We start from the raw sequence: 115,343 nt of genomic DNA, 5'->3' as shown, positions 1-115,343 counted from the left end.
CGAAATCGTGATCCCCTGTTGCGACCGGAACAGCACGTCCCAGAGGATCAGCGCTCCGAGGAAAAAGGTCACGAAGCCGGGAACCTGCGTCTGATACCGCGCGAGATAGAGGGTAATAAATCCCCAGATGACGAGATCGAGAAACGGCCAGTAGAAAATCTCCATAATCCGGGGCAAGCTCCGGCGATAGAGGTAGAGGTGACGGAACACGATGGCAGTAATTCGGTGGAGCTTCATTAGGCCTTAGTGGTGATGTTCCTCACCGCATCCTCCGCACTCATGATGCCGTCCCAGCATGGTATCCATCATCGTCTGGGCTCCACCCACGAGCCGCTCGCCGACACGCGTGCCGTCCGGTAATTTTCTCAGACCCAATCCGAGCAGCGTCACCGGAATTCCCGCCACTCCCAGCAGAAAGGGCCAGGTACCCACGCGCGCGCTATCCATCATCCACGCCACCGCTGTCACCATCAGGAGAGGGACCAATCCCGCAGTCAGGCTGGCCCGCACCACTTGCCACTTACTGGTGCCGCGCAGCACGCCCACGATGGCCAGGATCGACCAAAAGAGTCCCCAACAGGCACTGATTCCAAATCCGCCCAGCACCAGCCCTAGTACAAACGAGATGGCTGTCTCTACCATGATAGGAGCGCTCCATTCCTTCCCCGCCTTGCGGGGCCGCTACGATTCTCTGGCTAACTTCAAAAACACATCTTCGAGATCTGTCTGTCCGAAACGGGAGACAATTTGAGCAGCCGTACCCTCTGCCACAAGATTTCCTTTTTGGAGGAAGATAATGCGATCCGACATTTCTTCCATCTCCCGCATGTTATGCGAGGTATAGAGAACACTCAACCCGGAAGCGCGCTGTTCATCCTTCAGCAAGGCCCGGATCTTATGCGCGATATCAGGATCCAGGCTGGCCGTCGGTTCGTCCAGGAAGAGGATCTTCGGCTCAGTCAAAAAGGCCTTCGCCAGCGTGAGCCTGGTCATCTGCCCCGACGAAAGCTTGCGCGTGACCTTGTGCCGAAACTCCCCCATCTCCAACTTCTTCACAATGTCATCGATCTTTCGCTGGACATCGGGCAGGCCATAGAGCCGGGCCACGACCCACAGATTTTCTTCGACCGTCAGCGATTGCGGCATCGACATATACGTGGATGAAAAATTCACCCGCTGCAGAATGGCCTCCCGATGAGTCTCCAGATCCATCCCGAACATCGAGATCGTCCCGGAAGTGGGTGTAATGAGACCCAGCAGCAGGTGCATCGTCGTCGTCTTGCCCGCGCCGTTCGGCCCTAAGACTCCGAGGATCTCACCAGGGTGCAGGGCGAACGAAATGCCGTTGACGGCCGTAAAGTCGCCGAACGTTTTGGTCAGATTACGGACTTCAAGAACGGGTGACGCCATCGCAAAAGTCTCAGATCTCAATTGAACAATAAGGCCGCACTGATTTTTTCAGGGATATGGCACGTCTCGCACTTCCGGCTGACCGGCTTCCCCTGATACTCCTGCTTGCCGTCATGGCAGCGAAAACAGTCGGACAACGTCCTGGTGCGGAGATACGATCCTTCGGGATGATCGGGATACCAGGGCTGGCTGTCAGCCGACACATGGCCACGAGGAATCACGATCGGATAGCCCTTGATCGGCTTTTCATGCACCACGGCTGAATGGCATGTGGTGCACCCCTCGCCCTGCCCCCTCACACCAAAGGCCTCCATATGCGCCCGGTGACTCATCACCAGCCCCACGTCCTTCACAGGCGGAGGCAGATCCCGCGTGGCGATTTCAGACACCCGCAGAATGTTCCGGTGACAACCCAAACAGACATCCGACTCCACCTTCGCCTGAAGATTGTGGGAATCGGTCGGCGTGCCGAACAGATGAATCATCGAATCCTTCGTCCCATTCCATGCTTTGTCATGCATCCATCCTTCAAGGCCGGGACGGACATGGCAGGCCACACAGGTCACCTCTTTATGGGACGACGTCACCCAGCTGTCATACGAGGGCGTGATGGTATGACAACTGGCACAGAACTGCGGATGATTGGTCAGGGGAATTGCGATCCCGCCGAAGGCGAATGCTCCGACGATCAGGGCCAGAACCAGCGTCGCTTTACGGTTCCAATTCATGCGTGACGCGCGGAAAGTGCTTGATGATGAGGGCCGCGACACCCGTGACATCGTTCAAATCGAGCACCGGCACAGGAAGATCGATCGGCTTATCGGATACCACCGCCAACAGCCCGTCGGGAGAGACCGGCACTTCGCCGACCTGTTCACGGATGACGACGATCTTCAGATACCCCTCGCTCTTCCAGCCTTCCGCAATAATGAGATCGTAGGAGCCATCGAGAAACCGGTCCCGAATTTCCTCAACCTTCATTTCCTCCGGCACATCGGCAAACATCGCCAGACTGCCGCGGGACATCACGATGACACTGCTGGCCCCCGCACGTTTATGGCGCCAGCTATCTTTCCCTTCAGTATCGAGATCGAACCCGTGGCCGGCATGCTTCACTGTCGCCACGCGATAACCCGCCCGCACCAACTCGGGAATCACGCGCTCAATCAGCGTGGTCTTGCCGCTGTTCGACCGGCCGACAAATGACACGATGGGCACCGGCATGAACTCAGTCCCTTTCCACGATCAACAACAGGACGTCTTATGCCCGATGCTGTGAGTCTCTTCCGACTGCGTTTTCCAGGCTTCCCCGCTCAATAATTGCACGGTCACCAGATCGCCCGGATTCACCCGTTCCACTTCGACCGGAATATCGATCAAGCAATTCGCCTTCACCATCGAAGTCAAGATTCCCGACCCTTGCGCACCGGTCGTCCGAACTTTAAAGACGCCGTCTTCCCGCGTCAGCACGCCGCGGAGGAAATGCCGGCGGTCCGTTCGTTTCGAAAACTTCTCCTGGATGACTGCATGCACCAGCGGCCGCCCGTAGGTCCGGTGCCCGTTCATCTTCAAGATGGCGGGTCGCACCAGTTGCTCGAAGGTCACCATCGACGAGACCGGATTCCCCGGCAGGCCGAAGGCCAACTTGCCCTGAATCTTGCCGAAGGCCAGGGGTTGCCCCGGACGGATCGCAAGCTTCCAAAAATTCATCTCGGCGCCCAATTCGCGAAACACGGCTTTGGTGAAATCGTAATCCCCCATCGACACACCGCCGGACAGCACCAACACATCCGCCGTCAGCCCATGGGAAATCTTTTCCTTCAACGCCGCCGGAGTATCGCGGGCAATCCCAAGCAGAAACGGAATGCCGCCGGCTTCTTGTACCGCCGCGGCAATCCCGTAGCTGTTCGAATTGATGATTTTCTCTTCGCTGAATCGCTCATCCAGATCGGCCAACTCATCGCCCGTCGACAGAATGGCCACCCGCGGGCGCTGATAGACAAAGACGAAGGACTTCGCGAGAATCGCCAACATGCCCGCGTCACCGGGACGAATCTGCGTCCCCTTGGCAATGATGCATTCGCCCTTCTTCACATCTTCGCCTTGCGGCCGGATATTGGACCCGCGCGGTTCAGGTTTGAAGACGCGAACGGAATCCGGCGTGTGCTCCGTATCTTCCACCTTCAGTACCGTATCCGCTCCTTGCGGAATCGGCGCCCCGGTCATAATACGAATCGCCTGCCCGGGACCGACGGACTTCGTCGGCATTTTCCCGGCCGGGACATCTTCAATCACCTTCAGCGTGACGGTCTTTTCGATCGCATGCTCCTGTTTGATATCCTCCCAGCGCACGGCGAACCCGTCCATGGCGCTGTTATTCCACGGCGGATTGTCCCGCTCGGCGACGATATCCTCGCCCAATACACGTCCAAGCGCGTCGAGGATCGACACTTTCTCCAGGCCCAGCGTCGGAGTGGCCTCCAAGACGATCCGCTGTGCCTCTTCAAGGCGCGTGAGTCCTTCGGTTGCGTCGTTCGCCTTCACAATCGCTCCCATCTCAATGTGGCGCGTGCCGCGGCGCCACTTTTACCAGCGACCCGCTCTTCTTACAAAACGCTTCGATTTGATTGGCGATATTGTGATAGCACTCAGCCGTCGCCGTATCGGAATTGAACATCGCAAACGGCTCGCCCGCATCCGACTGCATCACGACATCGGGATCGAGCGGAATCCGCCCAAGGAACGGCACACCCATGTCGTTGGCGGAAGCTTCCCCCCCGCCCTTCCGGAACACTTCGATATTCTGATGGCAATGCGGGCACTCCAGACCGCTCATGTTTTCCACGATGCCGATGATCGGCACTTCACTGTCTTTGCAGAACGTCACCGACTTGCGCGAATCCAACAGGGCGACTTCCTGCGGCGTCGTGATAATGACCGCGCCGCTCACATTGCCGAGCAGGTCGATCGTCGTGACCGATTCGTTGCCGGTCCCCGGCGGCAAATCGATGAACAGGAAGTTCAGATCCTGCCACTCCACGCCGCCCAACAGCTGATTGATGAATTCATACTTGTACGCGTCGCGCCAGATGATGGGGTCATCGGGATTCTGGAGCAGGAACGACATGGACGCGATTTTCAGGTTATAGGCCTGAAAAGGAATGATGCCGCCTGAGGTGCTGATCTTGAGCTTCTGTCCTTCTGCCCCGACCATCTTCGGAATGTTCGGCCCGTGAATGTCCATGTCGCAGATGCCCACGTGCCAGCCCTTGAGTGCCAGGCTGACCGCGAGGTTGGTCGTGCAGGTACTCTTCCCCACACCGCCCTTGTTGCTCATGATCAGCACTTTGTACTCGATGCGCTCCATCCGCTTGGCGACGAGCCATCGGCTATGGCCTTCTTTATCCTTCTGACAAGATTCGTTCTCGTCACAAATCGCGCAGGCCCACATGTAGGTGCAGGCATCGCTTCCCCCGGATGTGGGCGGTTGAATGACATTCAGTTCACGGGCCATAGTGTGTCCTTCTATATGACATGAAGCCTCAGGCTTCGGTTATCGACGGGGATTCCCGCTCGGCACTCCAACATACTCGCTGTCGCCGGACTTCGACATGCGCGCGGCACCGGCCGGCACGGTCGCCGGCGTCAGCGGCGGCACATCCGCGGCGTCGGCTTCTTCCGGCGCCGGTTTCTTCTTATTGAAGAAGCCGGCGCTGATGATGCCGACTTCATAAAAGACATACAGGGGCAACGCCATGAGGCACTGGTTGAAGGGATCGGGCGTCGGCGTGAGAATGGCGGCAATGATAAAGGCCCCCAGCAGCGCCCATTTTCGATAGCGCCGCAGAAACGGCGCATCGACCCAGCCTAGCTTGGCCATCAGCGTAATCGCCAGCGGCACTTCGAAGATCAGTCCGAAGACGAGCAAAAACCACAGGGCGAAACCGACGTACTGGGCGATCGACAACTGGGGAATAAAGCCGGCATTCACGCCGTATGAAATGAGAAAATTCAAGGCGAAGGGCAGCACAAAGAAAAATGAGAAGGTCACTCCGGCCAGAAACGCCAGCGTGCTCAACATGACGAAGGGGCCGACAAAGCGACGCTCCTGCACGTGCAGCCCCGGTACGACAAACTGCCAAAACTCCAGGAGAATATACGGCGTCGCCAGCACCACGGCGAACAAACCCGCCACTTTGACGTTCTGCCAGAGGGCTTCACCGGGAGCCAGAAAGACAAACGGGACCGTTGCCAGGTCCGTCGGCTCCCAGGACAACGTGCTGGGCACGAACATATTCTGGAGGGGGATGCGGAGCCACTTCACAAGGGCATCGGCGTAGAAAAACGTGACGACAAACACGATCGCCGTCACGATGACGGCGCGTGTGAGCCGGACCTGGAGCTCCACCAGGTGCTCCATGACCGGCATTTTTTTGTCTTCCAGAGGCTTGAAGACCGAGTCTTGCAACCACCGGTTGAAATCGTTCAGCACCGCGCCCTCATCGTACAGAACGATGCGGCGCCGGATCACACCTGATCACCGGCGCCGCATACTCGATCTACTTTGGATTGACTGCCACGAACAGGCTATTGCCCTGCCGATTCACCAGCAGCACGGCCAATTCGTCTTTCTTGATCTTGTTCGCAGCCTTCAGAAAGTCGTCCACGGTCTTGACGGTCTCGTGATTGACCTCCTGAATGATGTCCCCACGCTGCAATCCCGCCGCTTCGGCCTGACCGCCCGGCTCCACGCTGGTGACGACCACGCCCGTCGTCTTGGCCGGGATGTTCATCTGGCTCATGATCGCATTGTCCAACGCTTGAATCTTGAGCGACGCCAGCACATTGTCCGGCAACTTGATCGTCTCACCCTGTTCCTTGGGTGGAGCCGCATCCTTCTTGGCCAGCAACTCGTCGGACGGCCGTTCAGCGACCTTCACGGAGATGGTTTGCTCTTTCCCGTCGCGCAGGACTTTCACTTGGGCATCTTTGCCTACCATGGTCCGCGCCACCAGATTACGCAGCTGGCTCACGCTCTGAACTTCCTTGCCGTTGAACGCGATGACCACGTCGCCGCGCTTCATCCCGGCGGCAGCCGACGGTCCATTTTCATTCACGTCGCTGATGAGCACGCCCTTGCGCTGCTCCGGCAACTTAAACGACTTGGCCAAGGCCGGCGTAATTTCCTGAATCGCCACGCCCATCCAGCCGCGGACGACTTTGCCGGTTTTTTGAAGGCTATCGACAATATCCACCGCGATGCTGCTGGGAATGGCAAACCCGATTCCCTCTGAACCACCGGTGCGGGAGAAAATGGCGGTATTGATACCCATCAATTCGCCGTTCATGTTCACCAGTGCCCCGCCGGAGTTACCCGGATTGATCGCCGCGTCGGTCTGAATAAAATCTTCGTAATCGGCGATGCCCACGTTCCCGCGGCCCAACGCACTGATGATGCCCAACGTCACCGTGGAACTTAGTCCGAACGGACTGCCGACGGCCAACACCAGATCTCCCACCGCCAGCTTGTCGTAGTCGGCCCACTTCAGCGAAGGCAAATCCTTCGCCTCAATCTTAATCACCGCCAAATCGGTCTTGGGATCTGTTCCCACGGTCTTGGCCGTGAACTCACGCCGATCACTCAGCGTCACCGTAATCTGCGTTGCACCTTCGACCACATGGTTGTTTGTGACGATGTAGCCATTGGGATCCAGAATGACCCCCGATCCGGCGCTTTGCTCAGGCCGTCCATGCCCCCCTGGAGGGCCTGGCGGCATCGGAGGCGGCGTCGGAAGATCTCCTCCACCCGGTTCTTCACCACCACCAGGAGGTCCGCCGAACGGTCCGGGCGGGAGCCCGCCCCGGCGACGACCACCTTCCCCGCCACCGCCCGTCACGGCGATATTCACGACGGCAGGGGTCACTTTCTTCACGATCTCAGAAAAACCTTGGGTAAATGCCGGAGGAACTCCTGCCGCCCATGTAGCGGGGGTTCCGATCAGCCCGCCTGCGACCGTGGCCGCAAGTACAAGCCCACAACCAATGACAAACTTGGTCGCCTGCTGACTCCGATAGACCATGCTCAGTTCCTCCCGACGGTTGAACTCACAAGACACCTCACTCTGATCGGCAACCAGCTGGGTAGCGACCGATCGAACGGTATATCTTACACTAATCATTCCTTGGGCTTCAAAGAGGAAAAGTCCTCTTCAGGCTGCCTATACAGCGACCTGAAGAGGACTTGCCGAAAGACATGAACGCCAGACGTGACGAGCCAGCCATAAGACTCAACTGCTTCGGCGAGCCGCCGCATCGGCTTCCAGCTGACCCAGCCAGGAGTTCTGAAGCTTCAATGCAAGCCGTTTCTCGGCTTGCTCAAACGATACCACGCGCAAGGTATTGGGAGCTCCTTCATAAGTTGGCGGCCAGATCCGCCGCTCAGGCTCCTGCGGCCTGAGATAGACGACCGGGTACCATTGATTGATCCCCGGGGCTGTGGGGCGATCCAACGTCGCCCATCCTCGCCCCTCGGCCTGCATGACCGCCTTGCCGGACTTGACCTCGATCAACGCAAACTCCAAGAGCGACCAATTATCCCGTCGGTAGCCCGGCTGCGCATGCGAGGTCCATCCCAGGAAGAGCGTGACGGGATATTCCTGCTCTGCGCTCGAGACCACCACCACCGCCAAATAATCCAAACCCTTACTCTTCGCCAGATCGACCAGTCGGGTGAGATCTCCGCCTTGATCCTGAGGACGCACCCCTCCCGCCGAAAATACCTCGGTCACGGTCACAGGTAAGACCCGCGCAATATCCTGCTTGAGCGTATCCCCTAATCGCACGAGCGCCTCTTCGGGTAACACGGCTGCGGCAGTTTGATCCGGCTCATCCGGCACGAGCACCAAACCGGCTTTTAACGGACGCGGCTCCGTTTTGAGGAGCGATTCAGGGGCTGAGGGTTGGTCAAACTTGAGATAGTGGCCCATGCGACTCGGAGGAACCGCGTTTGCACAGGCGGCAACGAGCACACACACTGTCAGAAGAGCGGCACCGCGAACCAGATTGTGCATGAGGCACCTCCAGGCTCAAGTGGATGGTAATATATCGACCCTCACTTAAGTATACGTTCGCTCCCCCTCTGCAGATCTGTCAAGTCCTCTTAGGGTCGATCGGCCCCACTTGAAATCGCGCACAGAGTCCTTTACCGTGGCATCACTTCAAGGGTACTTCCACGCAGGACGCGAAGGGGAAGATCCGGTGACGCAGGAAGAATTCTACAGAGTACTGGATCTCTCCATCGTCATCCCAGCCCACAACGAAGCCACGCGTATACTCCCCCATCTACGCTCGATTCACGACTCGCTTTCCCGACAAGACCGCTCCTATGAAATCATCGTCGTTGATGACGGCAGCCAGGACGACACGATCAAAGTCGTCCGTAGCTTTGCCAAAACCGACCCGGCGTTACGGGTGATTCCGCTCCCGACCTGCATGGGAAAAGGCGGGGCCGTCAGGCAGGGCATGCTGGCCGCACGAGGCCGGCTGCAGCTATTCACTGACGCCGACGGGGCCACCGCCATTACGGAACTCGACCGGCTCGAACAAGCCATCAGGAACGGCGCCGACGTGGCCATCGGTTCACGGAGCCTGGCCTCCCGGCAGCGAGGATTCGAAGTGAACGCCCGCTGGCACCGGAGCATCCTGGGCGGCTGCTTCAACGCGATGGTCCGCTTGGGAGGAATTCGTGGAATCGGCGATACGCAATGCGGATTCAAACTATTCGAACGATCAGTCGCTCGCGATCTTTTCTCCGTGTCGACCATCAATGGCTACGGCTTTGACCTTGAACTCTTGTTCATCGCTCAGCAGCGCGGCTATCGGATCGCCGAAGTTCCCGTGAATTGGGCCGATCAACCGGGATCGAAGGTGCGGCTCGTTCGGGATAGCATCGCCATGCTCCGTGAATTCACCATCATTCACCGGAACGCGGCCAGAGGATACTACTCTCCGCTTGCGGCACCAGACGCGGTCGCCTCCCTCAGTAATTCTTCCCCGATCACGGAGTAGCGCCCTCAGCCGGAAACTTCCCCCTCGTATAAATCACCACCTTCATATCCTCGTATTCGTGGCTCCACCCCGGCGTCGCGGCCAACAGAGCCGCAAGCGCCGTCCCTCGTTTCAGCAACGCCCAATCCACCGCGTATTTGTCGAGGAGATCCGTCCGAGGAACCGGTGCAGAAACAAGATCGACATAATCCTTGAAGATCCACCGATCTCCGATTTGCCAGGCCGGCATCCGCCCATCAATGAATGTCTTGAGTCCCGGCAGCTGCCACAATAGAAAGCCACCATACTGATAGTCGTGGACCGGTCTGGTCCCCAAGCGATCGCGATGGGCGCGAATCCACTGGACCGCTTCAATAGGATAGGACGTTTGGCGAAATGCGACGTCAGGATTCGCTCCAAACCGCCACACCTCTCTCACATGATCGGGACCGAGAACGATCAGCAAGCAGGCCAGTACCCCCGTGACGCCCATCGCCCACTGTGCCGATCCACGCTGCCGCAGCTTCAGGGCCGAAACTATCCGGTCGCACCCAATTTGTAGCAACTCAACGGCGAGAGGGAGACTCACGATCAAGAAAAGCGGGATGTTCCGCAGATGCCGGCAGGCTACGAAGAGAAATGCCAATAACACTCCGATGCGCACAGGCTCAAGTCGCCGATACCAGAGCCCCGCCGCGACCGTCAGTCCCCCCAGATAAACACCAAACAGTCGGCCAGCCAAGGTCTCCAGGGAAGGCGGCTGCCATTCCTGGAGCGTCGCCACCATAAAGTGATTCGCCAGCGAATCCATAATTTCTTGGTGGAGCCGCCAGCCATAGGGATTCAGAAGCGTCACCAGCCCGGCAAGCCCGGTAGCCAGCGTCAGCCGCCACAGATCAGCCGGCGGCAGATGCCACTCATCCAACCTTCCAACCACATCGGGCCGCACACGAACAATCATGGCCACACACCAATTCAACCCGACCACGACCGCCACGAGAAAGAGCCCCGCCGTAAATCCGCCGTGCAGATTGGCCCAGAAAAGAAACAGCGGCGGGAGGATCCAGATCATCCAGCTTGCACCTTGTCGCAACCGATCAAGCACCATCAGGACCACCGCCACACCAAGCAAGGTCACCACTTGCGTACGCGCCCCCAGAAACGGCAGTGCCACCCATAAGGACAAGACGCAGGCCGCCAGGCGAAGCGGCCAGATCGCCTGCCCGGTCCGCGCCGCAATGATCCAGGCCGCAGCTGTGACGAGACCGAAGAACGCGATGACAAGCAGGCCCCCGGCGGGACCTCCGATGCTGTAGAGCCACCCGAGCACGAGATCAGTCAGCCACGCATGCTCCACCCAGGGCCAATCCGGCATCGTGTGCGAGTAGGGATCGAGCGACGGCAGATGCCCTCCGGTCATGAGCCAATCCAATCCGGTCCGCAAATGCCAGCCAAAGTCCGGCTCGGTCAACGGCTGGAGCGCAAAGTTCGCAATGATCAGAAGCAGAAGGGCATTCAATGCCGAAGTGCGAATGGCGGGTCCCTGACCTGAGCTCGCCGGCATACCATTCCGACGCGAGCGTTTCATAGCAGGCGGGAACCGGCCTGATTTGCCACAAGCAGGTTCCCCAATACCAGCCAATCGACCTCGGTGCGCTGGAAGCAGCGAACCGCTTCTTCCGGCGAACAGACGATCGGCTCCTGCACATTAAAGGAGGTGTTGAGGAGAACCGGGACCCCGGTCCGCCGGGCGAAGGCCTGCAGCAATTGATGAAAGAGGGGATTGGCTTGCCGATCGACCGTTTGAACTCGCGCCGACCCGTCCACATGCACCACCGCCGGGATAATGCCCTTCGCACTAGGCTTCACAGAGACCGTCAACATCATAAAGGGAGAAGGGGCCGGCACATCGAAATACGCGTCCGCTTCTTCTGCCAGCACGGAGGGCGCAAAGGGACGGAATAATTCACGCCGTTTGACCTTGGCATTGATGAGCGCGCGAATGTCCTCCCGGCGCGGATCGGCCAGCAGGCTGCGATTGCCCAACGCCCGCGGCCCCCACTCCATCCGCCCCTGGAACCAGAAGACTAACTTGCCGTTTGAGAGTTCCTGGGCCACGAGGTCGCACAACGCCGCATCGCCTAACCGCTGAGCCTGTAACCCCGCTTGCCGCAATGCCGTCTGACAATCTATTTCACTGAACTGCGGCCCCCAATAGGCCGTCGTCATGACCGGACGCTGAGTCATCGCCCCGCGCCGAAACGTGTGCCACAACGCGGCACCCATCGCGGCACCGGAGTCACCGGCGGCGGGAGGAATATAGATTTCGCGAAAGCCCGCCTCCCGACACAGTCGACTATTGGCGACACAATTGTAGGCCACTCCGCCCGCGAGGCAGAGTTGATCAGCCTTCGTGGTCATGCGAAGCGCGCGGGCCAAGGCCAGCAAGACTTCCTCTAACACCAGCTGCACGCTCGCGGCCAGATCGCGATGTCGCTGCATCACCTCCTCGTCCGGTAGCCGCGCCGCCCCCAGCAAGGAGATCAACCCGGGAACAAAGATCCCGACACGCGCCAGATGGAAGTCCAGCAACGTGGTATTCAGTGTAAAGGTTCCGTCGGGAACCAGCCGAAGGATATGTCGGCGAATGGTCTCGGCATAACGCGGCTCTCCATACGCCGCCAGCCCCATCACGATGTACTCATCGTGGTCCGGCTTGAACCCCAGAAATGCGGTCATGGCGGCATAGAATTGGCCGAGCGAATGAGGAAGCGGCGTGCGCCTGATCGCTTGGATCTGTTGCCGGTCGGCCATCGCCACCATGGTCGAATGCGACTCAGAGGCTCCGTCGACAACCATGACTGCCGCTTGTTCAAATGGGGAGACCAGAAACGCGCTGGCAGCATGGCACATGTGATGATCGAGGAACGTGACGGGTGGGCAGGGCGTCCCGTCGATCTGCTCACTCAGCTTCCGCCGCATACAGGCCAGTTCCCACCACTCCTGACGCAGACGCTCAATCGACCGCCGGCCCTTCTCTCGAAACAGTTCGGGCGAGCGGAACATCGCGCTGAACGCTAATCTTGCGCGCGTGCCGATTTCCCAATACTTCCACGGCACCGCCACCGCGTCGAGATCGCAGAGACGAAGACCAGCTTCTTTCAGACAGTATCGAATGGCATGGATGGGCAGCGCTGACACATGCTTGATGCGAACGAACCGTTCCTCTTCCGCAGCCGCCACAATCCGCCCGTCTTGGACGAGCGCGGCTGCCGCATCGCGCATATTGGAAAGCCCCAGAGTCAGCATGGGCACCGAGCATAGATCGAGTGGCCGCAAGGCCGCAAGAGATGGGCGGCTCCGTGTTGCTTTCACCTTTTGAATCCGGTACGGTGACCCGTCCAAATTAACCCCGGCCCTCGGAGCGAGAACTCCATGAACGGTTCCTTGTCCATGCCCGCCAGCCCCCCCAGAAAGCCACTTCGAACCATCTTGACGATGCTCTTCCTGATCACTGGGGTCGGATGTGCGAGCCGCTTGGAGTTTCCTCCAATGGGTGAGCCGTTGCCTGTCTCAGTCAAGCTGGAAATCCCTGCTTCGATCAAAACTCTGCGGGCGGAGTATACCGACGGATGCGGACATCTCATGCAGGTCCCGCTCGGAGCTCGTCTGGAAGAAGCTCTTGTGGAAGGCGCCTACCGGACGTTCAAGTCCGTCTCCTATGAAGGGGGCGGAAGCAAAGATGCGGTTCCGGAAGCTCTGGTGCGCGTGGATCTCGTGAATTGGTCATTCAAACTTCAACAGGACAATGTCTACGACCGCGTCCCGGCGAATATTCAATTGAACGCCATCGCACGGGTCTATGATCTCACCGGGAAAGTCCTGCGCGAATCCGAAGTGAAGGTCGTACGCCAAGAGCGACTGCGCCTGGAAGCCACTCAGCGCAACTGCGACTACATCATCGACCCATTTATCCAGGACACCTCTGTCGACTTTGCCGCGAAAGTCTCGATGGATGTTCGGCAAGCCTTCGGAGGAGCGACCCAGGGGGCTGTGCCGGCAGTGGCCTCCGCCCCGGCGACGCTGCCCCAGCCTGCAGCGGGACTCCCGACAAGCAAGCCTCAGCCTCCGGCTGCAACGGCGTCCGCGGCTTCTTCCCTCCGCTTTAAAGCGATGGTCCTTGATGAAAATGGAAACCTTGTCTTGGAAGGCGGTGAACGCGTCCGGGTCCGCGTTGATATTGTGAACGTCGGCACGACGGCGATTCAACAGGCCATCGTCTCCCTCTCCGGCAGTCAGGCGCTGATTACGCATTTCCCGTCAGCCGTGCTTCCCGTCCCGACGTTGCAAGCGGGAGAGACCAAGTCTATTGAGTTTGTGGCCACTCTGCCGCCTTCCGTGCAGCCACAGAAAGCCGAACTCCATGTCACGGTCGAAGAACCGGCCACGCACCAGGCAGCCCCCGCACAAACGCTGGCGGTCGTCATGCAGGCGACCGGGATTAAAACCGATGACGTGGACCAAATCCCCGTCTCCACCACGGAATTCCGCCAACCCAACACGTACCTGATCTCGATCGGAATCGGATCATATCGGGACCAGCAACTCCTCCCCCGCAAGTTCGCGTCCCTCGATGCAGAGATGGTGTCCAACTACTTTCAGGCCCTGGGGGGAGTTCCTTCATCCAATGTGCGCCTCCTACAAGACTGGAAAGCCTTACGCCCGGATATCGACGAAGCTCTCCTGGACTGGCTCCCGCCGCATATGTCCAAGGACGCTGTGGTCATTGTGTACTTCGCCGGCCAGGCTCTGGTGAACCATACAGGAGACGTGCTCCTGGTTCCCTACGAGGGGAGCCCGACCGCGACTTCGCGCCTCTATCCGCTGAAGGATCTTGAAGCGGCGCTGGCACGACTCAAGGCGAAACAGACCATTCTGCTATTTGACGGGATGGTGTCGAGACTCCATAGCGACCCCAAAATAAAGAACCTCCCTCCCCGCTGGGACTCAGCAGGTTCATCAATGATCCGCATCATCAGCAGCGATAGCCTCAGCAAGGGCCTCGAAGACGACAAACACCGCCATGGGCTGATGACGTACTATCTGCTCCGCGCGCTGCGAGGAGAGAGCGACTCAAACCGCGATGGGTCCGTCACCCTCGCAGAAGTGGCCGCGTACGTGAGCCAGAAAGTTACCTGGGCGGCGAAGACTCAATTCAGCAGTGATCAACGCCCTCTCATCACCCCCCCGCTCAAACAGACAGATCCGTCCTCTGGTCTGGTGCTGAGTAAACTCGCAGCGATTCGAGGCGAGTAAGCTCTCTATCATCTGCTATCTGACCTAGAAGACATTTCCTGCCAGTCCAGCCTGGTGCACAGCCGCCGACCAGCTTCCATCCGTAACGAAGGCCTTCCCCCGACAGTTCATGAAACCAGTGACGAGTAACTGACATGGCTTTTTAGGACAGCGGTGCCGCTGGAGTGGAAGACGCCGGCCTCGCTCACGCAGCCAGCTCAGGCCGGTCTCAACAAAAAGCGAGAGGGGCGGGAGATCGCTCCCCCGCCCCTCTCTCTCAAACACAGCAACCTCTGAAGGAATTACTCGCCCTTGCAGAAGCTCCGCTCGTAGTTGATGATGTTCCAGGCTTCTTCTTCGTTGATGGCGGCAGGGATCAAAGACACCATACCGGTGCCCGCGCTGCCATTCTTGATGACCCAGAACAACTCGCCGTCTTTCCGCTTCTTGTGGAACTTGCAGTTGGTGAAGTCCCGGGGGCTCGGATCCAGAATCGCGCCGGCCGGTCCATCGCCCTTGCCTTCTTTTCCATGGCAATTGAAGCAGGTGCCTTTGCCCTCGAACAACGCCTTACCCTTGGCAATGCTTTCCGGAGACGAAGCAACCGGATTCTTCATAGCCTTTGCATCGCTCATCTGATCGGCTGGAACACGGGGCTTCAACGGATCTCTTTCCGCGGCTCCCGCCACCGTCACAGACATGAGCATCAGGGCTGCAGTGATTCCCAAGAACTTCGAGAAGTAACCCATCGCACGTCCTCCTTTGTGTTGAACCCACCACACGTGAACTCGGCCACAGGCCGCTGGCTTTAGAATACCTGTACCAAAAGAATGCACTTAAACGGGCGGACTATAGCAACCGCGCTCATTTCTTGTCAAGAAATCCAACTCCTTCTTGACCACTCGCAGCACCTGAACTCGCTTCCCTCCGCCTCGTTACGTTCAGCCTATCTATCAAGGGGCGTGCCACAAGAGTCACAGCATGAAAGGCCTTATTTGAGCCACTTACAGCGATCAATCCGGACGAGATCCTCAACTGGACTTCGTCGTGACACCTTTGCGCCACAAACTCTCATTGTTGCCCCATGCCAGAACTAATAAAGATCAAGGCTGACCAATCTGCCCTGGTCATCGCCTCTGCCAATGGCGGGCGAACACTTGGAAGTGGGTACGAGACCTGCTGGACGGGGCTCCGCTTGAGGAGAAACAGAATGAGGCGACACTACAGCCTTACCGCTTGATCACCACATCGCGAGCCACTTTCCCACTTGGACCAAATGGCTTAAGCGGCTTCCCATTGAGTTCAGCTTTTACGCCTCCGGCATTGCCCAACGTTAGTACGAATTGATCCTGCCCTTTCCAATGAGCTTTCTCTCCCGGGCGCAGCAATGCCTCCTGCGGACTCCCGCTGTCGATCTGAACCACGACCCAACTCAACTCATTGGCCTCAAGATCCAAAACCAATTGTCCGTCCGAAGACTGCCCAGTACCTTCGATTGAAATGCCACCAAGCGGGCCATCCGTGCCAGGCGACGCCGTTGAAACGAGATCCGGCTCAGGCTTCGATGCAACCACCGGAGCATGGCTTCCTGCCGGTTCAGCTGCACGCCCCTCCACCGCAGGCTTCGTGGGGGCTGGAGGTACGACTTCACTGGACTTGGCTGGAATGGGAGTAGGCTCTGGATCCTGGTGGGTGCTTGGCTCAACAGCTTCCTTTGTCGCCTGAGCGCTTCGCTTATTCGAGGTCAGCTCGGAGGTGCTGCGTCGCAAAACCGACGATTGCTCACGGCTCAGCAAGAAGATGAGCGTCAACACCGCAATCCCGATCGCCACCGCTACCGCTTTTCGGTTGGCTTGGCGCTTCCGCTCTTCTTCAACCTGCCGAACCTTCAACCGCTCCCGCTCATCCTGCTTTTCATAAAAAGCCCCGGCTGACTGGACAAACCGGTGAATGGCATCTTCTTCGTCGAGCCCCAGAGATCGCGCATAGGATCGAACAAACCCTCTGGCAAAGACCTGATCGGGCAACTTGGCAAAGTTCCCATCCTCCAAGGCTTTGACAAAATCTGACCGAATCCGCGTCTTCGCCGCGACTTCATCGATGGTCAGCCCCTTAGTCTCACGTACCTGCCGAAAGAATTCACCAACCGATTCCATACGCCCTCGACTACTTTAACCGAGCCAAAAGTTCTGTTGCTGCCGCGGCATACTCGCCGCCCTTATCCATCGCTTTCACCTTACTGAGAATCTCTCGCGCCTTGACGGCATATCCCAATTTGGAATACACGCGCCCCAGTTCGAGATGGGTCAATGCCGGAGGCACACTGGCCGGATTCGCAGCCACCGCGTCCTCCAACGACTCCATCGCCTCCTGGAAATCTCCCCGTTGGGCCAATGCCCGGCCCAAATGGAACCGCGCCAAATCCGGAGTGGCATAGAGAGGATTGGCGAGTGCGGCCCGGTAAGACCGGATCGCCTCATCCCACTTCTCCTGGCTGGCCAGCACTTGCCCCAGATAGGTATGCGCTTCTGAATAGGCGTCGTCAATCTGGATGGCGGTTCGAAACTCTTCTTCAGCCAGGGCTAATTTCCCCTGAATCGCATAGACATGACCCAGGCCATAGTGCGCCTCTTTATTCTTCGGATTCAACTGGACGGCTTTCTGAAACGACACGAACGCTTTTTGCCGATCCCCGCTGAGCGACGCGATACCTTCCTGATAATGGCCCTGAGATTTCTGAATCGCCTCGTCCGTAGCCGCACAGGCGCTGATGAACAGACAGACCCCTACGAGCAGGCTGCGCCCGTACTGAGGCACTCGTCCCAGCTCCCGTCCACAAATCCGTTCACCCTCAGGCATTACGACACATCCTCAAAATGAGTCAATCGCTTGAATTCCTGGAAGCGCGCCTGAATCTCTTTGTAATCCAGGATACGTAAACGGTCAAGACTAAAGGATTCTACGGTAAAAGACGCCATCACGCTCCCGAAGATGATGGCTTGCTTCATCGCCTCAGGAGAACGATTTCCTGTGGCGGCGAGATAGCCTAAGAAACCGCCCGCAAAAGTGTCGCCGGCGCCAGTGGGATCGCGCACATCCTCCAGGGGAAACGCGGGAGCGCCGAACACCTGCGTCCCGTTGAACATCAGGACGCCATACTCCCCCCGCTTAATGATGAGATGCTTGGGGCCCCGTGCCAACACGTGCTTGGCCACCTTGACCAGATTGGAATCTTGCCCCAGCGCGCGAGCCTCACCGTCATTGATGATCAGGATATCGATTTTCTCTAAGACCTTCCACAAGGCATCGCGCTTCCCGTTGATCCAGAAATTCATCGTGTCGCACGCGACCAAGCCGGGGCGCTCGACCTTCTGCAAGACGTCGAGTTGCAGCTCGGGATCGATGTTGCCTAGAAACAGCACATCGGGCGAACGATACGCCTCGGGAATCTTGGGACGGAAGGTTTCGAACACATTGAGCTTCGTGTCGAGCGTCTTCGCCTCATTCAGTTGATGCGAGTATTCCCCCTTCCACCGAAACGTCGCCCCAGGTCGCTGCTCCAACCCCGTCAGATCAATTCCACGACTCTTGAGAAACGCAATGTGCTGGGCGGGGAAATCCTCTCCCACGACAGCGATCAGCGCGACCGACGTAAAAAAGCTGGCCGACGTCGAGAAATACGTCGCGGACCCTCCAAGAATATCGGTCCCTTCTCCAAACGGTGTCTTCACCGTATCGAGCGCAACCGAACCCACCACTAGTAACTTCCCCATGGTTTACCGCGCTCCTTTCTTTGGCCCGAAGACACGCCGCGTAAGAATCCCGAACTTCTTCCGGACTGCTGCCGAGATGCCCGCTGGAGCAGTCACGATCGCATTATCCAGCGCCCGATGGCAGGGACAGGCTGGAGCCTCGGCCACAGACGGCACGACGGCCTTGAGAATTTGCTTGGCCAAAGCCACGTTGTGGTGGAGCGTGGCCAGAATCGCCTCCACCGTCACAGCCTCCTGCGTCTCATGCCAACAATCATAGTCCGTGGCCAGCGCCATCGTCGCGTAACAGAGCTCGGCTTCGCGCGCCAACTTCGCCTCCGGCATATTGGTCATCCCGATCACATCTACGCCCCATTGCCGATACAGCCGTGACTCTGCTTTGGTCGAAAACTGCGGCCCCTCCATGCACAGATACGTGCCGCCGCGATGAAGGTGCGCGCCAACCCCTTCGCCCGCAACCGCCAGCGCCTGGGCCAGCGACGCACAAATCGGTTCTCCGAAGGCGACATGCGCCACGATGCCCCCTTCAAAAAACGTGGAGGCGCGCCGCTTCGTGAGATCAATGAACTGATCAGAGATCACCACGTCGCCGGGCTCAATCAGCTCCTTCATGCTCCCAACCGCGCTGACAGAAATGATTCGCTGCACACCCAACGATTTCATCGCGTAGATGTTTGCGCGATAGTTAATTTCTCCGGGATTCAATCGATGGCCCCGACCGTGCCGGGAAAGGAACGCGATGGACACGCCATCCAACTGTCCCACGCGGATCACATCCGACGGCGAGCCGAACGGGGTACGGATCCGCACATCGCGCACACCTTTCAGCCCTTCAATGTCATACAACCCGCTCCCGCCGATCACCCCTACTGAAGCCTGTGACCCATTGCTCTTCCGTGCCATACACTCATACTCCCGGTTGCGTGACTCACGAGACAGGTTCAGCACGCCGTGTGCCTAGCGATGCCATGAATTGCTCAATCAGCTCAACGACCCGATCGGCGGTGTGACCCGTCGACTCCTCTGCGTCGATCATCAACCACATAATTCCCGGCTCCTTTCGAAACCAGGTCATCTGGCGTTTCGCAAATTGCCTGGTATCCTGCTTGAACCGTCGCACCATTTCTGCCGCATCATATTCGCCGGCAAATTGTGCGGCGAGATGCCGATATCCCAACCCCTTCATCGATCCCAGCGCACGGCTATACCCGCGAGCCAGTAGCGTCCGAGTCTCTTCTACCATGCCATGCGCCAACTGCCAATCGATTCGGGCTTCGATCCGCCGATGGAGCTGCTCTTTGGAGCGCTGCAGCCCGACCAGCAATGTGGGGAACGCCGCTGCTTGCGATTGATGGTGTGCTTGCAAAGAAGCGAGAGAACAGCCGGCCAAGCGATAGACCTCCAGCGCCCGAATCACTTTTGACTCATCGTTGGGATGCAGCCGTGCCGCGGTGACAGGATCCACTCGTACAAGCTCGGCATAGAGACCTTCGCGCCCCTGCGCGGCCACCAATGCCATGAGCTCCCGCCGAATGTCCGCATCGGCCTCCGGGGCATCACAGATTCCCCGAATCAATGTGCGGATATAGAGCCCGGTACCACCGACGACCAGAGGAAGCCGGCCATCCCGGATCACTCGATCGATTTCATGTAAGGCCTCCCGCTGATAGCGCCCGGCGTTATAGGGCTCATCGGGATCCACGAGATCGATTAACCGATGCACAATACCCTGCCGCTCTTGCACCGACGGCTTATCGGTTCCGATGTCCATCCCGCGATAGACCTGGCGGGAATCGGCCGTCAGGATCTCGGTGTCGTAGCGCCGGGCTACCTGAACTCCGACAGCGCTCTTCCCTGTGGCCGTAGGCCCCAGCAAGACGACGAGCGGGCGATACCGGCGAATCCGGTCGGCCATCATATCGGATTGAGTAGGCATGGCGAGAATCTCAATTCTGTCCGACTACCACCCGACCCGACCAAACAGCTTTTCAAGCTCTTCCGCAGTCAGTTGAAAGACCGTCCGCCGTCCATGCGGGCACGTTTGAATCTTTCCCTCGGAGAGCCAATCCTCGGTCAGCCGCTGGATCTCCGGAAGCCCCATCGCCCGGCCGGCCCGCACCGCACTGTGGCAGGCCAACGAGGCCAGCACGGGACGCACGCGCGCTTCAAGACTGGATGCTTGCCCCCACAGACTGAGATCCTCCAGCAAATCTTGCAAGAAAGCCGGAGCATTGATCGCGCCGACCCCGAGCGGCACGCTCCGCACAAGGACTGCCGACTTGCCGAACGGCTCGAGTTCGAGGCCCAGTTTCTCCAACTCGCCTTGATAGCGCTGCAGCAGCGCCGCATGAGGCGCCGAGAGCTCTACAGCCTCCGGAATTAACAGGGGCTGCGAGGCCATCCCGCGCGCGACCCAGGCTCGATACAATCGCTCAAACAAGACACGTTCATGAGTCGTATGCTGATCGAGTATGGTCAACGCACCGCCCACCTGCACCACCAGATACGTGTGGTGAAGCTGTCCGAACGCCACCACCTCCGACGACGGCACACGCACATACGGCTCAGCCGCTTCGTTTACAAACGTGAGCTGATCGGCTGAGGCTGGAATACTGCCGATAGCCGCCTGAGGGCTTGCCTGGCCTGTTCCCGTCGAAGGCGCCGTGGCCTGAGCGGGAAACCACGCCCGCGCCAGCTCCTTACTCACGCCCGGGGCGTCCGGCTCCCGCGGGACGAAGGACTCCCCGGCGACCGGCTCGTTTCGACTGAGCGCCTGCCGCACCGCGCGCCGGACCAGCTGATGGATCGCTTCCTGCTCCGCAAAGCGCACTTCTCGCTTCGAGGGATGCACATTCACATCCACACGATCCGGATCGACCTCAAGAAACAATACGAACTGGGGTTGCTGTCCCTTGGGAAGGAACGAACCATAGCCTTCGACGATCGCATGGGACACAGCGGCACTCCGAACCGGCCGGCGATTGACGAAGAGTTCTTGCGGGATGCGCGACGCCTTCGCATGATTCGGGTCGATGATGATGCCGCTGAGCTTCGCTCCCGGTTGTCCGGCCTCGACCGGAACGGGATGGTCGAGCATGAACCGTGGATACACTTGTCCGATACGATCCCGGTCCGTCGCCACCGCGGGATAGTTCAACGTCTCCTGCCCGTTACCGATCAATTTGAAATGCACGGCCGGCCAGGCGAGCGCCGCCTGCTGTACGACGCGTGTGATATGCGAGGATTCCGTCGGGACAGATTTGAGAAACTTTTTCCGCGCCGGCTGATTGTGGAAGAGATCGGTGACGTCGATGCGCGTCCCGACAATCGGAGGCGCATCGAGGACCTGCGGGGCCGCTCCGCCCCGCATCTGCAACTCGGTACCCACCGGATCCGACTGCATGGCCGTGACGAGCCGCACATTCGAGACCGAGGCAATACTGGGCAGCGCTTCCCCGCGGAATCCCATCGTGCGGATGGACCACAGATCCTGATCGGACCGCAGCTTGCTGGTGGCATGACGCTCGAAGGCTTGCGGCGCATCGGCCCGGCTCATGCCCTCGCCGTCGTCCGTGACGCGAATACTCGCGAGACCCCCGTCCTTGATCTCGACGGAAATGGTCTTGCTCTGCGCATCCAGACTGTTTTCGATGAGCTCTTTGACAACGGCGGCAGGACGTTCGACGACTTCGCCGGCGGCGATCCGGCTCACGACGTCTCCCGGCAAGATGCGAATTTTTCCGGTCGAACTGGTCGTCAGCACAGCACTACGCTCCACGGTATCGCGATGAAGGCTGACTGCGTAAGGCGGGAGATCGCGCGCCTGCGACCGTCACCGAATGTCGGCGAGTTTATTCTTTGCGAGCTTGGCTTCATCCGAGGCAGGGAACTCCTCAATCACCCGCTTGAGATATTTCCTGGACTTCACCAGATCACCGGCTTCCGCCGTCGCCAAACCCAGCTTGTACAGTGCGGCAGAGACTTTTTCGTTCCCGGGATATTCTGCCACGAGATACTCGAACGTCGTCGTGGCGCGCGCGTAGTCTTTCTGATTATAGAGCGACTCTCCCAACCAGTAATGCGCGTTCGGCGTCAATGACGTCCCGGGGAAATCTTTGGTGAATCGCTGAAATCCCGACACCGCCAGATCGTACTTGCCGTTCAGGAAATCGTTGTACGCGAGATTGAAGGCGGATGTCGGGGTGATGCCAGGCATGCCAGACACAATAGACGCACTCTCGCCTTGAACTGCGGGTTTGCTCGGCTTCGTCGCTTTGGGCGCGTCGGACGCGGCAACATCGGCCCGGGTGGATGCGAGTCCGGCTCCGTCTTCAAGCTTGGCCAGCTTCGATTCCAGCTTTTGAAGGCGCGCCGCCAGCTCGTCAACCCGCGGCTTTCCCGACTCAATATCCTTGACACGTTCGACCGATTCGAGGCGCCGCAAAACCGCGTCGACCCGCTGATGATCCTGCTCCTGGGAGCGGGACACCGTCGAGAGCTGATCCCGCAGCTCAACAAAGTCCGCATGTTTGGCACACCCCGGCAAGATCAGTAACGAACCCGCAACTCCGATCGCCGTCGCATAAGGGATAATGTAGGCTTGCATGAAATCTATCGACCCTCCTTCAACTGAACCAGCTTGTCAGATGCTTTTCCAGCTTCCGGACTTCTCGGATACAGCGTGACCACTTGTTTAAATGCGGACGAGGCCCGTTTCTTATCCTTCAAGGCAAGATAGGCATAGCCCTTCTTCAGAATGGCGGCAGGCACTTTCTCGCTTCTCGGATAATCGGACTCGACCTTGTCATAGGCATCGATCGCACGCTTGAAGTCCTTGGACCCGTAGTAGGCTTCTCCGAGCCAATAGCGGGCATTCGGAGCAAGGTCCGAGTTCGGATAGTTGGCGATGAACGTCGAAAAGCCCCGTCGCGCTCCCTCTAAATCGCCGTCGCGGAAGAGGGCCAACACCCGTTCATATTGTCCACGGTCTACAGCAACATCGACTGGAGCCGCGGCCGCAACGACCGGGGCTTCCACAGGAGCGGAGATCGCCGCCACCGGAGCAGCTGATTGTTCCCCTTCCTCCGATGATCCCTGCTGAGACTGAGCCTGGTGCGAGGACGAAGCAGACTCAGACTCCTGCGCATGCCGCTCAAGCGCGGGGGCTTCCATTGAAGGAGAAAGGGTCGACCGCTGCGCCTGCCTAGGATTCTGCGTCCGCCCTGCGTTCTTTTGGCTTACTTGCTCCAATGACCGGCCCAATGAATCGATGCGTCGATCCTGCTCGTCAAACCGGGCCGTGAATTTTTGGCTGATGGACTCCAGCGTCTTCACCACCGACGCGACGCTCTTGTTGACTCCATCGAGGTGGCCGCTCATGGTCCGATTGGACTCGTTAATGTGGGACACCGCCGCCTTGTTGTCGGCATCGACCTTCCCTGAGATCGCCCGCGCCTCCTGCTCATCCTGCGTGACACGATCATTCAAGCTGGTGAACGCCGTCTTGAATCCGGTGAGCGATTGGTTGAACTGGGTCAGGTTCTGGGACACTTTCTGATCCAGATTTTGCTGACTAGCCTCCAGGTCTCTGCGCTGTCCATCCAGCCGTTCGGCCACTTTCCGATCCAAAACCTCATTGCTCTGCTTCACGGCCATCAGCACGTCGCGCTTCAGGTCCTCCGTCGCTTTGCTCACCGTCTTGGACAACTCATCGAGGCGCGCATTCACCTTGGCGTCTTGCGTCTCAAGACTCTTTTGCAACCAGACATAGCGAGTGTTGGTATCCGTCTCTAGCTTGGCCGCCAGCTGTTCCAGCTTCTTCGTTTGCAGTTCCAACTGCGCCGAGCGATGCTTGAGATCTTCCTGCCTGGACTGAAGCTCCTCCGCTTGGTGACGAGCTTTTTCGAGTTCCCCGCGAAGTTGCGGCAGATCCTGCTCCCGCAGATTGGAAATCTCCTGGCTCTGCCGCGCGCGCGTCTGAGAGAGCTGATCGTCCTGCTGCCTAATTTTCTGCTGCAGGGCCCGCTCGGTTTGTTTGAGATCGGCCTGCTGCGCCACACATCCGGACAACAGCGTGAAGAGCATGACTAGAAGCACAGCCACCGCACACCTCACTTGCTGAACATGATCCTGATCCATTCTCGCCATCCGTGCAGCACCCCAGGGCATACGATCTTACTTCCCGGACTTCACGACCACATGGCCGCGACGATTCTGGGCATAGCAGGCTTCGCTGTGGTCTTTGCAAAACGGCCGCTCTTTCCCATACGACACGACGCCCAAACGATTGGCGCTCACACCGAGCTCCACCAAATAGTTCCGGGCCGCCTTCGCTCGCTTCTCGCCCAGCACCAGGTTATAGGCTGACGTTCCGCGCTCATCGCAATGGCCCTCAATCTTCAACTGCGCCCCCGGATTCGCCCTGATCCACTCCGCATTGCGGGCCAGAGCCTGCCGCCCTTCCTCTGAAATCGCAAAGCTATCATAGCCGAAGAACACATCTCGCAATCCAGCCGCATCCGCGGCGGCTTGCTCGGACCGGATTTCATCCATCTGCCGGCCGCTCTGGGAAGGATCCAGCTTCGCCATCATTGTCCCGCCGTTCACGCGCTCCTCGCCGGGATTCTTATCGAGTCCGCGCAACCCGCCTGATCCGTCGCGACCGGCCAGCGAGGTGTCAGGAAAATTGGAGCTGACTCCGCCACCGGTTGATCCAGTTGATCCGCCTGTTCCGCCGGCACCGGGAGTTCCCTTGGCCATGCCGGCCTGTGAGGACTGGGTGTCCCCGCCTGATTGCACGGACTTCTTCGAGCAACCCGGCATCGTGACCAGCAACAGACCGGCCAGCATCGGAATCGACCATTGTGATAACGTCGCGCTCATAGATTCGCTCCTTCTTCTAGAGACCTCTCCCGGCCTATCCGGCGAGACATCTTCAATGTGTGATCGTGTGTATCGACCAGGTGAATTACGACGCCGGCGACCAGGCCGGCGCACTGTTGTGCGTGCCAGTAAATGTGACCCGCTCCAAATCTTTTCCGTCTGCATTGATCATATAAATCTGGCTCTTCCCATCGACGGTCGAACTAAAAACCAGATGCCTGCCGTCCGGAGACCAGGATGGTGAATCCTCAACCCCAGGCCCTGCCGTGAGTTGCACACGCTTCTGCCCGTCCGGCGTGATGAGGCACAACTTATACTCTTTTTTGGGCGTCCGGCACACATACGCAATCCAGTTTCCCCGCGGCGACCAAGCCGGTGCCGCGTTGTAGTCCCCCTCAAACGTCAGGCGACGAACATTGGTGCCATCGGCGCTCATGAGAAATATCTGTGGGCCCCCACTCCGATCCGATGCAAACGCCAGTTCCCGTCCTGAGGGAGCCCAGGACGGTGAGAGATCTCCTGAGGCGTGCGTCGTCATGCGCTGCATGGCCTTCGTTCTGGTATCCAGCTTGTACAGCTCTGAATTCCCCTCGTGACTCGACGCGAATGCCAGGAAGTTGCCATCGGGGGACAGCGCCGGCGTGATATTCAATCCAGCCAACGACACAATCGTCCACCGTTTTCCGGTGGCTAATTCGATCATATCGATATCCTGCGTGTTGCGATTGCGATAGGCCGTAAACACCAGAAAGCGGCGATCGGGCGACCAGCGCGGCATCAGATTCAAGAAGCCATCCGAGGTCAGCTGGCGTGGCTCATACCCGTCATAGTCCATCACAAACAGCTCCCGCGCCGTTCCCTGCTCGGACACGTAAGCAATTTTCGTGCGGGCAATGCCCGGTTCACCGGTATACCGAAACACTAATTCATCCGCGAAGCGATGGGCCATCAGACGGACAACCGAAGAAGACCCGACGTAGCGCTTTCCGCCCACAATCTCGTCCGATTCGCCATCATAGACGAATCCGTCCATACTGACATCGGCGTCCTTATCCCCGTCTTTCGCACCGGCCCTTCCCCAGACCAGCACCGAGACACCGTTTTCTTTGGCCTGTTTGAACGCCGGATGTGGGCCGGTGCCTACATCCCGCACCTTGATCCCGAGACTCGGGAGATCCACGAGGGAAAACACGAGCGATCGCCGGATATCGGCCTTCAGCACCTCTTCGAGCCGTCCCCCCAGCCACTCCGGACCACCGGCGCTCTGGATCCCAATCACGCCCAGAGGAATCTTTTGGAAATCGGGCCTGGTCGCTTCAAGAAACACATCGGCCGCACCGGACTCGATGATCCCGATGAGCCCGACCAGCACCAAGCAACCCAACATGCGCCACATTCGGAATGTCATGGGTTATCCGTTTTGTTCTCCCACAGTAAACGTGAAGTGCGCATCGAAGTAGGATTCGGTGAGGTCCGCCGGAAACATCGGCAGAGGATTGGCTGTCACCACCGCCCGCTTCCCCGCCAAATCGAAATACTCGTTTCCAGACGACTGCTCGACCGACACTCCACTCACGCTCCCATCCCGATGCAATCGAAACTTCACCACCACCCGGTAGGTCTGCGCCGTCACATCAACCGGAGGCGCAGCCCACATACTGCTGATCTTCCGGCGAACCTGCGCCAAGTAGACATTGGACCCGGGAGTCATCCCGGGAACCTTCAATGCCGTATCCACCGCCTTCACGCTCGGCGCCTTCGCTTCAAGTTGAGGCGCCGGCGTCGGCTGAGATTCTGCGGGGGCCGCCTTGGATTCTTTCGGCAACTCCAGTTTTTTAATCTTATTGAGCTCTTCGTCCAGCTCCCGATTGAGTTCGTCGGTCAGAGACGGCCGCGGCTTCGTGTCCGCCGGCTTCTTTGTTGCGACCTTCGCCTCGGACACCACCGGAACATCCGGCAACTTCAGCTTGGGAACATTCGCAACCGCCGGTTCCTGAACTTTTTTCAACTTCTCGGCCGGACTGTAGTCGCCAAACTTCGGAGCGTCCGGAGGCAACTCAATATCCTTCAAGAGATCGCGCATCGGATTTTGCGCGGGCTTGGAAGGAGCAGCCGCTTCTCGCTGAACTACGGGCGGCGCCACTGGAGCGGCTTTCACCGGAGGCGGCGGCACCGGAGTCTCTACCTGCTTCACCGGCGTTTTGACCGGCTCAACCGCTTTAACGGGCTCAGCCGCCTTGACCGGAGGAGTCGGCAGGCTGGCCAGTGAAATCTCGATAGATGCCAACGGCCGCTCGCCATGCTGCGGTAACCGCACCCAGATGACGAGAATAAAGACGCCCAGGTGAAGCGCTACCGACCACACCACCGCCCGCTTCAAGCGGCTGGTCAACTGGCCCTGCAGTCCCTCATCCAGCCAGGCCCGAGAGTGCGCTGCAACCTGTACCATGGCCAACCGATGTCCTATTTATTTCGACGCGGGATTGCCACGTCCGTCACCCGGTTGGGCCCGATAGAATCGGTCACCAGCCTACATTCTCGCTCCCCAGGCAGCTTCATTTTGTCCGTCACCTGGGCGACCCTACCAGCCAAGCCCGGGAGTGCGCTGCAACCTGTACCCTGGCCAACCGATGTCCTATTTATTTCGACGCGGGATCGCCACGTCTGTCACCCGGTTGGGCCCGATAGAATCGGTCACCAGCCTACATTCTCGCTCCCCAGGCAGCTTCATTTTGTCCGTCACCTGGGCGACCCTACCAGCCAGGCCCGAGAGTGCGCTGCAACCTGTACCATGGCCAACCGATGTCCTATTTATTTCGACGCGGGATCGCCACGTCAGTCACCCGTTCAGGGCCGGCAGGATCCGTCACCATCCCCAATTTCTCAATTCCAGCCTTCTTCACCCCGTCCATCACCTGAATCACCACGCCATAGGGCACGTCGCGATCGGCCCGCAGATAGACCGAGACATCGGCGTGCTCTTCTTTGAGAAGCTTCAACTTGCGTTCTAATTGGACGGCGCTCACCTGATCCTTATCGAGATACAGGCGTTGATCCTTTTCGATCGTCAGCACCGCCCGAATTTCAGGCTTGATCGTGTTCGACGCGGACACCGGCAACTTGATATCCATGCCCCGGTAGAGCATCGGCGCCGTCACCATGAAAATGACCAGCAACACCAACACGACATCGACCAGGGGGATAATGTTGATTTCCGCCATGAACCGGCGCTGGCGTGTCTCGAGAATCATCCCTTCGTCCCTATGGTAGCCGGCTTAGCCTTCGGTGCCATCAACGTCAGAAGCTCGACCGTCACCGTATCCATGCGGAACGCGGTGCCGCGGATACGGGACAGAAAGTAATTGTAGGCGATGACCGCGGGAATCGCCGTGAACAGCCCGGCCGCCGTGGCCACCAGGGCTTCGGACACGCCGGGCGCGACCGCGGCAATACTGGCCGTCCCCTGCGAACCGATTTCTCTGAACGAATCGATGATTCCCATCACCGTCCCGAGCAATCCGACGAACGGGCTGATATTTCCCGTCGTGGCAAGAAAGGGAAGATACGATTCAAGGTGAGAGAGCTGTCCCTGCGCGATATGTTGCGCGGTGCGCTCCATGATGTGGCGGTCTACAGGAAGAGCGCCTCCACCGTCCTGAGCCTCGCGCCCTGTCCCAAGCCGATCGACCACACCATGGAAAATCTTGGCGCACGGGCTGCCGGTCGAACGCTGGGCATGGCGCACTACTTCATCGACATCCTTGGCTTTCAAAAGCACAGTCATGAACCGCCGGTCTTCTGCGTCGGCGGATTTGAAGACTTTCAACTTGAGGAGAATCACGGCCCAGGATACGACTGACAGCAGGAGGAGAAGAAAGAGAACGACTTTCGACACCACGCCCAGTGATCCAATGAGAGCCATGGGACCTGACTGGAACATAGGACGCTAGCGTCTCCCTCCTCTATTCATGACACACCGTAGTGTGATGGAGTGTGCTCAACCCTGAAGAAAAATGGCGGGGCCGACGGGATTTGAACCCGCGACCTCCAGATTGACAATCTGGCGTCCTAACCAGCTGAACGACGGCCCCTCGCGATTCTTCTATACGGCGGATGGTCGGAACGACAAGACGATTGACAGAGCAGCCGTTCAAGTCCCGAAATCAGAAATGGTGCTATCTTCCTTTTTCGATCTGCCCCCACACACCAGCTTACCTCTGGTAGGCGGAACAGGGATCGAACCTGCGACATCCACCGTGTAAAGGTGGCGCTCTACCAACTGAGCTATCCGCCCGTTTTTCTTAGCAACGTTGGCGGATGCTACCAAGTCCATCCGGCCTTGTCAACCGATTCTCGCACTCTTCTTGCAGTTTTCTTGGGTTCCTGCAGTCTTTTCATTCGTCGCGACTCGCCGGCGGCAGGATGCTTATTTCTTAAGAGTCCCGGCCTGCCGAGGGAAAAATCTCCGATGAACCTGTTTCAGCCGGCCCCGCTCAACATGGGTGTAGATCTGCGTCGTGGCAATATCCGCATGGCCGAGCATCGCCTGCACCGCACGCAAATCGGCGCCCCCTTCAAGCAAGTGCGTGGCGAACGAATGTCGCAGCATGTGGGGCGAAATGGGCTTGGCAATCCCCGCGCGCTTGGCGCGCCGGCTCACGATTTTCCAAAAGGCCTGCCTGGTTAACGGTCCCCCGCGCCGAGACACAAAGAGCGCCCGCGACGCCCGCCGATTCAAAATGGCAGAGCGAACGTGATCGACATAGTGCGCCAGCGCCTCTCTCGCAGCTTCGCCGATCGGGACCAGGCGCTCCTTTGAACCCTTCCCGAGAATCCGCAGACAACCCACGCCCAAATCAAGACGCACCAGTTCCACCGACACTAACTCAGAAACGCGCAATCCCGACGCATACATCAACTCCAGCATCGTGCGGTCGCGCTGATCCTCCAATACGGGCAACGGAGGCAAATCTAAGAGCGCCGTAACCTCCGCCATTGTCAGCGTTTTAGGCAACCGGACTGCCCGCCGGGCCACCGACAGATCCTGCATCGGGCTGGCAGGCAGCAATCCTTCGCGCACGAGAAAGCGAAACCAGCCCCGTAACGTCGACAGCGTACGCGCCATCGACGCCGAGGCCAGGCGCTGATCTTTCAAGGTCGCGAGAAATCCGGCGAGCTGGTGCGGCGCGACCGCCTCCCCCATTCCGATCCGGTGCGGAACAAGAAATGACTGCAACTTGTGCAGATCGCGCCGATAGGCTTCCAGCGTGTTGACCGATAATCCGCCTTCAACGCGAAGATGCCCGAGATAGCGTTCAGCCAGCGGGGCAAGGATTTGATTGGTCGATGTAACCATAAGAAGAGTCGCACGAGGAACAGGCAAATCAGCACCGCTGCGAGCACCGCAGCCTGCCTATCGGCAGACTATAGCCAACTCGCCAGGTGAACTCAACGAACCAACCGCGGTTCTCCTTGACACCTCCGCACCCTTTCCGATACTAGTCACAGCGTGTCATCTAATAACCAACCGCATCCCTATCGCTGCCTCTAAATGGGTTCTCAGCGCACATACTCACGACTGCATGCCTGCCGCCGCTTGATCGTCGTCCTGGCCTTGAGCCTGGCAGGAGCCGCGGTGCAGCCCCAACCGGCCCCCGCGACGGAACTCAAAGCGCCGCTGCCTGATCCCCCGGTGCTTGCGCAAGCCAAACGATTGCTCGACAAGGGCGAGGCAGAGTCCGCCGCCACCGTCCTTCGGCGGTTTCTCGCAACCTCCCCGCGCCCGGAGCATTTGGATGACACCTACCTGCTGCTCGGAGCCGCTCTGTACAACATGAAGGAATACTCCGAGGCCATCAAATACTTGAACCAGCTGCAGACTGAATTCCCCGCGTCCGACTTGAGCGAGCGGGGGAAGATCATGCTGGCCCGCACCCACGCGGCAATGGGCAACATCGATCTGGCGCTGCCCCTGCTCACACAATTGCGCACCGGCACGACCGACGAAGACACGAAGCACGAAGCCCTCCGGCTCACCGCCGAATTTCTGGTGCAGAAAAAAGAGTATGTCCGCGCCATCGAAGCCCTGCTCCAAGAGAGCGCCGCCGGTACCGAAGAGCACGTCGCGGAGACGCGGGCACAGATTCGCGAGTTCATCAACGAGAAGCTGGACAAGAAAGCGCTCACGCGACTGCACGACCTCTATCCGAAATCGTTCCCCGGCGATCTGGCCGCCATCCGCCTGATCGAGCTCTATACCGGGCGCGGAGAAGACCATCTGGCCGAACGCCAGATTCAACAATTTCTCGCGCAATTCCCCGAACACCCCTACGGCTCCAAGGCCGCCGACACGCTGGCGCTCCTCAAGACCAGACTGAAGGCGAACCAATTCTTCATCGCCACGGTCCTGCCGCTGTCCGGACGCCTCGCGCCGTTCGCCAATGAAGTGCTGGAGGGCATTCAGCTGGCGGTCGAACGCGCGCGCGAACAGTCGGGAATGCCGCCCGTCGGACTGATCGTGAAAGACAACGAGTCGGACAAACCCTCGTTTCTCGAAGACCACGCCGCACTGCTAAACGAAGACCGGCCAATGGCCGTCATCGGGCCGATGCTCTCGAAAAATCTCCCCGTGATGGCCGAGATGGCCGAACGCGCAAAAATCCCGCTGATTACCCCGGCGGCCACGTTTCCCAATGTCCGACGACTGGGAAGCTTCGTCTTCAGCACCACCCTGACCCATGCCCTGCAAGCCAAGCGAATCGCAGCCTATGCCACCGGCGAACAAGGCTACCGCCGGTTTTGCATCCTGTACCCCGATACCACGTATGGCCGTGAACAGGCGCGCCTCTTCGCGCAAGAAGTCCGGCAGCATGAGGGCGAAGTCATCGCCATGGAATCGTTCAAAGAGGGCGATTCGGACTTCTCGCCGCAGATCAAGAGACTCAAGGCCGAAGACCTCAAGAAATACGGCCTCGCGGTTCCCTACGATCCCTCGCGTCCGGCTGGAAAACCGGTCGGCAAGACCGATAAACGGATTCTGTATACACCGGGCTTCGACGCGATCTTCATTCCCAGCCGCGCCAGTGAAATCGGCCTGCTCGCGGCACAACTCGCCTTTCACGACGTCAAAGTCCCGCTCTTGGGAACCAACGGATGGAACTCGCCGGACTTCCTGCGCACGGCTGACCGCACAGTGGACGGCGCCGTGTTTGTGGACGGATTCTTCGCGGAGAGCGCCAATGCCGCCGTGCAGGATTTCGTTCAACGATTTCAAAAACGGTTTCAGGGCAGCCCCACCTTGTTCACCATGCAAGGGTACGATGCCGCCAAGCTGGTCCTGGAAGCGATTCGCCGGGGAGCGACGTCGGGCGACGCCGTTCGAGAATTCCTGACCACGCAGCGCGATCTCCCTACACTGATGGGACCGGCCGGCTTCGGAGCGGAAGGCACCCTCCAACGCCCCCTCGCGCTGCTCCAAGTCAAACACGGGAAATTCGTCCAACTCGACTAGCCGGATCACCCTATGGACACACTCGCTCCCATCCTCCACAAGATTTCATACATGGGTCTCCCGCTCCTCTTCGCGATGGTGCTGCATGAATATGCCCACGGATGGGCCGCCGACAAATGCGGCGATCCGACCGCGAAGCTGCAAGGCCGCCTGACGCTGAATCCCCTGGCGCATATCGACCCGCTCGGCACCATCATTCTGCCGTTGCTCTGCCTCGCGCTGCCGGGAAGCTTCCTCCTCGGCTGGGCCAAACCGGTGCCGGTCGATCCGCGCAACATGCGCCAGCCGCGCCGCGACATGGCGCTGGTCGCCGCCGCAGGGCCCGGCATGAATCTCGTCTTAGCGGTCATCGGTGCGCTGGTCGTCGCGGCGCTCTTTGCCGTCGATCCATCCCTGCTGGCCAAACGTCCCGGCAATGCCGATGGCGAGCCCGCGAGCCTGGCCACGATGATCCTGCTGCCCATCAGCGTCATGGCCCTCTACTCGGTGATGATCAACGTCTTTCTGGCGCTCTTCAATTTGATTCCGATCCCGCCGCTCGACGGCGGACGCATCCTGACCTGCCTTTTGCCCCCGACACCGGCGCTCGCGCTCGCGCGGTTGGAGCCCTACGGCATGATGATTCTCATGGGATTGATCGTTTTCGATAAAGAACTCCGCGTCATCCACACCATCACCAGCACATTCGCCAATGCCCTGTCCGGCACGATCTTGTCGACGGCACTGGGCCTCGGCGCAGGAGCCTCGCAATGACCACTGCACCTATGAGCCCGATCCATAGCAGCATAACGATCTCGATCGAACTCAGGATCGTCGACACCGCACTCCGCGTCACCCACACTATCACCAGCACATTCGCCACGGCCCTGTCCGGAATCGCTCTTTCGAACACCCTGGGCCTCGGCGCAGGAGCCTCGCAATGACCACAGCACCACGTAAGCGCGTTCTCAGCGGTATGCAACCCAGCGGCCTGATGCATTTGGGCAACTATCTCGGCGCCCTGGAAAACTGGAAGGCGCTGCAGGAAGACTATGAGTGCTTCTTCTTCGTCGCCGACTGGCACGCCCTCTCGACGAACTACGCCGACACCAGCCGCATCCGCGAATTCGTACGCGAACTCTTGATCGACTGGCTGGCCGCCGGCATCGATCCGAAACGCTCGACCGTCTTCATCCAGTCCCACATTCCCGAGCATGCCGTGCTGCACCTTCTCCTTTCAATGATGGTCCCCGTGTCCTGGCTGGAGCGGAATCCGACCTACAAAGAGAAGCAGGACGAGATCAAAGAAAAGGACCTCAGCACCTACGGCTTTCTCGGCTACCCCGTGCTGCAAGCTGCCGACATCTTGCTATACAAGCCGGACTTCGTTCCGGTAGGCAAAGACCAACTGCCTCATCTGGAACTGACGAGGGAACTCGCGCGGCGCTTCAACGATATCTACAAAAAGTCCGTCTTCCCCGAGCCCAAAGAACACCTCACTAAATTTCCCAAGGTCCTGGGCACCGATGGGCGGAAGATGAGCAAGAGCTACGGCAACACGATCAACCTGTCGGATGCGGAGCCGGTGGTCCGGCAAAAACTGAAGACGATGGTCACCGACCCGGCGCGCGTGCGGCGCACGGACCCGGGCAACCCCGACGTCTGCCCCGTCTATGAGTTCCACAAGATCTACTCACCGCAAGCCGTGCAAGCGCAGATCAACACAGACTGTCGCACCGCTGCTATCGGCTGCATCGATTGCAAGAAACTGGTGGCGGATAAGATGGTCGAGCGCATGGCGCCCATGTGGGAAGCCCGCGCATCCCTCATCAGCCATCCCTCGCGCATCGACGAGATCGTGCAGGACGGCAGCCAGCGCGCCGCGAAAGTCGCGAAGGCGACGCTCGCCGAAGTGAACGAGGCAATGAAGATCTAAAGGACCAGCCCCACTCTCTGTAGAATTACTGAAAACGCTAGAAGAACGGCGGGTGGCATGGAAAAATGCCGACAGATGTTCACCATCAGACCGCGCTGGATGATCCTTCCCGCACCAGCGAGCAAGAGGTTGGCATGACACGGACTCGACTTTGGCTTGGCGCGCTCGTGATCGGATGTGCCTGGTCCCTGACCGGCTGCGGCACCTGGATGCACGGAGACCATCAATCCGTCACGCTCTTTACCACTCCGGCAGAGACCAACGTCGTCGTCGACGATCTCGTGCACATGCTCGCACCGGGCACCGTCAATCTCAGCCGCAAGGCCGACCATCGCGCGACCTTTTCCAAAGACGGCTACGACCCCGCTACCTATACGATCAAGCGAACCTGGTCCTGGTGGGTGGTCGCCGACGTGCTCGGCTGCGCGATTATCTTCTCGCCGTTCTGCATCATGCACGACATCGATGAAGGCGGGTACTACACGTTCGACGAGAAGATCTACTTCACGCTCGACCGCAAGACGTCGGAGCCGGCGCCGACGAAGTAACGCGTCCTGCGATCGACGCTCCCGTCACATAGCGCGTTTCGCGACGAGATTCAGCCACCGGCCTTTGCGCTCTTGGTTCGACACGACTCGCAGCGAGTCAATCATCCAGCCGCTTTGTTCCACCACCCGAGCCAGCTCGGCTTTCTGCCACCTGGCAAAGTAACGGCCGGGCATCCACCCATCGGTCAAAATGCGGCTCTGGGTGCCATAGGTGACGGTTGCCGCCAGCATCCCGCCGGGACGAACGATGCGACTCAGCCTCTTGAGCACCTGCGCGGCTTCAGACTTCGGCACATGCATCAAGCAGGCAGCCGCCCAAACCGCATCAAATGATGCGTCTCGAAACGGCACGTCACGCATATCGGCAAGCACCAGCGGTACAGATGGAGCCGTGCTCTGCGCGGCCCGTAAAAACGCCGTCGTCAGATCCATCCCGACGACACGAAATCCTTTTGCATGAAGAACCCGCGCGTCTTGCGCGCCGCCACAACCGAGATCGAGAATGCTCGAATGCTTTGGCAGCCGGGTGAGCGAGTCGAGTAACAGAGCCGGAGGTCGCTTACGACGACTGATCCAGCGCTGCAGAAACGTTGTCGCCCCTTGCTCATAGATCCGGATGGTCGGCGCAACGATCTGACTTGTGGTATGGTGCCGTTCACGCTTCGTGGTCATGGATAAGAAGGACCGGCTGGATATGAAACTTTTGACGATTGTGCTCGCTGGACTCTTGTCAGTACCGGCCATCGCCAGGGCTGCGACGATCGATCCTCCCTGCGACGCCTACCCAACGGCGAAACAGGCGCGTTGTGTTGTCATCTGGAAAGAGCTCAATAAGGAGGACGGCGCGGCGATCTCCCAGTTCGGACTCGATCAATTAAAGCGGCGCGAAGAAGGGAAGATCAACGCGCAGCAGCATCTCTCCGAGAACATGACCTTCATCAAGCAATCGACCGAGAAGCGCCTCGCCCGCCTGAAAGAGCGGATGGAAAAAGAGTAGCCGTCCGTCACTCCACGCGAAAAAACTGGTTCGATTCCTTCTCGACTCCGATCTCCGTTTCCGGTCCGTGTCCGGTCACCACCGTTGTCTCATCGGCGAGTGTATAGAGCCGTTCACGGATCGACCGCTCAATCGCGTCGAAATCCCCGCCCCACAAATCGGTCCGGCCGATACTGCCCCGGAACAGGGTATCTCCGGCCAACACCACACTCTCACCAGGAAGATGGAAGCTCATTGAGCCAGGCGTGTGACCCGGTGTGTGGAGGCCCACAACGGTCACGCCGCCGACCATGATGCGTTCTTCATCTTTGATCCAATATTCCGGCAGCGGCACAGCCACATAGGGCACACCGAACATCCGGCACTGCGCTTCCAGATTGGTCCAGAGATCGAGATCGTCCTGGTGCAGACAGAGCGTTGCACCGGTCAGCCGCTGCATTTCGCCGGACGCAAGAAAGTGATCGAAGTGAGCGTGCGTATGCAGAATGTGGCTGACGGTCAGGCCTAACTGCTGGACCTCGCGAAGAATCCGCTCAGGAGCGCCACCTGGATCGACGACGATGGCCCGCTTCGTCACCGGATCGCCGATGATGGAGCAATTGCACCCGAGCGGGGGGACAGAAAAGGTTTTGCGGATGAGATTCGCCATGGCGCGCGCATGCTACCGCTGAGACGGCTCACGGTGCAAGCAGCGGTCCGCCGTCGGACTCCGGCTCGACCCGAACGGTCCACACTACCTCCGTATCCCATATCGACCAGGCCGGCCCTTGCCGGCGCAACCAGACCAGAAAACCGGCCCCCGAACCATCGGGACGTGGATTGCCGACATAGACCAAGGCTTGAGTTTGAGGGAGATTGTACCCGATGCGCGAAAACACCAGCCGGTCCAGTACCGGCATCGCCTGCACGGATCTGAGCCAGGCGGCCAGAACCGGTTGTGCCAGCGACACTTCCGGATCTTCGACCGCGTTGCCCGACACAAACCGATACCTGGTTCCGAATTGAAACCGGCCTTCCAGCTTCGCCGGCTCCTGATTCGCCGCGACGAAATCGCGGACCAGTTCGACGGGAAGCGTTCCATCGAAATACCCTTGCTTATGAAACCACGCGCTCGTCAGCGGCCCTTCCTGGTCCGGCGAGATCTGCGTCGCGGTCTTCCGTTCGAGCAGCACGAGTTGGGTTTCTGAGTGGAGAAACTTGCCGGCGATTATCTGGTCGTAACGGGCGTAGTCCTCGGCTGGAATCGAGACGACCGTCCCCTCCCCGGCCAACCCGACAGCCGGCCGCGTCACCACGAGGCTCAACAGAATCAGGAGTAGAAACATCCTAGAGCGCATGACTTGAGCATAGCCGCCAGGCCGGAGACCGGTCAAATCGATCACTCCATCCGGCAGCAAATCCGCGTGGACAAGCTCAGGCGAACCATAGATAATCACCAGATGAATATTCACAGGGAGTGGACGGTGACGCCAACGTTGTCCAACATGGCAGGGATCGGCCTGCTGGCCTGCTGTCTGCTGACGGCCGGGTGTAAGCCGGACGAATCGCCCTTCAAAGCCGAGAACGATGCTTTAAAAAAACAGGTGACGAAGCAGGAATCTTTGCTGTCGTCGCTGCAAGACGGGAACAAGGTCATGCAGCAGCAGATCGACCTGTTGAATCAGGAACTGCGTGATGCGAAGAAGGCCACGGAGTCGGCCAAGGCCGAGATGAGCCAGCTGACCGATCAATTGAATGCGCAGCTCACCCAGGCGAAACGCGCGAGCGCCGAAGCGGTGAAAACCGCCGCGGCTCAGGCGGCTCAGCAACTACGCATCGAGGAAAAGGGTGCGCAGATCGAGACCGTCGCTCGCCCGCTGCCCGCCGTCGCGAAGATCGTGGAAGAGACCCTCGCCAAGAACGGCTATCCCGTGAAGGTCAGTTATAAGAATGATCAAAAAGCCGTGTATGTGACGGAACGAAAGATTTCGAACCCGGCCTCGCTGGAAGTGGCCGGCTTTCGCAATCAATATCTCATCACTCTGCAGGCCCTTCCCGCAAACGCCACCAGACTCGGGGTCCGCGCCGAATTTGAAAAAGTGGCGCAAGGCGGCCGGATCTTGAGCGTGAGCCAGGAAGAGACGGCCGAAATCGAACGGCGCCTGATCGGTGAAATCCACAAGGCGCTGGAATCCCCGAGCAAGACCTGATGCCATTCCTTCGCTGGCTCCCCTCGCTCCTCCTTCTACTTGCCCTCTCGACGCCGGTATCGGGTGCCACTGTCGCGCCCAAGCCATCGCAAGAATTGGCGCGCCACCTCACCGCCATCGCGGCGCTGGCGAAGCCGGCGCCCACAGTCACCATACCCGCAGGCACCTTCCTCCTCGGGAGTAAGCGCATCGACGACGATCCGTACGGAATCGGGACACAATTCGACGATACCGAACTCCCGCAGAATCATGTTTGGCTCGATGCCTACGAGATGGATCGCGACGAAGTGAGCCTGGGAGAATACCTCGCGTTCCTGCAGCAGCGGAAAACGCCGCCCTCGGACGAGCTCCAGAAGTTGATCTGGCACGTCATCACCATCCACTCCGTCACCGACGACACGCTGTCACGCTGGCCGGCCCTCTACGTGACGTGGAAGGAAGCACAGGATCTGTGCCACGCCGCCGGCAAGCGGCTCCCCACTGAAGCCGAATGGGAAAAAGCGGCACGCGGAACGGAAGGCGCTCTCTTTCCTTGGGGCAATGCGATCCCCGACCAGAAACGGGCGATGTTCGGACAATATCATGTGCATGAGATTCCGATTCTCGCCCCGGTCGAGTCGCTGGACGAAGGCCGCAGCCCCTACGGATTGCATCACATGGCCGGGAATGTCGCCGAGTGGGTCCAGGACTGGTTCGGCTTCGACTACTACGCCTACATGACGGAGAAGAATCCGCCGGGACCGACGAGCGGCCGTTACCGGAGCGTGCGCGGCGGATCGTGGAAGAGCAAAATCATCATGCTGCGAACGGCCACGCGTAGCGGCTCGCCCCCGGCGCAGCGTTCGGCCACGATCGGCTTTCGCTGTGCGAAGTCCGTATCGGTCCCGGCGCCTGAGTCTAAGTAGCAAACAGCCGTCCTCTTGGTGACGCGCACCTCACATGCTAGCATGGCATTCGTATGGCCTTAGCAACCAGCGTCCACGACCTCCGCACCTTGATCCGCTCCTGCCATCCGCTGGTCATCATCGAGACCGTGGAAGAAGAGCGCGTGCTGGCCTTGCTGCAATCCGTGGCCGCGCAAGAGCGCATGCCGCTGTTCGAATGGTCCATCACGAGAGGACTTACCCGGGCCGACGACGGCCCCACGCTCAGCAAGATGACCGCGACCCCGCTGGCGCTGCTTCAGCACCTGAATGGGCTGACCGTCGACGCGGTCTTCTGGCTGAAAGATCTTGTCCCGCATTTACAAGACGCGGCCGTCACTCGACAGCTGCGCGACGTATCGGCGGTCTATGGCCGTACCAGAGCCACCTGCATCCTGACCGGACATCCGATTGTCCTGCCGCCAGACCTTGAAGCCATTGCCGTCCGCCTGGACCTCCAATTGCCGGATCGCACCGAACTGCAGTCCATGCTCCAGAACGTCCTCTCCTCGCTCGGGACCAGAGCCGCACCTCGTCGTCCACGCTCCACAACCATGGCGCAGAGCATCCTCGGCTCTCTCACCGACACCAAACCGGCCGATGCAGGCCTTTCGACTCAGGAACGCGACGCGATTCTTCGCGCGCTGCAGGGACTGACCCTGCATCAAGCCAGACAGGTCATCACGCAATGCGTCGTCGAAGACGGCACGCTGTCGGCCGACGACGTGCAGAAGATTTTGAAACGCAAAGTCCAGACGATCAAAGACGGCGGGCTGCTGGAATACTATCCGCTTGAAGACAACCGGTTTGAGTTGGGCGGATTTACGAACTTGAAATCCTGGCTGGAGCGCGCGAAGGTCGGCTTCACGGCCGAGGCCAAAGCGCTCAACCTGACCCCGCCACGGGGGATCATGCTGGTCGGCGTGCCGGGCTGCGGGAAATCGCTCGCAGCCAAGGCCATCGCGCGGGAATGGCAACTCCCGCTGCTCAAACTCGACGCGGGCCGCTTGTTCGACAAGTTCGTCGGGGAATCGGAAAAGAATTTCCGCAAGGCGATCGAGATGGCCGAATCGCTCTCGCCCATCGTGCTCTGGATCGATGAAATCGAGAAGGCCATGGCCGCAGGCGGCGGGAGCGGCGACGCCGACGCGGGCTTGAGCCGCCGGCTCTTCGGCGCGTTTCTCACCTGGTTGCAGGAAAAGAAGCAGGAAGTGTTCGTCATCGCGACCGCCAATAATCTCGCGCTGCTGCCGCCGGAACTCCTCCGCAAAGGCCGGTTCGATGAAATCTTCTTCGTCGATCTGCCGGATGACGGCGAACGAGAGGCCATCTGGAAGATTCACCTGGGGCTCCGCAAGCAAGACAAGACACAGTTCGATCTGGTAAAAATCGTCAGCGCCAGCGACGGCTTCAGCGGCTCGGAGATCGAACAGGCCGTCGTCGCAGCACTCTATCGCGCGCTGCACCAAAAGACGCCGCTCACGACCGATTTACTGATTGAGGAATTGACGCACACCGTCCCGCTGTCGGTCACGCGGCGGGAAGATATCGATCAACTCAGGGAGACGGCGCAGGGCCGTTTCGTGAATGTCCGCTAACCCGCGACGCCTCACACTGATCGGCACCACGGTAGTCATCCTGACGCTCGTCGGCTGCGCCAGCACACCCGTGGCGCGCGTGCCCGCCTCCCGCTTCGAGGTCACGCCGGTCCAGAAATCGCCCTCTGCCACCGCCACCAGAACCGGAATCGTCCATACCGCCACCAAGCTCCTCGGCGCCAGACTGATCGAGAGTAACGGGAGACGCGTGGCCTATGACTGCGCCGGTGTCACCCGCGCCATCTACCTCGAACATGGCATCGATCTGTATAACAGCAGCACGACGGATCGGCGGGCGAACGGCGTTCGACTGATTTACAACCACATGCGGCAGCACGGACGGCTCCACCAGGGACCGATCGTGCAACCCGGCGATCTCGTCTTCTTCGACAACACCTGGGACTTCAATGGCGACGGCATGTTGAACGATCCGCTGACCCACGTCGGCGTGGTCGAACGGATCGAACCAGACGGCACTGTGGTGTTTATCAGCCGCGTCGCGGAAGCCGTCGAACGCTACCGCATGAATCTAGCGCTCCCCCACGTCCATAAGACGGCAGACGGACGCATCCTGAACGACTACATCCGCCGCAAACGGCAGACCGATCCGGAAGAGATGGGCCATCTGGCCGGCGAGCTCTTCACCTTCTACGGAACCCGCATCGCGCAATAACCCACCGGTTCAGCCAGGACCGGGACGGAGCGTCCATCACACGCAGTGCTGAAACTCTGCGGTCTTGTCCTTGTCGTGAACGAACACGACGACACAACTGTCAGACGCTCGACGAGGCGGGTTGTGATTAAAAGTCACTGACCAGAGGCCGGTCGTTGATTCAAAGATCACGCTCGTGATCTCGTAGTCATGGAATCGCTTACCCAACTCTTTCTTCGCTTCCCCTTTGGCCAATTTGATGACCTCAGCCTGACTCAGCGCTGGACCGACCTGGGGCTGTGACAAGCGATCCTGTTCAGGGCGCGGGCGCTCCAGCCGTTCGGACGGGAAATTGAGCGGCCCCGCGATCTCCAGCCATTCGCGCGCACCGGCATTCCCAGCCAACACATTCCCCCAGAAACGATGACCAAGAAGCATCACACTCGCAGCGAGTGCGACAGATATGACGATGAAGACGCGCATGAGATTGCCCATGAGAAACACTCGCCGTCAGTGGCAACGTGAGTAGGTGCTGTTATGACGCGCTCGAAAGCGAAATGTAAACAGGACGAGATCTCTGGAAGAATACTCGACCGGGGAGTACAGTGAATCATTGTGAGTCATGCGCGAAGGCCCATGCAACGGCTACTGACATCGCTCACCATGATGGTGAGTAGCCTGGTGTGCTTTCTCGGAATCGGTCTGGCCGAAAGTCAACATATCCAGAATCGGGACGGCACCAGCGGCCGGCTCTCTCATCTGGGCGACGACATCGGCATCTATTCAGACCCGCATGGCAATCAGACCATCGTCACCAAACCAGGGACTGAAAGCCCGCTAGGCTTACGTCCACATGGCGACATCGAGAGCGGGAACCGTTCCTCGTTCGGCACTCCCCTGCCACCGAACAACCTGACACCGGCCCCGATCCTCCCGTTTCATCCAAATCGCGCCTTACCCCCAGCCCCTTCTCCAAACAACCACACCCCTTCCAGTGGAGGCGGCCGAATCGGCCGATAACAAGATCCTGGAACTCTACAGTGTAGAAAGCCACCTGCCGATAACGTAGCCAGACCCAAACGTGCATCGCCGGGAATCGACGGCCTGCAAAATTTAAAAACCCTGCTAGAATTTATCTATGGCTACTTCATCCCAACAATCCACGATACAAAAAACCAATCCGCTTCGCCAAACCCTGACCGATGTGCGGCATGGGCTGTTGGGGCTCCACAAGGCCCTGATCGTGGCGGAGCAGCTCACGTTCGAGCGGATCTATGGCCGCGTGGATTCGACCGGGCAGCTGCTGCAACTGGTCATGAACGATCCCTGGTTTACCTGGCTGCATCCGCTATCCAATGTGGTGGTCCGTATCGATGAGATGCTGGATGAAGAGTGCAATCTGACCACAGAGGATGTGGCGCAGATCCTGACGGAAGTCCGGGGCATGATCCGCCCCTCTGAACTGGGTGATGGATTTGAACGAAGCTACTACGAAGCCCTGCAGCGCGCCCCTGACGTCGTCATGGCGCACTGCGAGATGAAAAAGCTCCTGACGCTTCCTGCGGCATAGATTCTCCCCCCTGCAAGCAACAGACTACTAGACGATCTGCGTGCAGGGCCAGGCAAATACACGAATGGAGGGTTTCTTCCAACCGGGATGTTTTGCCGACTCCTCACACCAGCCTGTTACCGCCGTCCTCACGCGCGCCTGATGATCGTCATCGAGCGCAACCAGAATCACCGAGTTCGTGCCGGGATAGAAGGCCAGCCCCTCGGCAGGACCGGTCTGCCCATAGCCCACCGACTCATTCACTTCCGTGAACGCCTTCACGTCACACCGGTGAAGCAACGCATGGACCTGCTCCTTCAGCGAGGAGCGGAAGACCAGCATCATCATCTGCATAGGAACCTCCTACATACGTCCTTCGTCCAACTCGATCGCATCGACCCATGTGGAAGCTGGAGGAAGCGAGCTGACCGGCACGCCGCGCTTCTTCGCAATCTCATCAAGACGGCCCTGAAACCGTTGGCGCGTCGCATCCTCTTTGGGGCCGGAAGAGAGAAGCCCCTGCGACCACTGGGCAATCTCCTCGTGTGAGTGCGGCTTCCCATTCGCCACCACCCAGGCGAGCAATTGCTCATCCGTTCCACCGGCTAATACTTTTTGCTCAAACGCCTTCGGATCGATCCCCAGAAAATCGACCAGATACTTGTCGAACCCGGCCGTGATGTAGTTGTAGTCCTGAATCTGACCGGCATTGCGGAGCCGAATCTTGTCGATAAACCGCCCCAGGTGAGCGATGCCACCGAGCAGGGCTTTGGGACTGCGGGGATAGTTCGTCATCGTAGTGTTCTCCAGTCGATGGTCTTGCTTAAAAGTTAAGTCTTGCCTCGCGACACCCAATAACCAGGCTTCCGCTTCAGGTGCATGACAGCCGCAATATAGATCACATCCTCATCCACAGCATAGATGACGCCATAGGGAAAACGCTGGAGGAGGTAACGACGGAACCGGCCCTTGAGGATGCGCCACACGGCGGGATGTCGATGAATCTGCTCGAAGGCTGATTCAACCGAGTCCAAAAACTCTCGCCCGAGCCCCTCACGGCAATCTTCATAAAACAATGCGGCTTGGCGGATTTCCGACTTCGCGGCAGGATCGAGGCGAACTCTCAACGACGAAGTTCCTCGCGGATTTCACAGAGCGCCGTACGGGCAACGACCGCCTTGGTCGCCTTTCGCTTCCACGCGGCGAATCGCTTCTCGGCCTCTGCAATCCACGCTTCGTCTACGGCGGTGAGCGGTTCGTGCTTCATCTGCACAAGCAGTCGTTCAGCCAACCGCTCGCGTTCCGTGGCCGGCAACTTCCGAGCCTGTTTTTCGAGGGCCACCGCTCGTGCAGTCATCGCTTTCCTCCTGGAACAAAACGTTTCTGGTGGGAACTCTACAAGGTTTATCTGGCCGGTGCAACGGGATCACAGTATAACCGCTTTACAACAACTACTGGCCTATCACTGATACTCTCCGCCTACTGGAACGACTGAGGAAACCGAGCAACGACGACCAATGGCCCCTGGAACCTTTTCCCTCATCAAGACTTCATTGCTCTTGGGCGTGGGCTTTTCGACTTCCTGCAATTGAAGAGCGTCGGGTGACCCATATCTTTCATACACGATTGCTTTCATACGTTATCGCCCTCGGAGGTTGCTTTGATCTGCGGTCTTTCGCGTTGACTCAACGTTCGCGATGACGCGCACGAGCGAGCACGCGTAGCGGTGCTTGCAAAGTGTCACTGTCGATCGCGCGGTTATATGGCATTTCTTTCGCCCGTTGCTTGCCAAACGTAGGGGTAGTCCATTTGCTTTGCTACACGTGTCCGCGCTTCCGCACCAGCGAGCCGTTCGACCAAGTAGAGCCCAAGATCAATTGCCGATGTAACGCCGCGAGCCGTGATAATCCCGCCTTCGTCCACCACACGTTCATCAACAACTTGAGCACAGTACGGCTTCAACTCCTCGAAGGCGCTCGGGTGCGTTGTGGCACGTTTGTCCTTCAAGAAGCCCGCCGCACCAAGTAAGAGTGAGCCGGTGCAGACGGACGCTTTGAGCTTAACCGGCTCCGAGGTGCGGAGCCAGGCAATAAATGCCTTGTCATGCTGAAGAATCCGCGTACCGAATCCGCCCGGCACAACGATGAGGTCATATTTGGACAGTGGCTCACCCACGACGCTAGGTGTAATGCGGAGCCCCTTGTCATCCTCTATGCCCGCAGCAAAGGCGCAGACGTCCCATTCGAACCCAGGTATGAGTTGCATCGACTTAAGGCGCGTGAGCGGATCGTAGACACCTATGAAGTCCATCGCTGTCAACCGATCAAAAATGACGAACGCTGTTTTCATTGCTTTTCAATGCACGGCATAGCGTGCGGACGATGCCATATACCGGCCCCGCGGATCAGCTGGATACCGGAAATAGGGACAGGCTACTTTTTGTGGGGAAGCGTGTCAACCAGAGGAGATAGACATGTCAAGCCACAGTAGAAATGTCCTCTTTCTCCCATAGTAGAAATGTCCGGGTTAGGTGATGGCCGCCGCCGCGTGTGTGTCTCGTGTCGGCTGCAGCCGTTTGCGCCACGGATGAGCCGGGGTCGGCTTGACCGGACGCCGAGGGACTTGGGCCTTGGGAGGCGCAGCCACTCTCTCGGGGCGAGCGGGGATGGCGTGATAGGCCAGTGGTTGGCCATTGTGGGTGATCCGCATCGTCCCATCCACCCGCTCTTCGACCATGACGTGGGTCGCTCGGACAGTGTTCCGCACCTGACAGAGCTGCCCGTGGTGCGCCACCGTCCAGTCACGGCGCAGGCACCGAGTGGTCTTGATGCACAGGCTCCGGTCCAGATCACGGCTCGCAGGCCGGGGCCGATGCAGATCAGCGGGCTGCGCAGGCGGAACCGAGAAGCGCCGATTGTAGCTCGGCAGCCACGCCTCCACGAACCGATTCGCGGCCTCGATCGTGGCGATGCCCGCCAGGCGCAGCTCTTTCACGAGGCGATCCTGCAGCGTCTTGAACAGCCGCTCCACTCGCCCCTTGGCCTGCGGAGAATGGGCATGGATCACCGTCACCCCCAGCTCCGCGAGCGCCCGCTCAAATTGACTCTGGGGCTTCTCGCCAGCCAACTGCTGAGCCACGGTCGGCTCACCCAGGGCGCGATACGTCGTATGTTTGTCCGTGTAGACGCTGTGCGGAACTCCATGGCGCCGCACCTACCGTTCGAAGCTGTCCATCGCGGGGATCGTGCCTTCATACTCATAGAACCGGGCACACACCCGACTGCTGGCATCGTCGATGTAGGCCATCAGCACACACCGGAGTCCACGCCCCTCGAACCAGTCATGATGCGAGCCGTCCAGCTGCACCAACTCGCCCACGTGAGCTTTCCGGGCCCGCCACGCCCGATGGGGCCGCTTCCGCCGCGTGAAATGTGCGATCCCGCGCGCCCGCAACCACTGCCGCAAGGTCTCGGCACTGAGCATAATCCCATGCCGCTCGGCCAGCTGCTCCGCCGCGAGGGTTGGCCCAAAGTCGCGATAGTGCTTCGCATACAGTCGGAGCACCCGGGCCTTCAGTGCGGGCCGGTACCGTCGGTTCGAGGGCGTGCCTCGACTCCGATGCACGAGACCCGCATCGCCTTCGGCCCGGACCCGCTGGATCAGCCGCCGTATCTGACGTGCCGTCAACCCCAATACCTCGCCAGCCTCCCGCTGCCGCAGGGCTTTGTTCATCGCTTGCCGGATCACATGGACCCGCTTCAACTCCTGCACACTCATCCGCACCGTCTCCTCTCTGACCATGCTGCCCTCCCAGTGAGAGCAGTGAGTCTACACAAGAGGACATTTCTACTTTGGTCAAAGCGGACATTCTCATGTTGGGATTACACCAGAGGAGATAGACAAATACCCACACACGGACAAGAGGCAGCAACTACGGATTTGGCGGGTGGCACGGCGAACTGGGCGCCCCGCCGCGCGCAACGAAAGGGCCCCACTGGGGGATGGGTGGAGTGAGCACGGCGGGGCTGTTTGCCGTGACAGGACCCGCAGCCTCAAGAAGCTGGAACAGGGACAGGCACCGGCGAGGCCGGAGCCAGTCCCCGTTACTTCGCTGACTGCTTTGCAGATTTCCCGGCTTGCAGATACTGGTTGATCCCCGCCGCCATTTTGCGGCCTTCGGCGATCGCCCAGACGATGAGGGAGGCGCCGCGCTTGGTGTCGCCGCCGGCAAAGACGCCGTCGAGGTTGGTCATGAAGCCGTCATCGACCGACACGGCCCCGCGTTGATCGTACTTCACACCGAGGCTGTCGAGCAGGCCGTTCTTCACCGGACCGGTGAAGCCCATGGCGAGCAGGACGAGATCCGCGTCCATATCGAAGTCACTGTTGGGGATGGGCACAAACTTTCCTGCTTCAAACTTCACTTTGTTCGCATGGAGCTTCGTGACCTGGCCGTTGTGGCCGGTAAACTTCGTCGTCGAGATGCTCCACTGCCGGTCGCAACCCTCTTCGTGCGCATGCGACGTCCGCAGCTGCATCGGCCAGAGGGGCCAGGGGGTCGAACTCGACCGGGAGGGAGGCGGCTCCGGCAACAATTCAAACTGATGCACTTCCGCGCAGCCCTGGCGATGCGCCGTGCCGACGCAGTCGGACCCGGTATCGCCGCCGCCGATAACGATGACCCGCTTGCCCTTGGCGGTGATGGGCTCATCCGTGACGGCGATGCCCGCCGTCCGCTTGTTCTGCTGAGTGAGATATTCCATGGCGAGGTGCACGCCCTTCAGCTCGCGGCCGGGAATCGGCAGCTCGCGGGCCTGCTCCGCGCCCATGGTCAATCCCACGGCATCGAACTGCTTACGCAGCTGCTCGCCGGTGATATCTTTTCCGATGGCCACGCCGGTCTTGAATTCGACGCCTTCGGCCTTCATCTGCTCCAGCCGCCGGTCAATGACCCACTTTTCCATTTTAAAATCCGGGATACCGTAGCGCAGCAAGCCGCCGATGCGGTCGGACTTTTCGAACAGGGTGACGCTATGGCCGGCGCGCGCGAGTTGCTGCGCGGCGGCTAAGCCGGATGGACCGGAACCCACAATGGCCACAGTCTTGCCCGTCTTCACGACCGGCAACACCGGCTCGACATAGCCTTCGTTGAAACCCCGGTCAATGATGTTCCACTCCAGCACGCGGATGGAGACCGGATCCTCGTTGATGCCGAGCACGCAGGCGCCTTCGCAGGGAGCCGGGCAAAGACGGCCGGTGAACTCGGGGAAATTATTCGTGGTGTGCAGCGCCTTGAGCGCGTCTTTCCAACGGCCGCGGTAGACGAGGTCGTTCCACTCGGGGATCAGGTTGACGACGGGGCAGCCGGTCGTGCCCTGGCAAAACGGCACTCCGCAATCCATGCAACGCGCGCCCTGGACCTTGAGCTTGTCCTCGGTGATGGGCTCGTACATTTCCTTCCAATCGAGCACGCGCAGCTCGATCGGTTTCCGCTTGGGGCCCTCGCGGGCATATTTCATGAAACCCTTTGGATCGCCCATTCCCGTAGTCCTTTTATTTGCTCGCCGCCGCTTTTTTCTTCCGCTCTTCCAACACACGCTTGTAATCCACCGGCATGACCTTCGCGAACTTCGGCAGGATCGCGTCCCAGGAATCCAGGATGCGCTTCGCGTTCCGGCTGCCGGTGCACATGAAGTGCGCCGTAATCATTTCGTGCAACAGCTTCTTGTCTTCGGCCGTGGCGACTTTCTCCAGCTCGACCATGCCGGTATTGCAGCGCGCCGGGAACTTACCTAGTTCATCCAATACAAACGCCACGCCGCCCGACATGCCGGCCGCAAAATTCCGCCCGGTGCGTCCAAGCACGACGGCGACGCCTCCGGTCATGTATTCGCACCCGTGATCGCCGGTGCCTTCCACGACGGCCCGCACACCGCTGTTCCGCACGGCAAACCGTTCGCCCGCCATGCCGTAGAAATACGCTTCGCCCTGCGTCGCGCCGTACAGCGAGGTGTTCCCGACGAGAATCGTTTCCTCGGGCGTATAGATCGCGTTCTTCGGCGGGAAGACGATGATCTTGCCGCCTGAGAGCCCCTTGCCGATATAGTCGTTCGACTCGCCCTCGAGCGTCAGTGTGATGCCACGCGAAAGGAACGCGCCGAAGGATTGTCCGGCGGAGCCGCTGAACTTGATGGAGATGGTATCGGGCGGCAGTCCCTCCAGCCCGTACTTTTTCGCAATGCGGCTCGACAACATCGTGCCGACGGTCCGGTTCACGTTGCGAATCGGCAGATCCAAGGTCACTTTCTCGCCCTTGTCCAGCGCCGGTTTGCAAAGCTCGATCAACTTGTTGTCCAGCACTTCGGCCAAGCCGTGATCCTGCTTCTGCACACAATGGCGCGGCACATCCGCGGCCACATCCGGCGCCTTCAGCAACGGCGTCAGGTCGAGCCCTTTGGCCTTCCAATGGTCGATGGCCTTTTGCACTTTGAGCTTGTCGACGCGGCCGACCATCTCATTGATCGTCCGGAATCCCAGCTTCGCCATGATCTGCCGGAGTTCTTCGGCGATAAAGAAGAAGAAGTTGACGATATGTTCCGGCTGCCCGTTGAACTTCTTGCGGAGTTCCGGGTCCTGCGTCGCGATACCGACCGGACAGGTGTTGAGATGGCACTTCCGCATCATGATGCAGCCTTCGATGATCAACGGGGCCGTGGCGAATCCGTACTCTTCCGCTCCCAGCAACGTGGCGATGGCCACGTCCCGGCCGGTCTTCATCTGCCCGTCGGTCTCCACGCGAATCCGTCCGCGCAGGTCGTTCAGCACCAGGGTCTGATGCGTTTCCGCCAACCCGAGTTCCCATGGCCCACCGGCATACTTGATCGAGGACAACGGGGACGCGCCGGTTCCTCCGGAATCGCCGCTGATGAGCACCTTGTCGGCATGCGCCTTGGCCACGCCCGCTGCGACTGTGCCGACGCCGACTTCCGAGACCAGCTTCACCGACACAGCCGCTTCAGGATTGGCATTCTTGAGGTCGAAAATCAGCTGGGCCAAATCTTCGATGGAATAAATGTCGTGGTGCGGCGGCGGCGAAATCAACTGCACGCCCGGCGTGGCGTAGCGGAACTTGGCGATGTTCTCATCGACCTTGTGCCCCGGCAACTGCCCGCCTTCGCCCGGCTTTGCGCCCTGCGCCATCTTGATCTGCAGCTCTTTCGCATTCACCAGATAGTGACTGGTGACGCCGAAGCGCGCCGACGCGACTTGCTTAATGTAGCTGTTCTTCGAATCGCCGTTGGGCAGCGGCTTGAATCGTTCCGGATCTTCGCCGCCTTCGCCGGTATTGCTCTTGGCGCCGAGGCGATTCATGGCGATGGCCAGCGTCTCGTGGGCTTCCTTGCTGATCGAGCCGAACGACATGGCGCCGGTCGTGAAGCGCTTCACGATCTCCTTGGCCGGTTCCACTTCATCGATCGAAATCGGCTCCGGCGGGAACTTGAAGTCCAGCAATCCGCGCAAGTTCGAACGCCGCTTACTCTCGTCGTTCACGAGTTGCGAAAACTCGGCGAACGTCTTGGGATCGTTGCTCCGCGTCGCGTGCTGCAGCTTGTAGATCGTGTCCGGATTCCAGTTGTGATGCTCACCCTGGATCCGATAGTGAATCTCGCCGCCGAAATCCAACTGTCTGATCGGCGCCGGCTCATAGGCCAGCTTGTGCCGTCGCAACGTTTCTTCGCCGATGTCGCGAATGCTGATGCCTTCGATTCGTGACGGGGTTCCCGTGAAGTAGCGGCTGATGAGTTCATGGTTCAGACCGATGGCTTCGAAAATCTGCGCGCCGCAGTAGGACTGCACGGTGGAGATTCCCATCTTCGAGAAGACTTTCAGCAAGCCCTTATTGATGGCCTTGATGAACTTTCCTTCGGCGGTCTGCGCATCGAGTCCTTCCGGCAAATACCCGTCGCGCTCCATGTCCACGAGCGATTCGAAGACGAGATAGGGATTCACCGTCCCGGCGCCGTAGCCGATGAGGCAGGCAAAGTGATGCACGTCGCGCGGCTCGCCGCTTTCGACGGTCAACCCGACTTCGGTTCTGGTGCATTCGCGCACGAGGTGATGGTGGACGGCGGCCACGCCGAGCACGCTCGGAATCGGCGCCCACTCTTCATTCACGCCGCGGTCGCTGAGAATCAGGAACTTGTACCCTTCCTTGATCGCCTGGGACGCCTGACGGCAGAGATCATCCACCGCCGCGCCCAATCCTTCCGGTCCTTCGGCGACGCGGAAGAGCATCTTCAAGGTCTTGCTCTTGAAGTGGGGATCGGCGATCTCGCGGATCTTCTGCAGATCGGCGTTCGTCAGAATCGGCTGTTTCACGCGAATGCGCCGGCAGGATTCCGGATGCTCATCCATGAGATTCGGCTTCGGTCCAATACTGGTCGTCAATGACATGACCAGTTCCTCGCGGATCGGATCGATCGGCGGGTTCGTGACCTGCGCAAAGAGCTGTTTGAAATACTTAAAGAGCAGCTGCGGCCGGTCCGACAAGACGGCCAAGGGCGTGTCCGTGCCCATCGAGGAAATCGCTTCCTCCCCGTTCACCACCATCGGCGTGAGGACCATCTTCAGCTCTTCGACCGTATAACCGAACGCCTGTTGCCGCTGACGCGTCGTGGGATGGTCGGGCTGGGGGACATTCAACGGCTCGGGCAATTCATCAAGCGAAATCCGATGCTGCGTCACCCACGAACGATAGGGTTTGCGGCTGACGATCTCGGCCTTCACTTCCTCGTCGTCGATAAAGCGCCCCTGGACCGTATCGATCAGGAACATGCGGCCCGGCATGAGCCGGCCCTTTTGCCGGATCTTGTGCGTCTCCATCGGCAGCACTCCGGCTTCCGACGCGAGCACCACGACGCCATCGGTGGTCACGAGATAGCGGCAGGGACGCAGGCCGTTCCGATCCAGCGTGGCGCCGATCAGCTTGCCGTCCGTAAAGCAGACCGCCGCGGGACCGTCCCAGGGCTCCTGCATTGCGGCGTGATATTCGTAGAACCCGCGGCGATCGAGATCCATCTGCGGATTGGCCACCCAGGGCTCGGGAATGAGCATCATCATCACGTGCGGCAGCGAACGTCCGCCCATGGTCAGGAACTCGATGGCATTGTCCAAACAAGCCGAGTCGCTCTGTGGCTCGGACACGATCGGATAGAGCTTTTCGAGGTCCTTGCCGAACAGATCGGAATTGAGCCGGCCCTGGCGGGCACGCATCCAGTTCACATTGCCCTTGAGCGTATTGATCTCGCCGTTGTGGCACATGTAGCGATAGGGATGGGCCAGCGGCCAGGTCGGGAAGGTATTGGTGCTGAACCGCGAGTGGACTAACGCCAGCGCGCTCGTCAGACTCGCATCCTTGAGATCCTGGTAGTAGGCCGACATCTGATGCGGCAGCAGGAGTCCCTTATAGACGATCGTGTTCGCCGACAAACTGGGGATATAAAAATACTCGCGCCCCTGGATGGCCGACTGGCCCACGGCGTTCTCAACCCGCTTACGAACCACATAGAGCTTCCGCTCAAACTGGGCCTCATTGAGCACATCGCGGGCGATGAAGATCTGCCGCATAAACGGTTCGGTACTGCGCGCCACCGGCCCGATGGCATCGCTCTTCACCGGCACATCGCGCCAACCCAGCAGCCGTAAGCCTTCTTCGGCGATCACCTTCGCGAATAACTGCTCGCACTGCTGGCGGCGATCGGCCTGAGGAGGCAGAAACACCATGCCCACGCCGTACTCGCCGGCATTCGGCAAGGCCACGCCGACGTCACCGGCCGCGCGCTTCAAAAACTCATGCGGGACCTGGAGGAGAATACCCGCGCCGTCGCCGGTGCAGGGATCGCAGCCCTGCGCGCCGCGGTGGGTCAGATTCTCCAGAATCTGCAGGCCCTGCTGCACGATCGTGTGAGACTTTTGGCCTTGAATGTTGACCACAAAGCCCACCCCGCACGAATCTTTTTCGTGTTCAGGGTCATAGAGGCCTTGCTTCGGTGGAAGCCCGGGTATCGGCATCATGGCAATCTCGTGTCGCTAGGAAGAAGGTGATGACTTCGCGGTCAGCGGCCACTCATAACATGCAGAGGCAAGCACGCGATATCGTGTCGTTTTATGGGCAGTCTCTCGCTTGTTCTTTTCTGCACCGCACCTTACTGGATGGGCTCCCGCGCTGTCAAGATTGTGCAGGCCGATCCGGGCCCGGTTTGCTTGACTTTGTTTACCCCGCTGCCCTACCATCCGCGGCATGTCGAACGGCCCCAGTACCTCGACCATTAACAGCATGGCAGACGTCTGGGAGGCGTATCGCGCCGAACTCGACGGCGTCGAACATCAGGTCCGTCAGAATCTCGATTCCAGCGTCACCCTCGTCAATACCGTCGCCGCCCACATCCTCAACAGCGGGGGCAAGCGCGTCCGCCCGTTGCTACTGTTGTTGTCAGCCCGCCTCTGCGGCTATACCGGTCGCGAGCATTATCAGCTCGGCAGCCTGATTGAATTTATTCATACGGCCACGCTGCTGCATGACGACGTGGTGGACGAAGCCGACATCCGCCGGGGCCGCCGCACCGCCAGAAAAGTCTGGGGCAACCAAATCAGCATCCTCGTCGGCGACTACCTCTATTCAAAAGCCATGGCGCAGATCGTGGAGTTTCGCAGCCACGGCATGAATGAGGTCCTCGCCGAAGCCTGCACCAAAATGGCGGAAGGGGAAGTCCTTCAGCTCTATTACAACGGCAATCCCTCAATGCCGGAATCCGATTACATCAAGATCGTCGAACACAAGACCGCGGGCCTGATCGCCGCCGCCTGCCGCATGGGCGCCATCCTTGCCGAGGCCTCAGAAGAAAAGCAGTCCGCGCTCTTCCGCTTCGGCCAGTATCTGGGCATCGCCTTCCAGGTCGCCGACGACACGCTCGATTACAATGCCGACGGCGAACGATTAGGGAAGACCCTCGGCCAAGACTTGCGACAGGGCAAAGCGACGCTGCCCCTGCTCCATCTGCTCGACCATTGCAGCGAACCGGACCGCAGTATGATCAAGGACCGGATGGAAACCCGCACTCTGAGCCGTGAAGATCTTGAGCGGATCCTGGGCTTGATGCAGGATGCCGGATCGCTGGCCTACGCGATGGAACGGGCGAAAACCTATATCGCCGCCGCACAACACGAACTTGAAGCCTTTGAGGACTCGTCGGCACGCCGGGCTCTGGCCGTCGCCGCTGACTACATGATTACCCGCGATCGGTAACCTTTCCTCCCGTTCCCTCTTTTCCCCACCATGGTGTCGGCGAGAAGACGGGCACTGAGCCGGACGCCGGGTGGATGCCTTTTCGGTCTCACACGTTCACGCCGACCACTTTTCACAGGAGCACGAAACCATCATGGCCCAGATCCTTCCCTTTCGCGGTGCGCGCTACGATGCCACGATTGCCGGTGCGGCACGCGATGTCGCCGCGCCTCCTTATGACATCATCGACGCAGCCGGCCAGAAAGCCCTCTACGACCGGAACCCGCACAATGTCATTCGCCTGGAACTGGGCATGGACCAGCCCGGCGACGGACCGACCAACAATCGCTATACCCGGGCCGGCGCCACGCTCTCGCAGTGGATGCAATCGGGCGCGCTGAAACGGGACCCACAACCGACGATTTACTACCACACCATTGAATATGTTCCGCCGGGAGCCGATCCGAAGGGCCCGAGAAAAACGCTGCGAGGCTTCATTGCCACGTTCAAGCTGGAAGAGTTCGGCACCGGAGCAATCTATCCGCACGAGAACACCCGCGCCGCCGCCAAGACCGATCGCCTGAATCTGATGGAAGCCTGCCGCGCGAATTTCAGTCCGATCTGGTCGCTCTATTCCGATCCCCAGGACACCATCCTGTCGGCCTTGGCCCAGGCGGCAAAATCGACTGCCCCCTGCGTGGAATTCCGCGACGATGTCGGGTTCGAGCAACGCCTCTGGGCCATCTCCGGCCCGGCCATCACCCAGAAAGTCGTGACGACCATGGCCAGCAAGCCCATCTTCATCGCCGACGGCCACCATCGGTACGAAACGGCGTTGAATTATCAAAAGCTGCGCCGCCAGCAGGCCGGCCAAACGGGGAATCTCCAGGGCCTGCAGCCCTACGACACGGTCCTCATGCTCCTCACGCCGATCGAAGATCCGGGACTGACCGTACTGCCCACGCACCGCGTGACAACGACGCCGTTGCCGTCGTTCGATCAGGTGAAGGCGCTGTTCGCCGACACCTTCGATCTGAAGGAATATCCGTATACCAGCCAGACCAAAGCCACGGTTCGCACAGAGTTCATCGACGCGATGCGGACACAAGGGCGGACGACGCCGATGTTCGGGTTAGCGATCAAAGGCCGCGAGGCCTACCTGACCCTGGCCCTCAAGGCCGCGCATCGTCCGCCGGCCAGCGCCTCTCCCCGGACCAAGCTGGACGTCTCGCTCCTGCAACAGCTGGTCGTCGCCAAGCTCTGTCCGACGCAACAGGAACAGGAAGCCATTCTCTATACGAAAGACGACCACGAAGCCCTGGACTGGGCGGCAAACGGCACCGGCACCGGGGCGTTGCTCTTGAACGCCACCAAAGTGAGCGAGGTCAAGGACGTGGCCACCGCGGGCGAGCGGATGCCGCACAAGTCCACCTACTTCTTCCCGAAACCGCTGACCGGACTGGTCATGAATGTCATGGAGTAAATTCAGTGATGAGGGATGTGTGATCTGTGATGAGTGGGAGCGGCGGCCGGGAATGATTGCATCCGAAGCCAACCCGTCACTCGTCACCCATCACCCTTCACGGGAGTTATGAAGGCTAAGATCCTCATTGTCGACGACGACGCGGACATCGTCACAGTGCTGGAGGACCGGCTGCAAGCCTCGGGCTACACGACGGTCATCGCCCGGGACGGACAACAGGCCCTGGACCAGATCGAGCAGGAATCCCCCAACCTGATCCTGCTCGATCTCGACCTGCCGAAACTGACCGGCATTCAAGTCCTCAAGCGGCTCTCTCAGATCAAACACGTCGAAGACCTGCCCGTCATCGTCATGACGGCGCACGGATCGGTGAACGCCGCCGTCGAGGCCATGAAAGAAGGGGCCTACGACTTTCTCACCAAGCCGCTCGACAAAGACCACCTCCTCATCGTCATCCGCAAAGCCCTTGAGCGCGACTCGCTCAAGCGGCAAGTCGCCTACCTGCGCTCGGAAGTCGACGGCCGCTATGCCAACATCATCGGCGCCAGCCCGACCGTCCGCACGGTCGTCGAAGCCGCGCAACGGGCCGCACGCTCCGACGCCAGCGTTCTACTGCTCGGGGAAAGCGGCACCGGCAAGGAACTCTTCGCCCGCTCCATCCATCAATGGAGCCATCGGCACGCCATGCCGCTGGTGGTGATCAACTGCGTCGCCTTGACAGAGACTCTGCTGGAAAATGAACTCTTCGGCCACGAGCGCGGGGCCTTTACCGGCGCCGACCGGCTGCAGAAGGGCAAGCTGGAAATGGCGGACGGTGGGACGGTCTTTCTCGATGAAATCGGAGACATGCCGCTGCCGCTCCAGGCAAAACTCTTACGCGTCTTGCAGGACCGCGAATTCCAGCGGGTGGGCGGCACCCGAACGGTCTCCGTCAATATCCGGATCATCGCCGCGACCAATAAGGACCTGCGACAAGCGGTCAAGACCGGGCAGTTCCGCGAGGATCTCTACTTCCGCCTCAACGTCATCACCCTCACCCTGCCGCCGTTGAGGGAACGCCGCGGGGACATTCCCGCGCTGGCGCAATTTTTCCTCGAACGGCATGCGCGGGAAGCCAAACGTCCGGCGGCGACACTCAGTTCCTCCTCGATTGAAGCCCTCACACGGTATCCCTGGCCGGGAAATATTCGTGAATTGGACAATGTCATTGCGCGGGCGGTCGTGCTCAGCCCGACCGATACGATTGAACCGGACATGATCGCGTTGCTTCCGGAGGATGCCCGTCTCTGTAGGGAGGAAGGACCGGAGCTCTCGTACCTCGATCTGCCCTATCACGAGTCGATGGACGCGCACAGCCGCCACATCATTACGCGAGCGATTGAAAAGGCCGAGGGGAATCAGACGCGCGCAGCCGAACATCTGCACTTGCAGCGCACCTATCTGGCGCGGCTGATTAAGCAGCAACGTGACCGGCAGGAAGGACGAGGGGAGAGCGGTGGAGAGCTACAGGAAAACTAGCGGGTTGCGAGAAAGCGACATTACAGCCGGCGCAATCAGCGCCTAACGATGCTAGATGATAAATAGCTCTTTCTACAGGATGCTCAAAATGGCCACTGTTCTCACCCACCCAACCCCGGCGCGCCGAGACGCGCCGTTCCGCGGGGTAAGGCCGCAGCGAGTGACGGACCGAGGAGGTACATACCAAGCTTCGCTTGAGCCGCTCGCTTCGATCCCATGCGAGCGGAGAGGTACCTTTCCTCCAGTAGGCTTGGTACGTTGAGGGTCTGAACGATGCGAGAACGCCGCTGGCGGACATTTTCAGCATCCTGTCATCCCGAAGGAAGCTTCCTATCCTCCAGCCGCAGCAAACCGGCCTTCACATCCCGTTCGGCCTGCCCATAGCGTTCCGGCGTCCCCACATCGGACCAGTACCCTTTCAGGTCATAGCCCAACAGCGGTTCGCCCCGCCCGATCGCGGCCACATAGGGATCGATGATCGACGACGCCACTTCTCGTGGAATATCCCGCAAGAGCCTGGAGTGCAGAATATGGATGCCGGCAAACATGCGCGGCCTTGTCGGCATGGCGGTCTCCGCCAGGCCTTTCCCATTGATCCGGACGATGCGATCGTCCGCCCCCACTTCGACGAGTCCCCATTTCACCGCATCGGGATCCTCCCGCAGCACCAGCGTCGCCAGGGCCTTGCGTTCATGGTGGAACGCGCACAGCGCCGCGAGATCCAGATCAAACAGCGTATCGCCATTCAGGATCAACACCGCCTCGTTGGAGAAGTACCGCTCGGCCTGCTTGATCCCCCCGCCCGTCCCTAAAATGATAGGCTCGTGCGAATAGAGAAGCCGCAACCCGAACTGCGCACCAGTCCCCAGCGCCTGCTCGATCATCGGGCCGAGGTGATGCAGATTGATCACCACATCGCGGAATCCGTGCTGCTTGAGCAGCAGAAGATTCCACACGATGAGCGGAGCGCCGGCAACCGGAAGCAGGGGTTTGGGAATCGTGTTCGTCAGCGGCCGGAGGCGGGTACCGAAACCCGCCGCGAGGATCATCGCCTTCATATGATTCCGGCGCAGGCAAGAGACGCAGGGCAAAGGGCAAGGGGCCACATTATTCTTCTCATGAGAAACCCACCCCTCGCCCCTAGCCTCGCACCCCTAGCCTAATTCTCACTGCAATTCCGGAACATATGGCGTGAGGTGCTTGCGGAGCGGCGCGAGCTCCGGATACCGCTGGAGATTCCGTTTCACATACCCCAAGACGCGCGGGATGTCGGCCAGAAATTTGGGGTTGCCCTTCACCCGGTCGATGTAGACAAACCGTCCGGCGGCTTTCATATTCCGTTGAATGCTGGTGAGATCGAACAAGCGCCGGAAGGCGTCGCGGTTGGTCCAGACATGCCGATGCTCAGCCATCTGATCGAGATAGTAATTCACCAACTGATCCACCAGCGGCTCATCGAGGGCGATGTAGGCATCGCGCAAGAGAGAGGCCAAGTCATAGGTCGCCGGACCCATCAGCGCATCTTGAAAATCGATGACGCCAAGGCGCAGGCCGTCGACCATCAGATTGCGCGAATGATAATCTCGATGGGTGAACACCCTGGGCTGCCCGGCCAAATGTTCGGAAATCTTTTCGAACTCCCCGCGGATCGCCGTCCAGTCCTCCGAGCACATCGGCTTACCCTGGCGCGCCACGATCCCGTACTCCAGGAAATGATCGAACTCCCACATGAGCAACGGCACATCGAAACTCCGGTGGAACGCCAGACAGCCGGGATCGGCCGGCGAGGTCGCCTTCACCTGCATCTGAACCAGCACATTAATCGCTTGTTTGTATCGCGACTCCAGACTCGGCGCATCGGCATCACGCACCGCTTCGGCCAGCGTCAGATCGCCGAAATCTTCGAGATACAGCAACCCGGCGACATGGTCATAGTGATGCAGCGTCGGGACCGACACGCCGGCCTTCCCGAGATGCGACAGAATATTCAGAAAGGGCAACTCGGTGATCTGATGCATCGCTCCGCTGACCGCTTCTTCCGATTGCTTAAACCCCTCCGGCTCTGCGAGTTGCATGAGGATCACGGAGTGGGGCGGACCGCCGGCCAGGACGGCGCGGAAGTAGCGCCGATTCGACGCATCCCCCGGCAAGGGCTGGAGTTCGCGCAAGACCAGACCGGGACTCAGCCGCGATTCAATGGTGCGGGCGACGAGGGCTTGATCAGGAGGTGTGAGAGGCCCCTTCGGTGGGGCCGGGTTCGCAGTAGTCATACGCGGCGGATTATACCGAGAGGCCTACGGCTTGTCACGAACACAGCAGAAACAGCACAGCGAGAACGCCCGGAACGGAATCATTTCAAGAGGGGGCTGATGACTTGCTGTACTCAACTGACGCAGCGCCACGCTGCCAGCCGATCAGTTCCCCCCCTGATCCTCCGGTGAGCGCGGTGTCCCCAGCCATCGCTGAAGCACCGCCTGTAAGATCTGTGATTGAACCGGTTTGCTGACAAAATCGTCCATGCCGGCTGCCAGACAGCGCTCCCGGTCACCTGCCATGGCATTGGCGGTCATGGCCACGATGGGGATACGGCGAGAAGACGTCATTCGTGATTCGTCATTCGTCGATCGTGAAGAATAGCTCCCGCCTGAACCAGTCTCATGTTCCTCGTCATCCGCTTGATGCTTGACGGTTGACGATTGACGTTTTTCGCGTTCGCGAATCAGGCGCGCCGCGTCAAATCCGTCCATCTCCGGCATCTGGCAATCCATGAACACGACGTCGTAGGGAAGTAGGGCTAGCGCTTCCACGGCTTCGCGGCCATTGGCTACCACATCCACCCGGCATCCAAGCTTTCCCAACATCTTGGCGGCGACCTTCTGATTGACGGGGTTATCTTCCGCCACCAGCACCCGATTGCGGACATCGGCCTGAGCCTCGCCCAGACTGTGCCGGGTAATAATCGCCGGCCCCTGACCCGGCAACGCGTCTGCGGGAGCCTCCTTCGTCTTCAACACGAGGCTCAGACAATCGAGCAATTGTGCCTGACGAATCGGCTTGGTGAGATAGGCGGCAATGCCCGCCTCCCGCGCAGCCTTGGCGTCCCCGCGGCGGCCGAGCGAGGCCAGCAAGACCAATCGAACCGAACTGGTCGCCGGATCGGCCTTGATCCTGCGGGCCAACTCGAGGCCGTCCATCCCGGGCATATGCAGATCGAGAACGGCAAAATCGAATGGCTGGCCCTCGCTGAACGCCCGCAGAAGCGCATCAAGCGCCAGCAAACCGTTCTCTACGCTTTCATACCGGAGACCTTGGGTGTTGAATTGATGTTCGAGAACTTTCCGATTGATCGCGTGGTCGTCCACAATCAACGCCTTGCGACCCCGAAGCGGGATGGGAAAGCGGCCAGAGGGCTCCGGCGCATGACGACCCTCCGGCTGCCGGTCTAATCGCACCGTGAACCAGAACCGGCTGCCCGCTCCTGGCACACTCTCTACCCCAACGTGTCCTTGCATCAGTTCCGTCAATTGCTTGCAGATGGCGAGCCCAAGTCCGGTGCCGCCATACTTACGGGTCATCGATCCGTCGGCTTGCACAAAGGGCTGAAAGATTTTGGCGCACTGCTCCGCCGTCATGCCGATTCCCGTGTCGGCGACGTCAAATCGAAGTTCGACGCTTGATTGCCCCGGGGGATCGACTGGCCCGGCGACGCTGACCGTGACAACGACCTCGCCGCGTTCGGTAAACTTGATCGCGTTTCCGATCAGATTCGTCAAAATCTGCCGCAGACGGCCGGGGTCCCCGCAGACCGCCGTCGGAACCGTCCCGTTGATCAGACAGGCGAGTTCCAACCCTTTGCTGTGCGCGCGTTCGGCCTGCATCGAAACCGCATCCTCGACCGTCGCGCGCAGATCGAAATCGAGCATCTCCAAATCGAGCTTACGGGCGTCTATTTTGGAAAAATCGAGAATCTCATTGATGATGTCGAGCAACGATTCTCCTGAGCGGCGAATCATCTCGGCGTACTCTCGCTGTTCTGCCGTTAACTCGGTATCGAGCAACAGGCCCGTTGTGCCGATGACCCCGTTCATCGGCGTCCTGATTTCGTGGCTCATGGTCGCCAGAAATTCGCTCTTGGCTTTGGTGCTGGCTTCCGCCGCCTCTTTCGCGGCGAGCAATTCCACATGGCGCTGCTGTTGCGCAGTCATGTCACGAATCGCCGCAAGAATAACCCGGCCGTCGGCGGTATCGACGCAGCTGAGGCTGATGTGGACAGGGACTTCACGGTCATCCCGCCGGCGCGCGAACAAGTCGCGGGCCGCGCCCATGGACCTCATCGTGGGCGCTTCACAGTACCGTGCGCGCTGGACAGGGTGCGCGTCCCGGAAACGCTCGGGGAGCAGAATCTCGACCGCCTGCCCGATCAATTCATCCGCCCGATACCCGAAGAGCTGCTCCGCCTGTCGATTGACCAACAGGATGCGGCCGGCCATATCGGTGATGACCAAGGCATCGGGAGCCGCTGCTACCAATTGCTGGAATGTGTTTTCCGCTGCCTGCGCCCGCGTCCGCTCTTTGATCGCCGTCTTCCGCTCGTATTCCAGACGGCCGACACTCCACAGGAGTACAACGCTCAACGGCAGCAACAGGCCGGCGCCCGCCAGACCGATGTTGCTGACGACCCCCTGGACGGGAGCCAGAATATGCTCTCGATCCACACGCACCAACACCCCCCAACGCAGCTCGTCCCGGTCTTGAACGCCTCGCGTCATCGCATAGCCCGTCACCACCTCCACTTGCCGGCGCAGATGCCGCTCTTCGACGAACCCGGAGGGAGCAGAGTCGAACAACTGCGCCGATGGCAATCCCTCACGTTTGAGGTTCACCAGACCTTCTCCGCGCAATTGCGAATCCACGATCATCTCTCCTGCGCGATTCAAGAACTGGTATTCGATCTGCGTCGAGGTTCCCCATTGCGCCTGTAGCGCATTCACGGTGCGCTCAAACGCGTCTTCAACGACGGCCAGTGCGACTCGTGAACTGATGGACCCGAGAAATTCTCCGTGGGCTCCATGGATCGGCGCGGCGAAAAAAACTACACCAGTGCCGTGCGAAGCTTCAGACACCTGCGGTTCTCCGATATGGATTTTTCCATTATCCCGTACCGCCTGAAACCATTCCTGCTCACGCCGGTCGGCGCCGACGCTCACAGCATCCGTCGCGGCGATGACTCGACCAGCCGGATCGGTGACGCCGATCCACTCGTAGACAGGATAGGCGGTCGCCATCCATTGCAGATATCTGGTCATCACCAACGGATCCCGTTGTTGAAAACTTTTGGAACGAGCCATCATTTGAATATCGCCGTACCGTTCAGCCATCAACACATCCAGCTTGCCCGCAATATCGACGGCCGCGAGCGCAAGACTCTGGCCGGCCTGCGCCACCATTCGATTTTCGAGATACCGCAACGTGATCCATCCGACCGTCACAGTGACCAGCAGGCACATCAGGACCAGGCTCGACAAGCGCACAGACGGAAGGCGGACTGACTGCCGATCTGTCGTGACAGCTTCTCGAGCCTCTTGCTCCGGGGATACCGACAGTGGATTCATCGCAGGTCTCGACACGGTGTTCTCAGCAACTCCGCCGTTCATCGGCCCATTTCATCGTCATGCAACAGTAACGTTGGTTTTTCATTCATCTCGTTCCGCTCGGACCGACCAGAAAGAAAGTCCCGCTGCCTCTTCATTCTCACTGCTCTTTCGGTGGAACTGCCGAAACCTGTATGCCGGCACGTGACTCTACGCGGTCGCATCGCGAACTCCTACGCTACCTCCCGATCAAAAGAATTCTGTAGAATGTCCCTCCATTCAGACCGTTGACGTCACAGCAAGGCCTAATGCCTCTATGTGAATAGGGCCGACTGTTGTACAGTGGTTCCTAGACTGGATTTGAAATGGATGCTATCTGATGCCGTCTTCACTGCCCTTCCCGCGTTCGATGCAAATGACCGAGTTTCTTTTATTTTGATAACCCATCCCCCCTCAAGGCCTGATTGACAGGTGGCAGAGATGAAACCATTCTCCGAGGAAGTCCTTGAACGGTTCGCAGAAACCATCAAGGCGCTTCTCCATCCATCCGTGTACGAACGCACGCTTCAAGAGATCGGAGCAAGTCTTGCCCGTGCTGTCACCAGCCAGGTTCCCCGATCTCCCAATACGGCGTCCTCATCGGCTCTGACCGACTATCTCCGTTTCGGGGAATGGATGAAAGCCCTTTGGGGATGGGATCACACCATGACGAAGGGCACGGAGCATCGGATCGAGGTTCACTGTCACACCTGCCCCTTTGAAACACTGGCGAAAGAAGATTCTCTGATCTGCCGGATCGAAGCGAGCCTGCTGGGTGAACTCGCGAGAGAGTCGTTTGGATACGGCAAGGTGGCCGTGTACCGCGGCGCAGGACACCCGCCGCGCGATTGCCGCTTTACCGTCTATGCGGAGCGGACCGCGGACAACCTGGCCGCAGAGGGGCTCACCTTTGTGTCCACGCAGAATGGGGACAAGCGCAAGGCCGATACGACCGCCGCCGCGCGTGTGCTCACGCAGCTCACTCCCCGCGAACGGCAACTCGTCGCGCTCCTTGCCGAGGGGTTGCCGGACAAACAAATCGCCAAGGCGCTGCGCCTCAGTGTCCGAACAGTCGAAGGCCATTTGGCCAGAATCCGGGGAAAAACGGGACTCCATTCGCGCAGCGCGCTGATTCGGTTCGCCCTGCGGGCCAGCGCGCAATGACGGAGGAACCCGCCGAAGGAGGGATCATGAGCCGCCAGATCGCTCGTTCCGTTCTCGATCAGGCCGGGCGTGCTACCGGCATCAGGCTGCTGATCGTCGATGCTCACGAGATTGCGCGAACGGGTATACGAGCGGTCCTGAATCAAACGGGGCGCATCCGGGTCGTCGGCGAAGCGGCCACAATGGCCGCGGCCATAGAAGCCGGGCGTCGGCTCACGCCCGATGTCGCACTTGTGGAACTGCGCTTGCCGGACGGAAGCGGCATCGACGCCTGCCGCCGCATCCGCGAAGCCTCTCCCAACACCCGTCTGCTCGTACTGACGCACGGCGCCGATGACGGGTCCATCGTCTCGGCTTTGCGCGCCGGCGCCACTGGGTTTTTGCTCAAAACCGTCATCGGGCCAGACTTAGCCAGGGCCATCGAAACCGTCGCCGACGGACAGGTCATTCTGGATGGCGCGGTGGCGCAGCGGATTATGACGCACCTCTGCAGCCTATCCGTCTCAACCTCCGGGGAGATACAGCCCGAGCTCTCGGCGCAAGAAAAGCGGGTCATGGATCTTGTCGCGCAAGGAAAGACCAATAAGGAAGTCGCCGCCGCACTCGGCCTGAGCGATAAGACCGTCAAGAATTATCTCAGCAACGTCTACGAAAAACTTCAGGTCACCCGCCGGGCACAAGCCACTTCGTCCTTTATTCAACAAACGCGCGAGACTTGCGGCCTCAGCATTGCCGATCTCGGCTGCCCAGCCTTGCCTCCTCCGACATAAAACAGCGCCCTTTTCGATCTCAAGGAGGCGAGAAGACTCGCCGTTCAGAGAACCCTTTACAAGCGCGTTATCCCTTGGCACTTAAGAAGAAATAAGGGCGTGAAATACGACTGCACCAAACCGCTCCCAGCACCGAGCCCGTCACGTCAGCCAGCCAATCCTGCCAGCTTGACTCACGGAGCGGCACGAATAATTGATGGACTTCGTCGGTCGCCCCATACAGCGACGCCGTCAGAATCGAGAAGAGCAACGCACGGGCCGCTACTGCCCCCGTCGCGCCCCAGCGAAACGCCCGATAGCACAACCCGCCGAGTCCTGCATACTCCAGCGCATGCCGCACCTTGTCGTTCACCGCCACGAACAGAGACGGCAGATTGTCGTCCGGATGCGATTGCGCCGACAGGTAGAAAATCAATCCGGCGTAGCCGACCACCGGCCCCCAATACACGACGAAGCGCCTCCATCCCGTCTCTCCGGCCTGACCAGTCACGATACAAACTCCTCTGTTCGTTGCGCGTCTCGGACCCCTATGACATACTTCAAAAAATGAGAGAAATCACGCTCCAATGAAAAACGTCCACGTCTGCTTTGTCTGGCACATGCACCAGCCCTACTACACCGACCCGATTGCGGGAACGGCGAGTATGCCCTGGGTGCGCCTCCATGCCACCAAAGCGTATTTCGATATGGCGTACCTGCTGGAGAAGTTCCCGGCGGTGAAGGCCACGTTTAACTTTACGCCGTCGTTGTTACTCCAGCTTCAGGAGATCGGCAACGGCACCGTGCGCGATTTGTTTCTTGAACGCGCTCAACGTCCTGCCGCAGAGTTGACGCCGGAGGAACAGGCCTTCCTCATCCGCCATTTCTTCTCAGCCAACTGGGCCACGATGGTGCGCCCGTTCGCCCGCTATCACGAACTGCTGGTCAAACGCGGCACCGAGGTCTCGGGACCGGATCTCGCCAAGGTCGCCCGTCAGTTTTCGACACAGGATTTTCTGGACCTGCAGGTCTGGCACAACCTGGCCTGGTTCGGGTATGGGCCGCTCCAGCGCTACCCCCGCCTGGGTGCGCTCCGCAACAAAAACCGCAATTTCACCGAGGACGACAAACACGAAGTCCTCGCGCTGCAGCGGATCGCGATTCAAGAGATTGTCCCCCTCTACCGTCAGCTCCTCGACCGGGGTCAGATCGAACTCACCACCACACCGTTTTTTCACCCGATCCTGCCGCTCGTCATCGATACGGATATCAATCGCCGCGCGCGTCCCGACCTGCCCCTGCCCTCCCGGTTTCGCGCGCCGGAAGATGCGGAGACGCAACTCCAGCGGGCCGTCGGCTTTCACCGCAAGACCTTTGGCCAGCCGCCGGTCGGACTCTGGCCGTCAGAAGGATCCGTCTGCCCCGAGCTGCTCCCGCTGGTCCATCACGCCGGGCTCCGCTGGCTGGCGACCGACGAGGGCGTACTCGCCCGCTCATTCGAATTGAGCAATCGACCTTGGTATCGGCACACCGACCTCTACCAGCCCTATCGTGCAGGAGAGTCCGGACGAGACCTCACGATGGTCTTTCGCGATCGCGATATTTCCGATGCCTTCGGTTTCGTGTACCACAAAACCAATCCGGACTCCGCCGCCGATGACGTGCTCCGCCGTCTCCGAAACATTATTCACAACGCACCCCAGGAACAGATCCTCATTCCCATTATCCTCGACGGCGAAAATCCCTGGGAGCATTATCATGACGGCGGCGAACACTTCCTCTCGCGGCTCTATCGCGCGTTCACCGCGCATGAATTGGATCAAGAACAGGCCGTCCATCTGACGGCTTCCACCATGTCGGAAGGCCTCACCGCGGTCCCGCCTACCCAACAGTTGCCCGCACTCCATTCAGGATCCTGGATCAATCAGGACTACAAAATCTGGATCGGGCATCAGGAAGACAACCGCGGCTGGGACCTCCTCGGCCATACCCGCACCCGTCTCGTGGAAGTCGCCCCGACCTTGCCGGTGGACCGTGCAGAGGCGGCCTGGCAGGAGCTCTATGCCGCCGAGGGCAGCGACTGGTTCTGGTGGTACGGCGACGATTTCGACACCGACTACAAGCAGGAGTTCGATCGCCTCTTTCGCACCCACTTGCGCAACGTCTGGCTCTTCATGGGCCTCACACCGCCCGATCGATTGAACCAGCCGATCTGTGCCATGACCCAGCAGGCTGCGGCAGATCGCATCACCCAGCCGGTCTCGATCCTCACCCCCACCATCGACGGCCTGGTGACGGACTTTTTCGAATGGCGCGGGGCCGGAACTATCACGACGCAACCGCCGCTGGGAGCGATGTGGAAAGCCGAGGGGTTGTTCACGGCCATCTACTTCGGCTGGAGCCAAGACCATCTGCTCTTACGGCTCGACCCGGATGACGCCGCGCAGCCCCGGCTCAACGGATTGGGGATGGAGATCACGCTCCACGGGCCTCAGCACAGCTTCCGTCTCTCCTGTTCTCTGGCCCCGTCAGGACCGGAGTCCTTCACGCTCTTCCAACAAGGTGAGGCAGAAACCTGGCAGGAGATCGGTCCCTATCGTTCGATTTGTCGCCGCACCATTTTAGAACTGGCGATCCCGATGAAGGACCTCCAGCTTGAAGCGGAACAAGAGGTGGGTCTGAGTCTCGTGATTCTCGAACATGGATTGGAAGTGGCCCGCTATCCGCATCATACGCCGGCCATCCTGACCGTACCGGGGCCGGAGTTTGAAGCGGGGCTGTGGAGAGTGTGACCCATGGGCGAGGGGTAAGAGGCACGTGGCTAGAGGTCGAATCAGACCTTTCGCACCCATAGCCTCAAGCCTCTCGCCCCTAGCCTGCATTGGAGAAAAGAGATGCCGGACTTAAGACGTGATCCGATCGTCGGTCGCTGGGTGATCATTTCGACCGAACGGAACGGCCGACCGCATGACTTTGCCCAGATGCAACCGGCGAAACCGATCTCCACTGCGATCTGCCCATTTTGCCCGGGCCAGGAACGACTCACGCCGAAAGAAATCATGGCCTATCGGCCGCAACCCGGCGAACCGAATTCGCCGAACTGGAGCGTCCGCGTCATCCCGAACAAGTTTCCCGCATTGCAGGTTGAAGGCGACATGGGCCGGGAAGGCATCGGTTTGTACGACCGGATGAACGGCGTGGGCGCGCATGAAGTCATCATCGAATCGCCCGGCCACAAGGAAGGCCTCGCCGATCTACCGACGAAAAAAATAGAGGATGTGCTCTGGGCCTATCGCGACCGTATGATCGATCTCCGAAAAGATCTGCGCTTCCGCTACATCCTGATCTTCAAAAACCACGGCGCCTCGGCCGGCGCCACGCTGGAACACAGCCACTCCCAACTCATCGCCCTGCCCATCGTTCCGACCAGCGTGACGGAGGAACTCGACGGCTGCCGCGCCCACTACGAGCAGAAGGAACGCTGTATCTACTGCGACATCCTCCGGCAGGACCTTGCCAGCGGCGATCGAATCGTGGCGGAGAATCAGGAATTCCTCTGCGTCACCCCCTATGCCCCGCGCTTCCCGTTTGAAATGTGGATTCTCCCCAAGCGCCACGCCGCCTACTTCGAAGAGAGCCAGAAATCGCAATTCGAATTTCTGGCCCCGATTCTCTCAGAATCCCTGCGCCGCATGGACAAAGCGCTGGGACGTCCCTCGTACAATTTCATCCTCCACAGCTCCCCGCTGCACGAAAAAACCGGCGACTACTACCACTGGCATCTGGAAATCATCCCCAAACTCACCCAGGTTGCCGGCTTCGAATGGGGCACCGGCTTCTATATCAATCCTGTCGCTCCCGAAGAATCAGCCAAGTTCCTGAGGGAAGCGGAGCTGTAGGTGCCCGTTCGCTTCCGCATTGAAGACCCCACTCTCGCAGGCCCACTGCGCCAAATTGAGCAATTGATTCGACGCGCCGGAGGCCGGCTCTGGTTGGTCGGAGGCTGCGTGCGCGATTTGATCCTGGAACGGCAACCGCGCGACCTAGATCTTGAAGTATCCGGTCTTCCTCCCGGCCAGCTGCACAGCATTCTCACCGAACACTTTTCCGTCCAGTTCGTCGGTCGGGCCTTCGGCGTGTTCAAGCTCGACGGTCTGCCGATCGACGTCTCGCTACCCATGCGACGCCCTCTGGATGAAGCCACGATCCCCGGGCTGCTCCACCTGGCCGACCCTGAGATGGACATCGACGAAGCCCTCTCACGGCGAGATTTCACCATCAACGCCATGGCCTGGGACCCCGATACGCTGGATTTTCATGATCCCTTTCACGGCCGCGACGATCTCAAGGCCGGCACGTTGCGCCATGTCTCCGAACGATTTGCCGAAGATCCGTTGCGCGTGCTGCGCGGGATGCAACTGGCTGCGCGCTTCAACCTGACGGCGGCACCGGAGACGATTGCACTCTGCCGCTCGCTCACACAAGAGCATCTCCCGAGCGAACGGATCTGGGAGGAGTGGAAAAAATTCCTGCTCCAGGGGGTTACCCTCTCGAAGGGACTACAGTGGCTCCACGATTGCGGCTGGCTGCGGTTCTATCCGGAGCTTGCCGCGTTGCCCGGTTGCCCGCAAGATCCGGTGTGGCATCCGGAGGGCGATGTCTGGGTTCACACACTCCACTGCCTGAACTGGTTCGCCGGGGAACGCACCGGACAGGCGGAGGACGATCTGACAGTCGGCCTTGGCGTGCTCTGTCATGACTTCGGCAAACCCGCCACGACAAAGGAAGAGTTCGGGCGCATCACTTCGCGCGGCCATGAACCGGAAGGGGAGGCCCCGACCAGGCAATTTCTTGCCCGGCTCACCAATCAAACCGGCCTTGCCGACGAGATCGTGGCCCTCGTGCTGTGCCACCTACGCCCCCGTGCGCTCTACGATGGGAAGGCGTCCGACAGTGCGGTTCGCCGTCTAGCTAGGCAGGTAGGCCGCATCGATCGCCTCGTGCGCGTGGCGCGCGCCGATCATGCCGGCCGGCCCCCGAAACCCTTCGATGACTTTCCTGCCGGCGAGTGGTTGCTCAAGAAAGCACGGGAACTGGACGTTGAAGCGCAGGCCCCGCCCCCAATCGTAATGGGCCGGCATCTGCTTGCGATGGGAGTTTCTCCTGGCCCTGAGATGGGCAAACACCTCGATGACTGCTACGAAGCCCAGTTGGATGGCTTGTTCACCACGCTCGACGAAGGCCTGGCCTACGCCCGCCGGATTCTCTCCACGTCTCATTGACCACATCCGACGTTTCACACATCGCTCTCGCCCCTTGCTCCCTCACACATCGGCATCATATGATCGCCCCATGCACATTCAACTCAGCCATCCGGCCAGAACCGTCGAAATCAAAGGTCCGAAGAAGGCCAAAGACCTCCTGAAAGAGCTCAACCTCGTCGTGGAAGCGCACCTGGTCATCCGTGGGGACGAACTCGTGACCGAAGACGAGATGCTCTACGACCAGGACCAGATCGAAATCCGACCGGTGATTTCCGGCGGCTCTCCTGAAGAAACGTCATCCGTCATTGGTCACTCGTCAACCGATGAGATAACGGCTGATCTCGACTCCACAAATGACGATTGGCGCTTGACGATTGACGCCTCGGTGAAAAAGTGAACTGCACCAAATGCAAAACCCGCGCGGTGATCGATCTGCCGCGCCACAATGCCGCCTTCTGCAAAGACTGTTTCAACTACTATGTGCATGACCAGGTCGGCAGGGCCATCAAGTCTGAAAAAATGTTCGGGAAGGATGATCGCATCCTCGTGGCCGTGTCAGGCGGCAAAGACAGCCTGGCACTCTGGGATGTCCTCCTCAAGATGGGTTACAAGGCGGACGCACTGTATGTGAACCTCGGCATCGGCGGCTATTCGGAAGTGTCCCATGCCAAAGCAATCAAGCTTTCCGAAACCGTGGCCGCTCCGCATGGCGCAGTCCTGCACGTCCACACCGTGGAGCAGGAAGCCGGAGCCGGTATCAAGGAACTGGCCATGCTGATTCACCGTCCGACCTGTAGTACATGTGGAACCATCAAACGCTACCAGTTCAATCGCGTGGCGCTGGAACATAAATACGATGTGATGGCCACGGGGCACAATCTCGACGATGAAGCGGCCCGCCTGCTGGGCAACGTGCTCCGCTGGCAGGAAGAGTATTTGGATAAGCAGTCCCCCAACCTGCCGGCATCCCTTGACGGATTCGCCAAGAAAGTGAAACCGCTCTTTCGCCTGTCCGAGCGCGAATTGGCGGCCTACTCGGTCTTGAACCGGATCGACTACATCGTCGAAGAATGCCCGATGGCGAAAGGCGCCAGGACGTTGCTCTACAAGGAAGTGTTGAATCGGCTCGAAACGGAATCGCCCGGCACCAAGCAAGCCTTCTATTGCGGGTTCCTCGACAAACAGCGGAAGCCGGAAGCCTCCCCTCAGGCTACAATGGCCGAGAAAGATCAGGCTATGCTGCACCCCTGCTCCGTCTGTCAGCAACCGACCACCGCCGACGTCTGCTCCTACTGTAAGATGATGGCACGAGCCAAAGTCCATTCTAATTCATAAGCCCTCCACCACTTATTACTCATGGCCTGCCGTTCTCAGTTGACTCGCATTCTTAGCCTTGTCCTACTACTGTTCCTGACAGCGCACCTTCTTCCCTGCTCAGCAGCCGCATCTGATGGGCCAATATCAACCCCCAGAGGTGGCTCCGGTTGGTTGGACAGTTTCGCGCATTCCTTAAGTGGCGCCTGGCGTAGTGCTGATTACGCGGCGGTCTGCCGTGTCGTCAGATGGTCATAATACACCTGGTCAGGCGTCTGGCCGTCAAGCGCCTGATGTGGCCTGGTCTGATTGTAGAACGTCAGATAGCGCGCCACGCCCTGGTGGGCAGCCTCGATGGTCTCGTACGCGTGCAAATAGACCTCCTCGTATTTAATGCTTTTCCACAGCCGTTCGACAAACACGTTGTCTCGCCAGCACCCTTTCCCGTCCATGCTGATCTGGATGCCGTGGTGGGTGAGCAGCCCGGTGAATTCCTGGCTCGTGAACTGGCACCCTTGATCGGTATTGAAGATTTCTGGCGGGCCATAGCGGCTCACGGCGTCCTGCACCGCATCGAGACAGAAATCGGTCGTCAGCGTGTTGGACAGCCGCCAGGCCAACACCCGGCGACTGGCCCAGTCGAGGACCGCAAACAAGTACACAAAGCCTCACGCCATCGGAATGTAGGTGATATCCGCCGCCCAGACGTGATTGGGACGACGGATCGTGAGATTGCGGAGGAGATACGGATAGATGGTGTGGGCCGGATGCCGCTGGCTGAGGCGCGGCTTGCGATACAGGGCCTCAATCCCCATGCGGCGCATCAGTGTCGCCACATGCCGCCGCCCAATGGCCTGCCCCTCTTGCCGTAAGAGATCGCGCAACATGCGAGCGCCGGCAAACGGATGGTGCAGATGGAGTTCGTCGATCCGACGTACCAGGGCCAGCTCCGCTGCCGATACCGGCGTCGGGGAGTAGTACGCCGTGGATCGGGCCAGTTTCAGCAGCTGGCATTGCCGCTGCACCGGCAGTGAATGGGTCCGATCGATCATGGCTTTGCGCTCCGCAAGCCCGCCTTGGTGAGCGCCCCGGCTAAAAAATCATTTTCCAGGGCCAGTTGGCCAATCTTGGCGTGGAGGGTCTTGAGATCCGGCGTGTCCGCCGTCGGTGTGGCCCCGCCAAACACATCCGCGGCCCGCGCCAGTAATTGCTGCTTCCATTCCGTGATCTGCGTGGGATGGACCTGAAACTGCTCGGCCAATTCGGCCAGCGTCTTGTCGCCTTTGACCGCGGCCAACGCCACTTGGGCCTTAAACGTCGCTCCGTGATTCCGTCGTGTTCGCTTCATTGCCTCGCTCCTCTGGTTCGCCACCACCTGGTGGCTTCGGTGAAGCCAGGCTACCACTTAGCACACTGTCCGAATTTCCGGATCCCCCTCTCCCATCGGCACCCAAACCATAGGACTCACGACCGGGCCATTCTTTCCCCTGCGTGTTGGGACCAGCCAATCCTCAAAACTCTTCGGGGAAGCCTTCATCCCGTCGTGGATGATGACCCTTACGGAACCGATCGGCTCAGGCTGGTACCAAGGCCAACTGGCGCTCGGCGCAGAACTCGTCGCCGTCCATACTCATAGTCCGATTACAGCCTATGGGATCGGACTGACTCCGAAAATGGCCTATACCTCCACGGCGTTTGGACGGGTGCGCCCCTTCATCGAGGGAGGCGGAGGGCCCGGCGTGGACGGACTTGGGAGGGCGAGTCCCAGAACAACCAGGACAATTCAATTTTCTGGGATGGGGTGGAGTTGGCTGTGCCTACCAGATGACTCCCGCATGGGCGCTGACGACCGGCTACCGCGTCAGGCACATCTCTAACGCAGGGACTCGATCGCCCAATTCTGGGCTAAATTTTAGCCTCCCCTATCTTGGCCTCACCTATCAATTATTCTGATTCCTCCGCCTTCAGACCAGCTGACCAAGCCTATACAAAATTGAACACTTGTCACGAATGAATCGTGAGCATTCTGTGGAGCCCCCCTCTTTTGATGTGTGGTAACTCTTCAGGAATTATGATGATATGGACCTGCGTGGCAGAGGCACTTACATCACCCACTGGCACTACAAGGCAGGTCTGGTTATGTTCGAGCGCGTCCTATATGCAGTGAACCTCGATCCTTCAAGCAAGTATGGATCGCTGGAAGAACAGATCTACCTTACAAGCCAAGCCATCGCTAAAGAGGGGGGGGCCTTCATCCCTGTTTTTGCCGCAACGCTTCCAGAGAAGGAGGAACAGCGATACCGAGTTGCAGGACTGACAGTTACATCGTTGCCACTCGGACGATTCAACATCCCCACTCTTCGCAAGCTGTTACGCTTGATCGACCGGCATCGCATTGACGTAGTCCATTGGAATCTCTACCACCCCCTCAGCGGATACGCGGCAGTCTTGCGTGTCCTACGACCCAAGTTGCGGCATTACCTTACCGACCACAACTCCAGACCAACCTCTTTTCGTCCCACCCGTCATGCGCTCTCAAGCGCATGCAAGAAGCTGATGCTTGGAGGCTACTCAAAAGTTCTTGCTGTCAGCGACTATGTCTTAGAGGAGTTAGAGCGACAAGCCATTTGGCCTAACCTTGGCAGATATCACCACTTCGTAAATACAGGCCGCTTCCAGCCTGACAAAACAACACGTTCAACGATACGATGTTCCCAAGGGGCGGAGAAAGTGTTTATAGTCCTGGTCGTGGCGCACCTCATTCGGGAGAAAGGTGTGCATGTTGCTATCCAGGCGCTCAGCGATCTTCCATCCAATGTTGTACTCTGGATTGTCGGAGACGGGCCTGAACGACTGCCCCTTGAACGCATCGCCGAATCTCTCGGTCTCCGTGAGCGAATCAGGTTCTGCGGCCTGCAAGCTGAAGTGAGTCCATTCATGCAGGCTGCTGACTGTTTCGTTTGCCCCTCCTTATGGAAAGAGGCGGCAGGCCTTGTTATTCTTGAAGCGATGGCTTGCGGTCTGCCTGTGATCGGAAGTGCTGTCGGAGGCATCCCTGAATTTATTAAGCCTGGCCAAACCGGATCGCTGGTTCCAGCTGGAGATCCTGGGGCTCTCGCAGCCCATATTTTCCGGCTCTATGCATCAGAGACGGAACGGGAAGAGATGCGAGTGAAGGCCAGAGCCCTGGCTGTCTCACAGTTTTCCCATGAATCACGAGTCTCCGACGCTGTCGCCATTTACAATACAACATGCCTTGAGGTGCGGTGATGGCACATGATCTAACGAATCAGCTCGACCGTGACGGCATTGTGATACTCCCGGAATTTGTCACGGGGCCTCAACTGCGAGGAATGCAACAAGCCTTTGAAGCTCGTTTGCGAAACATGGCATGGAACGACACCGTAGGGTATGAACGTACCGAGATGTATCGCCACATGGTCCAGGATGTACTTATTCTGGACCAGGGGTTCCTCGACGCCGGCCTGCACCCACTTGTCCTCCAAATTCTCAAGGAATATATCGGCCCTCAGTTCCAGCTTGTCGAAGCAAAGGGGTGGTTATCTCTTCCGACCAAGAAAAACTTTCACGGGTGGCACGGCGATGCCTGGTACGACCAAACCACTGTTTCCACGATTCCGCGAGAAGTCAAGCTTGCCATTTACCTGACCGACGTTCGCTCAGGCGCTTTCACCTACATCAAGGGGAGCCACCGCAAACAACACCCCCGGCTTGTTCAGAGCCATGAAGTCTCACAAGTTCCCAGGGAGCAGATTATTGAAGTTCCGGGGACTGCGGGGTCGGCTGTCCTGTTTGACACCTCCGGGATTCACCGGCAGGCCACGCCCGTCTTGGAGCCCCGACAAGCGGTATTCCTGAATTATCATGACCCCAGTATCCCGCTCCAGCAAGAGGACATTGAGTATTATCGGTACCACCCTCTGCTCCTCAATGCGGCTTTTCTGGGAAACCTCACACCGGAAGCACAACGGGTCTTGGGATTTGGCGACAAGAGAAACTATCAGCACTGCTTCGAACGCCGACGTCGCCATGTATTTTTAGAGGGAATCAGCCGATCCCTTCTAGAAACCTCCCTGCAGATCAACCAAGCCCTCTATTATCCTCGGAGGGCTCTGGCCAAGGCCCGAAATCTCTTGAGTCAGTAGGAGGACTATGGGTATGGCTCTCCGGCGTAGACACCCATATGTCGAACTGCGCTGTCCACTCTATCGGAAAGAGCTCACCCTCCTCCCTACAGTTTCGGAAGGTCCCAATGCGCGCTAGACGAATATTCCTATTGGTTTCCTTTTCAGGTCTCCTGCTCGGCGTCACTGCGTTAGCGTCTGAGCTGGCACTGAGAGCTTCAGGCCACATCTCCACTGCCAGCATCCACGCCATCTCAAATAGGGACTTTGTGCGGGTGCCGGGCATGTTCGAACCGAACCAATCGGTGGAGGAAACGCCTCATCCCAAGCTTCATTACCATGCGACGATCAACTCGCTCGGCTATCGAGGGCCTGAATTTCAACAAATCAAGCCTCCTCACGTTATTCGAATCCTCTGCCTCGGGGATTCCGGCACATTCGGTCAGTTTGTGAACGATGAGGAGACGCTCTCCGCAAATCTTGAGCGGATGCTGCGACAAGAAGGGCATTCTGTCGAAGTCATCAATGGGGGCGTACCAGGCACAACTATTGTGGATCAAGTAGAGATCCTTAAACGGAGCATGAGCCTCGCCCCGGACATTGTCATTCTCACATTCAGCGAAAATGATATTACTGACTTGGACGCGGAGCCCTCTCAATTTGCGGCGCTTGCGGAAAACCGGAAAGTGAAGGGACAGACAGGGCTGAGAGCCGTCTATGAACTCGTTCGCGACACAGCCCTCTTCAATTACTTCCTAAAAGTCAGAGCGACATGGAAAACCTACTCGGCGCCCCATGCATCAACCGCGGCATTCATTTCAAATCCTGAGGACTCGGAACCCCGGCATGAACAGCTATGGGCAAATTACTCACGCCAGATGGAGACAATGATTCAGTCTCTATCCGGCAGAAATATCCGCTTTATCTTCAATGGCTATCCGACACATCAACGGATCGGAGCCGACACGTTTACGGACGATCGGAGTCGCGTTCAACTCAGCCGGGCTGAAGCCTTGGCGAGGAGTATGGGAGTGACCACGGTGTCGCTCCTTCCTTCCTTCCGAGAAACCGGACTGACCAAAGAAGAGCTCTACCATTTGCCGTACGATGGGCACGCGAATAAGATGGGGTATCTGATTCAAGCGACAGCACTCCTTCCCGCCGCACGAGAAGCAATCCGGGCCGTTCGCCCAGACTCCGGAGACTCACGGCCCTAGAAGTGAGAGGGAACCAATAGAGGCAACACCACGGAAAGCCTAATCCCTTGATATGATTCCATGCCTGCTACCCCGATCGTGAGAGAACGTCCGCCCTTTCTGTTTACTGTTGTGTTTCCCCTATTACTCCTTGCAACTATCGTTACTTCTCGTCATCCCACGTTCGCTGCCGAGCCTGATTTCGTTGGGCGTTGGAACATCACTCTTCTCGAAACACCTGGCTATTCTTCTGCCTGGTTAGAGATTAAACCCATTGGCAACAAGGTCAAGGGCGGTCAGCTGGTGTGGATCTTTGGCGGAGCTGAGCCCATTGAAGATGTTGCAATCACGGAAGACGTTCTGACCTTCTCTCACATATTTATGGGGAAGCGACTACACTTCACCGCCAGATATACAGGAGATGCTCTATCTGGAACGACAACGGACCACAGTTCCACCATTAGATGGACTGGAGTTCGTGCGCCGGAGCTACAAACACCTACCACGCTGCGGCAAGGAACGCCTGTTGCCATTTTTTCTGGCAACAATCTCCCTGGGTGGACCTTGCGTAACGGATCCTCACCCTATTGTTGGCATACCGAAGAGGGTGTCTTATTCAACGACCCATCCTGCACAGACCTGAAATCGAATACCGATTTCATGAATTTTCATCTCCATCTAGAATTTCGGCTGGACGACGAGGGCGGGAGCGGAGTGTACCTTCGAGGCCGATACGAAGTACAAATCGCCAACGATGCGGACAGGCAGCTTAGCGTTCGCTCGACCGGCGCGATCTTTGGGCATATCGCTCCGACCCTGTCGGCCGGGAAAAACCAAGGCGAGTGGCAAACACTTGATGTCACTCTCATCGGGAGAGAGGTGACCGTGCGGCTGAACGATCACGTCGTGATTGCCCATGAACAAATTCCAGGGCCCACGGGTGCCGCCCTCGACAGTGATGAAGCACGGCCGGGCCCCATCATGCTGCAGGGAGACCATGGCCGTGTGTCATTCCGCAATATCGTGATCACGCCTTTGCTTAATGAAGTCCCTTAGCGTCTCGATTCATGCAACGTTGACTCGTCCTGCACGGCGACACGGCCCTGAGTTCTTCCCTGAGTCCTCCTCTAGTAACACTGTCCTGAATTCGATCCCCCCAAAGGAGCCCGGATCTGATCACGATTGTTGCCGGCCAGAGCCCCATCAGACGGGGGTAGTGGGCTATTATGAAAATAGAAATAGAGGAAAACTATGGAAGCAAGAGCGGCTTTATTTGATTATATTTAACGGTCAAGACTTTATCAGTGATCTGATTAAGTGTCCGTGCCCCACCAGGCAATAAATCCCCACTTCTGGTCTCAAAGGAAACATTAACAACTTTCTTCCCGCAATCTTTAATAACCTGGACTGCCGGAACATAATCCCCATCACCAGAAACAATTACGGCTACATCATAAATGTCCTTCAGGTGAAGCATATCGATAGAGAGCTTCACATCTACAGCCTTCTCTGATCCAAACCGTCTAGTGCAGAGATTATAGTGAATGGTCCCTGCCCGACGAAATTCGACTTCATCATGCTGACCAACTATTCCATTTTGGAGTGTGAGCCATCCATGAAAGCGCTTCTCGATTTTACGCTGTTCATCCTCTAGATCGTGCAGAATATTCTCAGCACAAGTTCGTTCGTTTGCGGCTGCATTAAGTGCCTTGGCAAATGGATCGTGCTTACGAAGAATATTTACGAGCTTCTGATGATCGTTAATACTGTGCGGTAGATTCCATGGCCAAAAATCTACCTTGCCTACAACATACCAATAGGCTCGAAGCTTTTCTGATGAATAGCAATTCGCAGCTAAGAAGTCGAAGAATTCATGCCATCGAGCTGTCTTAGGGAGATAATCTTGCGGGTCAAATTCACCGGCAAATAGATCAATGAGCGAATGACGAAGATTCTCTCCGTCTACAAATATACAGGAGCGCATGATTTACCCAAAAAAAATGCGAGGGGCACGCAGCCCCTCGCGGTGGTATCGACCGGTCCTACCGCGGCAGGACCTATAATAATGCAATTATCGCTAGTGATTATCGTCACGTCAAGTTTTTTAATAAATGACCATCATGATCATTATTTCATAAACTTATATCATGATTGATTTGTGTCTGCACTCGGCTTATCTACTGCACGTTTCGCTTTACGGGCAACCAAATCAAGCCACGACTTGAAGTCCTCATAGCTTTCATGGCTCATCTTAGCAGGCCACTGTAGAATGACCTGGCCTTCATCTAACGTAAACGTATCGCTATTCATACCGACCTTTGGAGGGAGAGATTTAATGGGTTGAACAAATTTACCCTTCTCAGATCCTGGATTAAGTGCTTGAACCTTTGAAAGTTCATCAAGTGGAAACCCTGTATTAGTGCCTTCAACAAAGGCAAAGGCACCATCACCTGAAAATCCAGTAACACGCTTTGCTTCAAACTGAATTCCTCCGCTTGATTCCCATTGAACATAATCACCGACTACGATCTCTTCTTTATCTCCACTATTTGTCGATATAGTATCAGAATCGGTCAGCTTTGAAAAGAGAATTGTGTCCTTATATTCCCTCAGGAAGTCCCTGACAATGTTCTCATTGAAAGACCACTCGAATATAAGAGCATGTTGCACGTTCTCGTCCGAGGGAAGATCAGTGCCCCACCTCTTCCATAAGGTGTTGTGTATCTTTGGCCTTAGAGCCGCTTCTTTAATAAGCTGGTCCCGTTCAGGAGATTCTTGGCGTGTATCTAGCAAAATCCTACGGGCTTCATCAGTGAGCTGAAGCTTACGATCTTTTCCAGATCCAGAATCTTTCAAAAGCCCGAAGCTTTTCAATGCCGCAATAGCTACAAGGCCACCGCTACTTTTCTCTTTGAACCCCCACCGCTTCACCGCAATGGTTAACGGAACAGGATTCAACTTCTCCTGGGCATAAAGTTCCCGTGCTCGCCTAATTGCAGTTTCTAGCCCGATGCCAGGATAAGCAGGGCTACGCGTCCTCGCCGTCTGCTGCACTGATTCCTTCGCGTCAACAATCGCCCCATTCTTTTCTTTGGGTTCAGCCATGTTCTTACTCCTCCTGCGGAGACTATAGACTGTTTCAGAGAAAGGATCAAGCCTTAACGAGCACATTTATCAAATTTATCTTTTTACATATATCAATTTTATCTTGACTTGCATGAGATAGCATGCCATTGCGCTCTTCAGGACGAACTGCTTGGAGGGTATAGAAATGCGAAGAAGAGCCTTAGCCCCCGCGATCATGCTCACCGACGCGAGGGGCTATAACGACAAGGGCCGTCTCCTCACGCCGTGGAAAGCAGAGAGACGGCCCTTGGTGGGCACCAATTATGGCGGGGTAGCTCAGCCTGGAGAGAGCGTGCGATTGCTAATCGCCAGGTCGGTGGTTCAAGCCCACTCCCCGCCACCAATTTAATTTCATGGCTACTCAGTGCGCTAACACTGAGTAGCCGTAACCGGCAGACCCGTGAAGGCTGAGCCGATTACACCCTAGAAGGTAATCGACATTATACGCTTTCACGGACTTCTGTCAAAGGAGGTCCCGTGAATACGCTTAAACCAGAAAAGAAGCTCGCCGTTATTGCTGCCCTCACTGAGGGATGCTCTATCCGCTCAGTATCCCGCATGACTGGCGTACACAAGAAAACTATCATGAAGCTCTTGGTTGAAGTTGGTTCTCGCTGTCAACGGATGATGGATAAAACTATGCGAGGGCTGCATTTTGAGGCCGTCGAGTGTGACGAAATCTGGACCTTCGTACAGAAAAAAGAAGGTGTCATGAAAGCAGATGAGCGGAAGGCGAATCCTGAATTGGGCGACCAATACACCTACATTACACCTACATTGCGCTTGATCCCGTCAGCAAGATGATTCCGGCTTTCCACGTCGGTAAGCGTGATTCAGTGAACACGCACCACTTCATCGAGGATCTAAGCCGACGCATTGACGGCTCAACGCAAGTGAGTACTGATGCTTGGGGGCCGTACAGTCCAGCCATTGCGCGGTATTTTGGCAATCGGGCCACCTATGCCACGATCACCAAATTCTATGCTGCCGAGAATCCTGGGGCTGGTCGATATGCGCCGCCTCGCGTGTCAGGAAGTCAGATTACTGAAGTGCTCGGCATCCCTGATTACAGTAAGGTTTGTACGTCCTATATTGAACGACAGAACTTGACGCTCAGAATGAAGATAGCGCGATTTCATCGGTTGTCCTTGGCCTTCTCGAAGAAGTTGGTCAACTTGAAAGCGGCTGTGGCCTTGTACTTCTGGACGTATAATTTCTGCCTGATTCACGGATCGCTTCGCATGACACCAGCGATGGCCGCTGGCGTAACGGGCAGGATTTGGGAACTGAAGGAATTAGTCGCGTGAAACTGAAAGTAGCCCACTACCTCAGACGGGTCCTCTCTTGCAAAGAGGGGATTGACCCCGTAAGCTGCAGAATTATCTTCCCCTCCAGAACACTCGACACGAAAGCACTGGACCATGGCAAATTCTGGTCGCGACTACTATCAAGTTCTCGGCATCCCGCGCACGGCTTCGGCCGATGAGATCAAGAAGGCCTATCGCCGTCTCGCCCGCCAGTTCCATCCCGACATGCACAGTGGCGCCAAGAAGGCCGAGATGGAGAAAAAATTCAAAGAAATGAACGAGGCGCACGAAGTCCTCTCCGACCCGGACAAGCGCAAAAAATACGATCAGCACGGCGCCCAATGGGAGCAGGCCGAAGCCTATGAGCGAGCCCGCCAGGCCGCCGGAGCCCAGAACCGTGGCCAGGCTCACTCGTTCAGCGGCGAGGGATTTTCCGATATCTTTGAGAATCTCTTCGGAGGCCGCGGGCGAGCCGCCGGCCAGCACGAATTTTCGGCATCCGGGGAAGATCTTGAAACGGAAGTCGATCTGTCTCTTCGGGAAGTCCTGAGCGGTGTCACCAAACGAATCAACCTCATGGAGCCGACCCCCTGCTCCACGTGCCGCGGAAGCGGCGCGGTAAAAAACCGGCCCTGCCAGGCTTGTCTAGGATCAGGCCATCGGATGGAGTCCCATTCCATCGAGGTCAAGATTCCTGCGGGCGTCCAGAACGGGACGAGAGTCCGCGTGCCAGGGAAAGGCCAGCTCGGCATGAACGGCGGCCGTCGCGGCGATCTCTACCTGCACGTCACGCTCATGCCGGACAAGGTCTTTCGGCAGCAAGGCAGTGATCTGCATGCCAACCTGCCGGTGTGGCCATGGGAAGCCGCCCTCGGCGCCGAAGTCATGGCGCCCACATTGACCGAGCCGGTCCGCGTGAAAATTCCCGCCGGCAGCCGTGCCGAGGGCAAGCTACGCTTGAAGGGGAAAGGGCTCCCGACCGCGGCCGGAGGCCATGGCGACCTGTTCCTCACGCTACAGATTGTCCTGCCGTCCCCTTTGACCGAGGGAGAACAAAAGCTGTACGAACAACTGAGTCACTTGCGGACGGGCGATCCACGCGCGGAGCTACTGGCCGCCGCCCAACGAAGCTAGCCTCCTCCACTGTTCCTGATACAGGACTCTGCATGCCCCTCGCCGAATACGCTCTGCTGGCCTTCAGCTCTCTGTTCGTCATCGTCGATCCGATCGCGACGGTCCCGGCCTTTCTCGCCATGACGCCGCGCAATACGGTGCAGCAGCGCCTGCGCATGGCCCGCGTCGCCTGCCTGGTGATGGTCGCCGTGCTGGCCGGGTTTGCGCTGATCGGCAAATCGCTGTTTCACTTGCTGGGCATTACACTGCCTGCGATACAGGTCGCCGGGGCGCTGGTGTTGCTCCTGGTGGCATTGGACATGCTCCGCGCTCAGCGTTCACCGGTCATGGAAACCGCCGCAGAAACCGCGGAAGCCAGCGCAAAGGACGATATCGCCATCACCCCCCTGGCGATCCCCATGCTGGCGGGCCCTGCGGCCATTTCGACCGTCATCCTGCTGGACGCCCAAGCGGCCGGGTGGGCTCAGCGCGGCATCTTGCTCGCTTGCCTTGCGGTAGTCGGTCTGGCAAGCTACATTATCCTGGCGCTCGGAGCGAAGGGGGCCAAATGGCTGACCCCGATGGCTGAGAAAATTATGACGCGGCTCATGGGGCTGTTGCTCGCCGCCCTCGCCGTGCAATTCTTGTTTAACGGACTCAAGGGAGAAGGCGGGCTGTTACAGCAATAGCGCAATCTTCATCGTCATTACTCGCGAGTTTAACCGAAGGAGGACACATGCAACGATCCCGTACAGCAATCATGACTCTGACTCTCGCAGCCGCGGTGAGTCTGACAGTAGGCACGTCCGGCGTCTGGGCCGAAGGGTACGGCAAGGAAGGACATGCCGGCGGCGGACACAGCGCCATGGGTAGACACGGTATGGGCGGCATGATGCACAGCAGCGCCGGCCACCTCATCCGCCATCTCCTCAAGCATGAAAAAGACATCGGCCTCACGGCTGAACAAGTCGCCAAGCTGAAAGACATCCAGTTGAATCTAGATAAGACCCGGATTAAGTCGGAAGCGGACATCCAGATCGCGGAACGTGAGTTGAAGGCTCTGACCGACGACGAGAAGTCCGATCTCGGCGCCATCGAAACCAAGCTGAAACAGAGCGAAGATATGCAAGTCGGCCTGCGCATGACCTCCATTAAGACCAAACGCGAGGTCTTGGGCCTCCTGACGCCGGAGCAACGCGCCAAGGAAAAGGCTGAGCACGATAAGGTGATGCAAGAGCACAAAAGCAGCGGCAAGGCAAACCCGCACGGCGGAGCCAATCCCCACAAAGGCACCGGAACCCCGTCGGCTCCAGGCAGTATGTCAGCGCAATAACCTGTTTTCTGAAGGAGGTGGCCCATGAAATCTCTCACACTCATCCTCACGCTCGCCGTTGGAACAGTGTTGGCACTCGGGACCCCTGCCTGGAGTGACAAGAAGAAGAGCGAGGAAGGCGATGTCGCCACCCTGGCCAAAGAAGCCAAGATTACGATCGAGCAAGCGGTGAAAACCGCCGTGGAGAAAGTGCCCGGCATGGTCGTCGAAGCGGAGCTTGAAAAGAAACACGACAAGACGATCTGGGAAGTGGAAGTCCTCGGCGCGGACGGGAAAGTGACGGAAGTGCATATCGATGCCATCACCGGAGCCGTGATCGACACGGAAGCCAAAGACAAGAAGGACGAGAAGAAGAAAGACGGCAAGAAAGGAAAGTAAGCGCACCATGCCCAAGGAATTGAAGCTGAAAAGTCACGACCTCCTCGTTGGTCCAGGCCGGGCGCCGGCACGGGCCATGCTCAAAGCCGTCGGATTCACCGACGAGGATCTGTCCAAGCCGATCGTCGGAGTGGCCAATACCTGGATCGAGGTCATGCCTTGCAATTTTCACCTCCGGCGGTTGTCGGAGCGGGTCAAGGCCGGCATCCGCGCCGCCGGCGGGACGCCGATTGAATACAACACGATTGCCGTCTCCGACGGTATTTCGATGGGCACCGAAGGGATGAAAGCTTCGCTGATCAGCCGCGAAGTCATCGCGGACTCGATTGAACTGGTGGCCCGTGGCCACCTGTTCGATGCGGTCGTCGCTCTGTCCGGTTGCGACAAGACCATCCCCGGCACCGTGATGGCGCTCGCACGATTGAACGTCCCCTCGTTGATGTTGTACGGCGGATCGATCATGCCGGGTCGTTTTCAAGGGCACGATGTGACCATTCAAGACGTGTTTGAGGCAGTCGGCAAACACGCCTGCGGGACCATGACGAACGCCGAGCTGAAAGATCTCGAAGACCACGCCTGTCCTGGACCAGGGGCCTGCGGCGGCCAGTTCACTGCCAACACCATGGCGATCGCATTTGAGTTCATGGGCATGTCGGCCATGGGCCGCAACGGCGTACCGGCCATGGATCAGCACAAAGACGATGTCGCCTTCGAAAGCGGCAAGATGGTGATGGAACTCCTCAAGAAAGATCTGCGCCCCAAGCAGATCATCACCCGCAAGTCGCTGGAGAATGCGATCGCCGCTGTGGCGACAACCGGCGGATCGACCAATGCCGTGCTCCACTTGCTGGCGGTGGCCCGAGAGATGGGCGTGAAGTTGACCATCGACGATTTCGACAAGCTGAACCGGAAAGTCCCGCTCCTCGCGGACCTCAAGCCGGGAGGCCGATTCACCGCGACAGATCTGTTTGCCGCAGGCGGGACTACGCTCGTCGCCAAACGGTTGCTGGATGCCGGCATCTTGCATCCGAATCAGCCGACCGTGTCCGGCCGCACCATCGGCGAAGAAGCCGCCGATGCGAAGGAAACAGCCGGACAGCAGGTGTTGCGGCCGCTCTCGAATCCGATCAAGCCCACAGGCGGCCTGGTTATTCTGAAGGGCAATTTGGCGCCGGAAGGCTGCGTGGTGAAAGTCGCCGGCCACTCGATCATGAAGTTCCAAGGTCCGGCAAAAGTGTTTGAGCGCGAAGAGGATGCCTTCGCCTCCGTCAAAGCAGGAAAAATCAAAGCCGGTGATGTGGTCGTGATCCGCTATGAAGGCCCGTCAGGCGGACCGGGCATGCGCGAAATGTTGGGCGTGACGGCCGCGATCGTGGGAGCCGGGCTCGGAGACTCCGTCGCCCTGCTCACCGACGGACGCTTCTCCGGCGCAACGCACGGCCTGATGGCCGGACACGTGGCGCCGGAAGCGATCAAGGGTGGCCCGATCGGCGCAGTCAAGAACGGCGATACGATTACGTTCGATATCGCCAAACGACGGCTGGATGTGGCGCTCACGGATAAAGAAATCAAAGCGCGCCTCAAGACAGTCACACATCCCAAGCCGCGATACACCACGGGCGTCATGGGCAAATACTCGCGACACGTGTCCTCAGCGTCAGAGGGAGCAGTGACCAGCTAGCAAATCAGGATTTGTGCGTGTGATGTCGGGGCGGAACACCTAACGTGTTCCGCCCCGTCTGTTTCAGCTCTTCAGGAAATCGAGTAGGTCAAGAGCCTGGGTTTTCGACCTATCGCGTCGCGTTCCCCTTTCCAAGGCCTCCCCTTCGTAAGGGGAGGAGAGGTGGGGTCGAGTTTCCGCAGGCGGATGCGCGCTCGTGTCAGCCGTGCTTGTTCGCGTGGCCGCCCCCCGGCTCCGACCTCCCCTCGCCCCTCCTTACGAAGGAGGGGGAATCATCCAGGATAGCGGGCGGCAATCCGAGCGGGCGACCTCGTGCTCTTACCCACAGGAAATCCGGAAGCGTCTTCGTGTGAAAGGCCGGTGGCTGGCCCGGATAGGCATAGGCTCTCGCGTCTGCTCCTACCGCTCCTTCATACGCCCGCGCATCTCCAAAATCATGCCATCCAGATCGGCCTCGGCCTTGCTTCGATCACTGACCAATTCATCCAAGTTATAGGTACGAGGTGCGGGAGGAGTTGTGAGCGGCTGAACAGGCCCCCTCTGGTTTTTCGGGCTGACCAACTTGGGTGCTGGAGTCTGGTTGGGCACTGGCCGAGGAGCTGGGATGGGTTGTGGCATCGGGGGCTGGACCATCGGCACCTCGGCCGCCGCACGAGTTGGCCCTGATGGGGAGAGCGCTGGCAGCGGACCTGACGCAGTACCCTGCTCGCGCAACCACTGTCTGGCTACTGAAGATTTGAGCGAGAAGCTGATGCTAGTGATCGGCATGCCATCAGGCGCCACGCGGGCGATCGCCGTATTGACCCCGATCATATGTCCTTCACTGTCGACGAGCGGGCCGCCGGAATTCCCCCGGTTCAAACTGGTCTCCGTTTGGAAGACATGTTTCCCCTTCACGCCGTTGAAATTATCAACTTCGGCGCTGATCACTCCCGTCGTCAGGGTCCACAACCCTCCCTGTTCAGGGTGGCCGATCGCGATCACGCGGTCTCCGATTTTCGTCCGATCCGAGTCGCTCAGATCGATGACTGGAAGCGGAGCCGCCATGCCCTCAAGCTTGAGCAATGCCAAATCCAGCGGGGCAGAATAAGCCACCAGCTTGGCGCGCACCATGCGGGCCAGGTCGGCTTTGGTATCACCGCTCACGCGGACCGGCTTCAAGAACACGGAAAGTCGCGGATAGGGCTTTCCCGTTTTCTCTTCAATGACCACATGCGCATTCGTCAGCACGATGCCGTCGGCCTGGATGATCGAGCCCGTTCCCCCGCTGCCGCCCTTTCCACTGTCGGAATGGCCCATGACCATGACGACTGCCGGTGAGGTCTGTTCATAGACCTCACGTGGGGTCAGCTCCTTCGCTTCAACTCTCATTTGCCCCTGGCCAATCAGAGCCACGAGGAAGATCAGTGCATATCTCATCAATTTCTCCTATCTTTCAATAGTCGTCATATCGGAGAGCGATCCTTCCCCTTGCCCGCTACATCTACCGCAGACCTCCGTTGCCCAATATTATATGGCTCAACGAACAGAGACGCCAGGCGTTGACCAACAGACAATACGACAGCGAGTGGGGAAACTTGAGAAGTGACCTATTGGCGCTTGAAGAAGTCGGCGACCATCTCAACTACGTAGGTCAGTTGGGCGTCGCTGAGTTCAGCGTAGATGGGAAGGGACATGACTTCTTCGGCGGCCCGTTCGGATACGGGAAAGGCTCCCTTCCGATAGCCAAGATCCTGGTAACAGTTCTGCAAATGCATCGGGAGCGGATAATAGATCTCGGTTCCGACGCCCTTCTCTTTCAGATGAGCCCGAAGCTCGTCTCGCTTCGAGACCCGCACGGTGTACTGATTGTAGACGTGAAAATTGCCCGCCTTCGTCGATGGCAATGTCACCCGATCCAGCAAACCCGCCGCTCGAAATAACTGGTCATACCGGGCAGCATTGCGCCGGCGGCCTTCCGCCCATTGATCGAGATACTTGAGCTTGATATCGAGCACGACGGCTTGTAACGCATCCAACCGGCTATTAATCCCGACCGCTTCATGAAGATAGCGTACCCGGCTCCCATGCACACGCAACATGGCCAGCGCATCCGCAAGCCCCTGATCATTGGTCGTGATCATCCCGCCATCGCCGAACCCGCCAAGATTCTTCGAGGGGAAAAAGCTGAAGCAGGCAGTATCTCCCAACACCCCGGCGCGCGTACCGCCCTGTCCGGCCCCGATGGCCTGACAGGCATCTTCGATGACATGCAGCTTCTTTGCCTTGGCAATCTGGTTGATGGCCGGCATATCGGCGCATTGACCGAAAAGATGGACTGGGGTAATCGCTTTCGTGCGAGAAGTCACCGCACGTTCGAGTTGCGCAGGATCAAGATTGAACGTATCAGGCTGAATATCGATAAAGACCGGCTTCGCACCCAACCGAGACACGGCGCCGGCTGTGGCGAAAAATGTAAACGGAACCGTGATGACTTCGTCGCCTTGCCCCACTCCCATCGCCATAAGTGACAGCAGCAACGCGTCGCTTCCCGAGGCACAGCCGATGGCATAGCGGGCACCGACATACTTAGCCAGAGACTCCTCAAAGGCCGCCACGCGCGGACCGAGGATAAACCCCTGCTCGTCGCAGACCGTTTGGACCGCGGACATGATCTCGGCCCGAAGAGGCTGAAACTGCGCTTTCAAATCGAGCAAGGGCACATTCATCGAATCCGCTCCCCGTATGCATCGCAGCACTAGCCCTTCAATACCTTGCGCCTCGGCAGAATGCAAGAAGAGAATTGGATCCGCCGGCCGCCAGTCCTCAAAAGGAGAGGGAGAGGGATTGGAGTTATTCTCTTCTTGAGCCTCGCTCCGATTTCAGATGTCTTTTCTCTATCCCAGGTTTTCGAGTACAATCAGTTCACGCATAACGAAAACCAGGATCGCCGGTCGCGCAGCACCGGACTGGGAGGTAAAAAAGATGTCGTCCCTCGCAACAGCGCATATCCGACTGGACAATGCGGGTATAGCCTGGATCGATGACTCGAACGTCAAGGTCATCGAAGTCGCCATGGATAAGCTCGCTCACGGGTGGAATCCTGAAGAAATCCACGTTCAACACCCCCATCTGTCGTTAGCCCAGATTCACGCGGCTCTCTCCTACTACTATGACCATCAGCGCGACATCGATCGAGCGATCGAACGGGAGCTGCGGGACGTCGAGCGCATGGCGCAGGAAGCCAGCCAATCCACCTTGCGGAGGCGGTTACGCGCGCTGGGCCAGCTCCCTTGAGTCTCACCCTCTACATGGACGTCCATATTCCCAAAGCGATTACCGACGGACTCCGTGTCCATGGGGTGGATGTCCTCACCGCGCAGGAGGATGGAGCCGCGCGTCTTCCCGATTCCGAGTCGGCCGATTGGGTCAACCAGGTCGAATACTTGCCCCTTCGCTAAGAAGATCCCTCTTCCTTTATAAGACGCTTCCGGATTTCGTGCAGGGACATGAACGAGGGTGCACACTCGGATCGATGCCGGCCATCCCTTCTCGCAGCAACATTGACAGCGCCACCCGCCTCTGTTAGCGTTTGCTCCAGCGCCATTATCCATCTTAGATTCAGCACCTCTCGCACCTCCAGGAGAGAACAATGAGCACGATTCAGATCAAAACGCCCTCTCCTGACCAGAGCCTTCCGTTAGTGAAGGAGGCGCTGGAGATGGAGAAAAAACTCACGCGTGACAGCCTGAAGACGACGGAAGATCGAATCGCAACACTCGCCAGGGAACTCGGAGTCGCCCCCGCCCAAGTGCTGGAGGGTACCGCCACCAGAACAGAAGAGAACGAACAGGCGCTGCTAGAGTTGGAAGGCGAACTGGAGCTTCGCCGGACTTTACAAAACACCCTTGGACATCTCGACCAGCTCGAAGTATGCCGATAGCGGACTATGCGACACACATTCGATCCGCAATCCTAGAAACTCCGCACGTTGTCTCGCACTCTCTCGCCTATGAAGACCGCCCACCGGTTGCCGGAATCGTGAGAGGCTCAGCGGCGTTTGCCGACGGATCCGTACTGCACTTCAAGGAATTTCTTCAGCTAAGTCCCACCGTAACTCGGCTTAAATACGCCTATCAGTATGTGGCAGGTGAGGGCAGCCTCATTTTTCGCTACGACAACGCCAGGGACCCGGCCGCGCGCCGCCTGTCCTCATACCCACACCATAAACACATGCGCGACAACCTCCATGCCTCTTCTGGTCCCACGCTCACAGAAGCCCTGCACGAAGCCGCTACCGCGGGGAAACGCTTGGGGAAATGACTCCCGGTACATTTCCTATTTCTTTCATCCCCTCCTTCGTAAGGAGGGGCGAGGGGAGGTCGAAGACTTGGGGCCATGCAGACAAGCACCGCACACGCGCGCACCAACCTGCGGAGACTCGACCCCACCGTCCCTCCCCTTGCGAAGGGGAGGCATCGGAAGGGGGAGGACGACGCAATATACCGAGCTCCAGGCGCTTGACCCACTCGATTTCCTGAAGAGCCGAAATGAGAGATGGCCGGCTTAGCGAAAGTCACGCCGCTGGAAGATGATACTCGCAGATATCAGCAGAAAGGCGACATAGGTCAACCCGTACACCACAATAAGCACAAGGTCCGTTCCAGATACCTCAATATGGTGAATGACATTCCCCTTGAGGTTGAATCGCTCTAAATTCGGCAAAATATAATAGAGCCCGGTGACCACCGCGCGCATGCCTTCATCCATCTTCTCTCCGAAGGTCTTGAGATCCGCCGTCAGGTGGCCGATCACGTAGGTGGCCAGCGTGAAAATGGCGCTGAGCGTCGCGCTCGTGAAGGTAGAACACAACAGGGCTACCGCCGTAATGACCATGAACTCGATAAAGATCAACCCCAGCGCCTTGAACAACACACTCTCAATCGGCACCCCTTGCGCGGAGAGTACCAGCAGCAGCCCCCCGGCCATGATCAGCGTGTTGACGAAAAGGGTCAGTGTTAAACCAAGGTATTTGCCGACCAAAAATTGGTAGCGCGCGACTGGTTTCGACACGATGGTATAGATCGTTTTTTTCTCGATCTCTTTGTTGACAAGTCCGATTCCGACAAAGATCGCGATCAGCACCCCGAATATATTGATACTCCCAAGCCCCACATCCAGCAACAAGCGATGAAACTCTCCCAGCGTCAGCCGCATCAACAGCAACGAACTCCCGATCATCAGCAGCGCAAACACCAGCAGATTGTAGAGCAACTTGTCGCGCAAGTTCTCCCGGAACGTATTGAGCGCAATCGATAAGACCTTCATACCCGCGCCTCCACAGGTGACTGCACGCCTTTGGCTTTACGAATGAACAGGTCCTCCAGCGATGCCTTATGAGGAGTCAGCGAGACCAGCTTGGCATGAGCCGCCCTAATAACTTCAAGGGACTCATCGACCTGACGCTGGTTACTCAGCACGACCATGACTCGTTCCCCGTTCAACACCACCTTCGTTGCCAAGACACGCAGATGCTCCAGACCTTCTGGCGAAAGCCGATCGATGACCATCTCCACTTCTTGCGTAGCTCCCTGTTCGATCAACTCAGACACCTGTCCACAAGCCACCAATCGGCCCTTCATGATCATCGCGACTCGATCGCAGAGCAACTCGGCATCGTGCAAAATGTGCGAGCTGAACATAACCGTCTTGCCTGATTCCTTGAGGCGTAAAATGAGGTCGCGCACTTCCTTCCGTCCGATCGGATCAAGCCCGGACATTGGCTCATCTAACACGACCAGTTCCGGGTCATTGATCAAGGCCTGTGCAATTCCCACCCGCTGCAACATACCTTTGGAAAATTTGCACAGCTGAAGATCCCGCGCATGGGTCATCCCCACCAGCTCAAGTAACTCATCCACGCGCTTGTCGAGGGTCGCTCCCCATAGACCAAACAGATGGCCATAGAAGCTGAGAAATTCCCGACTTGTCAGATAGTCATAGAAATAGGGAGACTCGGGAAGAAACCCGAGTTTGGCTTTCGCGGCCGGATCGCCGACCGGATGGCCAAAAATCCTAGCCTGCCCACTGGTGGGATAGATGAGCCCCATCAACATCTTCAGCGTGGTCGTCTTTCCAGCGCCGTTTGGGCCGAGAAACCCGAACACCTCGCCCCGCCGAACATCCAATGACAACTGATCCACCGCCGTGACGCGCCGGCCCCAGAAGCCGACACGAAACACTTTACGGATATCTACGATTTGGACAACCTGGTCCGTGACAGGAAGCATGATGGAGACCTACCTCTTATCCAACCTGAAGACTTTAAGCCGTTTGGAATGCGTGCTGCTTGAGATCTCTCCCGTTTGAGCGTCTACGTTGTAGGCTCCGCCGAATGGCTCATCCGGGATCTGGCGGACCTCTCCGCTCATCACAAGATCGTTGAGTGCCTTGGGTAAACGCCCATGTTTGTCACGATAGGCATCTCGCGCCGATTCAAGCTTTTGGATATCGCGTTCGATTATGATTTCTTTTACTCGATTTTCCAACACTTCACGCATTTCTCGATCCTGAGTCTGATGCCACAGGGCCTTGAGCAGTTGGAGCGCTACCTCCGGGCTGCTTGACTCCGCATACATTCGGCTCGCCAGCCCCGGCAAATAACTTGGTCCACCCGGTAGCTTTGCAGCGGCCGCCATGTAGTCCGCCCCTCTGGCCGCATCACCAAGAATGAAATAACAGTTATAGCCGAGGAGAAACGGCAGGCTCCAGATAGTCGGGTTCGCAGCAAACCCTTTCTCAAGCAATCGATTGCTTAGATCCGTCCTATTTGCCAAACTCTCCAGAACAACCCCCCCCACGTAGTAGGCGTAATCATAATGCGGATCAAGCGTAGTAATGACGTCCAACGCGTGATAGATCCATTCATACTCGTCGGCTGTGGTTTTCTTTTTCCCGAGCACCTGCAGGAGCTGGAGCCAAAGGAGATCTGCCCCAACGTGCTGGTAGCCAAGAAGCATTGGCTTCAAGTACTCTCCACGGGGCAACTGAGCCAACTCTTCAATACGGGTGACGTCACGATCCAGTCGTTGGTCGAGAGTCCGCTGAAGGGCAATAAGTGTAATAAGTCCGAGAACGGCAAGAGCGCAGCAAATCGCCAACGAAGCCGAGAGACGTAGTGGGTCCGCCAAGTGAGAATCTGTTGGAACTTTGCTTGAGGTCATCACAAGAGAAGGTCCTGAAAACAGCCTGGCCCGCCAGTTGTTACACCGGCGGGCCAGAACTGCACGCTTCACACCGGCCTAGAACACACCAGTAACACAGTCTTGCGCACCGGTACCATCGGCCGATGCCCACACAGAAAGGTTGGCATCACCATCCAAATTACTCATAGCCGTTGCTCTAAATCCGGCTGCTGTAGGAGTGGCATCCGTGGTCCCAGGTTCTTGAGCAATGTTTGGCGCAGGGGTGGCAGCTGGGCCCTGACACGATGTCATTGAGGCTGCATATGTCCCCGTAGAGTACTGATAAAGCACGTTACCAGTGGGCTGAAAACCAAGACTCGTAAACGTTCCCTGTGTGATTCCAGGTCCTCCCGCAGCACCAACACACCAACCAGTAGCAGCTGCTGGAGTATTAACAGGCGCAGCAGGAAGCAACCAGCTCTGCGGTGAAGATTTTTGACCTGCTGCTGGGGGAGTACCGGCAATTGGCCAGAGCGCCACTGTCAAGAAACATCCCCGCTCACCCTGCCAGGACACTTCAGAGGTTTTGATCGCCATCAGGTTCGTCTTGGCCTCCGACTGCCGCGACTTCATCTGATACTGCAGGAAGTTCGGGATGGCGATGGCCGCCAAGATGCCGATGATCGCCACGACGATCATCAACTCGATGAGGGTGAAACCCTCTTGTTTACGCAATGCCTTAAACATCGTACTGCCTCCTGGTTGATGGTTCACTGACTGCCCTCGTTCACACTCTGCTTCTTCTTGCTACCCGAGGCGCTCGTGTTGGCGCCTACCAGGGCTATAGCAGGTTTGATGCCGGTCAGCGTTAAAGACGAACGTATCACCATCTACCTGGAAATCAACAAGTTAGAAGAAATCACCCGACTGGACGTTTATGCTCGGCGGCAACCAGCCCTTCCGCAATCTGCTCAAAACTGCCGAGAATTGGCATCTCGCCTCTTCTTCCTGCACAGAAAAAGGACAGAGTTCATATGGCTGATCCATCTTTCTCGGGAATCTGTGATCTCTGGAGAATAAGCGCTTGAGGCGGCTTCATGGAGAAGGATCTCCTTGAAACTACTCATGAACTTTGGCGGATGATCACAGGAGAATCGTTGGCTGCCTGGTTTGACCGATCGCTCTCTTTATGGATAGGGGGCGAAGTCGTCCCCTTCGTCTCTTACGAACCGATCGGAATAAATACGGCTATGAGGCAGATTATTTAGACTGTATCTTCTCTGATACGCGGCGTTTGGCTTGCTGGATACGCTCTTCGCGAGAAATAACTCCTGTAACCTTGGCACGCCCGTATCCTCCTTGGCGCTTCCGTGAGTCGAGTGGGTCAAAAACCTGGGGCTTGGTATGCTGCGTCACGTTCCCCTTCCCGATGCCTCCCCTTGGTAAGGGGAGGAACGGTGGGGTCGAGGCTCCGCAGGCTGGCGTGCTATTTGTGGGGATGCGCGCCTATGATGGCCGCCGGAAGACTCGACCTCCCCTGGCCCCTCCTTACGAAGGAGGGGGATGACGGGGCGTGGAGCGCGTGAATCCGAGGGAGCGAGTTCATTCCCTAACTACCTATAGGAAACCCCAAAGCGCCTTCTTCTCTGCCCCCTCGTCCCGGAGAAGGCGCGTCATGCTCACCGGCCGGCGCTGTCCCAAATGCCTGAGCGATGTCCTGCATTTCCTCGATGGCCAGCAGGATGTGTTCCAGCGGCAAGCGCGCCCAGCGGCGGAGCTGCTCGCGGCGCGCGCCTTCGAAGCTGGTCACGCGCCAGTCGAATTCTGATATGGGCGCTTTATTGTCCGGCATCATCTTCCAACCTCATGCGCAAGTGTTCGATATCGATCCTGTCCTGTTCCCGGCCCGCCGCTTCCTTCATGGCAATCAGCGTTTGCATGCTAATACCACGAGGGAGGTCTGTTCCGTCTGGCAGGTCTATTCGGTCGGTCTGGGAATCGAGTGGGGCACGTATTTGAGGCTTGGGCTCGTTTCCGCACATGTGAATCATCACGGCACCTGTTGGGCTGCGTGCTTCACGCGCACAATCTGCACGGTGCGGGTCTCGACGAGGACACGATAAAACACGATGTAATGCGGATGCACGACCAACTCGCGTAACCAGTCTGGCAAGCCTGGCCTCCCTTGGCGGCCAAGCTCGGGATGCTGGGCCAGTAGCGTGGTCTTGTCGCGGAGCTCTTTACCGAAGCGCTTCGCACGGATTGGGTCATCCTTGCCGATGTAGCGCACAATGGCGCGCAAGTCCTTGTGGGCCATTGACCGCCATTCAAATGTGGTAGGACTGAGCCGTCATGCACGGTGAGGCTTCGGCAAGCCGGCAAGATCGGCGTCCAGATCGGCCAGCACATCATCGTGCGGGAGACTCGGGCGCGGGTCGTCGATGGACGCCTGAATCTCGGCGGCAAGCCACTGGTTATACGCGGCGGCTTCGTGCGCGCCGCGCATGGCTTCGGCACGATTGTGCCGGCTACGGGTCATGCCCTTTTGGTCAGGGTTCCAGTTGGTGGCGTCAAGCTGCGCCACGGCAATGCCGACTGCCCGCAAAACGATCAGCGCGGAAGCGGGATTACCAAAACGGCGCGGCTCAGTGCTGCGAGTCTTCACCAAAAAAGCGCCGTGCCCGCTGCGGGTGGCGATTTCAACGAAGAAGCCACTCCCCTGCCCTTTGAGAGTGACACCCACCACGCCACCGGCGTTGGCTGTAGCACGTAGCTGCTCTAACGTCATCCTGTGCATAGCAGACTCCTTTGCATAAACCTGGAGTTCAGCAACGTCATCCTAGACTCGTGGGGTTAGGGTGCCGCCTGCGGAGGCTGTCTCTTCTCTGCGACACGACGTTTGGCTTGCTGGATACGAACTTCCTGAGAGGGGTCACCCATGCCGTGATCCCGGAATCGCTGCAACAGTTTTTCGTTCAACGGATCAAGCTCCAGTGAATGGAGCCAGGCTTCCTTTGCGTCCGACAGCTTCTGCTGCTTCACATAAATCTCGCCGAGATGCTCGTAGAGAACCGGATCGTCGCCCACCAGCGCGACTGCGCGCTTGATCTCGGTCAGCGCCTCATTGAATTGCCCGGCCTTATAGAACGCCCACCCAAGGCTATCGACATAATATCCGTTGTCGGGCTTGAGCGCGACCGCCTGCCTGGTCAACGACAAGGCCTGCTCCACCTTGACGCCCCGCTCTGCATAGCTATAGCCGAGATAATTCAAGGCATCGGCGTGGTGCGGGTCCAGACTCAGGGCCAACTCCATCGACTTCACCACATCGTCAAAGCGATTGAGCTTATCGTAGGCAGTCCCCAGGTTGAAATGCAGATCCGCATTCTTCGGGTGATGGCGAAGGCCTTCTTCAAAGGCACTCAAGGATCTCTCGAATTGCTCCGCCTGGAGGTGCGCAAGCCCCAGCACAATAAAGGGTTCCGGCTGCTTGGGATTGATCCGCGTAGCCTCCGTCAAGTGGGCGATCGCAGCAGGATAGGCTTTGAGCCGATACTGCAACACTCCAAGATGCATGTGGCTGTCAGCATACGAAGGATCGAGCTGAATATTAAACTGATACGCCTCCACCGCCTTCGGGAACTCTTTCGTCTCCTCATAGAGATAGCCGAGATAGTCTCGCACTTTGAGTTCGGCAGGCCGCGCTTTCAGCACCGCCTGGAGCAGCTCAATGGCCTTGGGAAATTCCTTTTTCTCTCCGTAGATCAGTGCCATCCTGAGCTGAGCATCGAGGTCGCCAGGCTCTTCGGCCAGCATCTTGTCGAGTTCTGCGAGACCTCCGGCGTAGTCCTTGGTATTAACGTAGAGCTGGATCAGATGTTGACGGATATCCTTATTATTGGGATTCACCCGTTCCAGGTATCGTTTGAGCACCGCAATCGCTTTTTCCCGTTCCTGCCGGGTTTCATACAGGGAGGCCTGAGCAAGGTACGCTGGTTCAAACGCCGCATTGACCGCGATGGCCCGTTCGAAACTTGCCAACGCCTCATCCTGCTTGCCTGATTCGAGGAAGATCCGCCCGAGGTAATAGTGCCCGATGGGCGACTCCGGCGAGACTTTCAATCCCTGCTTCGCGGTCTGCTCGGCCTCTGCCAGCCGCTTCTGATTGACGAGGATAATCGCTTTGGGGAAATAGGCATCGCCCTGTCCTGGGTCACGCTCAATCGCCAGATCCAATAGGCGAAGCGCTCGATCCGGCTTGCCGGCGCTGGCGAGAATGCCGGCCATCTGCGTCAACTGTTGGGCATCCTGACCGGTCCCTTCACCGACTTCCTCCGCATAACGAGCCGCATTGGCCAGGTCACCTAAGCCGAAATAGATCCCGGCCAGTCGCGCTTTGACCGAGCGCGAGTTCGGGTCGGTCTTGAGCACGGCGCGATATTCTTGGATCGCCTTCTCATTGTCCTGCGCCAGCTCTGCCTGATACCCCAGCATGAAATGATACGACGCTGAAGCGTCCGCAGCCGGAGCCACGGCCGGCTTTTTCGGCGCCGCGCCGGCTGACACCGTTTCCTGCGGATGCGGCGCCGCCGCGCAGGCCACCACCACGAGAGGAATGAGGATGCCCAAGAGTCCACGCCCCGCGCACAGCGGCATATGACCAGGGGACAACAATGAGGAGGCGACCGAAGAGCAGAGTCGTGTATTCACAGTAGCCTTGGGGGAAAAGGACTCGGAGTGCATCGTCAGTTGTGAGGAATTATACCGACAGGAGAAAAGACCCGTCAAACGACTTCACGATTCGCGATTGTCGAGGCTTTCGAACTTCGCAAACCGATCATGGAAAAAGAGATCCCGCTTTCCGATCGGACCGTTTCGATGCTTGCTGACAATGATGTCGGCAATGCCCTTCCGCTCGGAATTCTGGTCATAGACTTCTTCGCGATAGATAAACATCACGACGTCGGCGTCCTGCTCGATCGCGCCGGACTCACGCAAGTCGGCCAGCATCGGGATCGGCGGCTTCCTCGCCTCCACGGCGCGGCTGAGCTGCGAGAGCGCCACCACCGGCACATTCAGCTCTTTCGCCAACGCCTTCAGCGACCGGGAGATGTCGGAGATCTCCTGCTGCCGCGACTCGGAATCACTCCGCCCCTGCATGAGCTGGAGATAGTCCACGATCAGAAGATCCAGCCCCTTCTCCGCTTTGAGACGGCGGGCCTTCCCGCGCATCTGCTGGACGGTAATCCCACCCGTATCATCAATATAGATCGGCGCTTGCTCCAGCCTGCCTGCGGCTTCGGCCAGCCGCCACCAATCTTCTTTTTGCAGCTTACCCGTCCGGAGTCCGTGCGAATCGACCCGCGCTTCCGAGCTCAACATACGCAACACTATTTGCGGCTTGGACATTTCGAGACTGAAAATACCAACCACTGCCTTGGCGTGGATTGCGGCATGCGTCGCAAACCCCAAGGCCAGACTGGTCTTGCCCATACTGGGACGAGCTGCCACGATGACGAGATCGGACGGCTGAAGCCCCGCGGTAAGATCGTCCAGATCGTAGTATCCCGTCGGAACTCCCGTAACATGCTCTTTCCGCTTCGACAGCTTGTCGACGAGATCAAGACTCTCTTTGATGATGTCGTTGATCGGAGTAAACGATCGTTCCAGTTTGCCTTGGGCGATACTGAATACGGAGCGCTCGGCAAAGTCGAGTAGATCGTCAATGGAAGTCGTCCCTTCATAGCCTTTTGTCAGCACTTCCGTCGAAGTGTGAATGAGCTCCCGTGCCACCGCTTTGTCGCGCACAATCTTGCAGTGATACCGGATATTCGCGGAACTGGATACCGACTGGACCAACTCAGCAAGAAAGGCCGCGCCTCCGATCGACTCCAGCTCCCCCTTCGCTTTCAACCGTTCAGTCAGCGTGATCTGGTCGATGACTTCCCCGACATCGGATAAGTCGAGCATCGCCCGATACACTTTACGATGGGCCGTGCGGTAGAAATTCTCTTCGACGAGCAGTTCCATCGCTTTCGGCATGGCCTGGTTGTCCAGCAGGATAGCGCCCAATACGGACTGCTCCGCCTCAAGATTCTGCGGCGGCAATTTCGGCTGGGAAAGATCGACGGTCGCGAATGGCTTCATGACGTCCTCTTCGATCCCTTTCGGGTCTGTTTGGACGCATTCGCCCCTGCTACGCTTACGGATGACTGCGCTTGCAACCCACGAAACAGACGATCAACGTTTAACGCAAAACCCGTGGATGGAATATTCCGTCCGAACCGGCCAATGAGATGGTCGTATCGTCCCCCACCTCCCAATTCAACCCCGACTCCTTCAGCAAAGACGTCAAACACCACACCATCATAGTAATCAAACCCGCGAAACTCACCCAAATCAAGAATGAGGACGTCCTGATGCCCCGCTTGACACAAGAGCTGATAGACCGTCGCCAACCGAATAAGCGCCTGAGTGGCAGACTTGTCGCCTGTCGCAAGCACTCGACCTCGGTCCAACACCTCGGCCTGCCCGCACAGCTCGGGTGCCTCTAAAATGGAGCCGGCATACCGCGCTGCCACCTGTTCACCGGTAAGAATTTCTTGCAGACGAGGAAGATCTTTGCGAGCCGCAGCCTGCTCCGCTCGTTTCTGTCCGCTGGGAGATAGCCCTGCCCTGACCAGCAATCCCTTAAAAAACCCGACATGCCCGAGTGAGATCTTGAAGGAGCGGAGGCCGACCTGCTTCAAGCACTCGATCATCAGGATGAGCATCTCACTGTCGGCAGCAGCATCATCCGCCCCGATATACTCTGCGCCGACTTGAAAAATTTCCCGGTCGCGCCCGGCATGCTCCGGCTCATAGCGAAACACAGAGGTGCGATAGGACACGCGTAACGGCAACTGAGTGCCCATCATGCCCATTGCCACGGTTCGTGCGATCTGAGCGGTCGCGTCCGGTCGCAAGAGCAGAATACGGCCGGTGGTGCGATCGGCAAACTTGTAGCATTTCTCAATCAGCTCAGGCTCCAATCCGGGCGTGAGCACATCGAGATATTCAAATGTCGGCAGAATGATTTCGTCGTAACCCCGACGCGTCAGACGTCCCAGTAGTTTGGACTCGAGCGCTCGGACTTGTTTTGCCGCGGCAGGCAGAATGGTCGCCATCCCTGACGGGACCAGCGACCGGTCACGCAAGGGATGGGTCTGACCAAGATCAACGCGCGTCTTCGAAGAGGCAGGAGGCATAGCAACCGATGCGCGTCTACGACCGTTAGGAGAGATTTGCTACTTTGACCGACAGAATATTGGAGCTGGATTTGATCTTGTCCAGCGCGCTCGCCGGGAACACGGTATCCGAAGCAATGATCAACAAGGCGTTTCCGCCGCGCTTTTCGAGGGCGCACTGCATGCGGACGATATTGATATTGTTCTCGCCGAGCACATGTCCCACCATCCCGATCACCCCGGGCCGATCGACATTGTGAATGAACAGCATGTGTCCCTCAGGAACCACTTCAACCTTAAAGCTGTCGATCTCGACGACCCGGGCGTCCTTCTTATGATAAAGCGTGCCTGCCACCTGGTGCGTGGCCTTTCCCGCTTCAACCTTGACGCGGATCAGGCTGGTAAAGTCGCCGGCGTCCGTACTCTTGATCTCTTTCACTTCGATGCCCCGCTCTTTTGCCACGACCGGAGCATTGACGTAGTTCACCGGGTTTTCCATGATCGGCGTCAGCAAGCCTTTCAACACACCGATCGTCAGCGGCGCGATCGAAAGTGTCGCGACTTCCCCGCTATATTCCACTGTAACCCGTTCAATTCCACCTTGACACAATTGAGACAGCAGGGATCCCATTTTTTCCACGAGCGTGAGATAGGGCTGCAACCGCGGCAACAGCTCCGGTGCAATGGACGGAATGTTCACCGCCCCCCTGGCCACACCCTTCGTAAAGTAGTCGACCACCTGCTCGGCGATCCCGACCGCGACGTTTTCCTGGGCTTCCGTCGTCTGAGCGCCGATATGCGGCGTGCAGATAAAATTATCTAAGGCTAAGAGAGGATTGTCGGCCTTGACCGGCTCCTCTTCAAACACGTCAAACGCCGCAGCAGCCACCTTCTTGCTCTTCAATGCCTCGACGAGGTCGACTTCGTTGATGATGCCACCGCGGGCGCAGTTTACGATCATCACACCGGGTTTCATGGTGGCAATGGCCTGCGCGTTGATGATGCCCTTCGTTTCAGGCGTGAGCGGCGTATGGACAGAGATAATATCGGCGCTCTTGAACAAATCAGGCAACGCCATCATCGTCACGCCCATTTTCTCCGCTCGATCCGCAGCCAAATAGGGATCGTATGCGATCACTCGCATACCGATTCCTTGCGCCATTTTCGTCAAGTGGCCGCCGATTTGTCCGATGCCAACGATGCCGAGCACCTTATTGTAGAGCTCGACCCCCATGAACTTGTCCTTCTCCCACTTGCCAGCCTTCACGGACGCGGTGGCTTGTGGAATCCGTCGGCTCATCGCGCAGATCATAGACATCGTATGTTCGGCCGTGGTGACGGTATTGCCGCCTGGTGTATTCATGACGACAATCCCGCGCTTCGTGGCCGCCGGCGTATCGACGTTGTCGAGGCCGGAGCCCGCACGCCCTACGATCTTCAACTTCGGCGCTGCCGCGATCAGCTCATCGGTGACCTTGGTACCGGAGCGCACGATCAACCCATCCGCGTCCTGAATCTCTTTAAACAATTCCTCTTTCGGCATTTTCGATTTCACCACCACGGTGAAACCAGCCTTTTCAAGGAGTTCGACGCCCTGCTTCGATAAACTGTCGCTGATCAGGATTTTCATGAAGACCTGCCTATTTCGCCATCAAAATTTCTTGCGCTTTACCCACTCCGCTGCCCAACTTCACAGAATGGCCAAGCCCCTTCAGGACCATCTCTGTCGCAGCCACGGCCGTAATCACGTCAAATCGATCGGCATAGCCCATATGAGAGAGACGAAACACTTTGCCCTTCAACTGGTCCTGCCCGCCGGCTGCGGTAATGCCATATTGAACACGGAGATTCTTATAGATGGCCTGCCCATCCACTCCATCCGGCGCACAGACCGTCGTCAACGCATCACTCGGTGAATTCTTGGGGAACAGCGCCAATCCTGCAGCCTTCATCCCTTCACGCATGGCGTGGGCCAACTGCCCCTGCCGCGCAAACATCTTATCGAGCCCCTCGCCCTTCATGATTCTGAACACTTCCTGAAGACCGATAATCAAGGACACCGTCGGCGTAAACAACGTCTGATTCTTGGCCTGATTCTCACGTTCTTTCTTGAAGTTGAAATAGAACGACGCATTCTTGGCTTTTTCCGCAAATGCCCAGGCCTTGTCGCTGACGCTCACGAATGCCATGCCCGGCGGAAGCATAAGGGCCTTCTGCGAACCGGTAATGACGACATCCAATCCCCATGCATCCGTCTTGATGTCGAATACGCCCAACGCGGTAATCGCATCGACGACCAAAATCGTATTCTCATACCCTTTGACAATCTCGCCCAGCGCCTTCACGTCGTGCGACACTCCGGTCGACGTCTCACTGGCCTGGACATAGACCGCCTTAATCGAGGGATCGGCGTTCAACGCATCGGCGACCACTTTCGGATCGACCGCATCGCCCCACTCGACCTTGATTTCCGTGACCTGCACTCCAAATGCTTTGCAGATCTTTCCCCACCGCTCGCCAAACTTCCCGCCATTGATACACAGCGCCTTGTCGCCGGGAGACAGAAAATTGGAGATCGACCCTTCCATCCCCCCTGTACCGGAGGAAGCCAACATCAGGACGTCATTTCGAGTCTGAAACAGCCACTTGAGCCCCTCACGAACTTCCGCGAAGATCGGATCGAACTCAGGAGCCCGATGATGAATCATCGGACGGGCCATCGCCAACAACACTTCTGGGGGTACAGGCGTAGGGCCCGGAGCCAACAAATACCGCTTCAACATTGACCGATCCTCCTTCAATATCACCCGCAATTTCACCTGATGGGGATGCGACTAGAAAAGAGGCGGTACGCTACCACTAGCGCCACAAGACTGTCAAGAAATGGAGGCCACAAGAGCTCAAAATCGCTGGATGTTTTGCCTCATATCTCATCACATCCCAACAATACAGAAGTACAGACTCGTGCCGCCAACGCGGCTATGGACAAAGAGTCCTCCTCAAAAGAAGGGCGCTCTAACCCATTCAATTTCTTGACAACACACAGACTGATCGATAGTCTAATCAAAGAAAAGAGTATTTCACCAGAACTTGAGGTCCATTTTGAATCTGCGATATCTCTCTATGCCATTTTTCGCACTCTGCATTCTTACGATCGGAACCTTCTTGGTCCCCGTCGAGGACAGTTTCGCCGAAGCTCCATCGCCGGACGTGGCGGCCGATGTGAATACCCCGGAAGAAGACGACGAACCGGATGCCAACCTGGTTCCTCTCGAACCTGAATTAACCACTCTCCCTCCAGAGCTGACCGAACCCGCGCAGGATTCAGGAACGGCCATCGGAGCTGCATCGCAAGATCCGTCAAACTCGATGGTGCCATTCCCAAGCCCCATCCAATCCGCCAATGGCGGGACCGTCTACAATATTCCCATCGTGATGGACCCCACCGTGCAGAGTCACATTCGCTTCTTCAATACGTCGATCCGATCTCGCTTTGAACAATGGCTCATACGACTCAGCCGCTATCAACCGCTGGTTGAAAAGATTTTCTCAGAATTCAATATTCCCAGCGATCTGGTCTATCTGTCCCTAGTCGAAAGCGGCTTCAATCCCTACGCTTTCTCGCGCGCGAAAGCGACCGGGCCGTGGCAATTCATGAAAGGCACGGGAAAGGTCTATGGCCTCCGCATCGACAATTATGTGGATGAACGCCGCGACCCGATCAAGTCAACCGTCGCAGCTGCTCGCTACCTCCGCGACCTCTACGACCTCTTCGGAGCCTGGCCTCTCGCCATGGCGGCCTACAATGCCGGTGAAGGCAAGGTCATGCGGGCGCTCCATAAGGTTCAAGGGGAAACCTTCTCTGACATCTCGAAAACTAAATTGATCCGCACCGAAACGAAGCAATACGTACCCCGCATCATGGCCGCCACCGTTATCGCACGGAATCCAGATCAATACGGATTCCCGCAGAATCCTGTTGCGCCCCATCAGTTTGAAGAAGTGGTGGTGAATCGGCCGCTCCATTTCCATGCGATCGCCAACACCACCGGCATCCCGTACGAAGAACTCCGTCTTCTGAACCCGGAACTTCGACGCGACGCCACGCCGCCTGGGGAATCGGCGTACCACCTCAAAGTCCCGGTGGGAACCAGCGCGAAAGTGGTCCAGCTTCTGGATCGTGTTCCTTCATATAAATTTCCTCCGCTCCCGGCAGTCAAAGTACAACGCGTCAAAGCCGATAGCGGGCGATGGTATCGCGTACGCGGAGGGGACACACTCGAGAAAGTTTCCAAGCGTTTCCGCGTCCCCATGAAAACGCTGAAGGCGAAAAACAACCTGACCAGCCCCGTCATCAAGGCCGGGGAGTTCTTGATCATCGCACGTTAATGCCCATACCCCCGCTTCAGGCTTAGCCTGAAGCAACAGTACCGCAAAAGCGGGCGAGTTATGGTTTCTTAGGTGTGGCCGGTGCTGTAGCAGCCGGCGCAGGAGAAGCAGGGGCGGGATCTGGCGACTTCTTCACTTCAAGCACCTTGAGCCGCACAGCGGCTTCGTTGGCCAGCGGGGAATTCGGGTAGTTTTTCATCAAGTCCTGATAATGTGCCAGCGCACCCTCAGGCCGCGACAGACTCTCTTCCAGCCGGGCCAGCTCAAACAGTGCATGATCCCGATTCAACGCACCGGGAATATCCAGCACCGCCGAATAAGCCTTGGCTGCCTGATCACGATCCCCCTTCAAGAGATACGCATAGCCCAAACGCTGCTGAACCAAACCAAGCAGCGACGCATTCGATCCGTACATCAGAACAAATCGCTTATACGCTTCAATAGCCGCATCCAACTCATTGGCCTGAACCAACGCATTCCCGAGATGGAACGCCGCAAGCGGAGCCGTTGATGTCCGGGGATACTCCTCCACAATTCTCTTATAGAGCGCCACCGCTTCCTTGAGATTCGTATCCGCCTTTTTGGGGTCGTCTGCAGGCCGTGTGAAATAATGAAGCGTGGCTTCCCGTTCAAGATCTTGGGCTTTATGAGCCGTCTGGCTGTCGTACCACAACACACCACCGACAATTCCCGCTGCGAGCAGTAGAATCGCTGCCCCCACCAGCAACGGACCACGATAGACGCGCACACTCTCCAGCCAATGCTCAAGATTGCTGACCAGATGCGCCTCGTCGACCGGCAAAGTCCGTGGTGGAACTTTAATACGATAGGTCATAAGATATCCTGGCGAACTGCGATTTCACTTCGAATGAGCCTGGGCCTTATACTAGGGATTGATTTACCTTGTCAACGTAACTCATCCTGGTACGACCCACAGGCCCCGAGCGCCGCATGGTCAGAGAGAATCCTCCATGTTTCAGAGCCGCCTCCAACAGCTGGATAACCAATCGCTAACCCGGCGTCTCCATACACTCGGCTCTGCGACCGGGCCAACCATCCAGTTCGCGGGGCGCACGGTCATCCTGCTGGCCTCCAACGACTACTTGGGTCTCGCCACCCATCCTGACGTCATTCACGCCGCCATCCAGGCAACCACGCAGTACGGAACAGGTGCCGGAGCAGCGCGATTAGTCTGCGGCACACTCCCTCCTCATACAGAGCTGGAACAGGCTCTTGCCGCCTTTAAGCAGACCCCCTCTGCATTAGTCTATGGATCGGGGTACCTTGCGAATTTGGGCATCATCCCATCGCTCATCACACGAGGCGGGCAGATCTTCGCTGATCGACTCTGTCACGCCAGCCTCATCGATGGCGCGCGCCTCAGTCGCGCTGACCTGCGGGTCTACAGGCACCGAGATCTGAATCACCTTGAGTCCCTCCTCAAACGGACAACCCCTGGGCGACCAGTGCTCATCGTGACAGACGGGCTGTTCAGCATGGACGGCGATCTGGCCCCGCTTCCTGAACTGGCAACTCTGGCCGAACGATTCGGTGCGACGCTCTATGTCGATGATGCCCACGGCACCGGAGTGATGGGACAATCCGGCCGCGGCACACTCGAGCATTTCGAAGTTGAGGGCCGGATTCCGTTTCACATGGGCACCCTCGGCAAGGCACTTGGTAGTAGCGGCGCCTATCTCGCCGGCCCTACGGACATGATCCAATACCTGGTGAACACCAGCCGCCCCTTCATGTTTACAACCGCCCCGCCGCCTGCTTCGGCGGCAGCGGCCTGCGCCGCGCTGACCGTACTCCAAAAAGATCCGTCACGCCGCGCGCGGCTGTGGCGCAATCGCGACCATCTGTTCGCTGGCCTGACTCGTCTCGGATTTCACCTCACCGAATCCGCCAGCCCCATCCTCCCCATCCTGATCGGTCACGCCGAGAAGGCGCTCGCTTTTGCCGAACAACTGCTGGCTCAAGGGGTCTACGCGCCGGCGATCCGCCCACCGACCGTCCCTGATGGATCCAGCCGTATTCGCTTGACCATCACTGCGGCACACTCCCCTGAACAGATTGAATTCGCGCTTTCCGCCTTTGAACGCGCCGGACAATCCACACAGCTGATCTAGCCGATCAACCGGCTCCGCATCATCCCGCGAATTTCTTGCTTTCCCGTCTTGCTATGGCATGATGCTCACAAGTCATTCATCAGGGAAACCGCCACGCTGATCACAGTGGCGACACACGACCGACGACCAGTCTTACTACGGAGTCATACCCATGGATATTTCCAAACTCCTGACCTTTTCAGTCAAAGAAGGCGCGTCCGACTGCCATATCAGCTCGGGCGAACCCCCGATGATTCGCATTCATGGCGACCTAAAGAAGTTGGATCACCCGGCCCTTACACCGGATGAGACGCATGCGCTGATCTACGACATGATGACGGATACCCAGCGAAAAAACTTCGAAGAACATCGGGAATGCGACTTCTCGTTCGAGCTTGGCGATATCGCTCGCTTCCGCGTGAACGTCTTTGTCCAGCAGCGCGGACTCGGGGCGGTCTTCCGAAACATCCCCACGGAAATTCTTCCGCTTGAAAAGCTCGGCATGCCGCCCACCTTGCGTCAGCTATGCGACAAGGAAAAAGGGCTCATCCTCGTCACCGGCCCCACCGGGTCCGGTAAGTCGACGACGCTCGCCGCCATGGTCGACTATCTGAACAATACCTTCGAAGGCCACATCATCACAATCGAAGACCCCATTGAGTTCGTACACAAGTCAAAGAAATGTCTCGTGAACCAACGGGAGCTGGGCGTGCACACGCTGTCCTTTGCCAATGCCCTCAAATCCGCACTTCGCGAAGACCCCGATATCGTGCTGGTGGGAGAAATGCGCGATCTGGATACCATTCAGCTCGCACTGACTGCGGCAGAAACCGGGCACTTGGTCTTCGGCACGCTGCACACATCGAGCGCACCCAAAACCATCGACCGTATCATCGACGCCTTCCCACCGGCACAACAGGCACAGATCCGGACGCAGCTGTCAGAAGCCCTGGAAGCCGTTATTACCCAGACGCTGCTCAAGAAAAAGTCGGGAGGACGAGTCGCGGCGCTGGAAATCATGGTCGCAACCACCGCCGTCCGCAACCTGATCCGTGAGGCCAAGCTCCATCAAATCCCCGGCATCATGCAGGCCAGCCAGAAAGACGGCATGCAGACGATGGACATGGCGTTACTCGAACTGGCAACGCGTGGCGTCGTCACGAAAGCCGAAGCGCAATCGCGCAGCATGAATCCGAACCTCTTCGGATCAGCCGCCTCACTCAGCGGCGCCGCGTAACCACCGCAGGACCACGGAGACGGACATGGATATCCGCAGCCTCTTAAAAGTAATGGTCGACCAAGAAGCCTCCGACCTCTACCTCACGGTCGACGCGCCCCCGATCTATCGGATCCACGGTTCGACGCAACAGACGGACGCGCCCCCGTTCAGCAACGAACAACTGGAGGCCTTGGCCCTGGCGCTCATGCGCGGGCAGCAACGGGGAGAATTCGAAGAGAAGATGGAGATGAACCTGGCGCTCTACTACAAAGAGCTGGGCCGGTTCCGCGTGAATATTTTCCGACAGAGAGGCAATGTCGGTCTCGTCTTCCGTCTGATTAAAGCAGAGATTCAATCCGTCGATCAGCTGCAACTCCCGCCCATCATCAAAGACATCGCCATGACCAAGCGCGGGCTTGTGTTGGTCGTCGGCGCCACCGGCTCCGGAAAATCAACCTCGCTCGCGGCCATGATCGACCATCGGAACTCCATTCACCAAGGGCACATCATCACGGTCGAAGACCCGATCGAATTCGTCCACAGCCACAAGAAATCGCTGATCACCCAGCGAGAGATCGGCTTCGACACCCTGAGCTTTCAGAATGCCCTGAAAAATACCCTCCGGCAGGCCCCCGACGTGATTCTCATCGGCGAAGTCCGGGATACCGAAACCATGGAAGCCGCCATTACGTTCGCAGAAACCGGGCACCTCTGCATCGCGACGTTGCACTCGAATAATGCCAACCAGGCCATTGAGCGCATCATGAACTTCTTCCCGGTCGAACGGCATCCGCAAATCTATCTTCAGCTCTCGCTGAACCTGCGCGCCATTATTTCACAACGCCTCATTCCCTCCCTCGATGGGCGGCGTGTGCCGGCGCTCGAAATCATGCTGGATACACCGCGCGTGAAAGACCTCGTCAAGAAGGCAGAAATCGACACGCTCAAAGAAGCGATGGAGCAGGGAGTCGATGAAGGCTGCCAAACCTTCGACCACGTCCTCTTCCAGCTCTACAAAGCTAATAAGATCAGCCTTGAACAGGCCTTGATCAATGCGGACAGCGCCAACAATCTCCGTCTCAAGATCAAGCTGGAAGGGCTCAAAGGCGATGACGCGGTGAATGCCCTGCTGGATAAGCACCCCTCGCACCAGCAGAGCGATGCCTTTAAGATTCAGGGGAGCGGAAACGTAGTGCCTCTCAAGAAGCGCTGACACACGTGCGGGAAGCGAAGCATTGACCGTCGGCCGGTTACCGTTCCGGGGCATTCCCCGTCTGATGCTCCAAATACTCCGCAATCTTCTCCAATGCCAGCGCGCTCAGCTTTGCGCCATACCATACCGGCATCGTCCGCTCCGGATACCCCGGAACAACAAACACTGACGGATCCACCACAGACTCCACAACATACTCGTGCACGGTGCTGGCCTTCCCGTGATAAGAGGGGTCGGCCAGCCGTTGAGCCCCTGTCACGCCAAGAGTGAGGCGCGGGCCAACCTGCCCGACCGCGCCTGGAATTCCAGGAATCGCGTGACACACAGGACAACCAGCTTTGGTGAACATCTCAACAATCGGTTCGTCCCCGGACACGAGCGGGATCATCTCTGCCGTCAGCGAAGTCGGCCCAACATTTTTCGGAGCCACGGATCCGGCCGATGGAGCTGGCGGAGTGCGCAACGTCCACAACGCATAGAGCAGCACCAACACCATGACAATTATGATCGCCGACCGCTCCGGTGGTCGAGGCGTGTGTGGGGATGAAACGGATGGTTCTAAGGGATCAACCTGCATGCAGATTCAAAGACGATGTTGGGACCAATGCTCTCCATCAGAATGGGACGGGCGATCCGGACTACTTCGCAGCATCCAGGGCACATCGAAACCCGACCGTCCGATCTTCAAACTCCGGCTCCGCTGAAAATCGAGCCGTCACGCGCAATGCCGTTGGTAGATCCGCCCACGACCCACCACGAATGACCCGTTTCTCCCCGCTTTTCGGACCCAGGGGATCAGCGTCAGGGCTCTTCTGATAATACTCACGATCGTACCAATCGTTCACCCATTCAGCCGCATTTCCGGCCATGTGCGCAAGGCCGTACGGGCTCTTGCCCCCTTCCTTCAATCCATGGCGAACACTCATTCCCTCCAGTCCGCTGCCGACCGGCACCAAGGTAATGGCCTCACTCACCCAAAGACCGCGATTGTAGTTCGCAATATCGACAAATGGCTGCATCGCCCCCCAAGGATATCGCCGGCCATCCGTCCCCCGCGCCGCCTTTTCCCATTCAGCTTCAGAGGGCAATCGTTTCCCTGCCCATGCACAATAAGCGGCGGCTTCCGTCCAGGTCACCCCCACGACAGGGCGATCCTCGAGAGAACGCCCCGAATCCTCATCGGTGGGTACCGGATCCCCGCGCTTGCCCAGCTCAAGAAATTGCTGATACCGCCCGGACGTGACCTCATATTGATCAATGTAAAACGCCTTGATGGTCACTGTGTGCTCGGGCCGTTCATTCGGCAATCCTTCATTGGCGCCCATGAGAAAAGGCCCGGCGGGAACCAGGAACATCGGAGCACCATCTTTGCCTTTGACGGCTTCTACGGATTTTGGCGGAGCGCCTTTCGAAGAAGGCAGATCTGCCGCCTCAGCGAATGACAGCGCCGCCACCATTCCAACTACCAGGCTGCAGCAAACTCCCCATTGCATAGTCCGTCTCCCTGTTGCACGCACCACCACCACTACGCACACGCGGCTGACGAAGAAAGTGTACCCGGCAGGATCCGCAAACACAACGGGAACCCCATGGGGATGCGGAGGGATGCTGAAACAGGCATCGAGCTGAAGGATGGTTGGTGTCCCCAACGGGATTTGAACCCGTGTTACTGCCTTGAAAGGGCAATGTCCTAGGCCAGGCTAGACGATGGGGACATATGAACGACGACAGTGGCAAGGAACGCGGGAGTTGTATCACACTCGCGAACGCCCTGTCACTACGCCTTTCTGCACCACCGGCACAAGGCCGATCCAAACCGCCGACACCGTCCGATACCGATCTCAGGATTGAATGTGGTAGACTCTCTCGTCCAACGGCCAATCTCCAGATTTGACCGTTCCGAGAAAGGATGCTGCTCATGGTTAGATCAACCTTACATTTCGCTACCGCTGGCCTTGGAGCCCTGCTGGCACTCAGCTTCGGGTGTACCCACGATACCTATCAACAGCGGGCCGACATCGTGAAAGACCATGTCGAAGCGTTCTACTCGCACCTGAAGACTAACCACGTCGAGGCGGCCGTGCGCGAGAACGAGCAGATTGAAGCCATGGCGGGTCAGATGGGGGAGACTGTTCGGAAGCGGGCACAGCTGCAAGGCACCACGCAAGTGGAACGGGAGTTTGCCTTGATGAAAACCGCCAATGAGGCGGCGGCGCAAAACTGGCTCGCACTGGGCCAATATTTTTCGATAAAGAAGCAACCCACGCAAGCACGCGCCACCTATCAGAGAATCGTCGATACCTATACCAACCCTACCGACCGTTCATACCGCGAGCAGGCTCAGCGGGCGCTGAAAGACCTCGAGATCTTGTCCCCGCCCACAACCCACGCGCTTCCCTAGCCTTGCCGGCCCGATATCGCGACTATGCGCTGGATCTATAGATGTCCCCCTCGCACTCGATTCTTGATAGACGGATGGATGGGCACCTTGCTGCTCATCCTCACTACCCTGCCGGGATGCGTACATCGGATTGAAGTCCATCCGGTCCCGAGCCATCCAGCAAGCAACTCTATTCCCCGCTCACTGCAAGTGGGGATCAGCAGCTTGACGATTCAAGGCGCCGATCACATGCCGGGCATCACGCTGCTGGAGTGGCGCACTCCGGATCTCTCCCGCGCCACAATGGAATACATCCGCAACCGAGGCACCTTCGCGTCGGTGTCCGAAGGGCCTGCAGATCTGGCCATGAAAGTGACCGCCAGACTCTCAATGATCGCACGGGGGCCCTACGTCTACCACGTCCGCCTCCAGGCAGATATGGGAACAGCGACAGACCCGATCAAGTCCTATGATGTGGAACGATCCGCGACTGGATCCTCTGCGCGGTGGGTCACGGCATCCGATCGCGATCCCATTGAGGCGGCCCTCCAGCTAGCACTGGAAGACCTCCTCACGAATATCGAATCGGATCGTTCGTTGTATCTGGTCAAAGAACCGGTCAGAGGCAGTAAGCCTTAGCCTGTCGTCTCCACGACAACACAGATTTTCTCGCACTTACCACTACGCAGATTTTGCTTGGACAAACTTTTCCCAGGCCTGCTTCGCTACCAAGGGAGCAGCCTCAACGTAATCCGAACAATCCAGGCGCAATGATTGATCCGCCAGCGAGGTATCAATGAACTGGCAATGGTGAGAAGCTGCGCTGTTTGGATGCGCGTTGGGGCTAAAATGCTCACACGATACGCACATCCGCGCCACAGGAATCTCTCCCTGTAATTGTAGCGCTCGAATCATCTTGACCAGAATGGCAAGAAGATTGGCCTGCTCCTGCCCCGACAACTGCTGCGTCGCGGCCGCTAACGCTTCCGGCCATCCCGTTCCCACCTGACTGGCCTTCATTCCCTTCGCCGTCAAATGCACCGTCACCACCCGATTATCCTCATCAGACCGGCGGCGCCGCACCAACTGCTTCAACTCCAGCGTACGAATGACCTCCGATGCCGTCGGAAGCTTGACGGAAAGCTCTCTCGCAATGACCGACACCATGGCGCAACGATTGGGCTGTGTTCGCAAGAAGGACAAGACCTGCACCTGCAATGGCCCAACCCCCTGCCGTCCCTGCCGACGCCATGGCCGGCTCTTCATCGCCAGGCCAATCTTCGATAGACCCGTCACCAATCGCCCCGGTAGCTCGTCTCGATCAATCTTAATCAATGGCATGTCATGTCCCTCGCTCAATGTGTGGGAAACCTACGTATGGTGGCCAGTGTATTGGTTGCATTACTGGGGCGTCAAGCCACCCCCTCTTTTTTCCTGACGAAGGGACCACAGCAGTCTCATTAGGGTGTGTTAGTGCGCACTGGCGCAGAATCGACGTGAGAACCATCCCACATGACGGATGCTATTCACAACGTGGTGAGCCGGCTGGGACTCGAACCCAGGGCCCTCGCCTTAAAAGGGCAATTCTGCCACCCATAAACACTTTATTTGTCAGCACCTTATCATATTTTTGCAAAATCTGTGGAAGTCAACTCCGGCAACGGCATTTCAATCACTTGCACGATTTATTAATGTCCGTTCTCGACCGGCACCGTCTCAATTATCTGCTCTGAATTGTGGTCGGAACTCTGAGCCACGAAGTCACGTCCAAGGCCCGCCGGCTGGCCAATGACGTTGAAACATCTCTCTTTTGGCAGCGGCTCGCATTGGAGGCATGAGGAAGCCTTGAAGTAATTCCACGACCTCACTGAGTGACACCTGCTCAGCCGCAAGATGGCCTTTCCGGACAAAGGCCTTCCACTGCGTCTGCTTGATGCGATCCTTCACAAAGCGATCCGTCAGCGCGGTGGGGATGTCTACCGGGAATGCGGTCTGTCGCCGCGTAAACGTGGCCTGGATCGCTTGGCTCAAGACCGAGCCATCAAATGGATGAGCTCTGGCGAGAAGCCAAATGTCATAAAAATCCTTCATTCGGCTATTCGCTGCATCCAGCATCACCATCGCCTGAAATTTCTCCGCGATCGCGCTCTCAGGAGAGTACGCCAGAAGATGGGGGGACGGAAAATCAAGGAGCGCCGGGAAATCAATCGGAATCGGCCCTGGAACGATGACGTCACCAAATCCGACATCCACCTGCATGTTGAGCCGCATCTTTCCAATGTGGGAAATGAACGCGACACGGATACCTCCGTACTGATCCTCAAGGCGAATGGGCTGGACTCGCACGGTTGCTGCGTCGAAGAGACATCCGTCATCCGACACCTTTTGTCCGCAGACATCTTTGATGACCTGCTCCAGCTCCTCCTGGGACAGCACCTGCCGCCCCATCAGATCCACATCGATCGTCGGGCGCGAAAGGGGCGCATCCCAGAGCCGAAGCATGAGGGCCCCCTTGAGATAAAACCTTGTGGCATGCGGCGATTGACTGAGACGGAACAGGAATCGTTCAATGGCAAAATACTGGAGCAACTCTTGAAGAGGCCGGTCCTGCGCCTTGGCTTGATTGAGCAGCCGCTGATGAATCGATGCCGGCAGATTGGACGGATGACCGGCCATTATGTCAGCGCCTCCAGATACGGACGCATGACACGTTCAACTCGGCAGAGTCGAGCATACTGAAGCAGCGCACGGGGCGTCACGCGCTTCCGCTCACGGGCCAGTCGCAGCGCCTCAACGGCCACATCGATGCCGATTTTGTTCCGAAACTTGAAGCAGTCCACCACCGTCTTTTCTGGTCCATATACGCGAATCGGTATACCCTCGATTGAATGCGTTTCGATCCCTTCGGAGTACGCGGCACCCGTCATCAGAAACACGCGAAGCGGAGGATGGTCGAGCCGTGGATACCGGGTCCGACGAGGCAACGCAATGTGGACCTCGTGCGGGATTTGGGTGGTGAGACCATGGAAGGAGAGCGCCGAGATGAGACAGATCACTGCCTGAGGGACTCGACGCGCCACGACAAGAAGATCCGGATGGCTCGGCTCCGGCAGTTCGGCCAGCCGGTACACTCCCCGGGTCACAGAGACAAGCCGCCCGGCGTCACGAAGGCGGTAGAGAATGCGTGGATGGATCCCCAGCTTCAGCGCATGAGAGGTCCGCAGCACGCCCCGATGGCGGCGGAAAGCAGCTTCAGCTCGGCGTTCCAGCTCAACGCGCTTCATATGAATGGATACATATGCATGCACTTACAGCTAAATGCAAACGTTTTTATCCACCAACCGACCTATGCCGGCCAGCATCCTTGGTCAACGTTTACGCCGCTGATACATCCGAGTACTCCGTGCCTACCATGCATGTGCATCATCGATGATCAATGGGGCAGAGCCCCCCCCGCGCCAAGAGATCTCGCCACAAGCCAACTCTTCATTGGAACGGCCTCTTTGATCAACCGGTCCTCTTGTTCCTCGATCTCTGTCATTCACGCTTATCCTAGCTCAAGCCCTTGTTGCTCTGCGGCAGCACCCTTCCCACGCGCTCGCGATGGGCTTCCGCCCAGCATGTCATGGGGTTCTCGAATCTCATATCCCATCTTGCGGTACGCCTTGAT

General features: G+C 58.3%; 110 protein-coding genes, 4 tRNA genes and 3 pseudogenes (2 of these 117 running past the window's edge). 46 read left to right on the top strand and 71 right to left on the bottom strand.

Features of this window, described 5'->3' with window-relative positions; genetic code table 11:
- The 10 genes from Q8N04_15270 to Q8N04_15225 form a co-directional block, all read right to left on the bottom strand.
- Positions 1 to 237, bottom strand: partial view of an ABC transporter permease gene (locus Q8N04_15270; protein MDP3092033.1) — the beginning only. The gene continues 555 nt to the left of window position 1, outside the view; only the first 237 of its 792 coding nucleotides appear in the window; the start codon lies at positions 235 to 237; its stop codon lies off the left edge, out of view.
- A 6-nt stretch (positions 238 to 243) separates the two neighbouring features.
- A complete protein-coding gene (locus tag Q8N04_15265; GenBank protein MDP3092032.1) occupies positions 244 to 642 on the bottom strand; it encodes a hypothetical protein in 399 nt (132 codons plus the stop codon).
- Positions 643 to 681: 39 nt separating this feature from the next.
- The gene (locus tag Q8N04_15260; protein MDP3092031.1) at positions 682 to 1,410 is read right to left on the bottom strand and encodes an ABC transporter ATP-binding protein; all 729 of its coding nucleotides are present in this window, start codon (positions 1,408 to 1,410) and stop codon (positions 682 to 684) included.
- 17 nt (positions 1,411 to 1,427) lie between these two features.
- Complete coding sequence (locus tag Q8N04_15255; GenBank protein MDP3092030.1) at positions 1,428 to 2,138, bottom strand: NapC/NirT family cytochrome c; 711 nt, start codon at positions 2,136 to 2,138, stop codon at positions 1,428 to 1,430.
- Positions 2,122 to 2,634 (bottom strand): molybdopterin-guanine dinucleotide biosynthesis protein B, encoded by a 513-nt coding sequence (mobB, locus tag Q8N04_15250; protein ID MDP3092029.1) that lies wholly within the window; start codon positions 2,632 to 2,634, stop codon positions 2,122 to 2,124. The genes Q8N04_15255 and mobB overlap by 17 nt, the downstream gene beginning before the upstream one ends.
- A 21-nt stretch (positions 2,635 to 2,655) precedes the next feature.
- A complete protein-coding gene (locus Q8N04_15245; GenBank protein MDP3092028.1) occupies positions 2,656 to 3,954 on the bottom strand; it encodes a molybdopterin molybdotransferase MoeA in 1,299 nt (432 codons plus the stop codon).
- Positions 3,955 to 3,967: 13 nt separating this feature from the next.
- Positions 3,968 to 4,924: an Mrp/NBP35 family ATP-binding protein gene (locus Q8N04_15240; GenBank protein ID MDP3092027.1), complete on the bottom strand. Its 957-nt coding sequence runs from the start codon at positions 4,922 to 4,924 to the stop codon at positions 3,968 to 3,970.
- Between the two features lie 39 nt (positions 4,925 to 4,963).
- Positions 4,964 to 5,941, bottom strand: coding sequence for a twin-arginine translocase subunit TatC (gene tatC, locus Q8N04_15235; GenBank protein MDP3092026.1), 978 nt, complete (start codon positions 5,939 to 5,941; stop codon positions 4,964 to 4,966).
- Positions 5,942 to 5,969: 28 nt separating this feature from the next.
- Positions 5,970 to 7,589 (bottom strand): Do family serine endopeptidase, encoded by a 1,620-nt coding sequence (locus tag Q8N04_15230; GenBank protein ID MDP3092025.1) that lies wholly within the window; start codon positions 7,587 to 7,589, stop codon positions 5,970 to 5,972.
- Positions 7,590 to 7,697: 108 nt separating this feature from the next.
- Positions 7,698 to 8,480: a hypothetical protein gene (locus Q8N04_15225; protein ID MDP3092024.1), complete on the bottom strand. Its 783-nt coding sequence runs from the start codon at positions 8,478 to 8,480 to the stop codon at positions 7,698 to 7,700.
- 136 nt (positions 8,481 to 8,616) lie between these two features.
- On the opposite strand from Q8N04_15225, the gene Q8N04_15220 reads away from it, so the two are divergent.
- Positions 8,617 to 9,477: a glycosyltransferase family 2 protein gene (locus Q8N04_15220; protein ID MDP3092023.1), complete on the top strand. Its 861-nt coding sequence runs from the start codon at positions 8,617 to 8,619 to the stop codon at positions 9,475 to 9,477.
- On the opposite strand, the gene Q8N04_15215 is transcribed toward Q8N04_15220, so the two are convergent.
- The gene (locus Q8N04_15215; GenBank protein ID MDP3092022.1) at positions 9,467 to 11,020 is read right to left on the bottom strand and encodes a hypothetical protein; all 1,554 of its coding nucleotides are present in this window, start codon (positions 11,018 to 11,020) and stop codon (positions 9,467 to 9,469) included. The genes Q8N04_15220 and Q8N04_15215 overlap by 11 nt on opposite strands.
- 20 nt (positions 11,021 to 11,040) lie before the next feature.
- Positions 11,041 to 12,831: a carbamoyltransferase C-terminal domain-containing protein gene (locus Q8N04_15210; GenBank protein ID MDP3092021.1), complete on the bottom strand. Its 1,791-nt coding sequence runs from the start codon at positions 12,829 to 12,831 to the stop codon at positions 11,041 to 11,043.
- Positions 12,832 to 13,008: 177 nt separating this feature from the next.
- Between Q8N04_15210 and Q8N04_15205 the strand changes: the two genes are divergently transcribed.
- On the top strand, positions 13,009 to 14,772 hold the full coding sequence (locus tag Q8N04_15205) for a caspase family protein (protein ID MDP3092020.1): 1,764 nt from the start codon (positions 13,009 to 13,011) through the stop codon (positions 14,770 to 14,772).
- 281 nt (positions 14,773 to 15,053) lie between these two features.
- Here Q8N04_15205 and Q8N04_15200 read toward each other — a convergent pair whose 3' ends face one another.
- The 17 genes from Q8N04_15200 to xerD all read right to left on the bottom strand — a co-directional run bounded on the left by Q8N04_15200 (position 15,054) and on the right by xerD (position 30,762).
- Positions 15,054 to 15,500 (bottom strand): cytochrome c, encoded by a 447-nt coding sequence (locus tag Q8N04_15200; protein ID MDP3092019.1) that lies wholly within the window; start codon positions 15,498 to 15,500, stop codon positions 15,054 to 15,056.
- Positions 15,501 to 15,980: 480 nt separating this feature from the next.
- Positions 15,981 to 16,907, bottom strand: coding sequence for a DUF4115 domain-containing protein (locus Q8N04_15195; GenBank protein ID MDP3092018.1), 927 nt, complete (start codon positions 16,905 to 16,907; stop codon positions 15,981 to 15,983).
- 10 nt (positions 16,908 to 16,917) lie between these two features.
- Positions 16,918 to 17,610, bottom strand: coding sequence for a tetratricopeptide repeat protein (locus tag Q8N04_15190; GenBank protein ID MDP3092017.1), 693 nt, complete (start codon positions 17,608 to 17,610; stop codon positions 16,918 to 16,920).
- The gene (locus Q8N04_15185; GenBank protein MDP3092016.1) at positions 17,610 to 18,524 is read right to left on the bottom strand and encodes a PfkB family carbohydrate kinase; all 915 of its coding nucleotides are present in this window, start codon (positions 18,522 to 18,524) and stop codon (positions 17,610 to 17,612) included. The genes Q8N04_15190 and Q8N04_15185 overlap by 1 nt, the downstream gene beginning before the upstream one ends.
- A 3-nt stretch (positions 18,525 to 18,527) precedes the next feature.
- Positions 18,528 to 19,427, bottom strand: a complete 900-nt coding sequence (gene mtnP / locus Q8N04_15180) for an S-methyl-5'-thioadenosine phosphorylase (GenBank protein MDP3092015.1) — start codon at positions 19,425 to 19,427, stop codon at positions 18,528 to 18,530.
- Positions 19,428 to 19,452: 25 nt separating this feature from the next.
- Positions 19,453 to 20,460 (bottom strand): tRNA (adenosine(37)-N6)-dimethylallyltransferase MiaA, encoded by a 1,008-nt coding sequence (miaA, locus tag Q8N04_15175; protein MDP3092014.1) that lies wholly within the window; start codon positions 20,458 to 20,460, stop codon positions 19,453 to 19,455.
- A gap of 24 nt (positions 20,461 to 20,484) precedes the next feature.
- Positions 20,485 to 22,287 carry a DNA mismatch repair endonuclease MutL gene (mutL, locus tag Q8N04_15170; protein MDP3092013.1) on the bottom strand — a complete coding sequence of 601 codons (1,803 nt, stop codon included), beginning with the start codon at positions 22,285 to 22,287 and terminating at the stop codon, positions 20,485 to 20,487.
- A gap of 69 nt (positions 22,288 to 22,356) precedes the next feature.
- Positions 22,357 to 23,130 carry a tol-pal system protein YbgF gene (gene ybgF / locus Q8N04_15165; GenBank protein ID MDP3092012.1) on the bottom strand — a complete coding sequence of 258 codons (774 nt, stop codon included), beginning with the start codon at positions 23,128 to 23,130 and terminating at the stop codon, positions 22,357 to 22,359.
- 5 nt (positions 23,131 to 23,135) lie between these two features.
- Positions 23,136 to 24,626: a tol-pal system protein YbgF gene (gene ybgF / locus Q8N04_15160; protein MDP3092011.1), complete on the bottom strand. Its 1,491-nt coding sequence runs from the start codon at positions 24,624 to 24,626 to the stop codon at positions 23,136 to 23,138.
- A 72-nt stretch (positions 24,627 to 24,698) separates the two neighbouring features.
- Entirely contained in the window at positions 24,699 to 25,406 is a 708-nt protein-coding gene (gene pal / locus Q8N04_15155) for a peptidoglycan-associated lipoprotein Pal (protein MDP3092010.1), read from the bottom strand.
- Positions 25,407 to 25,491: 85 nt separating this feature from the next.
- The gene (gene tolB / locus Q8N04_15150) at positions 25,492 to 26,814 is read right to left on the bottom strand and encodes a Tol-Pal system beta propeller repeat protein TolB (protein MDP3092009.1); all 1,323 of its coding nucleotides are present in this window, start codon (positions 26,812 to 26,814) and stop codon (positions 25,492 to 25,494) included.
- A 3-nt stretch (positions 26,815 to 26,817) separates the two neighbouring features.
- Positions 26,818 to 27,855, bottom strand: coding sequence for a TonB family protein (locus Q8N04_15145; protein MDP3092008.1), 1,038 nt, complete (start codon positions 27,853 to 27,855; stop codon positions 26,818 to 26,820).
- A 358-nt stretch (positions 27,856 to 28,213) separates the two neighbouring features.
- Positions 28,214 to 28,657 (bottom strand): biopolymer transporter ExbD, encoded by a 444-nt coding sequence (locus Q8N04_15140; GenBank protein ID MDP3092007.1) that lies wholly within the window; start codon positions 28,655 to 28,657, stop codon positions 28,214 to 28,216.
- Positions 28,654 to 29,328: a MotA/TolQ/ExbB proton channel family protein gene (locus Q8N04_15135; GenBank protein ID MDP3092006.1), complete on the bottom strand. Its 675-nt coding sequence runs from the start codon at positions 29,326 to 29,328 to the stop codon at positions 28,654 to 28,656. Before Q8N04_15135 ends, Q8N04_15140 begins: the two co-directional genes overlap by 4 nt.
- A gap of 92 nt (positions 29,329 to 29,420) precedes the next feature.
- Positions 29,421 to 29,497: transfer RNA gene (locus Q8N04_15130), tRNA-Asp, on the bottom strand.
- 127 nt (positions 29,498 to 29,624) lie between these two features.
- Positions 29,625 to 29,700 (bottom strand) — tRNA-Val (locus Q8N04_15125).
- 132 nt (positions 29,701 to 29,832) lie between these two features.
- Complete coding sequence (gene xerD / locus Q8N04_15120; protein ID MDP3092005.1) at positions 29,833 to 30,762, bottom strand: site-specific tyrosine recombinase XerD; 930 nt, start codon at positions 30,760 to 30,762, stop codon at positions 29,833 to 29,835.
- 195 nt (positions 30,763 to 30,957) lie between these two features.
- On the opposite strand from xerD, the gene Q8N04_15115 reads away from it, so the two are divergent.
- The 5 genes from Q8N04_15115 to Q8N04_15095 all read left to right on the top strand — a co-directional run bounded on the left by Q8N04_15115 (position 30,958) and on the right by Q8N04_15095 (position 35,379).
- Entirely contained in the window at positions 30,958 to 32,916 is a 1,959-nt protein-coding gene (locus Q8N04_15115) for a penicillin-binding protein activator (protein ID MDP3092004.1), read from the top strand.
- A gap of 12 nt (positions 32,917 to 32,928) precedes the next feature.
- The gene (locus Q8N04_15110; GenBank protein ID MDP3092003.1) at positions 32,929 to 33,669 is read left to right on the top strand and encodes a site-2 protease family protein; all 741 of its coding nucleotides are present in this window, start codon (positions 32,929 to 32,931) and stop codon (positions 33,667 to 33,669) included.
- Positions 33,666 to 33,839 (top strand): hypothetical protein, encoded by a 174-nt coding sequence (locus Q8N04_15105; GenBank protein ID MDP3092002.1) that lies wholly within the window; start codon positions 33,666 to 33,668, stop codon positions 33,837 to 33,839. Before Q8N04_15110 ends, Q8N04_15105 begins: the two co-directional genes overlap by 4 nt.
- Entirely contained in the window at positions 33,836 to 34,831 is a 996-nt protein-coding gene (gene trpS, locus Q8N04_15100; protein ID MDP3092001.1) for a tryptophan--tRNA ligase, read from the top strand. Before Q8N04_15105 ends, trpS begins: the two co-directional genes overlap by 4 nt.
- Before the next feature lie 134 nt (positions 34,832 to 34,965).
- Complete coding sequence (locus Q8N04_15095; GenBank protein ID MDP3092000.1) at positions 34,966 to 35,379, top strand: hypothetical protein; 414 nt, start codon at positions 34,966 to 34,968, stop codon at positions 35,377 to 35,379.
- Positions 35,380 to 35,403: 24 nt separating this feature from the next.
- Here Q8N04_15095 and Q8N04_15090 read toward each other — a convergent pair whose 3' ends face one another.
- A complete protein-coding gene (locus Q8N04_15090) occupies positions 35,404 to 36,051 on the bottom strand; it encodes a class I SAM-dependent methyltransferase (GenBank protein MDP3091999.1) in 648 nt (215 codons plus the stop codon).
- A gap of 22 nt (positions 36,052 to 36,073) precedes the next feature.
- Here Q8N04_15090 and Q8N04_15085 point away from each other — a divergent pair, with 22 nt between their 5' ends.
- Positions 36,074 to 36,376 (top strand): hypothetical protein, encoded by a 303-nt coding sequence (locus tag Q8N04_15085; GenBank protein ID MDP3091998.1) that lies wholly within the window; start codon positions 36,074 to 36,076, stop codon positions 36,374 to 36,376.
- A 7-nt stretch (positions 36,377 to 36,383) separates the two neighbouring features.
- On the opposite strand, the gene Q8N04_15080 is transcribed toward Q8N04_15085, so the two are convergent.
- Both Q8N04_15080 and Q8N04_15075 read right to left on the bottom strand, forming a co-directional pair.
- Positions 36,384 to 37,025 (bottom strand): MBL fold metallo-hydrolase, encoded by a 642-nt coding sequence (locus Q8N04_15080; GenBank protein MDP3091997.1) that lies wholly within the window; start codon positions 37,023 to 37,025, stop codon positions 36,384 to 36,386.
- 28 nt (positions 37,026 to 37,053) lie between these two features.
- The gene (locus tag Q8N04_15075) at positions 37,054 to 37,827 is read right to left on the bottom strand and encodes a hypothetical protein (GenBank protein MDP3091996.1); all 774 of its coding nucleotides are present in this window, start codon (positions 37,825 to 37,827) and stop codon (positions 37,054 to 37,056) included.
- 12 nt (positions 37,828 to 37,839) lie between these two features.
- On the opposite strand from Q8N04_15075, the gene Q8N04_15070 reads away from it, so the two are divergent.
- From Q8N04_15070 to Q8N04_15055, 4 genes are read left to right on the top strand one after another with little or no spacing between them, the layout of a single operon-like run.
- Positions 37,840 to 38,565 carry a hypothetical protein gene (locus Q8N04_15070; GenBank protein ID MDP3091995.1) on the top strand — a complete coding sequence of 242 codons (726 nt, stop codon included), beginning with the start codon at positions 37,840 to 37,842 and terminating at the stop codon, positions 38,563 to 38,565.
- Complete coding sequence (locus tag Q8N04_15065) at positions 38,565 to 39,470, top strand: SUMF1/EgtB/PvdO family nonheme iron enzyme (GenBank protein ID MDP3091994.1); 906 nt, start codon at positions 38,565 to 38,567, stop codon at positions 39,468 to 39,470. The genes Q8N04_15070 and Q8N04_15065 overlap by 1 nt, the downstream gene beginning before the upstream one ends.
- A 53-nt stretch (positions 39,471 to 39,523) precedes the next feature.
- Positions 39,524 to 41,086, top strand: coding sequence for an AAA family ATPase (locus Q8N04_15060; protein ID MDP3091993.1), 1,563 nt, complete (start codon positions 39,524 to 39,526; stop codon positions 41,084 to 41,086).
- Positions 41,076 to 41,759, top strand: coding sequence for an NlpC/P60 family protein (locus tag Q8N04_15055; protein MDP3091992.1), 684 nt, complete (start codon positions 41,076 to 41,078; stop codon positions 41,757 to 41,759). The genes Q8N04_15060 and Q8N04_15055 overlap by 11 nt, the downstream gene beginning before the upstream one ends.
- Positions 41,760 to 41,795: 36 nt before the next feature.
- Here Q8N04_15055 and Q8N04_15050 read toward each other — a convergent pair whose 3' ends face one another.
- Positions 41,796 to 42,233, bottom strand: coding sequence for a hypothetical protein (locus tag Q8N04_15050; protein MDP3091991.1), 438 nt, complete (start codon positions 42,231 to 42,233; stop codon positions 41,796 to 41,798).
- 141 nt (positions 42,234 to 42,374) lie between these two features.
- Here Q8N04_15050 and Q8N04_15045 point away from each other — a divergent pair, with 141 nt between their 5' ends.
- Together Q8N04_15045 and Q8N04_15040 are read left to right on the top strand one after the other, a co-directional pair.
- Complete coding sequence (locus Q8N04_15045) at positions 42,375 to 42,758, top strand: hypothetical protein (protein ID MDP3091990.1); 384 nt, start codon at positions 42,375 to 42,377, stop codon at positions 42,756 to 42,758.
- Between the two features lie 118 nt (positions 42,759 to 42,876).
- Positions 42,877 to 43,308, top strand: a complete 432-nt coding sequence (locus tag Q8N04_15040; GenBank protein ID MDP3091989.1) for a hypothetical protein — start codon at positions 42,877 to 42,879, stop codon at positions 43,306 to 43,308.
- A 27-nt stretch (positions 43,309 to 43,335) separates the two neighbouring features.
- Here Q8N04_15040 and Q8N04_15035 read toward each other — a convergent pair whose 3' ends face one another.
- The 9 genes from Q8N04_15035 to gltB form a co-directional block, all read right to left on the bottom strand.
- Complete coding sequence (locus Q8N04_15035) at positions 43,336 to 43,641, bottom strand: hypothetical protein (protein ID MDP3091988.1); 306 nt, start codon at positions 43,639 to 43,641, stop codon at positions 43,336 to 43,338.
- Positions 43,642 to 43,650: 9 nt separating this feature from the next.
- Positions 43,651 to 44,082: a DUF5069 domain-containing protein gene (locus tag Q8N04_15030; GenBank protein ID MDP3091987.1), complete on the bottom strand. Its 432-nt coding sequence runs from the start codon at positions 44,080 to 44,082 to the stop codon at positions 43,651 to 43,653.
- Positions 44,083 to 44,117: 35 nt separating this feature from the next.
- Positions 44,118 to 44,414 (bottom strand): type II toxin-antitoxin system RelE/ParE family toxin, encoded by a 297-nt coding sequence (locus Q8N04_15025; protein ID MDP3091986.1) that lies wholly within the window; start codon positions 44,412 to 44,414, stop codon positions 44,118 to 44,120.
- Positions 44,411 to 44,644, bottom strand: coding sequence for an addiction module protein (locus Q8N04_15020; GenBank protein ID MDP3091985.1), 234 nt, complete (start codon positions 44,642 to 44,644; stop codon positions 44,411 to 44,413). Before Q8N04_15020 ends, Q8N04_15025 begins: the two co-directional genes overlap by 4 nt.
- Positions 44,645 to 45,045: 401 nt before the next feature.
- Entirely contained in the window at positions 45,046 to 45,636 is a 591-nt protein-coding gene (locus Q8N04_15015) for a DJ-1/PfpI family protein (protein ID MDP3091984.1), read from the bottom strand.
- Between the two features lie 177 nt (positions 45,637 to 45,813).
- Entirely contained in the window at positions 45,814 to 46,500 is a 687-nt protein-coding gene (locus tag Q8N04_15010; protein MDP3091983.1) for a hypothetical protein, read from the bottom strand.
- On the bottom strand, positions 46,501 to 47,088 hold the full coding sequence (locus Q8N04_15005) for a helix-turn-helix domain-containing protein (GenBank protein ID MDP3091982.1): 588 nt from the start codon (positions 47,086 to 47,088) through the stop codon (positions 46,501 to 46,503). It lies immediately after the preceding gene.
- Between the two features lie 302 nt (positions 47,089 to 47,390).
- Positions 47,391 to 48,827 (bottom strand): glutamate synthase subunit beta, encoded by a 1,437-nt coding sequence (locus tag Q8N04_15000; GenBank protein MDP3091981.1) that lies wholly within the window; start codon positions 48,825 to 48,827, stop codon positions 47,391 to 47,393.
- A 13-nt stretch (positions 48,828 to 48,840) separates the two neighbouring features.
- On the bottom strand, positions 48,841 to 53,361 hold the full coding sequence (gene gltB / locus Q8N04_14995) for a glutamate synthase large subunit (GenBank protein ID MDP3091980.1): 4,521 nt from the start codon (positions 53,359 to 53,361) through the stop codon (positions 48,841 to 48,843).
- A gap of 262 nt (positions 53,362 to 53,623) precedes the next feature.
- Between gltB and Q8N04_14990 the strand changes: the two genes are divergently transcribed.
- The 3 genes from Q8N04_14990 (at position 53,624) to Q8N04_14980 (ending at position 57,572) form a co-directional block, all read left to right on the top strand.
- Positions 53,624 to 54,592, top strand: a complete 969-nt coding sequence (locus Q8N04_14990; GenBank protein MDP3091979.1) for a polyprenyl synthetase family protein — start codon at positions 53,624 to 53,626, stop codon at positions 54,590 to 54,592.
- 133 nt (positions 54,593 to 54,725) lie between these two features.
- A complete protein-coding gene (locus Q8N04_14985; protein ID MDP3091978.1) occupies positions 54,726 to 56,054 on the top strand; it encodes a DUF1015 domain-containing protein in 1,329 nt (442 codons plus the stop codon).
- Positions 56,055 to 56,162: 108 nt separating this feature from the next.
- Positions 56,163 to 57,572: a sigma-54 dependent transcriptional regulator gene (locus Q8N04_14980; protein MDP3091977.1), complete on the top strand. Its 1,410-nt coding sequence runs from the start codon at positions 56,163 to 56,165 to the stop codon at positions 57,570 to 57,572.
- 311 nt (positions 57,573 to 57,883) lie between these two features.
- Here Q8N04_14980 and Q8N04_14975 read toward each other — a convergent pair whose 3' ends face one another.
- The 3 genes from Q8N04_14975 to Q8N04_14965 all read right to left on the bottom strand — a co-directional run bounded on the left by Q8N04_14975 (position 57,884) and on the right by Q8N04_14965 (position 63,184).
- On the bottom strand, positions 57,884 to 58,630 hold the full coding sequence (locus Q8N04_14975; GenBank protein ID MDP3091976.1) for an NDP-sugar synthase: 747 nt from the start codon (positions 58,628 to 58,630) through the stop codon (positions 57,884 to 57,886).
- Positions 58,631 to 58,738: 108 nt separating this feature from the next.
- Complete coding sequence (locus Q8N04_14970; protein ID MDP3091975.1) at positions 58,739 to 59,842, bottom strand: phosphotransferase; 1,104 nt, start codon at positions 59,840 to 59,842, stop codon at positions 58,739 to 58,741.
- A gap of 144 nt (positions 59,843 to 59,986) precedes the next feature.
- A complete protein-coding gene (locus Q8N04_14965; protein MDP3091974.1) occupies positions 59,987 to 63,184 on the bottom strand; it encodes a response regulator in 3,198 nt (1,065 codons plus the stop codon).
- A gap of 459 nt (positions 63,185 to 63,643) precedes the next feature.
- On the opposite strand from Q8N04_14965, the gene Q8N04_14960 reads away from it, so the two are divergent.
- Together Q8N04_14960 and Q8N04_14955 are read left to right on the top strand one after the other, a co-directional pair.
- A complete protein-coding gene (locus Q8N04_14960; GenBank protein ID MDP3091973.1) occupies positions 63,644 to 64,366 on the top strand; it encodes a LuxR C-terminal-related transcriptional regulator in 723 nt (240 codons plus the stop codon).
- A 26-nt stretch (positions 64,367 to 64,392) separates the two neighbouring features.
- A complete protein-coding gene (locus tag Q8N04_14955) occupies positions 64,393 to 65,136 on the top strand; it encodes a response regulator transcription factor (protein ID MDP3091972.1) in 744 nt (247 codons plus the stop codon).
- A gap of 67 nt (positions 65,137 to 65,203) precedes the next feature.
- On the opposite strand, the gene Q8N04_14950 is transcribed toward Q8N04_14955, so the two are convergent.
- Positions 65,204 to 65,626: a VanZ family protein gene (locus Q8N04_14950; protein MDP3091971.1), complete on the bottom strand. Its 423-nt coding sequence runs from the start codon at positions 65,624 to 65,626 to the stop codon at positions 65,204 to 65,206.
- Between the two features lie 76 nt (positions 65,627 to 65,702).
- On the opposite strand from Q8N04_14950, the gene Q8N04_14945 reads away from it, so the two are divergent.
- The 5 genes from Q8N04_14945 to Q8N04_14925 all read left to right on the top strand — a co-directional run bounded on the left by Q8N04_14945 (position 65,703) and on the right by Q8N04_14925 (position 71,714).
- On the top strand, positions 65,703 to 67,907 hold the full coding sequence (locus tag Q8N04_14945; GenBank protein MDP3091970.1) for a glycoside hydrolase family 57 protein: 2,205 nt from the start codon (positions 65,703 to 65,705) through the stop codon (positions 67,905 to 67,907).
- Between the two features lie 102 nt (positions 67,908 to 68,009).
- Positions 68,010 to 69,014, top strand: a complete 1,005-nt coding sequence (gene galT / locus Q8N04_14940; GenBank protein ID MDP3091969.1) for a galactose-1-phosphate uridylyltransferase — start codon at positions 68,010 to 68,012, stop codon at positions 69,012 to 69,014.
- On the top strand, positions 69,015 to 70,397 hold the full coding sequence (locus Q8N04_14935) for a hypothetical protein (GenBank protein MDP3091968.1): 1,383 nt from the start codon (positions 69,015 to 69,017) through the stop codon (positions 70,395 to 70,397). It abuts the gene before it with no gap.
- 70 nt (positions 70,398 to 70,467) lie between these two features.
- Positions 70,468 to 70,776 (top strand): hypothetical protein, encoded by a 309-nt coding sequence (locus Q8N04_14930; protein MDP3091967.1) that lies wholly within the window; start codon positions 70,468 to 70,470, stop codon positions 70,774 to 70,776.
- On the top strand, positions 70,773 to 71,714 hold the full coding sequence (locus tag Q8N04_14925; GenBank protein MDP3091966.1) for an ATP-binding protein: 942 nt from the start codon (positions 70,773 to 70,775) through the stop codon (positions 71,712 to 71,714). The genes Q8N04_14930 and Q8N04_14925 overlap by 4 nt, the downstream gene beginning before the upstream one ends.
- Before the next feature lie 200 nt (positions 71,715 to 71,914).
- On the opposite strand, the pseudogene Q8N04_14920 reads toward Q8N04_14925, so the two are convergent.
- Positions 71,915 to 73,041, bottom strand: a pseudogene (locus tag Q8N04_14920) (IS3 family transposase).
- Positions 73,042 to 74,423: 1,382 nt separating this feature from the next.
- Here Q8N04_14920 and Q8N04_14915 point away from each other — a divergent pair.
- The 4 genes from Q8N04_14915 to Q8N04_14900 all read left to right on the top strand — a co-directional run bounded on the left by Q8N04_14915 (position 74,424) and on the right by Q8N04_14900 (position 78,090).
- Positions 74,424 to 74,963 carry a glycosyltransferase gene (locus Q8N04_14915; protein ID MDP3091965.1) on the top strand — a complete coding sequence of 180 codons (540 nt, stop codon included), beginning with the start codon at positions 74,424 to 74,426 and terminating at the stop codon, positions 74,961 to 74,963.
- Positions 74,963 to 75,859 carry a phytanoyl-CoA dioxygenase family protein gene (locus tag Q8N04_14910; GenBank protein ID MDP3091964.1) on the top strand — a complete coding sequence of 299 codons (897 nt, stop codon included), beginning with the start codon at positions 74,963 to 74,965 and terminating at the stop codon, positions 75,857 to 75,859. Before Q8N04_14915 ends, Q8N04_14910 begins: the two co-directional genes overlap by 1 nt.
- Positions 75,860 to 76,122: 263 nt before the next feature.
- Positions 76,123 to 77,055: a GDSL-type esterase/lipase family protein gene (locus Q8N04_14905; GenBank protein ID MDP3091963.1), complete on the top strand. Its 933-nt coding sequence runs from the start codon at positions 76,123 to 76,125 to the stop codon at positions 77,053 to 77,055.
- A 60-nt stretch (positions 77,056 to 77,115) separates the two neighbouring features.
- Entirely contained in the window at positions 77,116 to 78,090 is a 975-nt protein-coding gene (locus tag Q8N04_14900; protein MDP3091962.1) for a DUF1080 domain-containing protein, read from the top strand.
- A gap of 193 nt (positions 78,091 to 78,283) precedes the next feature.
- Here the strand turns inward: Q8N04_14900 and Q8N04_14895 are convergent, their stop codons facing one another.
- A complete protein-coding gene (locus tag Q8N04_14895) occupies positions 78,284 to 79,018 on the bottom strand; it encodes an NYN domain-containing protein (protein MDP3091961.1) in 735 nt (244 codons plus the stop codon).
- 161 nt (positions 79,019 to 79,179) lie between these two features.
- On the bottom strand, positions 79,180 to 80,139 hold the full coding sequence (locus Q8N04_14890) for a hypothetical protein (protein ID MDP3091960.1): 960 nt from the start codon (positions 80,137 to 80,139) through the stop codon (positions 79,180 to 79,182).
- Positions 80,140 to 80,425: 286 nt separating this feature from the next.
- On the opposite strand from Q8N04_14890, the gene Q8N04_14885 reads away from it, so the two are divergent.
- The 8 genes and pseudogenes from Q8N04_14885 to ilvD all read left to right on the top strand — a co-directional run bounded on the left by Q8N04_14885 (position 80,426) and on the right by ilvD (position 85,972).
- Positions 80,426 to 80,503, top strand: a tRNA-Ser gene (locus Q8N04_14885).
- A gap of 134 nt (positions 80,504 to 80,637) precedes the next feature.
- Entirely contained in the window at positions 80,638 to 80,964 is a 327-nt protein-coding gene (locus tag Q8N04_14880; GenBank protein MDP3091959.1) for a hypothetical protein, read from the top strand.
- Between the two features lie 278 nt (positions 80,965 to 81,242).
- Positions 81,243 to 81,335 (top strand): annotated as a pseudogene (locus tag Q8N04_14875) (IS1 family transposase).
- Positions 81,336 to 81,581: 246 nt separating this feature from the next.
- A complete protein-coding gene (locus Q8N04_14870) occupies positions 81,582 to 82,601 on the top strand; it encodes a DnaJ C-terminal domain-containing protein (GenBank protein ID MDP3091958.1) in 1,020 nt (339 codons plus the stop codon).
- 32 nt (positions 82,602 to 82,633) lie between these two features.
- A complete protein-coding gene (locus Q8N04_14865) occupies positions 82,634 to 83,269 on the top strand; it encodes a MarC family protein (protein MDP3091957.1) in 636 nt (211 codons plus the stop codon).
- Between the two features lie 47 nt (positions 83,270 to 83,316).
- Entirely contained in the window at positions 83,317 to 83,913 is a 597-nt protein-coding gene (locus Q8N04_14860; protein ID MDP3091956.1) for a hypothetical protein, read from the top strand.
- Positions 83,914 to 83,937: 24 nt separating this feature from the next.
- The gene (locus Q8N04_14855; protein ID MDP3091955.1) at positions 83,938 to 84,291 is read left to right on the top strand and encodes a PepSY domain-containing protein; all 354 of its coding nucleotides are present in this window, start codon (positions 83,938 to 83,940) and stop codon (positions 84,289 to 84,291) included.
- 7 nt (positions 84,292 to 84,298) lie between these two features.
- Entirely contained in the window at positions 84,299 to 85,972 is a 1,674-nt protein-coding gene (gene ilvD, locus Q8N04_14850; GenBank protein ID MDP3091954.1) for a dihydroxy-acid dehydratase, read from the top strand.
- Between the two features lie 399 nt (positions 85,973 to 86,371).
- Here ilvD and Q8N04_14845 read toward each other — a convergent pair whose 3' ends face one another.
- The gene (locus Q8N04_14845) at positions 86,372 to 87,391 is read right to left on the bottom strand and encodes a serine protease (protein ID MDP3091953.1); all 1,020 of its coding nucleotides are present in this window, start codon (positions 87,389 to 87,391) and stop codon (positions 86,372 to 86,374) included.
- Positions 87,392 to 87,561: 170 nt separating this feature from the next.
- Positions 87,562 to 88,680 carry a DegT/DnrJ/EryC1/StrS family aminotransferase gene (locus Q8N04_14840; GenBank protein MDP3091952.1) on the bottom strand — a complete coding sequence of 373 codons (1,119 nt, stop codon included), beginning with the start codon at positions 88,678 to 88,680 and terminating at the stop codon, positions 87,562 to 87,564.
- A gap of 256 nt (positions 88,681 to 88,936) precedes the next feature.
- Here Q8N04_14840 and Q8N04_14835 point away from each other — a divergent pair, with 256 nt between their 5' ends.
- The 3 genes from Q8N04_14835 (at position 88,937) to Q8N04_14825 (ending at position 89,894) form a co-directional block, all read left to right on the top strand.
- Positions 88,937 to 89,248, top strand: coding sequence for a DUF433 domain-containing protein (locus Q8N04_14835; protein ID MDP3091951.1), 312 nt, complete (start codon positions 88,937 to 88,939; stop codon positions 89,246 to 89,248).
- A gap of 14 nt (positions 89,249 to 89,262) precedes the next feature.
- On the top strand, positions 89,263 to 89,412 hold the full coding sequence (locus Q8N04_14830) for a hypothetical protein (GenBank protein ID MDP3091950.1): 150 nt from the start codon (positions 89,263 to 89,265) through the stop codon (positions 89,410 to 89,412).
- A 191-nt stretch (positions 89,413 to 89,603) separates the two neighbouring features.
- The gene (locus Q8N04_14825) at positions 89,604 to 89,894 is read left to right on the top strand and encodes a hypothetical protein (GenBank protein MDP3091949.1); all 291 of its coding nucleotides are present in this window, start codon (positions 89,604 to 89,606) and stop codon (positions 89,892 to 89,894) included.
- Between the two features lie 623 nt (positions 89,895 to 90,517).
- Here Q8N04_14825 and Q8N04_14820 read toward each other — a convergent pair.
- The 4 genes and pseudogenes from Q8N04_14820 to Q8N04_14805 all read right to left on the bottom strand — a co-directional run bounded on the left by Q8N04_14820 (position 90,518) and on the right by Q8N04_14805 (position 93,870).
- Positions 90,518 to 91,279 (bottom strand): ABC transporter permease, encoded by a 762-nt coding sequence (locus Q8N04_14820; protein ID MDP3091948.1) that lies wholly within the window; start codon positions 91,277 to 91,279, stop codon positions 90,518 to 90,520.
- A complete protein-coding gene (locus Q8N04_14815; protein ID MDP3091947.1) occupies positions 91,276 to 92,241 on the bottom strand; it encodes an ABC transporter ATP-binding protein in 966 nt (321 codons plus the stop codon). Before Q8N04_14815 ends, Q8N04_14820 begins: the two co-directional genes overlap by 4 nt.
- 9 nt (positions 92,242 to 92,250) lie before the next feature.
- On the bottom strand, positions 92,251 to 93,177 hold the full coding sequence (locus Q8N04_14810; GenBank protein ID MDP3091946.1) for a hypothetical protein: 927 nt from the start codon (positions 93,175 to 93,177) through the stop codon (positions 92,251 to 92,253).
- Between the two features lie 603 nt (positions 93,178 to 93,780).
- Positions 93,781 to 93,870 (bottom strand): annotated as a pseudogene (locus Q8N04_14805) (prepilin-type N-terminal cleavage/methylation domain-containing protein).
- A 120-nt stretch (positions 93,871 to 93,990) separates the two neighbouring features.
- On the opposite strand from Q8N04_14805, the gene Q8N04_14800 reads away from it, so the two are divergent.
- Positions 93,991 to 94,215 (top strand): hypothetical protein, encoded by a 225-nt coding sequence (locus tag Q8N04_14800; GenBank protein MDP3091945.1) that lies wholly within the window; start codon positions 93,991 to 93,993, stop codon positions 94,213 to 94,215.
- Positions 94,216 to 94,744: 529 nt separating this feature from the next.
- Here the strand turns inward: Q8N04_14800 and Q8N04_14795 are convergent.
- From Q8N04_14795 to Q8N04_14760, 8 genes are all read right to left on the bottom strand, one after another.
- Positions 94,745 to 94,990, bottom strand: a complete 246-nt coding sequence (locus Q8N04_14795; GenBank protein ID MDP3091944.1) for a hypothetical protein — start codon at positions 94,988 to 94,990, stop codon at positions 94,745 to 94,747.
- A gap of 195 nt (positions 94,991 to 95,185) precedes the next feature.
- On the bottom strand, positions 95,186 to 95,452 hold the full coding sequence (locus Q8N04_14790; protein ID MDP3091943.1) for a type II toxin-antitoxin system RelE/ParE family toxin: 267 nt from the start codon (positions 95,450 to 95,452) through the stop codon (positions 95,186 to 95,188).
- A gap of 33 nt (positions 95,453 to 95,485) precedes the next feature.
- Entirely contained in the window at positions 95,486 to 95,932 is a 447-nt protein-coding gene (locus Q8N04_14785) for a hypothetical protein (protein ID MDP3091942.1), read from the bottom strand.
- 56 nt (positions 95,933 to 95,988) lie between these two features.
- Entirely contained in the window at positions 95,989 to 97,845 is a 1,857-nt protein-coding gene (locus Q8N04_14780; protein MDP3091941.1) for a tetratricopeptide repeat protein, read from the bottom strand.
- Positions 97,846 to 97,929: 84 nt separating this feature from the next.
- The gene (dnaB, locus tag Q8N04_14775) at positions 97,930 to 99,282 is read right to left on the bottom strand and encodes a replicative DNA helicase (GenBank protein MDP3091940.1); all 1,353 of its coding nucleotides are present in this window, start codon (positions 99,280 to 99,282) and stop codon (positions 97,930 to 97,932) included.
- A complete protein-coding gene (hisZ, locus tag Q8N04_14770) occupies positions 99,279 to 100,382 on the bottom strand; it encodes an ATP phosphoribosyltransferase regulatory subunit (protein ID MDP3091939.1) in 1,104 nt (367 codons plus the stop codon). Before hisZ ends, dnaB begins: the two co-directional genes overlap by 4 nt.
- A 25-nt stretch (positions 100,383 to 100,407) precedes the next feature.
- Entirely contained in the window at positions 100,408 to 101,991 is a 1,584-nt protein-coding gene (gene serA, locus Q8N04_14765; protein ID MDP3091938.1) for a phosphoglycerate dehydrogenase, read from the bottom strand.
- A 10-nt stretch (positions 101,992 to 102,001) separates the two neighbouring features.
- Positions 102,002 to 103,144, bottom strand: a complete 1,143-nt coding sequence (locus Q8N04_14760; protein MDP3091937.1) for an alanine--glyoxylate aminotransferase family protein — start codon at positions 103,142 to 103,144, stop codon at positions 102,002 to 102,004.
- A 340-nt stretch (positions 103,145 to 103,484) separates the two neighbouring features.
- On the opposite strand from Q8N04_14760, the gene Q8N04_14755 reads away from it, so the two are divergent.
- Positions 103,485 to 104,750, top strand: a complete 1,266-nt coding sequence (locus Q8N04_14755) for a transglycosylase SLT domain-containing protein (GenBank protein ID MDP3091936.1) — start codon at positions 103,485 to 103,487, stop codon at positions 104,748 to 104,750.
- 58 nt (positions 104,751 to 104,808) lie between these two features.
- Here the strand turns inward: Q8N04_14755 and Q8N04_14750 are convergent, their stop codons facing one another.
- Positions 104,809 to 105,585 (bottom strand): tetratricopeptide repeat protein, encoded by a 777-nt coding sequence (locus Q8N04_14750; protein ID MDP3091935.1) that lies wholly within the window; start codon positions 105,583 to 105,585, stop codon positions 104,809 to 104,811.
- Positions 105,586 to 105,721: 136 nt separating this feature from the next.
- Between Q8N04_14750 and bioF the strand changes: the two genes are divergently transcribed.
- The 3 genes from bioF to Q8N04_14735 all read left to right on the top strand — a co-directional run bounded on the left by bioF (position 105,722) and on the right by Q8N04_14735 (position 109,293).
- Positions 105,722 to 106,882: an 8-amino-7-oxononanoate synthase gene (gene bioF / locus Q8N04_14745; GenBank protein MDP3091934.1), complete on the top strand. Its 1,161-nt coding sequence runs from the start codon at positions 105,722 to 105,724 to the stop codon at positions 106,880 to 106,882.
- Between the two features lie 151 nt (positions 106,883 to 107,033).
- Positions 107,034 to 108,098 (top strand): type IV pilus twitching motility protein PilT, encoded by a 1,065-nt coding sequence (locus Q8N04_14740; GenBank protein MDP3091933.1) that lies wholly within the window; start codon positions 107,034 to 107,036, stop codon positions 108,096 to 108,098.
- Positions 108,099 to 108,123: 25 nt separating this feature from the next.
- Positions 108,124 to 109,293, top strand: a complete 1,170-nt coding sequence (locus Q8N04_14735; GenBank protein ID MDP3091932.1) for a PilT/PilU family type 4a pilus ATPase — start codon at positions 108,124 to 108,126, stop codon at positions 109,291 to 109,293.
- A gap of 37 nt (positions 109,294 to 109,330) precedes the next feature.
- Here Q8N04_14735 and Q8N04_14730 read toward each other — a convergent pair whose 3' ends face one another.
- The 3 genes from Q8N04_14730 to Q8N04_14720 form a co-directional block, all read right to left on the bottom strand.
- Entirely contained in the window at positions 109,331 to 109,870 is a 540-nt protein-coding gene (locus tag Q8N04_14730) for a hypothetical protein (GenBank protein ID MDP3091931.1), read from the bottom strand.
- A 61-nt stretch (positions 109,871 to 109,931) separates the two neighbouring features.
- A complete protein-coding gene (locus Q8N04_14725) occupies positions 109,932 to 110,786 on the bottom strand; it encodes an SUMF1/EgtB/PvdO family nonheme iron enzyme (protein ID MDP3091930.1) in 855 nt (284 codons plus the stop codon).
- A 144-nt stretch (positions 110,787 to 110,930) separates the two neighbouring features.
- Positions 110,931 to 111,008, bottom strand: a tRNA-Glu gene (locus Q8N04_14720).
- A 203-nt stretch (positions 111,009 to 111,211) separates the two neighbouring features.
- On the opposite strand from Q8N04_14720, the gene Q8N04_14715 reads away from it, so the two are divergent.
- The gene (locus Q8N04_14715; GenBank protein MDP3091929.1) at positions 111,212 to 111,694 is read left to right on the top strand and encodes a hypothetical protein; all 483 of its coding nucleotides are present in this window, start codon (positions 111,212 to 111,214) and stop codon (positions 111,692 to 111,694) included.
- Between the two features lie 78 nt (positions 111,695 to 111,772).
- Positions 111,773 to 112,312 (top strand): hypothetical protein, encoded by a 540-nt coding sequence (locus Q8N04_14710; protein MDP3091928.1) that lies wholly within the window; start codon positions 111,773 to 111,775, stop codon positions 112,310 to 112,312.
- A gap of 42 nt (positions 112,313 to 112,354) precedes the next feature.
- Here the strand turns inward: Q8N04_14710 and Q8N04_14705 are convergent, their stop codons facing one another.
- The 4 genes from Q8N04_14705 to Q8N04_14690 form a co-directional block, all read right to left on the bottom strand.
- Positions 112,355 to 113,014: a MarR family winged helix-turn-helix transcriptional regulator gene (locus Q8N04_14705; GenBank protein ID MDP3091927.1), complete on the bottom strand. Its 660-nt coding sequence runs from the start codon at positions 113,012 to 113,014 to the stop codon at positions 112,355 to 112,357.
- 420 nt (positions 113,015 to 113,434) lie between these two features.
- Positions 113,435 to 114,349 (bottom strand): nucleotidyl transferase AbiEii/AbiGii toxin family protein, encoded by a 915-nt coding sequence (locus Q8N04_14700; GenBank protein ID MDP3091926.1) that lies wholly within the window; start codon positions 114,347 to 114,349, stop codon positions 113,435 to 113,437.
- Entirely contained in the window at positions 114,349 to 114,957 is a 609-nt protein-coding gene (locus Q8N04_14695; GenBank protein ID MDP3091925.1) for a type IV toxin-antitoxin system AbiEi family antitoxin domain-containing protein, read from the bottom strand. Before Q8N04_14695 ends, Q8N04_14700 begins: the two co-directional genes overlap by 1 nt.
- A 263-nt stretch (positions 114,958 to 115,220) precedes the next feature.
- Positions 115,221 to 115,343: the 3' portion of a DEAD/DEAH box helicase family protein gene (locus Q8N04_14690; GenBank protein MDP3091924.1), read on the bottom strand. Its footprint extends 2,415 nt past the window's final position; only the last 123 of its 2,538 coding nucleotides appear in the window; the start codon falls outside the window, past its right edge; it ends in the stop codon at positions 115,221 to 115,223.

Origin of the sequence: Nitrospira sp. (assembly GCA_030692565.1) — a bacterium.
Taxonomy (GTDB): domain Bacteria; phylum Nitrospirota; class Nitrospiria; order Nitrospirales; family Nitrospiraceae; genus Nitrospira_D.
The sequence above is the reverse complement of the archived record's forward strand: the minus strand, read 5'-3'. Positions and strand labels throughout refer to the sequence as shown.

Coding starts and splice junctions, on each gene's coding strand:
- Q8N04_15265 (MDP3092032.1), bottom strand. CDS start 642: ATGGTAGAGACAGCCATCTCGTTTGTACTAGGGCTGGTGCTGGGCGGA.
- Q8N04_15260 (MDP3092031.1), bottom strand. CDS start 1,410: ATGGCGTCACCCGTTCTTGAAGTCCGTAATCTGACCAAAACGTTCGGC.
- Q8N04_15255 (MDP3092030.1), bottom strand. CDS start 2,138: ATGAATTGGAACCGTAAAGCGACGCTGGTTCTGGCCCTGATCGTCGGA.
- mobB (MDP3092029.1), bottom strand. CDS start 2,634: ATGCCGGTGCCCATCGTGTCATTTGTCGGCCGGTCGAACAGCGGCAAG.
- Q8N04_15240 (MDP3092027.1), bottom strand. CDS start 4,924: ATGGCCCGTGAACTGAATGTCATTCAACCGCCCACATCCGGGGGAAGC.
- Q8N04_15230 (MDP3092025.1), bottom strand. CDS start 7,589: ATGATTAGTGTAAGATATACCGTTCGATCGGTCGCTACCCAGCTGGTT.
- Q8N04_15225 (MDP3092024.1), bottom strand. CDS start 8,480: ATGCACAATCTGGTTCGCGGTGCCGCTCTTCTGACAGTGTGTGTGCTC.
- Q8N04_15215 (MDP3092022.1), bottom strand. CDS start 11,020: ATGCCGGCGAGCTCAGGTCAGGGACCCGCCATTCGCACTTCGGCATTG.
- Q8N04_15205 (MDP3092020.1), top strand. CDS start 13,009: ATGGGTGAGCCGTTGCCTGTCTCAGTCAAGCTGGAAATCCCTGCTTCG.
- Q8N04_15200 (MDP3092019.1), bottom strand. CDS start 15,500: ATGGGTTACTTCTCGAAGTTCTTGGGAATCACTGCAGCCCTGATGCTC.
- Q8N04_15195 (MDP3092018.1), bottom strand. CDS start 16,907: ATGGAATCGGTTGGTGAATTCTTTCGGCAGGTACGTGAGACTAAGGGG.
- Q8N04_15190 (MDP3092017.1), bottom strand. CDS start 17,610: ATGCCTGAGGGTGAACGGATTTGTGGACGGGAGCTGGGACGAGTGCCT.
- Q8N04_15185 (MDP3092016.1), bottom strand. CDS start 18,524: ATGGGGAAGTTACTAGTGGTGGGTTCGGTTGCGCTCGATACGGTGAAG.
- mtnP (MDP3092015.1), bottom strand. CDS start 19,427: ATGGCACGGAAGAGCAATGGGTCACAGGCTTCAGTAGGGGTGATCGGC.
- miaA (MDP3092014.1), bottom strand. CDS start 20,460: ATGCCTACTCAATCCGATATGATGGCCGACCGGATTCGCCGGTATCGC.
- ybgF (MDP3092012.1), bottom strand. CDS start 23,130: ATGCAAGCCTACATTATCCCTTATGCGACGGCGATCGGAGTTGCGGGT.
- pal (MDP3092010.1), bottom strand. CDS start 25,406: ATGAGCGCGACGTTATCACAATGGTCGATTCCGATGCTGGCCGGTCTG.
- tolB (MDP3092009.1), bottom strand. CDS start 26,814: ATGACATTCCGAATGTGGCGCATGTTGGGTTGCTTGGTGCTGGTCGGG.
- Q8N04_15145 (MDP3092008.1), bottom strand. CDS start 27,855: ATGGTACAGGTTGCAGCGCACTCTCGGGCCTGGCTGGATGAGGGACTG.
- Q8N04_15140 (MDP3092007.1), bottom strand. CDS start 28,657: ATGATTCTCGAGACACGCCAGCGCCGGTTCATGGCGGAAATCAACATT.
- Q8N04_15135 (MDP3092006.1), bottom strand. CDS start 29,328: ATGGCTCTCATTGGATCACTGGGCGTGGTGTCGAAAGTCGTTCTCTTT.
- xerD (MDP3092005.1), bottom strand. CDS start 30,762: ATGGTTACATCGACCAATCAAATCCTTGCCCCGCTGGCTGAACGCTAT.
- Q8N04_15115 (MDP3092004.1), top strand. CDS start 30,958: ATGGGTTCTCAGCGCACATACTCACGACTGCATGCCTGCCGCCGCTTG.
- Q8N04_15110 (MDP3092003.1), top strand. CDS start 32,929: ATGGACACACTCGCTCCCATCCTCCACAAGATTTCATACATGGGTCTC.
- Q8N04_15105 (MDP3092002.1), top strand. CDS start 33,666: ATGACCACTGCACCTATGAGCCCGATCCATAGCAGCATAACGATCTCG.
- trpS (MDP3092001.1), top strand. CDS start 33,836: ATGACCACAGCACCACGTAAGCGCGTTCTCAGCGGTATGCAACCCAGC.
- Q8N04_15095 (MDP3092000.1), top strand. CDS start 34,966: ATGACACGGACTCGACTTTGGCTTGGCGCGCTCGTGATCGGATGTGCC.
- Q8N04_15090 (MDP3091999.1), bottom strand. CDS start 36,051: ATGACCACGAAGCGTGAACGGCACCATACCACAAGTCAGATCGTTGCG.
- Q8N04_15085 (MDP3091998.1), top strand. CDS start 36,074: ATGAAACTTTTGACGATTGTGCTCGCTGGACTCTTGTCAGTACCGGCC.
- Q8N04_15080 (MDP3091997.1), bottom strand. CDS start 37,025: ATGGCGAATCTCATCCGCAAAACCTTTTCTGTCCCCCCGCTCGGGTGC.
- Q8N04_15065 (MDP3091994.1), top strand. CDS start 38,565: ATGCCATTCCTTCGCTGGCTCCCCTCGCTCCTCCTTCTACTTGCCCTC.
- Q8N04_15060 (MDP3091993.1), top strand. CDS start 39,524: ATGGCCTTAGCAACCAGCGTCCACGACCTCCGCACCTTGATCCGCTCC.
- Q8N04_15055 (MDP3091992.1), top strand. CDS start 41,076: ATGTCCGCTAACCCGCGACGCCTCACACTGATCGGCACCACGGTAGTC.
- Q8N04_15050 (MDP3091991.1), bottom strand. CDS start 42,233: ATGGGCAATCTCATGCGCGTCTTCATCGTCATATCTGTCGCACTCGCT.
- Q8N04_15045 (MDP3091990.1), top strand. CDS start 42,375: ATGCAACGGCTACTGACATCGCTCACCATGATGGTGAGTAGCCTGGTG.
- Q8N04_15040 (MDP3091989.1), top strand. CDS start 42,877: ATGGCTACTTCATCCCAACAATCCACGATACAAAAAACCAATCCGCTT.
- Q8N04_15035 (MDP3091988.1), bottom strand. CDS start 43,641: ATGCAGATGATGATGCTGGTCTTCCGCTCCTCGCTGAAGGAGCAGGTC.
- Q8N04_15030 (MDP3091987.1), bottom strand. CDS start 44,082: ATGACGAACTATCCCCGCAGTCCCAAAGCCCTGCTCGGTGGCATCGCT.
- Q8N04_15020 (MDP3091985.1), bottom strand. CDS start 44,644: ATGACTGCACGAGCGGTGGCCCTCGAAAAACAGGCTCGGAAGTTGCCG.
- Q8N04_15015 (MDP3091984.1), bottom strand. CDS start 45,636: ATGAAAACAGCGTTCGTCATTTTTGATCGGTTGACAGCGATGGACTTC.
- Q8N04_15005 (MDP3091982.1), bottom strand. CDS start 47,088: ATGGTCAGAGAGGAGACGGTGCGGATGAGTGTGCAGGAGTTGAAGCGG.
- Q8N04_15000 (MDP3091981.1), bottom strand. CDS start 48,827: ATGGGCGATCCAAAGGGTTTCATGAAATATGCCCGCGAGGGCCCCAAG.
- gltB (MDP3091980.1), bottom strand. CDS start 53,361: ATGATGCCGATACCCGGGCTTCCACCGAAGCAAGGCCTCTATGACCCT.
- Q8N04_14990 (MDP3091979.1), top strand. CDS start 53,624: ATGGCAGACGTCTGGGAGGCGTATCGCGCCGAACTCGACGGCGTCGAA.
- Q8N04_14985 (MDP3091978.1), top strand. CDS start 54,726: ATGGCCCAGATCCTTCCCTTTCGCGGTGCGCGCTACGATGCCACGATT.
- Q8N04_14980 (MDP3091977.1), top strand. CDS start 56,163: ATGAAGGCTAAGATCCTCATTGTCGACGACGACGCGGACATCGTCACA.
- Q8N04_14975 (MDP3091976.1), bottom strand. CDS start 58,630: ATGAAGGCGATGATCCTCGCGGCGGGTTTCGGTACCCGCCTCCGGCCG.
- Q8N04_14970 (MDP3091975.1), bottom strand. CDS start 59,842: ATGACTACTGCGAACCCGGCCCCACCGAAGGGGCCTCTCACACCTCCT.
- Q8N04_14965 (MDP3091974.1), bottom strand. CDS start 63,184: ATGAATCCACTGTCGGTATCCCCGGAGCAAGAGGCTCGAGAAGCTGTC.
- Q8N04_14960 (MDP3091973.1), top strand. CDS start 63,644: ATGAAACCATTCTCCGAGGAAGTCCTTGAACGGTTCGCAGAAACCATC.
- Q8N04_14955 (MDP3091972.1), top strand. CDS start 64,393: ATGAGCCGCCAGATCGCTCGTTCCGTTCTCGATCAGGCCGGGCGTGCT.
- Q8N04_14945 (MDP3091970.1), top strand. CDS start 65,703: ATGAAAAACGTCCACGTCTGCTTTGTCTGGCACATGCACCAGCCCTAC.
- galT (MDP3091969.1), top strand. CDS start 68,010: ATGCCGGACTTAAGACGTGATCCGATCGTCGGTCGCTGGGTGATCATT.
- Q8N04_14930 (MDP3091967.1), top strand. CDS start 70,468: ATGCACATTCAACTCAGCCATCCGGCCAGAACCGTCGAAATCAAAGGT.
- Q8N04_14910 (MDP3091964.1), top strand. CDS start 74,963: ATGGCACATGATCTAACGAATCAGCTCGACCGTGACGGCATTGTGATA.
- Q8N04_14905 (MDP3091963.1), top strand. CDS start 76,123: ATGTTCGAACCGAACCAATCGGTGGAGGAAACGCCTCATCCCAAGCTT.
- Q8N04_14900 (MDP3091962.1), top strand. CDS start 77,116: ATGCCTGCTACCCCGATCGTGAGAGAACGTCCGCCCTTTCTGTTTACT.
- Q8N04_14895 (MDP3091961.1), bottom strand. CDS start 79,018: ATGCGCTCCTGTATATTTGTAGACGGAGAGAATCTTCGTCATTCGCTC.
- Q8N04_14890 (MDP3091960.1), bottom strand. CDS start 80,139: ATGGCTGAACCCAAAGAAAAGAATGGGGCGATTGTTGACGCGAAGGAA.
- Q8N04_14870 (MDP3091958.1), top strand. CDS start 81,582: ATGGCAAATTCTGGTCGCGACTACTATCAAGTTCTCGGCATCCCGCGC.
- Q8N04_14865 (MDP3091957.1), top strand. CDS start 82,634: ATGCCCCTCGCCGAATACGCTCTGCTGGCCTTCAGCTCTCTGTTCGTC.
- Q8N04_14860 (MDP3091956.1), top strand. CDS start 83,317: ATGCAACGATCCCGTACAGCAATCATGACTCTGACTCTCGCAGCCGCG.
- Q8N04_14855 (MDP3091955.1), top strand. CDS start 83,938: ATGAAATCTCTCACACTCATCCTCACGCTCGCCGTTGGAACAGTGTTG.
- ilvD (MDP3091954.1), top strand. CDS start 84,299: ATGCCCAAGGAATTGAAGCTGAAAAGTCACGACCTCCTCGTTGGTCCA.
- Q8N04_14845 (MDP3091953.1), bottom strand. CDS start 87,391: ATGAGATATGCACTGATCTTCCTCGTGGCTCTGATTGGCCAGGGGCAA.
- Q8N04_14840 (MDP3091952.1), bottom strand. CDS start 88,680: ATGAATGTGCCCTTGCTCGATTTGAAAGCGCAGTTTCAGCCTCTTCGG.
- Q8N04_14835 (MDP3091951.1), top strand. CDS start 88,937: ATGTCGTCCCTCGCAACAGCGCATATCCGACTGGACAATGCGGGTATA.
- Q8N04_14830 (MDP3091950.1), top strand. CDS start 89,263: ATGGACGTCCATATTCCCAAAGCGATTACCGACGGACTCCGTGTCCAT.
- Q8N04_14825 (MDP3091949.1), top strand. CDS start 89,604: ATGAGCACGATTCAGATCAAAACGCCCTCTCCTGACCAGAGCCTTCCG.
- Q8N04_14820 (MDP3091948.1), bottom strand. CDS start 91,279: ATGAAGGTCTTATCGATTGCGCTCAATACGTTCCGGGAGAACTTGCGC.
- Q8N04_14815 (MDP3091947.1), bottom strand. CDS start 92,241: ATGCTTCCTGTCACGGACCAGGTTGTCCAAATCGTAGATATCCGTAAA.
- Q8N04_14800 (MDP3091945.1), top strand. CDS start 93,991: ATGCCGGTCAGCGTTAAAGACGAACGTATCACCATCTACCTGGAAATC.
- Q8N04_14795 (MDP3091944.1), bottom strand. CDS start 94,990: ATGATGCCGGACAATAAAGCGCCCATATCAGAATTCGACTGGCGCGTG.
- Q8N04_14790 (MDP3091943.1), bottom strand. CDS start 95,452: ATGGCCCACAAGGACTTGCGCGCCATTGTGCGCTACATCGGCAAGGAT.
- Q8N04_14785 (MDP3091942.1), bottom strand. CDS start 95,932: ATGCACAGGATGACGTTAGAGCAGCTACGTGCTACAGCCAACGCCGGT.
- dnaB (MDP3091940.1), bottom strand. CDS start 99,282: ATGAAGCCATTCGCGACCGTCGATCTTTCCCAGCCGAAATTGCCGCCG.
- hisZ (MDP3091939.1), bottom strand. CDS start 100,382: ATGCCTCCTGCCTCTTCGAAGACGCGCGTTGATCTTGGTCAGACCCAT.
- serA (MDP3091938.1), bottom strand. CDS start 101,991: ATGAAAATCCTGATCAGCGACAGTTTATCGAAGCAGGGCGTCGAACTC.
- Q8N04_14760 (MDP3091937.1), bottom strand. CDS start 103,144: ATGTTGAAGCGGTATTTGTTGGCTCCGGGCCCTACGCCTGTACCCCCA.
- Q8N04_14755 (MDP3091936.1), top strand. CDS start 103,485: ATGCCATTTTTCGCACTCTGCATTCTTACGATCGGAACCTTCTTGGTC.
- Q8N04_14750 (MDP3091935.1), bottom strand. CDS start 105,585: ATGACCTATCGTATTAAAGTTCCACCACGGACTTTGCCGGTCGACGAG.
- bioF (MDP3091934.1), top strand. CDS start 105,722: ATGTTTCAGAGCCGCCTCCAACAGCTGGATAACCAATCGCTAACCCGG.
- Q8N04_14740 (MDP3091933.1), top strand. CDS start 107,034: ATGGATATTTCCAAACTCCTGACCTTTTCAGTCAAAGAAGGCGCGTCC.
- Q8N04_14735 (MDP3091932.1), top strand. CDS start 108,124: ATGGATATCCGCAGCCTCTTAAAAGTAATGGTCGACCAAGAAGCCTCC.
- Q8N04_14730 (MDP3091931.1), bottom strand. CDS start 109,870: ATGCAGGTTGATCCCTTAGAACCATCCGTTTCATCCCCACACACGCCT.
- Q8N04_14725 (MDP3091930.1), bottom strand. CDS start 110,786: ATGCAATGGGGAGTTTGCTGCAGCCTGGTAGTTGGAATGGTGGCGGCG.
- Q8N04_14715 (MDP3091929.1), top strand. CDS start 111,212: ATGGTTAGATCAACCTTACATTTCGCTACCGCTGGCCTTGGAGCCCTG.
- Q8N04_14710 (MDP3091928.1), top strand. CDS start 111,773: ATGGGCACCTTGCTGCTCATCCTCACTACCCTGCCGGGATGCGTACAT.
- Q8N04_14705 (MDP3091927.1), bottom strand. CDS start 113,014: ATGCCATTGATTAAGATTGATCGAGACGAGCTACCGGGGCGATTGGTG.
- Q8N04_14700 (MDP3091926.1), bottom strand. CDS start 114,349: ATGGCCGGTCATCCGTCCAATCTGCCGGCATCGATTCATCAGCGGCTG.
- Q8N04_14695 (MDP3091925.1), bottom strand. CDS start 114,957: ATGAAGCGCGTTGAGCTGGAACGCCGAGCTGAAGCTGCTTTCCGCCGC.